Annotated in this window: 84 protein-coding genes, 2 pseudogenes and 1 riboswitch (2 of these 87 cut by a window edge); of the genes and pseudogenes, 36 read left to right on the forward strand and 50 right to left on the reverse strand. The window is 71.5% G+C overall.

Translation table 11 applies throughout. The annotated features are described in order from the left end of the window. Both ssuE and CP980_RS08010 read right to left on the reverse strand, forming a co-directional pair. Window positions 1-489, reverse strand: the 5' portion of a protein-coding gene (ssuE, locus tag CP980_RS08005) for an NADPH-dependent FMN reductase (protein WP_150527848.1). The gene continues 75 nt to the left of window position 1, outside the view; the window shows 489 of its 564 coding nt (coding positions 1-489); its start codon is at window positions 487-489; the stop codon falls past the left edge of the window. A 35-nt stretch (window positions 490-524) separates the two neighbouring features. Next, entirely contained in the window at window positions 525-1,460 is a 936-nt protein-coding gene (locus CP980_RS08010) for a TauD/TfdA dioxygenase family protein (protein ID WP_150527849.1), read from the reverse strand. Between the two features lie 1,003 nt (window positions 1,461-2,463). Here CP980_RS08010 and CP980_RS08015 point away from each other — a divergent pair. Genes CP980_RS08015 through meaB form a run of 3 tightly spaced genes read left to right on the forward strand, consistent with a single transcriptional unit; the run spans window position 2,464 to window position 7,508 of the window. Next, the gene (locus tag CP980_RS08015; protein WP_150527850.1) at window positions 2,464-4,329 is read left to right on the forward strand and encodes a methylmalonyl-CoA mutase family protein; all 1,866 of its coding nucleotides are present in this window, start codon (window positions 2,464-2,466) and stop codon (window positions 4,327-4,329) included. Then, complete coding sequence (gene scpA / locus CP980_RS08020; protein ID WP_132759139.1) at window positions 4,326-6,512, forward strand: methylmalonyl-CoA mutase; 2,187 nt, start codon at window positions 4,326-4,328, stop codon at window positions 6,510-6,512. Before CP980_RS08015 ends, scpA begins: the two co-directional genes overlap by 4 nt. Window positions 6,513-6,521: 9 nt before the next feature. Further along, the gene (gene meaB, locus CP980_RS08025) at window positions 6,522-7,508 is read left to right on the forward strand and encodes a methylmalonyl Co-A mutase-associated GTPase MeaB (protein ID WP_132759140.1); all 987 of its coding nucleotides are present in this window, start codon (window positions 6,522-6,524) and stop codon (window positions 7,506-7,508) included. Between the two features lie 44 nt (window positions 7,509-7,552). Here meaB and CP980_RS08030 read toward each other — a convergent pair whose 3' ends face one another. Further along, a complete protein-coding gene (locus tag CP980_RS08030; RefSeq protein WP_150527851.1) occupies window positions 7,553-8,554 on the reverse strand; it encodes an asparaginase in 1,002 nt (333 codons plus the stop codon). Window positions 8,555-8,685: 131 nt separating this feature from the next. Between CP980_RS08030 and CP980_RS08035 the strand changes: the two genes are divergently transcribed. Then, window positions 8,686-9,141 (forward strand): Lrp/AsnC family transcriptional regulator, encoded by a 456-nt coding sequence (locus CP980_RS08035; RefSeq protein ID WP_132759142.1) that lies wholly within the window; start codon window positions 8,686-8,688, stop codon window positions 9,139-9,141. Window positions 9,142-9,222: 81 nt separating this feature from the next. Here CP980_RS08035 and aroC read toward each other — a convergent pair whose 3' ends face one another. The 6 genes from aroC to rfbB all read right to left on the reverse strand — a co-directional run bounded on the left by aroC (window position 9,223) and on the right by rfbB (window position 17,207). Then, a complete protein-coding gene (aroC, locus tag CP980_RS08040; protein WP_150527852.1) occupies window positions 9,223-10,416 on the reverse strand; it encodes a chorismate synthase in 1,194 nt (397 codons plus the stop codon). Between the two features lie 73 nt (window positions 10,417-10,489). Then, complete coding sequence (locus CP980_RS08045) at window positions 10,490-11,824, reverse strand: MFS transporter (RefSeq protein WP_150527853.1); 1,335 nt, start codon at window positions 11,822-11,824, stop codon at window positions 10,490-10,492. Further along, window positions 11,821-12,693: a glucose-1-phosphate thymidylyltransferase RfbA gene (rfbA, locus tag CP980_RS08050; RefSeq protein ID WP_150527854.1), complete on the reverse strand. Its 873-nt coding sequence runs from the start codon at window positions 12,691-12,693 to the stop codon at window positions 11,821-11,823. Before rfbA ends, CP980_RS08045 begins: the two co-directional genes overlap by 4 nt. Before the next feature lie 112 nt (window positions 12,694-12,805). Continuing rightward, window positions 12,806-14,494 (reverse strand): 3-deoxy-7-phosphoheptulonate synthase, encoded by a 1,689-nt coding sequence (locus CP980_RS08055; protein ID WP_229907196.1) that lies wholly within the window; start codon window positions 14,492-14,494, stop codon window positions 12,806-12,808. Between the two features lie 78 nt (window positions 14,495-14,572). Then, window positions 14,573-15,838, reverse strand: coding sequence for a glycosyltransferase family 28 protein (locus CP980_RS08060; protein ID WP_132759146.1), 1,266 nt, complete (start codon window positions 15,836-15,838; stop codon window positions 14,573-14,575). A gap of 310 nt (window positions 15,839-16,148) precedes the next feature. Continuing rightward, entirely contained in the window at window positions 16,149-17,207 is a 1,059-nt protein-coding gene (gene rfbB / locus CP980_RS08065) for a dTDP-glucose 4,6-dehydratase (RefSeq protein ID WP_229907206.1), read from the reverse strand. 424 nt (window positions 17,208-17,631) lie between these two features. Here rfbB and CP980_RS35525 point away from each other — a divergent pair, with 424 nt between their 5' ends. The 9 genes from CP980_RS35525 (at window position 17,632) to CP980_RS08115 (ending at window position 26,533) form a co-directional block, all read left to right on the forward strand. Further along, window positions 17,632-18,573 (forward strand): acyltransferase, encoded by a 942-nt coding sequence (locus CP980_RS35525; RefSeq protein ID WP_208834774.1) that lies wholly within the window; start codon window positions 17,632-17,634, stop codon window positions 18,571-18,573. A 144-nt stretch (window positions 18,574-18,717) separates the two neighbouring features. Next, window positions 18,718-20,922, forward strand: coding sequence for a prenyltransferase/squalene oxidase repeat-containing protein (locus CP980_RS08080; RefSeq protein ID WP_150527855.1), 2,205 nt, complete (start codon window positions 18,718-18,720; stop codon window positions 20,920-20,922). Then, window positions 20,919-22,157, forward strand: a complete 1,239-nt coding sequence (locus CP980_RS08085; RefSeq protein WP_132759148.1) for an MFS transporter — start codon at window positions 20,919-20,921, stop codon at window positions 22,155-22,157. Before CP980_RS08080 ends, CP980_RS08085 begins: the two co-directional genes overlap by 4 nt. Next, window positions 22,154-23,104: an NADP-dependent oxidoreductase gene (locus tag CP980_RS08090; protein WP_167535806.1), complete on the forward strand. Its 951-nt coding sequence runs from the start codon at window positions 22,154-22,156 to the stop codon at window positions 23,102-23,104. The genes CP980_RS08085 and CP980_RS08090 overlap by 4 nt, the downstream gene beginning before the upstream one ends. A gap of 158 nt (window positions 23,105-23,262) precedes the next feature. Next, window positions 23,263-23,610 carry an ArsR/SmtB family transcription factor gene (locus tag CP980_RS08095; protein WP_132759150.1) on the forward strand — a complete coding sequence of 116 codons (348 nt, stop codon included), beginning with the start codon at window positions 23,263-23,265 and terminating at the stop codon, window positions 23,608-23,610. 90 nt (window positions 23,611-23,700) lie between these two features. Continuing rightward, window positions 23,701-24,546 (forward strand): aldo/keto reductase, encoded by an 846-nt coding sequence (locus tag CP980_RS08100; RefSeq protein ID WP_132759151.1) that lies wholly within the window; start codon window positions 23,701-23,703, stop codon window positions 24,544-24,546. Beyond that, window positions 24,543-25,037 carry a hypothetical protein gene (locus tag CP980_RS08105; RefSeq protein WP_150527857.1) on the forward strand — a complete coding sequence of 165 codons (495 nt, stop codon included), beginning with the start codon at window positions 24,543-24,545 and terminating at the stop codon, window positions 25,035-25,037. Before CP980_RS08100 ends, CP980_RS08105 begins: the two co-directional genes overlap by 4 nt. After that, on the forward strand, window positions 25,034-25,525 hold the full coding sequence (locus CP980_RS08110) for a hypothetical protein (RefSeq protein WP_132759153.1): 492 nt from the start codon (window positions 25,034-25,036) through the stop codon (window positions 25,523-25,525). The genes CP980_RS08105 and CP980_RS08110 overlap by 4 nt, the downstream gene beginning before the upstream one ends. Before the next feature lie 6 nt (window positions 25,526-25,531). Beyond that, on the forward strand, window positions 25,532-26,533 hold the full coding sequence (locus CP980_RS08115) for an MAB_1171c family putative transporter (protein ID WP_150527858.1): 1,002 nt from the start codon (window positions 25,532-25,534) through the stop codon (window positions 26,531-26,533). 226 nt (window positions 26,534-26,759) lie between these two features. On the opposite strand, the pseudogene CP980_RS36695 reads toward CP980_RS08115, so the two are convergent. Then, a pseudogene (locus tag CP980_RS36695) lies at window positions 26,760-27,285 on the reverse strand (DUF2399 domain-containing protein); the annotation flags it as partial. 787 nt (window positions 27,286-28,072) lie between these two features. Next, a complete protein-coding gene (locus CP980_RS08125) occupies window positions 28,073-29,146 on the reverse strand; it encodes a hypothetical protein (RefSeq protein WP_229907198.1) in 1,074 nt (357 codons plus the stop codon). Between the two features lie 387 nt (window positions 29,147-29,533). On the opposite strand from CP980_RS08125, the gene CP980_RS08130 reads away from it, so the two are divergent. The 3 genes from CP980_RS08130 to pglX all read left to right on the forward strand — a co-directional run bounded on the left by CP980_RS08130 (window position 29,534) and on the right by pglX (window position 41,299). Next, complete coding sequence (locus CP980_RS08130) at window positions 29,534-32,824, forward strand: AAA domain-containing protein (protein WP_150527859.1); 3,291 nt, start codon at window positions 29,534-29,536, stop codon at window positions 32,822-32,824. A gap of 178 nt (window positions 32,825-33,002) precedes the next feature. Further along, on the forward strand, window positions 33,003-37,691 hold the full coding sequence (pglW, locus tag CP980_RS08135; protein WP_150527860.1) for a BREX system serine/threonine kinase PglW: 4,689 nt from the start codon (window positions 33,003-33,005) through the stop codon (window positions 37,689-37,691). Continuing rightward, window positions 37,688-41,299, forward strand: coding sequence for a BREX-2 system adenine-specific DNA-methyltransferase PglX (pglX, locus tag CP980_RS08140; protein WP_150527861.1), 3,612 nt, complete (start codon window positions 37,688-37,690; stop codon window positions 41,297-41,299). Before pglW ends, pglX begins: the two co-directional genes overlap by 4 nt. A gap of 60 nt (window positions 41,300-41,359) precedes the next feature. Here the strand turns inward: pglX and CP980_RS08145 are convergent, their stop codons facing one another. Both CP980_RS08145 and CP980_RS08150 read right to left on the reverse strand, forming a co-directional pair. Next, complete coding sequence (locus CP980_RS08145) at window positions 41,360-41,569, reverse strand: DUF397 domain-containing protein (protein WP_150527862.1); 210 nt, start codon at window positions 41,567-41,569, stop codon at window positions 41,360-41,362. Beyond that, window positions 41,551-42,331: pseudogene (locus tag CP980_RS08150) on the reverse strand (helix-turn-helix domain-containing protein). Before CP980_RS08150 ends, CP980_RS08145 begins: the two are co-directional and overlap by 19 nt. 208 nt (window positions 42,332-42,539) lie before the next feature. Here CP980_RS08150 and CP980_RS08155 point away from each other — a divergent pair. The 8 genes from CP980_RS08155 to CP980_RS08190 all read left to right on the forward strand — a co-directional run bounded on the left by CP980_RS08155 (window position 42,540) and on the right by CP980_RS08190 (window position 57,326). Further along, window positions 42,540-42,809, forward strand: a complete 270-nt coding sequence (locus CP980_RS08155) for a hypothetical protein (RefSeq protein WP_150527863.1) — start codon at window positions 42,540-42,542, stop codon at window positions 42,807-42,809. Window positions 42,810-42,823: 14 nt separating this feature from the next. Then, on the forward strand, window positions 42,824-43,042 hold the full coding sequence (locus CP980_RS08160) for a hypothetical protein (RefSeq protein WP_150527864.1): 219 nt from the start codon (window positions 42,824-42,826) through the stop codon (window positions 43,040-43,042). Between the two features lie 182 nt (window positions 43,043-43,224). Continuing rightward, complete coding sequence (locus tag CP980_RS08165; RefSeq protein WP_229907199.1) at window positions 43,225-45,108, forward strand: DUF2075 domain-containing protein; 1,884 nt, start codon at window positions 43,225-43,227, stop codon at window positions 45,106-45,108. Between the two features lie 95 nt (window positions 45,109-45,203). Then, window positions 45,204-49,109, forward strand: coding sequence for a BREX-2 system ATPase PglY (pglY, locus tag CP980_RS08170; protein ID WP_150527865.1), 3,906 nt, complete (start codon window positions 45,204-45,206; stop codon window positions 49,107-49,109). After that, on the forward strand, window positions 49,106-52,006 hold the full coding sequence (gene pglZ, locus CP980_RS08175; protein ID WP_150527866.1) for a BREX-2 system phosphatase PglZ: 2,901 nt from the start codon (window positions 49,106-49,108) through the stop codon (window positions 52,004-52,006). The genes pglY and pglZ overlap by 4 nt, the downstream gene beginning before the upstream one ends. 37 nt (window positions 52,007-52,043) lie before the next feature. Next, window positions 52,044-53,789: an AIPR family protein gene (locus tag CP980_RS08180; RefSeq protein ID WP_150527867.1), complete on the forward strand. Its 1,746-nt coding sequence runs from the start codon at window positions 52,044-52,046 to the stop codon at window positions 53,787-53,789. A gap of 49 nt (window positions 53,790-53,838) precedes the next feature. Next, window positions 53,839-55,167 (forward strand): BREX system ATP-binding protein BrxD, encoded by a 1,329-nt coding sequence (gene brxD / locus CP980_RS08185; RefSeq protein ID WP_150527868.1) that lies wholly within the window; start codon window positions 53,839-53,841, stop codon window positions 55,165-55,167. Between the two features lie 71 nt (window positions 55,168-55,238). Further along, on the forward strand, window positions 55,239-57,326 hold the full coding sequence (locus CP980_RS08190; RefSeq protein ID WP_244328231.1) for a DEAD/DEAH box helicase: 2,088 nt from the start codon (window positions 55,239-55,241) through the stop codon (window positions 57,324-57,326). Between the two features lie 327 nt (window positions 57,327-57,653). On the opposite strand, the gene CP980_RS35030 is transcribed toward CP980_RS08190, so the two are convergent. From CP980_RS35030 to CP980_RS08200, 3 genes are all read right to left on the reverse strand, one after another. Further along, window positions 57,654-57,794: a hypothetical protein gene (locus CP980_RS35030; protein WP_167535807.1), complete on the reverse strand. Its 141-nt coding sequence runs from the start codon at window positions 57,792-57,794 to the stop codon at window positions 57,654-57,656. Window positions 57,795-58,181: 387 nt separating this feature from the next. Continuing rightward, the gene (locus tag CP980_RS08195; protein ID WP_150527870.1) at window positions 58,182-59,513 is read right to left on the reverse strand and encodes a class I SAM-dependent RNA methyltransferase; all 1,332 of its coding nucleotides are present in this window, start codon (window positions 59,511-59,513) and stop codon (window positions 58,182-58,184) included. Between the two features lie 97 nt (window positions 59,514-59,610). Beyond that, window positions 59,611-61,659, reverse strand: coding sequence for an APC family permease (locus CP980_RS08200; protein WP_150527871.1), 2,049 nt, complete (start codon window positions 61,657-61,659; stop codon window positions 59,611-59,613). Window positions 61,660-61,868: 209 nt separating this feature from the next. Between CP980_RS08200 and CP980_RS08205 the strand changes: the two genes are divergently transcribed. Beyond that, window positions 61,869-62,537 carry a potassium channel family protein gene (locus CP980_RS08205; protein WP_099889083.1) on the forward strand — a complete coding sequence of 223 codons (669 nt, stop codon included), beginning with the start codon at window positions 61,869-61,871 and terminating at the stop codon, window positions 62,535-62,537. Then, a complete protein-coding gene (locus tag CP980_RS08210) occupies window positions 62,534-63,196 on the forward strand; it encodes a potassium channel family protein (protein ID WP_030235153.1) in 663 nt (220 codons plus the stop codon). The genes CP980_RS08205 and CP980_RS08210 overlap by 4 nt, the downstream gene beginning before the upstream one ends. Window positions 63,197-63,265: 69 nt before the next feature. Here CP980_RS08210 and CP980_RS08215 read toward each other — a convergent pair whose 3' ends face one another. From CP980_RS08215 to CP980_RS08245, 7 genes are all read right to left on the reverse strand, one after another. Further along, window positions 63,266-63,991, reverse strand: coding sequence for a DUF3159 domain-containing protein (locus CP980_RS08215; RefSeq protein ID WP_132759171.1), 726 nt, complete (start codon window positions 63,989-63,991; stop codon window positions 63,266-63,268). 3 nt (window positions 63,992-63,994) lie between these two features. After that, window positions 63,995-64,414 carry an OB-fold nucleic acid binding domain-containing protein gene (locus tag CP980_RS08220; RefSeq protein WP_099889085.1) on the reverse strand — a complete coding sequence of 140 codons (420 nt, stop codon included), beginning with the start codon at window positions 64,412-64,414 and terminating at the stop codon, window positions 63,995-63,997. 24 nt (window positions 64,415-64,438) lie between these two features. Further along, window positions 64,439-65,125: a response regulator gene (locus CP980_RS08225; RefSeq protein WP_150527872.1), complete on the reverse strand. Its 687-nt coding sequence runs from the start codon at window positions 65,123-65,125 to the stop codon at window positions 64,439-64,441. Continuing rightward, window positions 65,122-67,746, reverse strand: a complete 2,625-nt coding sequence (locus tag CP980_RS08230) for a sensor histidine kinase (RefSeq protein WP_229907201.1) — start codon at window positions 67,744-67,746, stop codon at window positions 65,122-65,124. The genes CP980_RS08225 and CP980_RS08230 overlap by 4 nt, the downstream gene beginning before the upstream one ends. A gap of 196 nt (window positions 67,747-67,942) precedes the next feature. Further along, window positions 67,943-68,728, reverse strand: coding sequence for a DUF3710 domain-containing protein (locus CP980_RS08235; RefSeq protein ID WP_132759173.1), 786 nt, complete (start codon window positions 68,726-68,728; stop codon window positions 67,943-67,945). A gap of 1 nt (window position 68,729) precedes the next feature. Next, a complete protein-coding gene (gene dut / locus CP980_RS08240) occupies window positions 68,730-69,266 on the reverse strand; it encodes a dUTP diphosphatase (protein ID WP_099889087.1) in 537 nt (178 codons plus the stop codon). Then, window positions 69,266-69,850, reverse strand: a complete 585-nt coding sequence (locus tag CP980_RS08245; protein WP_150527873.1) for a PaaI family thioesterase — start codon at window positions 69,848-69,850, stop codon at window positions 69,266-69,268. The genes dut and CP980_RS08245 overlap by 1 nt, the downstream gene beginning before the upstream one ends. A 58-nt stretch (window positions 69,851-69,908) precedes the next feature. On the opposite strand from CP980_RS08245, the gene CP980_RS08250 reads away from it, so the two are divergent. Continuing rightward, on the forward strand, window positions 69,909-70,364 hold the full coding sequence (locus tag CP980_RS08250; RefSeq protein ID WP_132759176.1) for a DUF3093 domain-containing protein: 456 nt from the start codon (window positions 69,909-69,911) through the stop codon (window positions 70,362-70,364). 12 nt (window positions 70,365-70,376) lie between these two features. On the opposite strand, the gene CP980_RS08255 is transcribed toward CP980_RS08250, so the two are convergent. The 4 genes from CP980_RS08255 to CP980_RS08270 all read right to left on the reverse strand — a co-directional run bounded on the left by CP980_RS08255 (window position 70,377) and on the right by CP980_RS08270 (window position 73,894). Continuing rightward, window positions 70,377-71,297 carry a hypothetical protein gene (locus tag CP980_RS08255; protein ID WP_132759177.1) on the reverse strand — a complete coding sequence of 307 codons (921 nt, stop codon included), beginning with the start codon at window positions 71,295-71,297 and terminating at the stop codon, window positions 70,377-70,379. A gap of 12 nt (window positions 71,298-71,309) precedes the next feature. After that, window positions 71,310-71,606, reverse strand: coding sequence for a DUF4193 domain-containing protein (locus CP980_RS08260; RefSeq protein ID WP_053676268.1), 297 nt, complete (start codon window positions 71,604-71,606; stop codon window positions 71,310-71,312). 384 nt (window positions 71,607-71,990) lie between these two features. Further along, window positions 71,991-73,235, reverse strand: coding sequence for a sensor histidine kinase (locus CP980_RS08265; protein WP_132759178.1), 1,245 nt, complete (start codon window positions 73,233-73,235; stop codon window positions 71,991-71,993). 5 nt (window positions 73,236-73,240) lie between these two features. Continuing rightward, window positions 73,241-73,894: a response regulator transcription factor gene (locus CP980_RS08270; RefSeq protein ID WP_030154340.1), complete on the reverse strand. Its 654-nt coding sequence runs from the start codon at window positions 73,892-73,894 to the stop codon at window positions 73,241-73,243. 243 nt (window positions 73,895-74,137) lie between these two features. Between CP980_RS08270 and CP980_RS35035 the strand changes: the two genes are divergently transcribed. Beyond that, a complete protein-coding gene (locus CP980_RS35035) occupies window positions 74,138-74,311 on the forward strand; it encodes a hypothetical protein (RefSeq protein ID WP_165937358.1) in 174 nt (57 codons plus the stop codon). A gap of 105 nt (window positions 74,312-74,416) precedes the next feature. Here the strand turns inward: CP980_RS35035 and CP980_RS08275 are convergent, their stop codons facing one another. After that, window positions 74,417-75,217 carry an inositol monophosphatase family protein gene (locus tag CP980_RS08275; protein WP_132759278.1) on the reverse strand — a complete coding sequence of 267 codons (801 nt, stop codon included), beginning with the start codon at window positions 75,215-75,217 and terminating at the stop codon, window positions 74,417-74,419. Beyond that, window positions 75,217-76,401, reverse strand: a complete 1,185-nt coding sequence (locus tag CP980_RS08280) for a ferrochelatase (RefSeq protein WP_150527874.1) — start codon at window positions 76,399-76,401, stop codon at window positions 75,217-75,219. The genes CP980_RS08275 and CP980_RS08280 overlap by 1 nt, the downstream gene beginning before the upstream one ends. 193 nt (window positions 76,402-76,594) lie before the next feature. On the opposite strand from CP980_RS08280, the gene CP980_RS08285 reads away from it, so the two are divergent. Both CP980_RS08285 and CP980_RS08290 read left to right on the forward strand, forming a co-directional pair. Further along, the gene (locus CP980_RS08285) at window positions 76,595-77,851 is read left to right on the forward strand and encodes an MFS transporter (RefSeq protein WP_150527875.1); all 1,257 of its coding nucleotides are present in this window, start codon (window positions 76,595-76,597) and stop codon (window positions 77,849-77,851) included. Next, on the forward strand, window positions 77,802-79,130 hold the full coding sequence (locus CP980_RS08290; RefSeq protein WP_150527876.1) for a D-arabinono-1,4-lactone oxidase: 1,329 nt from the start codon (window positions 77,802-77,804) through the stop codon (window positions 79,128-79,130). Before CP980_RS08285 ends, CP980_RS08290 begins: the two co-directional genes overlap by 50 nt. Before the next feature lie 7 nt (window positions 79,131-79,137). Here CP980_RS08290 and CP980_RS08295 read toward each other — a convergent pair whose 3' ends face one another. After that, window positions 79,138-80,007: a hypothetical protein gene (locus tag CP980_RS08295; RefSeq protein ID WP_229907202.1), complete on the reverse strand. Its 870-nt coding sequence runs from the start codon at window positions 80,005-80,007 to the stop codon at window positions 79,138-79,140. 537 nt (window positions 80,008-80,544) lie between these two features. Between CP980_RS08295 and sepH the strand changes: the two genes are divergently transcribed. Next, entirely contained in the window at window positions 80,545-81,570 is a 1,026-nt protein-coding gene (gene sepH, locus CP980_RS08300; protein WP_132759183.1) for a septation protein SepH, read from the forward strand. A gap of 172 nt (window positions 81,571-81,742) precedes the next feature. Here the strand turns inward: sepH and CP980_RS08305 are convergent, their stop codons facing one another. Next, window positions 81,743-82,597, reverse strand: coding sequence for a sulfurtransferase (locus tag CP980_RS08305; protein ID WP_132759184.1), 855 nt, complete (start codon window positions 82,595-82,597; stop codon window positions 81,743-81,745). Between the two features lie 176 nt (window positions 82,598-82,773). Here CP980_RS08305 and CP980_RS08310 point away from each other — a divergent pair, with 176 nt between their 5' ends. Then, a complete protein-coding gene (locus tag CP980_RS08310) occupies window positions 82,774-83,571 on the forward strand; it encodes a VOC family protein (RefSeq protein WP_132759185.1) in 798 nt (265 codons plus the stop codon). A 47-nt stretch (window positions 83,572-83,618) separates the two neighbouring features. Here the strand turns inward: CP980_RS08310 and CP980_RS08315 are convergent, their stop codons facing one another. The 7 genes from CP980_RS08315 to CP980_RS08345 all read right to left on the reverse strand — a co-directional run bounded on the left by CP980_RS08315 (window position 83,619) and on the right by CP980_RS08345 (window position 91,992). Continuing rightward, complete coding sequence (locus CP980_RS08315; RefSeq protein ID WP_150527877.1) at window positions 83,619-84,227, reverse strand: hypothetical protein; 609 nt, start codon at window positions 84,225-84,227, stop codon at window positions 83,619-83,621. After that, window positions 84,224-86,065: an alpha/beta hydrolase gene (locus tag CP980_RS08320; protein ID WP_150527878.1), complete on the reverse strand. Its 1,842-nt coding sequence runs from the start codon at window positions 86,063-86,065 to the stop codon at window positions 84,224-84,226. The genes CP980_RS08315 and CP980_RS08320 overlap by 4 nt, the downstream gene beginning before the upstream one ends. Then, window positions 86,062-86,505 carry a hypothetical protein gene (locus CP980_RS08325; protein WP_150527879.1) on the reverse strand — a complete coding sequence of 148 codons (444 nt, stop codon included), beginning with the start codon at window positions 86,503-86,505 and terminating at the stop codon, window positions 86,062-86,064. Before CP980_RS08325 ends, CP980_RS08320 begins: the two co-directional genes overlap by 4 nt. A 147-nt stretch (window positions 86,506-86,652) precedes the next feature. Beyond that, window positions 86,653-87,303 carry a thymidine kinase gene (locus CP980_RS08330; protein ID WP_150527880.1) on the reverse strand — a complete coding sequence of 217 codons (651 nt, stop codon included), beginning with the start codon at window positions 87,301-87,303 and terminating at the stop codon, window positions 86,653-86,655. Between the two features lie 63 nt (window positions 87,304-87,366). Beyond that, entirely contained in the window at window positions 87,367-88,569 is a 1,203-nt protein-coding gene (locus CP980_RS08335) for an alkaline phosphatase family protein (protein ID WP_150527881.1), read from the reverse strand. Next, entirely contained in the window at window positions 88,569-89,174 is a 606-nt protein-coding gene (locus tag CP980_RS08340; RefSeq protein WP_180290974.1) for a DUF5998 family protein, read from the reverse strand. The genes CP980_RS08335 and CP980_RS08340 overlap by 1 nt, the downstream gene beginning before the upstream one ends. Window positions 89,175-89,238: 64 nt before the next feature. Then, the gene (locus tag CP980_RS08345) at window positions 89,239-91,992 is read right to left on the reverse strand and encodes a bifunctional acetate--CoA ligase family protein/GNAT family N-acetyltransferase (RefSeq protein ID WP_150527882.1); all 2,754 of its coding nucleotides are present in this window, start codon (window positions 91,990-91,992) and stop codon (window positions 89,239-89,241) included. Between the two features lie 185 nt (window positions 91,993-92,177). Here CP980_RS08345 and CP980_RS08350 point away from each other — a divergent pair, with 185 nt between their 5' ends. Beyond that, entirely contained in the window at window positions 92,178-92,459 is a 282-nt protein-coding gene (locus CP980_RS08350; protein ID WP_030859537.1) for an HPr family phosphocarrier protein, read from the forward strand. 235 nt (window positions 92,460-92,694) lie between these two features. On the opposite strand, the gene CP980_RS08355 is transcribed toward CP980_RS08350, so the two are convergent. The 4 genes from CP980_RS08355 to CP980_RS08370 all read right to left on the reverse strand — a co-directional run bounded on the left by CP980_RS08355 (window position 92,695) and on the right by CP980_RS08370 (window position 97,418). Then, window positions 92,695-93,360, reverse strand: a complete 666-nt coding sequence (locus tag CP980_RS08355; protein WP_132759190.1) for a GntR family transcriptional regulator — start codon at window positions 93,358-93,360, stop codon at window positions 92,695-92,697. Between the two features lie 169 nt (window positions 93,361-93,529). After that, entirely contained in the window at window positions 93,530-94,324 is a 795-nt protein-coding gene (locus CP980_RS08360) for a M23 family metallopeptidase (protein WP_132759191.1), read from the reverse strand. Window positions 94,325-94,337: 13 nt separating this feature from the next. Next, window positions 94,338-94,496, reverse strand: a riboswitch (cyclic di-AMP (ydaO/yuaA leader). A 184-nt stretch (window positions 94,497-94,680) separates the two neighbouring features. Next, window positions 94,681-96,048, reverse strand: a complete 1,368-nt coding sequence (locus CP980_RS08365; protein ID WP_132759279.1) for a M16 family metallopeptidase — start codon at window positions 96,046-96,048, stop codon at window positions 94,681-94,683. A gap of 20 nt (window positions 96,049-96,068) precedes the next feature. Next, the gene (locus CP980_RS08370; protein ID WP_150527883.1) at window positions 96,069-97,418 is read right to left on the reverse strand and encodes a M16 family metallopeptidase; all 1,350 of its coding nucleotides are present in this window, start codon (window positions 97,416-97,418) and stop codon (window positions 96,069-96,071) included. 190 nt (window positions 97,419-97,608) lie between these two features. Between CP980_RS08370 and CP980_RS08375 the strand changes: the two genes are divergently transcribed. Together CP980_RS08375 and CP980_RS08380 are read left to right on the forward strand one after the other, a co-directional pair. After that, window positions 97,609-100,065 (forward strand): DNA gyrase/topoisomerase IV subunit A, encoded by a 2,457-nt coding sequence (locus CP980_RS08375; RefSeq protein ID WP_132759193.1) that lies wholly within the window; start codon window positions 97,609-97,611, stop codon window positions 100,063-100,065. 100 nt (window positions 100,066-100,165) lie between these two features. Further along, complete coding sequence (locus CP980_RS08380) at window positions 100,166-102,277, forward strand: restriction endonuclease (RefSeq protein WP_189998947.1); 2,112 nt, start codon at window positions 100,166-100,168, stop codon at window positions 102,275-102,277. On the opposite strand, the gene CP980_RS08385 is transcribed toward CP980_RS08380, so the two are convergent. Both CP980_RS08385 and CP980_RS08390 read right to left on the reverse strand, forming a co-directional pair. Continuing rightward, the gene (locus CP980_RS08385) at window positions 102,278-103,468 is read right to left on the reverse strand and encodes a CobW family GTP-binding protein (protein WP_167535808.1); all 1,191 of its coding nucleotides are present in this window, start codon (window positions 103,466-103,468) and stop codon (window positions 102,278-102,280) included. A 14-nt stretch (window positions 103,469-103,482) separates the two neighbouring features. Then, window positions 103,483-104,649, reverse strand: a complete 1,167-nt coding sequence (locus CP980_RS08390) for a citrate synthase/methylcitrate synthase (protein WP_150530170.1) — start codon at window positions 104,647-104,649, stop codon at window positions 103,483-103,485. Between the two features lie 55 nt (window positions 104,650-104,704). On the opposite strand from CP980_RS08390, the gene CP980_RS08395 reads away from it, so the two are divergent. Then, on the forward strand, window positions 104,705-105,946 hold the full coding sequence (locus tag CP980_RS08395; protein ID WP_150527884.1) for a citrate synthase: 1,242 nt from the start codon (window positions 104,705-104,707) through the stop codon (window positions 105,944-105,946). A 39-nt stretch (window positions 105,947-105,985) separates the two neighbouring features. Here the strand turns inward: CP980_RS08395 and CP980_RS08400 are convergent, their stop codons facing one another. From CP980_RS08400 to CP980_RS08425, 6 genes are all read right to left on the reverse strand, one after another. Beyond that, window positions 105,986-107,602: a glycoside hydrolase family 13 protein gene (locus CP980_RS08400; RefSeq protein WP_167535809.1), complete on the reverse strand. Its 1,617-nt coding sequence runs from the start codon at window positions 107,600-107,602 to the stop codon at window positions 105,986-105,988. Between the two features lie 28 nt (window positions 107,603-107,630). Then, a complete protein-coding gene (locus tag CP980_RS08405; RefSeq protein WP_150527885.1) occupies window positions 107,631-108,506 on the reverse strand; it encodes a carbohydrate ABC transporter permease in 876 nt (291 codons plus the stop codon). A gap of 15 nt (window positions 108,507-108,521) precedes the next feature. Next, window positions 108,522-109,454, reverse strand: coding sequence for a carbohydrate ABC transporter permease (locus CP980_RS08410; protein WP_132759197.1), 933 nt, complete (start codon window positions 109,452-109,454; stop codon window positions 108,522-108,524). A 12-nt stretch (window positions 109,455-109,466) separates the two neighbouring features. After that, complete coding sequence (locus tag CP980_RS08415; RefSeq protein ID WP_150527886.1) at window positions 109,467-110,867, reverse strand: ABC transporter substrate-binding protein; 1,401 nt, start codon at window positions 110,865-110,867, stop codon at window positions 109,467-109,469. A gap of 203 nt (window positions 110,868-111,070) precedes the next feature. Next, window positions 111,071-112,081, reverse strand: coding sequence for a LacI family DNA-binding transcriptional regulator (locus CP980_RS08420; protein ID WP_099889116.1), 1,011 nt, complete (start codon window positions 112,079-112,081; stop codon window positions 111,071-111,073). Between the two features lie 102 nt (window positions 112,082-112,183). Further along, window positions 112,184-115,343, reverse strand: the 3' portion of a protein-coding gene (locus CP980_RS08425) for a galactose-binding domain-containing protein (RefSeq protein ID WP_167535810.1). It continues 1,130 nt past the right edge of the window; the window shows 3,160 of its 4,290 coding nt (coding positions 1,131-4,290); its start codon lies off the right edge, out of view; its stop codon occupies window positions 112,184-112,186.

Here is a 115,343-nt window from a genome sequence, read left to right on the forward strand (position 1 = left end):
GAAGAGGTCCAGCTCCGCCTCGGGCCGCAGCCGGCCGGGGCCGGCGCCGCGTTCCACGGAGGAGTCCAGGACGAACCGGCCGGCGGTGACGTGCCGGGCTCCGAGGGCGGCGAGGACGGGGCGCAGGGCGTAGTCGAGGGTCAGGACGTGGGCGAGGCTGCCGCCGGTGGCGATCGGCAGGACCGTCTTCCCGGCCAGCCCGTCCTGCGGGAGCAGATCGAGGAAGGCCTTGAGCAGGCCGGTGTAGGCGGCCTTGTAGACGGGGGTCGCGACGATGATCCCGTCGGCCTGCGCCACGGCTTCGAGGGCCCGGCGGATCTCCGGCTCGCCGCGGCGGGCGGAGAGGAGGTCGGCGGCGGGGAGCTCCCGTACGGCGAGGTGGGCGGTGTCGAACCCGGCGTGGGTCAGTCGGCGCAGCACGTGGTCGGCGACGACGGCGGTACGGGAGTGCGGGGAGGGGCTGCCGGTGAGGGCGAGCAGGGTGGGCACGGTGCCTCCTTGAGGTGTCGTACGGGCGGAGCGGGTCAGGCGGTGGCGGACGCGCCCGACGGGATGCCGAAGGACGGGTCGGGAACGGTCTCGGGGCTGATCAGGCGGGACGGCAACCCGTCCGGGCCGACGGGGACGTCGCCGTCGACCGTCACGCGGCGCAGGGTGCGCTCGTGGTCGTCGGAGTCGTCGACGCCGTAGTGCTGGGTGGCGCGGTTGTCCCAGATCGCGACGTCACCGGCCCGCCACTGCCAGCGGACGGTGTTCTCGGGGCGCTCGATGTGCGACTGGAAGAGGTCGACCAGCGCGCGGGAGTCCTGACCGGTCAGGCCCTCGATCCGCTGGACGAAGTTGCCGAGGAGCAGGGTGCGTTCGCCGGTCTCGGGGTGGACGCGGACGACGGGGTGCTCGGTGCGGAACTTCGTGGACGTGAACACCTCGCGGTACTGGACGAGGGCCTCGGGGAGCGCGTCGGGCTTGAGGGCGGCGTAGTCGTACTCGTTGGTGTGGACGGCGCGCAGGCCGTCGGCGAGGACCCGGAGCGGCTCGGGGAGGTGGGCGTACGCGGTGGCGGTGTTGGCCCAGAGGGTGTTGCCGCCGTACGGGGGGATGGTGACGGCGCGGAGGATGGAGAAGGCGGGGTAGGCGGGGACGAAGGTGACGTCGGTGTGCCACTGGTTGGCGCGGGCGCCGTGGTGGGAGTCGATGCCGAGGGCGTAACGGCCGTCGGCGGAGGGCACGGTGGGGTGGGCGACGGGCGTGCCGAGCAGCTGGGCGAAGGCCTCGTGGCCGGCCTCGTCGAGGTGGTCCTGGTCGCGGAAGAAGACGACCTTGTGGGCGAGCAGGGCGGCCCGGATCTCGGTGACGACCTCCGCCGGAAGCTCACCCCCGAGCTGGACGCCTGCGATCTCGGCGCCGATCCGGCCACCGATCCGGGTGACGGTGATCTGGGTGCGGGTGGCGGTGCTCATGGGGACTCCTTCGGTTCGGTTTCGACAGCGGACGGCCGCAAGGCGGCGGCCGGGCGCGGAGCGGTACGGGTCCGGCCTGCGGGCATGGCTCGCCGACGGTCCACGGGACAGGGGGGTGCGGACATGTGGCCGCGAGACGGCCGTCGATCGGGTCGACCCGGGGCCGGGTCGTCGGCCTTCGGTCAGGCGGCCGGAGGCTGGTTGGCCGGAGGCCGAGCGGGGTTCGGGCCGGTTGGCCAGGCCGAACCGGCTGAAGGCCGGAAGGCGAACGGCAGGGGCCTGACCGGCCGACGGCGGACCAGCCGACCGGGAGCCCGGCCATCCCGGGTCGGGATGGGACCGAAAGCCGGTCCGGCGGGAGGCCGAACGGTCACCGGGCGGGACCCGGGGCGGCGCTCAGGCGCGGCGCAGGGCCTGACAGCGGCCCGGACACGCACCCGGCGCGGTACAGGAGCCGGGGGTGTGGAACCGCGGGGCGAGGAGCTCGAACGCGGACATGGCTCGGAGCCTGGCAGCGACTCCGAGACGGGTCAAGCCCCGCCCGACACGCCGAAACAAACCCTGCCCGGATCCCCCGCCCACCTAGGGGGACCACCCCTGACCTGGCACTTCGACCATGCCACCAGAGGCCACCCACCACCCTCGGGCGGCCGAAAACCGTGGCCGGATTTCACGCCCCCGCAACGCGACCGCCACGCACCCACCGGACTGCACCCTCGGGGCCGAAGCCGCCCGCCGGGGTCGGGGGTGGGGTGGGGTGTCGGCCGGAGTGTCAAACGTGATGTGTTGGCGCCCCGTCCGGAGTACTTCGCCGACACGGAAAAGGCGCCATGAATCATGCCCCACTCCGGACGACACCCCACCCCGCCCCCGGCACCGGCCCCCGCCCCCCGCGCCGCTGCTCGGGACGCTCTTTCGTGACCCGACCCCTCTCACATGAGAGGGGGAGATCACATGCGGTGGTTATAGTCGTTCGCGAGCCCACCCCCCTAGCATTCGAGCCATGACGGTCCTGCCTGATGACGGGCTCTCCTTGGCCGCCGAGTTCCCTGACGCGACGCATGAGCAGTGGCAGCGCCTGGTAGAGGGCGTTCTACGCAAGTCCGGCAAGGACGTATCCGGCGAAGCCGCAGAAGACGCGTTGTCCACGAAGCTTGAGGACGGGCTCACCACCCGCCCGCTGTACACCGCGCCCGAAACGGCCGAAGAGACCGGGTTCCCCGGTTTCGCGCCGTTCATACGGGGTGGCAGCCCCGCCGGCGGTGCCGCCGACGGCTGGGACGTACGTCAGCGGTATGTCGGAAACGACCCCGTACGGGTGAACGAGGCCGTTCTCACCGACCTGGAGAACGGGGTCACCTCCCTCTGGCTGTCCGTGGGCGACTCCTGCGGCGGCCTCCCCGTCGACGCGCTCCCCCGCGCCCTCGACGGCGTCTACCTCGACCTGGCGCCCGTCTGCCTCGACGCCGGAGCCGAATACGCCGACGCCGCCCGCGCCTTGCTGCGCCTGTACGCCGAGCGGCAGGTGGCCCCCGCGGCCGCCCGCGCGAGCTTCGGCGCCGACCCCCTCGGCCATGAGGCCCGTACGGGTGAGGTCCTGGAGCTCGCCGGCGCCGTCGGCCTCGCCCGGGAGGCCGCCGCGCACTGGCCGGGCATCCGCGCCCTCACCGTCGACGCGCTGCCGTACCACGAGGCGGGCGGCTCGGCCGCCGAGGAACTCGGCCTGTCCCTGGCGACCGGGGTGGCCTACCTCCGCGCCCTGACGCAGGACGGCGCCCCCACGGGCGAGGCACTGGGCCAGCTGGAGTTCCGCTACGCCGCGACCGCCGACCAGTTCCTCACCATCGCGAAGTTCCGCGCCGCGCGCCGCCTGTGGGCCCGGATCGCGGAGGCCTGCGGGGCCCCCGAGGCCGGCGCCCAGCGCCAGCACGCCGTCACCTCGCCGGTGATGATGACCCGTCGCGACCCGTGGGTGAACATGCTGCGCACCACCGTCGCCTGCATGGCGGCGGGCGTCGGCGGCGCCGACTCGGTCACCGTGCTCCCCTTCGACCACGAACTCGGCCTGCCGGACGCCTTCGCGCGCCGCATCGCCCGCAACACCTCCACCATCCTGCTGGAGGAGTCGCACCTGGCCCGCGTCATCGACCCGGCCGGCGGCTCGTACTACGTGGAGCGGCTGACCGACGAACTGGCGCACGCCGCCTGGGAGTTCTTCCAGACGATCGAGAAGGCCGGCGGCCTGGCCGCCGCCCTGCGCTCCGGACTGGTCGCCGAGCGGCTCGCCGCCACCTGGGCCGAGCGCTCCAAGAAGCTCGCCAAGCGCCGTGAACCCATCACGGGCGTCAGCGAGTTCCCGCTGCTCTCCGAGAAGCCCCTCGACCGCGAGCCCGCCCCGGCGGGCCCCACCGGCGGGCTGCCCCGCGTACGGCGCGACGAGGCGTACGAGGCGCTGCGCGCCCGCAGCGACGCGCACCTGGCCGCGACGGGCCACCGGCCGCGGATCTTCCTCGCCGCGCTGGGACCCGCGGCGGCGCACACCGCGCGCGCCACCTTCGCCGCGAACCTGTTCCAGGCGGGCGGCGTCGAACCGGTCCACGACCCGGTGTCGGTGGACCCGGCCACGGCCGCCGAGGCCTATGCCGCGAGCGGCGCGGACGGCATGGCCGTGCTGTGCTCCAGCGATCCGCTGTACGAGGAGCAGGCCGGGGCGGTGGCCGCGGCCCTGCGCGCGGCCGGCGCGACGACCGTGTTCCTCGCGGGCAAGCCGGGTACCGCGGCCGGCGCCGTGGACGAGTACGTCTTCGCGGGCTGCGACGCGGTCGCCGTACTGTCCTCCGTACTCGACCGGATGGGAGTCTCCCTGTGAGCATCCCCGATTTCTCCGAACTCGCGCTGAACGGCGCGGGCACCGCGGCCGGGTCCGAGGACCAGTGGCGCGCGGCGGTGAAGGAGTCCACCGGGACCGCCGCCGGCGACCTGCTGTGGGAGACCCCCGAGGGCATCGGCGTGAAGCCGCTGTACACGGGCCGGGACCTGGAGGGCCTGGACTTCCTGCGGACCTACCCGGGCATGGCCCCGTACCTGCGCGGCCCGTACCCGACGATGTACGTCAACCAGCCGTGGACGATCCGCCAGTACGCGGGCTTCTCGACGGCCGAGGAGTCGAACGCCTTCTACCGGCGCAACCTCGCGGCCGGCCAGAAGGGCCTGTCGATCGCCTTCGACCTGCCCACGCACCGCGGCTACGACAGCGACCACCCGCGCGTCACGGGTGACGTCGGCATGGCGGGCGTGGCGATCGACTCGATCTACGACATGCGGCAGCTCTTCGACGGCATCCCGCTGGACAAGATGACGGTGTCGATGACGATGAACGGCGCGGTGCTGCCGGTCCTCGCCCTCTACATCGTGGCGGCGGAGGAGCAGGGCGTCTCCCCCGACAAGCTCGCCGGGACCATCCAGAACGACATCCTCAAAGAGTTCATGGTCCGCAACACCTACATCTATCCGCCCAAGCCGTCGATGCGGATCATCTCGGACATCTTCGCGTTCACCTCGCAGAAGATGCCGCGGTACAACTCGATCTCGATCTCCGGGTACCACATCCAGGAGGCCGGGGCCACGGCCGACCTGGAGCTCGCGTACACCCTCGCGGACGGCGTGGAGTACCTGAGGGCCGGTCAGGGCGCCGGGCTGGACGTGGACGCGTTCGCACCGCGCCTGTCGTTCTTCTGGGCGATCGGCATGAACTTCTTCATGGAGGTGGCGAAGCTGCGCGCCGCCCGCCTGCTGTGGGCGCGGCTCGTCAAGCAGTTCGACCCGAAGAACGCCAAGTCGCTCTCGCTGCGCACGCATTCGCAGACCTCGGGCTGGTCGCTGACCGCTCAGGACGTCTTCAACAACGTGACGCGTACGTGCATCGAGGCGATGGCGGCGACCCAGGGGCACACCCAGTCGCTGCACACCAACGCGCTCGACGAGGCGCTCGCGCTGCCGACGGACTTCTCGGCGCGCATCGCCCGCAACACCCAGCTCCTGCTCCAGCAGGAGTCGGGGACCTGCCGGTCGATCGACCCGTGGGGCGGCAGCGCGTACGTCGAGAAGCTGACGTACGACCTGGCGCGCCGGGCCTGGCAGCACATCCAGGAGGTCGAGGCGGCCGGCGGCATGGCGCAGGCCATCGACGCGGGCATCCCGAAGCTGCGCGTGGAGGAGGCCGCGGCGCGGACGCAGGCGCGCATCGACTCGGGCCGCCAGCCGGTGATCGGCGTGAACAAGTACCGGGTGGAGAACGACGAGCAGATCGACGTGCTCAAGGTCGACAACTCCTCGGTGCGCACGCAGCAGATCGAGAAGCTGCGCCGGCTGCGCGAGGAGCGCGACGAGGCGGTGACGCAGGACAAGCTGCGCGCGCTGACGAACGCGGCCGACCGCGCGGACGGGAACCTGCTCGCGCTGGCGGTGGACGCGGCGCGCGCGAAGGCGACCGTGGGTGAGATCTCGGACGCGCTGGAGAAGGTGTACGGGCGGCACGCGAGCCAGATCCGTACGATCTCGGGTGTGTACCGGACCGAGGCGGGAGAGTCCCCGAACGTGGAGCGCACGCGCGCACTGGTCGACCGCTTCGAGGAGGCGGAGGGCCGCCGCCCGCGGGTCCTGGTCGCCAAGATGGGCCAGGACGGGCACGACCGCGGCCAGAAGGTGATCGCGACCGCCTTCGCCGACCTGGGCTTCGACGTGGACGTCGGCCCGCTGTTCCAGACCCCGGCGGAGGTGGCCCGCCAGGCCGTCGAGGCGGACGTCCACGTGGTGGGCGTGTCGTCGCTGGCGGCCGGCCACCTGACCCTCGTACCGGCGCTGCGCGAGCAGCTGGCGGAGGAGGGGCGCGAGGACATCATGATCGTGGTGGGCGGGGTGATCCCGCCGGCCGACGTGCCGACGCTGCTGGAGATGGGCGCGGCGGCGGTGTTCCCGCCCGGCACGGTGATCCCGGACGCGGCCCACGACCTGGTGACGCGGTTGGCCGCGGATCTGGGCCACGAGCTGTAGGCGCGGCCGATGGCTCCGAAGATCGAGATCGAGGCCTACGCCAAGGGGGTCCTCGGCGGGAAGCGCGCGTTCATCGCGCGCGCCATCACCCTCGTCGAGTCCACCCTGCCCGCCCACCGCGCGCTGGCGCAGCAACTGCTGACGGAGCTGCTCCCGCACACGGGACGGGCGCGCAGGATCGGGATCAGCGGGGTGCCGGGGGTCGGCAAGTCCACGTTCATCGACGCGTTCGGCACGATGCTGACGGGGCTGGGCCACCGGGTGGCGGTCCTCGCGGTGGACCCCTCCTCCACGCGCACGGGCGGCTCCATCCTGGGCGACAAGACGAGGATGGAGCGGCTGTCGGTGGACCCGGCGGCGTTCGTCCGCCCCTCCCCCTCGGCGGGCACGCTGGGCGGGGTGGCGAAGGCGACGCGCGAATCCATGATCGTCATGGAGGCGGCGGGCTACGACGTGGTCCTCGTCGAGACGGTGGGCGTGGGCCAGTCGGAGACGACGGTCGCCGGCATGGTGGACTCCTTCCTCCTGCTCTCCCTGGCCCGTACGGGCGATCAGCTGCAGGGCATCAAGAAGGGTGTCCTGGAGCTGGCGGACGTCCTCGCGGTGAACAAGGCGGACGGCCCGCACGAGCGCGACGCGAAGGCGGCGGCGCGGGAGCTGTCGGGCGCCCTGCGCCTGATGCACCCGGCGGACGCGGCCTGGACCCCGCCGGTCCTCACGTGCAGCGCGCGGGAGTCGGCGGGCCTGGACGAGGTCTGGAACCGCCTGGAGCAGCACCGCCGCCTGCTGGACGCGGGAGGCCGCCTGGCGGCCAAGCGGGCGCAGCAGCAGGTGGAGTGGACCTGGTCGATGGTGCGCGACGAGCTCCTGGACCGGCTGCGCGGCAATCCGGCGGTCCGCGAGCTGTCCCCCGCCCTGGAGGCGGCGATCCGCGCGGGCACGCTCACCCCCACCTCGGCGGCGGACCGCATCCTGGCGGCGTTCGGGCAGGGCTGACCCCGGGCGCGGGGGCGGCGGCGCCGCCCCCGCGGACACCGGCCTCAGGCGGTGACGAGCGCCGGCTCCGCCGAGGAGACGCTGCGCTGGAGGATGCGGACGCGGTCCGCCTCGTCCTCGGAGGCCAGCAGCGCCGACAGTACGGCGATCCGTGCCTGCGGGGCGCGCAGGGTGCCCGTCGGGACGGCGCCCGCGGCCACCAGGTCCACGGCTCCGCCGTGGGTGTAGATCTCGGTCACCGGCCCGGCGGCGACCCGCGTGGTCAGCGCGACCAGCACGCCCCGCGCGATGGCGTCCCGTACCGCCTCCACGATCTCGGGAGTCGCGTTCCCGGCCCCCGTACCGACCAGGACCAGCCCCCGCGCACCCGCCGCGAGCGCGGCGTTCAGCAGCACCGGGTCCCCGTCCGCGTGGTGCATCACGACGTCCACCCGCGGCGGCACCTCCGGCATCGCCGGCAGCGGCAGCGGCTCCGGGCGCTGCGGGCTCCGCAGCATCGTGACCTTGCCGAAGCCGATCTTGCCGAGCAGTTCCTTCGAGGGGTCGGCGAACGCGTCCAGCGCCACCGCCTGCGTCTTCACCGTGCCGCGGGCCGCGTGCACCCGCCCGCCGAAGGCGATCAGCACGCCGAGCCCCCGCGTGCTCGCGGCCGTGAGCAGCGCGTCGTAGAGGTTGCCGGGGCCGTCCCCGTCGGCGGTGCCCATGGGCCGCTGCGCGCCGGTGAAGACCACGGTGCGCGGGTCGTGGTGGTGCAGGTCGACGAGGAACGCCGACTCCTCCAGGGTGTCGGTTCCGTGCGTGACGACGATGCCGTCCACGCCCGGGTCGGCGAGCACCTCGTGCACGGTGCGCAGCAGGGTGAGCTGGTGGGCGGTGGTCAGCCGGGGGCTGTTCACGCTGAACAGGTCCACCACCTCGACGGTGATGTCCTCGGGCAGCGGCGCGGTGGCCATGACCTCACGCCCGTCGGCGTCGGCGGCGAAGCCGGAACCCTGCCAGCGGCTGGCTATCGTGCCGCCGGTGCTGATGACGACGATCCGTCCCATGGCCACCCTTCCTCACGTACGGGCGATACCTCGTACAGATGTGCTGAGCTGGCAATGATAGTGAGATCTATGCGCAACGCGATTGCCAGTTTCGCCCCCTCCGTTCATAAACGCTGGGTGATAATTGCTCCATGGACGCCATTGACCGCGATATCTTGCGTGAGCTCCAGGCCGACGGCCGCCTCAGCAACCAGGAACTGGCCCAGCGTGTCGGCTTGACCCCCTCTCCCTGCATGCGCCGCGTACGCCAGCTCGAACAGGACGGGGTGATCCAGGGCTACCGCGCGGTGATCGCCCCCGAGGCGGTCGACCGCGGCTTCGAGGTGCTGGTCTCCGTAGAGGTACGCCGGGACCGCGCCGCGGTCGAGGCCTTCGAGGCCGCCCTCCAGGACATCCCCGACGTCATCGAGGCCTACCGCCTCTTCGGCAGCCCCGGCTGCCTGCTGCGCATCGCCGTCGCGGACCTGCGCGCGTACGAACGCCTCTGGATCGAGAAGCTGACGTCCCTCACCGGCATCACCGAGGTCAACTCCCAGATCATCATGAAGCGCATCAAGGAACCGACGGGCCTGCCGGTCGAGCGCTGAGCCCGAACACGGCGGCGGCCCCCCGCCGGAGCCGCTGTCCGCCACCCCACTGCACCTCGCCCGCCGGCCGGCGTTCCGGTCTCAGCGGGTCCGGATGCGGAGACCGTCGAGGTAGGAGCGGACGTTGCGGCGGGTCTCGGGGAGCGAGTCGCCGCCGAACTTCTCCACCACGGCGTCGGCCAGGACCAGGGCGACCATGGCCTCGGCGACGATACCGGCCGCCGGGACGGCGCAGACGTCCGAGCGCTGGTGGTGCGCCGTGGCGGCCTCGCCCGTGGCGACGTCGACGGTGGCCAGGGCGCGCGGGACCGTGGCGATCGGCTTCATCGCGGCGCGGACGCGCAGCGGTTGCCCCGTCGTCAGCCCGCCTTCCGTGCCGCCCGCACGGGCTGTCGTGCGCGCGATGCCCTCCGGTGTCGGGATCATCTGGTCATGGGCCCTTGAGCCCGGCACGCGGGCCAGCGCGAAGCCGTCGCCCACCTCGACGCCCTTGATCGCCTGAATGCCCATCAGGGCACCGGCCAGGCGGGCGTCCAGACGGCGGTCCCAGTGGACGTGCGAGCCGAGGCCGACCGGAACCCCGTACGCGAGGACCTCGACCACGCCGCCCAGGGTGTCGCCGTCCCTGTGCGCCCGGTCGATCTCCGCGACCATCGCCCTCGACGCCGCCGCGTCCAGGCAGCGCACCGGGTCCGCGTCCAGCGCCGGCACATCGGCCGGGGTGGGGTACGCACCGTTCGGGGCCCGGACCGAGGCCAGTCCCACCACGTGCGACACGATCGCGATTCCCGCGGCCTCCCGCAGGAAGGAGCGGGCGACCGCACCGAGCGCGACGCGGGCCGCCGTCTCCCGGGCGCTGGCGCGCTCCAGGATCGGGCGGGCCTCGTCGAAGCCGTACTTCTGCATGCCGGCCAGGTCGGCGTGGCCCGGGCGGGGACGGGTCAGAGGGGCGTTGCGGCCCGTGCCCGCCGTGAGGGAGGCACCGTCCACCGGGTCGGGCGACATGGCCTGCTGCCATTTCGGCCACTCCGTGTTGCCGACCATGACCGCCACCGGTGAACCGAGGGACAGGCCGTGGCGGACGCCCCCCAGGATCGTGACCTCGTCCCGCTCGAATACCATCCGGGCGCCGCGGCCGTGCCCGAGCCTGCGCCGGGCGAGGTCGGCGGCCACCAGGGCGGTGGTCACCGGGACGCCGGCGGGCAGGCCCTCCAGTGCGGCCACCAGTGCCGGGCCGTGCGACTCACCCGCGGTCAGCCAGCGCAGCCTGCTCACCGTGCCTCCCGGAGCGGGGCGGGCCACGGGTCCGCGACGCCGCCGCGCCCGTCGTACGCGCTGGCGATGCGCCCTAGCTGTCCGAGGGGCATGGGGTCCTCCCTGCGAGGTGGATCGCCAGCGCGCCGGTCAGGCCGGCCGCGGCGAAGATGACGAAGGCCCACCGCTGTGCCCCGTGGGCGACGACGGCCCCGCCGAGAGCGGGGCCCATGACCGCGCCGAGACGGCCGACTCCGGTGGCCCAGCCCAGGCCGGCGGAGACCTGCCCGGCCGGGTAGAGGGCGGGGACGGTGGCGTACACCATGACCTGGGCGCTGAACAGCCAGATGCCGGTCACCGCGACGATCACGTACGTGACGGGGAGCGGCAGCCGCAGGCTGAGCAGCAGTGCGCCGACCGCGGTCAGCAGGAACCAGACCGCAGAGACACGGGCGACTCCGAACCGGGTGGCGACGGTGCCCGCGATCAGCATGCCGACGATCCCGCCCGCGTTGATGACGAGGAGGAAGGCGACCGAGGACGTGGGGCCGTATCCGGCGGCCCGCATGAGCTGGGGCAGCCAGGTGCTCACGCCGTAGACGAGCAGCAGCCCGCAGAAGGACGCGGCCCACAGCAGCGGGGTGGCCCGGCGGCCGGGGCCGCGGAACAGCGCCAGGGCGGCGTGCCACCGGGCCCGGACCCCGACCGCCTGCGGCGCCGCCGTGGCGTGCCGGAGCCGCAGACCGTACAGGTCCGCCAGTTGCCGGGCCCGGTCCGTGCGCCCCTTGGCGAGCAGTACGGCCGGCGACTCGGGCAGCAGCCACAGCAGCAGCGGTACGGCCACCAGCGCGGGCACGGCTCCGGCCCAGAAGACCGCGCGCCATCCGCTGCCGGCCGCCAGGGTGAGGCCCAGGCCGGTCGCGAGCATGCCCCCCACGTGGTAGGAGGTCATCAGCACGCCCGCGGTCAGGGCGGCGCGGGCGCCCGGCGCGAACTCCATCACCATGCTCAGGCAGACGGGCATGACCCCGCCGAGGCCGAGGCCGGTGACGAACCGCCCCAGTCCGAAGGACTCGGCCCCCGGGGCGGCGGCGCACAGCACCGAGCCGGCCGAGAACAGCAGGGTGCCGCCGACGATCACCGGCCGACGGCCGGTCCAGTCGGTGAGGTTACCCGCGGCGAGGGCCCCTATCAGCATGCCGAAGGTGGTCCAGCTGCCGACGGTCCCCGCCGTGGCGGGGTCCAGGCCCAGTCCGGGGTCGGCGAGCATCCGGGGCATCACCGCGCCGTAGACGTTGACGTCCATGCCGTCGAAGAGGACGACCAGCCAGCACAGGAGGAGCACGGTGAGGGGGCGACGGCGCCGGGCCGGCGGGCGGCCCGCCGTGGCGGTGGCCGCCCGCCCCCTCACGGCGGGGGCGATGCTCATGCGGCGCCGGCCAGTTCCAGTACGTACCGGCCGTAGCTGGTGGAGGGGGACAGCTCCCCGCCCAGGGCGGCAAGCTGCTCGGCGTCGATGTAGCCCATGCGGTAGGCGACTTCCTCGACGCAGGAGATGCGGATGCCCTGGCGCTTCTCCAGCACCTGGACGAACGTCGCGGCCTCCAGGAGGCTGTCGTGGGTACCGGTGTCGAACCAGGCGGAGCCCCGTCCGAGGTTGACCAGGCGGGCCCGGCCCTGCTCCACGTAGCGGAGGTTGAGGTCGGTGATCTCCAGTTCCTGGCGGGCCGAGGGCGCAAGCCCGGCGGCGAGGTCCAGAGCGTCGTTGTCGTACAGGTAGAGGCCGGTCACGGCGAGGTTCGAGCGGGGGGCGGTGGGCTTCTCCTCCAGGGTGAGGATGGTGCCGTCCTCGTCGACGGTGGCCACCCCGTAGCGCTCGGGATCGCTGACGGGGTAACCGAAGAGGGTGCAGCCGTCGAGGCGGGCGGCCTCGGCGCGGAGCATGTCGGGCAGACCGTGCCCGTAGAAGATGTTGTCCCCGAGGATCAGGCAGACCTGTTCGTCACCGACGAACTCGCGGCCGATCAGGAGGGCTTCGGCCAGGCCCTTGGGCTGGTCCTGCACCGCGTACTCGAGGCGGATGCCGAGCCGGCCGCCGTCGCCGAGGAGGGAGCGGTAGGCGCCGAGGTGCTCGGGGGTGGAGATGATCAGGATCTCCCGGATCCCGGTCTGCATCAGCACCGAGAGGGGGTAGTAGATCATCGGCTTGTCGTAGACCGGGAGCAGCTGCTTGGAATGGACGCTGGTCAGCGGGCGGAGCCGGGTGCCGGAGCCTCCGGCGAGGATGATTCCGCGCATGGGCGGGCGCCTTTCTGGGTCGGGGCGGATGCCGGGGTGGGGCGGGGGACGGGCGCGCTGCACACCGTCAGGTGTCGGTCGGCCCGTCCCCCGCACCGCGCCCGGCGGCCGGTCAGGCGGTCAGGCTGAGGGCCGGAGTGGTGGTGACGAGCAGGGTCGCGATCAGGTCGGCCAGGTGGAGGGACTGGGACGGGTTGAGGCGGGGGTCGCACGAGGTGTGGTAGCGGCGCCCGAGCCAGGTGTCGTCGATGTCCACGTCCACGCACTCGGTGACGTCGTCCCCGGACAGCTCCAGGTGGACGCCGCCGGGAGGAGTGCCGGTCTCGCGGCAGGCGGTGAAGAAGCCGCGCAGTTCCTCCTCGATCGCCCGCATGGTGCGGGTCTTGATCCCGCCCGGGCTGGTGACCCCGTTGCCGTGCATGGGGTCACTGACGAAGCGGTCGGCAAGGCCCACGGTGGACGCCGCGGTGAGCAGTTCGCGGGCGCGCTCGTAGGCCAGTGCCCGGCCCATCCGCAGGACGAAGGTGAGCCGGCCGGGAACGTTGTCCGGGTTGAGGACCGCGTGGAGGGCGAGGAGTTCGTCAGGAGTGCAGCCGGGGCCGATCTTGACGGCGATCGGGTTGGCGATGCCGGAGGCGAACCCGATGTGCGGGCCGCTGAGCGACCGGGTGCGCTCCCCGATCCACAGCATGTGACCGGAGTGGGCCCAGCGGGCACCGTCGACGGGTGAGGTGCGGACCTGGGGGAGTTCGTAGTCGAGGAGCAGGGCCTCGTGGGAGGTGTAGATCCCCGAACCGGCCAGGAAGGAGAGGGTCTTGGCCGACTCGCGGTAGGCGCGCAGCAGGTTCTTCGGGTCGGGGACGCGACCGGCCTCCGTGAAGGCGGCGGCGTTGACGGCGTCGCCGAGGTAGGAGGGGAGCGAGGTGCCGCCGCGCCGTTCGACGGATGACGAGCGCGGCTTGGCGTACTGGCCGGCGATGCGCCCGACGGTGACGACCCGGGCCCCGGAGCCCCCGGCGATCCGCTCGGCCATGGCGCGCAGCACGTCGACACGGTTGCGCACGGAGCGGGGGGTGTTGTCGGCGAAGGTTTCGGCGCAGTCGCCGCCCTGGAGGAGGAAGGACGGGCCGGCCAGTTCCGTGCGCAGGGCACGGGCCTCCGGCATCGGAACGAGCGGATCGGCGTGGGCGAGGACCCGGCGGACGTGGGCCGTCTCCCGGAGATCGGGCCAGCGGGGCTGGTGGTCGGGCAGCCCGGCGGACGGCCCCGTCCCGGCCTCGGTCGTGGTGGTCACGAAGCGGGGGTTGAAGACCTCGTGCACGAGGACCGTGACGTGGTTGGAGAAGGCGATTTCGTAGACGCGGCCGGGCGAGCCGACCGGGAGCAGGCCGAAGCGTTCGACGGTGAGGCCGGTGGCGAGGATCCGGCGGCGTTCGTACAGGCCCAGGCTGCGTGTGTGCAGGCCGAAGGGGGTGTCGCCCCCGGGTATCACGTGGGCCGCGTCGGCCCGGCGGAAGGTGATCAGGTTCTCGCTGACCACGGCGCCCGTGCGGTCGCGCAGGCGGGAGCGGCGGATCCGCAGGTCCGGGTGGGGTCCGGGCCCGAACACGTCGGTGAGGTGACCGGAGGCCCGCAGGGTGGCGGGGTCGGGGCCGGGCAGTACCTCGGCGGACAGCGGGGAGTCCATGAGTGACTGCAGCAGCACGGTCGTGGAGCCTTCGTTGCGCAGCATCATGCGGGTCGCCGACGGCAGCGCGGGCGGCTCGGAGAATTCGGGATACGCGGACAGATACGCGGACAATCGAAACACCTCGGGTCGGTGATGGTCTCGTGGTGCGGGGTTGGGCCGGTGGTACGTGCGGCTGGGCGGGGCCGCGGGTCAGACCGCTTCGGCGAGCTGCCTGCCGGCGGAGGCCTCGGCCACCACCTGGCCGATCAGCTTCGCGGCCGCCTCGGCCCCGTTGCCCGTCGGTGCGATGGCCTTGGACGCCTCCGCGGCCCGGCGCCGGAAGGCTTCCGGTTCGTCGAAGGCGGTGCGCAGGATGGCGAGCAGGGTGTCGGCGTCGGGCTCGGTGGCCGTGGTGTACCCGAGGTGGTCGAGCCGGGTCATGGCCTCCCGCTCGTGGTACTCGTCCCGCCCGCTGAGCACGTAGGCGACCGGGGCGTTCATCACGGCGAGCTCGGTGACCGACAGCCAGCCGGGGGGCGAGAGGATGACCTTGGAGTGCTTGACCAGGGAATGCCAGTCGGACACGTAGTCGACGAGGACGACCCCGTCGACCTCCTCGGTGAACGTCTGGCGGCCGATCACGACGAGCCGGGCGTCCGGGTGCTCGGTGCGCAGCTTCTCGAAGGCGGTGAGGTACTCGGCGAGCAGCCGTTCCTTGTTCTCGGTGAACATGGTGGTGCCGCCGAAGCCGACGATGGCGTACTCGGTGCCGTGCAGACCGAAACGGGCGTCGATCTCGGCGCGGGGCGCCGGGTCGGCCGCGCACTCATCGCGGACGATCGGGCCGACGACGTGGCCGTTGCCGGCCGCGAGGGCCTCGAACACCGGGGTTCCCCGGTCGAGTTCGGGAACGTCCGGCTTGTCCGTGAGGACGGCGCGGGCCCGTCGGGTCACCCACCGGAAGAGGGTGGTGAGAGAGGCCCGGATGGCGTCGACCTCATCGGGGTCGTCGAGGATGAAGCCGGCCTCCAGGAGGGCGGCGTTGTCGATCTGGCCGAGGGTGAAGTCGTAGCGCTCGGTGACAAGGACGTAGGGGACCCCGGAGACCTCGGCGGCCAGGCACGCAGCGACGTTGTAGTCGCTGACGACCACGTCGGGACGGACGGAGCCGATCAGGGCGATCGCGGCGAGCATCCGGTCGCCGCTGATGAACGTGCGGTTGAGGTAACCGGTGACGTACGAGGTCCAGTCGAAGCGCCGGGCGAGCTGCGAGGTGTTGGCGTGGTCCTGCTGATCGGAGGCGGTGTGCACGTGCACGCCGAGCTCCTCGAACATCGGGGTGAACAGTGCGCTCTTGGAACCGAGGTACACGTGCTGCTCCGCTCCGGGGAACAGGGTGCGCACCTTCGCGGCCACCGCGAGGGCCCGCATGTTGTGACCGGTGCCGGTCTCGGCCGGCAGGTGGAGGACCTTCATCTGTGGCACCTTTCGAGGTGGGTACAGGCCGGTCCGACCGGCCGGGCGGGAACCCGGCCGGGCGTGACGGACCCTGCGGCGAGGCCACGGCCTGACTGCGGGCACAGCGGCCGTGGAAGAGTGGCGGAGGGGTGGAGGGACGTCCGGGCCGGGGCGGCTGCATCCGGCCGGGGCGGCTCAGGCGGTCGCCGGCTCCATGACGTACTGCCCGGAGCCGGCCCTGGCGCTTCTCCATGTACAGACCGGTGACGGCGAGGTCCGAGCGGGGGGCGGTGGGCGTCTCCCCGTGGGCGGGGTGGTGGGACGTCCGTCAGCGGGCGTCGGTGCTCGTGGCGGTGCTCATGGCGGTGCTCATGGCCGGGCTCGGGCTCGGGCTCGCGCCGACGGCGGGTACGGCGGGGACGGCCGGGAGGAGCGGGCGCCACCAGTCGGTGTGCTCCCGGTACCAGGCGATCGTCTCGGCGAGGCCGTCCTCGAAGGTGACTTCGGGGCGGTAGCCGAGCGCGCGCAGTTTGGAGTCGTCCAGGGCGTAGCGGCGGTCGTGTCCCTTGCGGTCGGCGACCGGGCGGACGGCGGACCAGTCGGCACCGCAGGCGTCGAGGATCAGTTCGGTGAGGCGACGGTTGTTCAGTTCCCGGCCGCCGCCGATGTTGTAGACCTCTCCGGACGCGCCTTCGGCGAGGACGAGATCGATGCCCCGGCAGTGGTCGTCGACGTGGAGCCAGTCGCGCACGTTGAGGCCGTCGCCGTACAGCGGCACCGATCCGCCCTGCAGGAGGGTGGTGACGAAGAGCGGGATGACCTTCTCGGGGAACTGGTACGGGCCGTAGTTGTTGCTGCAGCGCGTGATGGAGAGGTTCAGCCCGTGGGTCCGCGTGTAGGCCAGGGCGAGCAGGTCCGCCCCCGCCTTGGCCGCCGCGTAGGGCGAGTTGGGGGCCAGGGGCCGTTCCTCGGTCCAGGCGCCCTCGTCGATGGAACCGTAGACCTCGTCCGTGGAGATGTGGACGAACCTCGGGAGGCCGGCGGTCCGCGCGGCGTCCAGCAGGTTCTGGGTGCCGAGGACATTGGTACGGACGAACTCGGCCGGGTCGTGGATGGAACGGTCGACGTGGGTCTCGGCGGCGAAGTTGACCACCGCGTCCACGTCACCGAGCAGCTTCGAGACGAGCTCCGGGTCGGCGATGTCGCCCTCGACGAAACGCAGCCCGGGATGGTCCGCCACCGGGGCGAGGTTGGCGAGGTTGCCCGCGTAGGTCAGCTTGTCGAGCACGGTCACGCGGTCGACCGACAGGTCCGACCGGCCGTCGAGGAGTCTTCTCACATAATTTCCACCGATGAAACCAGCACCACCGGTCACCAATACGTGCATGAAATGTTTCCGCCCTTCGACGGTCTTCACCTGATATTCCGCGGCGCACGGCGCCAGCAAGGAAATGCGAAAGGAAGGGGAAACGGAACAATATCGCCCATCCGGCGATCCCCCCGTTGCCTTCGTGCACCTCAAGCCTGGACACAGCGGCCGCTTGAGGTGATGTCCAAAGATCGTAGAACGTCGAACATGCCTGCGCAACACTATACTAGCCAACGCCGAGGTCAGCACAGTGTGGCGGCGGTCGCACGGAGGGCAATGACTTCGTCAAGTTCGCACTTGGGAAGTACAAGCGGAATTCAGCATTCCCCCAAGAGGGATGAATCTGAAAACTTCGATTCCGCGGGAACCGCGCCGGAAAGAGCGGACACAAACTCCGGGCGTGGTTGCGGAGCGTGGCACCGGAACACTAGTTTCAGGCGCCATGAAACATTCCCTGGCGCCGTCGGCGCTCATAGAGGGCGACACCGTGACGGCGCCCGGCACGACCGTCGGGCCCGGCACCTGGATCCGGTTCGGTACGTCGGTGAGCGGATCCGCCCTCGCGGGCGGGGTCTTCGTCGGCTTCCGCTGCCGGCTGGACGGAGCCCGCGTGGCGAGCGGCTGCCAGATCGCCTCACTGGCCCGCATCGGCCGTCCGGACGCCGCCCCCGTCACGCTCGGGGCCGGCGCCTGGATCGGCGCGCGGGCCGTGGTGGAACCGGGAGTCCACATCGGCCCGGGGGCCGTCGTCGCCGCCGGGGCGCACGTCGTCACCGACGTTCCCCCCGACGTGATCGTCGTGGGCCGCCCGGCGCGCGTGCTGCGGCGGCGCGAGGTGACCGAGGACGAAGCGCCCGACTTCACCGCCACCATCGAGCGGGTCCGGGCCCGCGGCGATGCCGGACGGACCCCTGCGCCCGCCCACTGGACCTCGGACGGGGGCGGCTTCCTCGACGCGGCCCTCTCCGGCGGCCCCGATGTACACCTGGGCGTCGGGGTGATCGCCATGGGCCGCCCCGACGGACCGTCACCGCACGGGGGCGTACGCCTCGACGCGCGCGTCAGGATCGGCGCCGGCTCGATCCTGGAGGGGTCCGGCGGCATCGACATCGGCCCGGAGACGGACCTCGGCGACGGAGTCCTCGTCGTCTCCAGCGGCCACGACCTGGGCCTTCGCTCCCTGCCCTGGCAGGGCGGGCCCGTCCGGATCGGCGCCGGTGTCTCGATCGGCGCGGGGGCGACGGTCGTCGGCCCGTGCCGGCTCGGCGACGGGGCGGTCGTCGCCCCCGGCTCCGTGGTCGTCGGCGACGTGCCCGCCGGCGGCTTCACCGCGGGGGTGCTCGCCACCCCGAGCGGGCCCGGCCGGGTCCTGCCGCGCCCCTGAGCCCACCGCTCACCCCAAGTCCCTTTCCCACCCGCCCCGTCGGACCGCGCGTTCTGCTACGCTCCCCACAGTTCGAACTTCTTCGAATAACGAAATTTGGGAGCGGGCGCCAGACCCACGCGCTCCGGATCCACAAGGAACCCCATGACCAGTCCTCCTTCCCTCCGCACCTTCGTCAAGGAACACCTCCTGGACGAAGAGGGCCGCGTCCCGGCCGTCATCGGCCGCGACTCCGCCGACGTGATCACCCCCGACCGCACCCTGCGGGACGCCGCCCTGGCCCTCCTGACCGTCCCCGGCCCGGACGACGCCGACCTCGCGCGCAAACTCCTCGCCTCCCTGCGGGAGTTCACCGACCCGGACCTGCCGGGCTTCCGCGAGCTGCTCGACGTCACGGGCGCACCCCACCCGATCGGCGACGTCCGCACCCCCTCCGTACAGGCGCTCGCCGCCTGGGCCCTGCACCGGGCCGGGACGCTGACCGGCGACGACACCCTGCTCACCGAGGCCGGGAACCACCTGGAGCGCGTCGTCGAGGCCGTCCTCGGCCACGATTGGCCGGCCCGGCTCGACCGCTCCGCGAGCGTGGCACTGGACGAGTCCGGCCCGCTGGAGGAGACCGCCGTACTGATCCTGGCCGCCGACGCCCTCACCCCGGGCACCGGTTCGGCCTTCCTCGACGCGGCGGCCGAGCGGATCGACCGCTACGTCCACGGCGACGCCGTCTGGGACCGTCTGACCCCCCGCGGGGTCCCGGACACGCTCCGCGGCCACCGCGCCGGCCCGGCCGCCCTGGCGGCCCTGGCCTGGGCGGCGCTCCACCGGCGCGGCCGCGCCGGCGCCGCGGAGCGGGCCCGCCGCGCCCTGGTCCACGTCCACGACCACCACCTCCACGTCGGTACCGGCGGCTACTGGGACCGCAGTTCCGCCGACTCCGTGGTGCGCGTCGACGCGGTGGCCGCCCTGCACGGCCACCCCGACTCGCCGTTCCCGGCGAAGTTCGTCGCCGACCACGCGCTCCTCGCCCTGGCGGCTCGGACCGTCGCCGGGCTCGACGACCCGGACGGGGAGGACGGACCGGTCCTGAAGGCCCTGGCACAGGAGGCCGAAGCCGAGCTGGAACGGAACACCGACCCCGTGGCGGGCGGTGTCTTCCACGGCCAGGGCAGCTGGTTCTCCACCCCCGTCGACCCGACGGTCCCCCTCGCCCGGCACGTCATGGTGCCCCCGCGCACCACCGGCTCGTTCGCCGTCGGCAACACCACGTACGTCCCCTTCCACGGCAAGCACGCCCGCACCCAGTTGCTGGCCCTGGCCGTCTTGGGCGACCGGGTGGTCGCCCCCCGCACCGCGCCGGAGCTCGTCGAGCGTCCGCAGCCGGACCCGTTCGACAACGATCTGGGACACGTCACCACCGGGCGGCTGTCCGAGGGACTCATCGACATCGAGCACTACCTGCGCTGGCTGCGGTCCACCGCCTCCGGCCTGGGCTACGGCCTCACCCCCTACCGGTCCCCGCTCGGCCTGCGTTCCGACCGCACCGCGCAGACCTTCTCGGTGCTGCACGTCGTGTCCGACCTGCTGGCCCTGGACGAGCCGGTGCCGAACACCCCCGGTGTGCTCGCCGGCGTCTTCGCCACGCAGAACCCGGACGGCGGCTTCGGTGAACAACCCGCCCTGCCCTCCGAGACGTTCACCACGTACTGCGCGGTGCTGACGGCCATCGTGCTGGGGGGCGCGGACCACCCCGACTTCGACCGCGACGCCTGCGTGGCCTTCCTGCGGTCCTGCCAGCGTCCCGAAGGCGGGTTCGGCAACGCGCCCGGCTTCCCCTGCGACGCCTGGCACTCCCACCTCGCCACCCTGACCCTCGTCGCCCTGGGCGCCCGCCCGGAGCGGGAGGACGACCTGGTGGCCTACCTGCTCGCGTGCCGCAACCCGGACGGCGGCTACGGCAACCGGCCCGGCTCCCCGTCCGACACCTTCGCGACCTTCCGCGCGATCGGCGCCCTGATCGCGCTCGGCCTTCGCCCGCCGCACTCCGGCGAAACCGTCCGGTGGCTCCGCGGCCTGCAGACCGAGGCCGGCGGCTTCCGCTACCGGACGGACGGCGCGGAGAGCTTCGTCGGCTCCTACCACGCCATCGGCGGGCTCTACATGCTGGGCGCGCTGCCGGCCGACACCGAGGCCTGCGTCCGGTGGATCACCGTCCGCCAGAGCGCGGACGGAGGGTTCTCGCGCGCGCCCGGCGCCCCCTCGGAGACCACCGACGAGGGATTCATCGCGGTACAGGCACTTCACATGCTCGAAGGGAAGCTCAACCGCTCCTGGGCGGTGATGATGACATGACCACCACCTCACCTGTCTCCTCCACGGCCGGCGCGAAGCCGGCGCAGCCTCCGGCCGCCCGCTCCTCGCGGACCGTCGCCTTCCTCGCGTTCGCCACGATGTTCGTCATCGGGACGGACACCTTCCTCGTCGCCCCCCTGCTGCCGACCCTGACCGACGCCTTCGACGTCTCCCCCGACATCTCGGGCTGGATGGTCAGCGCGTACGCCCTGGGCTACGCCGTCTTCGCCCTGATCGCCGGTCCGATATCGGACGGGCGGGACCGGCGCCGGGTGCTGCTGACCGGGTTGACCGGGTTCATCGTCATGACGGCGCTGTGCGGGTTCGCGCAGGGGTTCTGGACGATGATCCTCTTCCGGTTCCTCGCCGGCGTGAGCGCCGCGTTCGTCTCCCCTCAGATCTGGGCGTCCATCCCGGTGCTGGTCAAGCCCCAGGAGATCGTCCGGACCATGGGCTTCGCGACCGCCGGGCTGTCCATCGCCCAGTTCGCGGGCATCCCGCTCGGCAGCTGGCTCGCCGCGGGCTCCTGGCACCTGCCCTTCTGGTGCATCGGCGGGCTCTCCGTGGCGCTGTGGGTCCTGCTCGCCCGCCTCTTCCCCTCGATCCCGGGCCGACCCGGCGCGGGCAGCGGGGCGAAGGCCATCGTCGGCACGTACAAGACTGTGCTCGGCACCGGCCGGCTGCGCTGGTACCTGCTGGGCTACCTCGTCTTCCAGACCGGCAACTTCGAGGCCATCTCCTTCCTCGGGTCCTGGTTCACCAAGGACTTCGGGTTGAACGTGGCCTCCGTCGGCACCGCGATGATGGCGGTGGGCGCCGGAAACGTGATCGGCTCCCTGTTCGGCAGCCGCCTGGTCGCGCGCCTGGGCCTGTACCGGTCCCTGCTGACCGGTGTGCTGACCATGGCCGTCCTGTACTGCCTGGTCCCGCTCGCCCCGAACCTGCCGGTCGCGCTGGCGCTGCTGGCGCTGGTGATGATGACGGGCGGGTGCGTGTTCCCGGTGTTCATGAGCATCCTGCAGTCGCAGACCGAGACGGCCCGGGGCACGGTCTCCTCGTTGTCCAACTCCGCGATGTACGTGGGTACCACGGTCGGCGGCGCCGTCGGAGGAGTGCTCCTCGCCAACGTCCCGGGGTTCTGGGGCGTGGCCGGGTTCACCGTCGCCGCCTACCTGGTCTCGCTCTGCGTGTACGCGGTCGCCGGCGCCTTCAGGAAGCAGGAGGCGCAGGCGTGAACACCGCCGTCCTCTTCGACCGGTACGGGGACCCCGGGGTCCTCTACCCGGCCGAGGTGCCCGATCCCGTCGCCGGGCCCGGCCAGGTGGTCGTCCGGCACACCGCGATCGGGGTCAACCCGATCGACTGGAAGATCCTCTCCGGCGAGGTCCGCGCGTACGTACCGATGGACCTGCCCGGCGGCTGCCTCGGCGTCGAGGGGGCGGGCGTGGTCGTGGAGGTCGGGGCCGGGGTGCGCCGCTTCCGGGTCGGCGACCGCGTCATCCGGCACGGCCGGCCCGGCGCGTTCAGGGAGTACGAGGCCGTGGCCGCCTCGCAGGAGGCCGACGAACTCACCCTGTGCCCCGACCGGTTCAGCGACGAACAGGCCGCCGTCCTGCCGGTGGCCGCCGGCACCGCCTACTCGGCCCTGCGCCAGGTCGGGCTGCGGCCCGGGGAGCGGCTGCTGGTGCACGGCGCCTCCGGCGGCGTGGGCCTGGCCGTGGTGCGGCTCGCCCTGCTGCTGGGCGCGGGGGAGGTCGTCGGCACGGCCTCCCCCGCCCGCCACGGCCTGGTCCGTGCCGCCGGCGCGACCCCGGTCGGGTACGGGGAAGGTCTTGCGCAGCGCCTCGCGGAACACGGGCCCTTCCATGCCTCCGTCGACTGCGCGGGCGGGGCGGAGCCCACCGGGGCGGCCGTCCGGCTCGTCGCGGGGGCCGACCGCCGGGTCACGATCGTCCCGGACGCGGCGGCCCAGGCACGCGGGGTCCGCTTCCTGGAGCACCTCCCGCTGGAACTGTCGAGCACCCTGGACCTGATCGGCACGGCCCCGTTCGAGCTGCCCATTGCCGCCCGGTACCCGCTGGAGCAGGCCGGCGAGGCGCTTGCGCACTCCCTGCGGGGAGGCGTCGGCGGGAAGATCGTGCTGGTGCCCGGCGGGGAAGCCCGTCGCCGGGCGACCCCGTAACCCCCGTGACCCCAGTGGCTCCCGTGACTCCCGCGGCCCACCGCCCCTCCACCGGCCGGCCCGGTTCTTCTATAGTCGTAGAACGTTGAATCTGCCGGCCTGCAGGTACTCGCCGGGAAGGCGCGGGCCTGGTGCCCACGACACGAAGAAGGTCGCCCATGCGCAGCCCGCTCTACCATCCCGACCGGTCCGAGATCTCCCTGGACCGGGTGCTGCACGCGCTCAGCGATCCCATCCGCCGGGACATCGCGCGCGTGATGTTCCTGGAGGGCTCCCGCTCCTGCGGCCAGCTCGTCTACCCGATCGCCAAGTCGACTCTCTCGCACCACCTGAAGGTGCTGCGCGAGTCCGGTGTCATGCACACCGAGGTCCGGGGCACGACCCGGATCATCACCCTGCGGCGCGACGACCTCGACGCCCGGTTCCCCGGGCTCCTCGACGCCACGCAGATCACCAGCCCCGCGCCGGAGGCGGAACCGGTCCGCGCGGGCGCGGCCTCCGCCTGAGGGGACCTTCTCGGCCCCGCCCACGATCCCCTCGGGCCCCGACACCCGGCGCGACCCCGTGCGCCGGCCTCTCGCAGTGAAGGGATCACGATGACCTCGACCGTGCCCCGGCGCCCGGCCCGCAAGGCCGGCATCGACCTACCGGTCCTCGGACTGGGCACCTGGCGGACGATCGACCGGGCCGGCCCGGACCGGCTGGCGGGCCTGCTGGAGGCCGCCCGCACGGTCGGCGCCCGGCTGGTGGACACCGCCCCGGTCTACTCCGACGCGGAACCCCGCCTCGCGCGGCTGCTCCGCCAGGACCCGTCGTTCTTCGTCGCCACCAAGATCTGGGACACCGAACCGGAGGCGGTCGAAGCCGTCTTCGCCGAGCAGCTCACGGGCTACGGACGCTCTTGCATCGACCTCCTCCAGGTGCACAACCTCAACGGATGGCGGGCGAACCTGGCCTGGCTGGACCGTCAGAAGGCGGCCGGACGAGTCCGTTTCACCGGCGTCACCTACCAGTTCGACCACGCCTTCGGCATGGGCGGCACCCGGGCCGACCTCGCCCACGTCATCGCCGCCGACCAGGTGGACTTCGTCCAGGTCAACATGAACGCGGCGGAGCCCACCCTGGCCGAGGACATCCTCCCTGCCGCCGCCGAGGCGGGCATCGGCGTGGTCGTGATGCGGCCGTTCGGCGAAGGCGCGCTGTTGGCGGAGCCGCCGTCCGCCGGCTTCCTGCGCGAACTGGGCTGTACGAGCTGGTCCGAGGCCCTGCTGCGCTGGGTGCTCACCCACCCCGAGGTCACCACCGTCCTGACGGCGACCTCGCGGCCGGAGCACTTTCTCGCGAACGCGGCGGCCGCCCGGTCGGGCCCGCTGGGCCCGGCGGAGGCGGAGGCCGTGGCCGACCACGCACGGTCGGTCCTGATGACGAGGTCCGGGCGATGACCGCGAGCCGAACGGAGGGCGGCGGCGAGAGCCTCACCGGCCGGATCAACCACCTCTTCTCGATCGCCGGATACCGAAACCACCTCGGCCGGTGGCAGACCTTCGGCACCGGCGAGGCCGCCGACCTGATCAGCCGCTCCGAGGACCGCTACGGCGTCCGGGTCTCCCGCAGCTACCTGGGCATGCTCCGGTCCGGGCGCTACACCAACCCCTCGATCGCCGTGGTCATCGCGCTCGTCCGCTTCGTCAACGACCATCTCGCCGAGGGCCATCCGGAGATCACCGTCGACTGGCTCACTTCCGGCGCCACGACAACCGCCCCCGGCACGGCGGCGGGCCGGCCTCCCACCGACTGGGCCGATCCGGCCGACGGACTCGGCGCGCTCGCGGACCGGCAGGTGCAGCACATCGCCCTGCGCGCCGGCCGCATGACGCCCGAACTGCGGGACCGGCTCATCGCGATCCTCGACACCATGGAAGGGGCCCCGTGACCTCCGGCCGGCTGAGCACCATGCGCGACTGCCGCAGGTACGTCCGCTCCCTGCGGCTCGATCCGTACTCCTCCGCGCACGAGCTGTGCGACCAGATCAGCTCGGCGCGGGGCAGGCCCATCCGGGTCGTCGAGGCACGGCTGCCGGTCCCGGGCCCGATGGGGGTCTGGGTCTGCCGGACCGACGACGACGTGGTGATCGTGCAGGACCTGGCCGTCGGCGCCCACCGCGACCACATCGTGCTGCACGAACTCGCCCACATCCTGTGCGAGCACGAGGGCGAGCGGTACCGGCACGACGAGCCGGCACTGTCCGCGCTCGGCGGCCTCCCCGAGGGCGGTGCCGTGGTCAGGTTCCGCTCGGTCCACGACTCGGCGGCCGAGCGCGAGGCCGAACTGCTGGCCGCCGCGTTCGCCGAGTTCGCGATCGACGACCGGGCAGAGGCGAAGGTGTCCTGGGACGTGCAGCGGTACTTCGGCGGGGCGTGAGCCGTCATGGTCACCCGGCTCCAGTCCCTGCTGTCCGCGTTCCTGTGCCTGGCGCTGCTCGCCAAGATGGTGGCGCTGCGGGTCGGCTCCCGGCCGACCCCGCAGGCCCCGCTCCTGCTGACCGCGCTGGGCAGCTTCACGGTCGCCGCACTCGTGGGCATCCCGGCGGTCCGCGCTCAGATCCCGATCGCGACCGTGCCCGGGGTCGCCTCCATCATCATGGACACCGGTGTGTCGGTGAGCCTGGCCCTGTTGGCAACGTACCTGTGGACGCCCCTGTGGCGCGCGGGCCCGGTTCCGTGGTGGCGAGGACGACTGTTCCTGACCGCGTTGGCGGTGAGCGCACTGCTCGCCGCCCTGATGGCGTCGACCCCGAGGGCCCTGCGCACCGATCCGCTGCAGAACCAGTACACCGGGGACTGGCGGATCGTCGGCGTCTACGTAATCGGGAACCTGTTCTTCCTGGGGTGCTCCGGGGCCTCGGCGATCGCCTGCGCCCGGATCGTGCGGATGGTGCGCGGCCACATCGCCGTCGGGGTGGCGGTGGGGGCCGTCGGCATGGTGGCCTACGCGGTCACCTGCGTGAACCGGCTGTTCCTGGTGGCCGGTCAGCCGCTGCTGGCGGGCGAGTGGTTCACCTGGTACAGCGTGCTGAACTTCGTCTTCACCGAGGCCGCCGTCCTGGCCAGCGTGCTCGGCCTGCACTTCACCGCGGTCTGGCGGGTCACGGTGGGCTGCCGGCGGCTCTGCGACGACCTGCGGGTCTTCCTGCTCCTCGGACCGGCGTGGCGGCGGCTGACCGCGCTCCACCCGGACGTGGTGCTCCCCTGGGAACCCGGACCCCGCGGCCTGCGGGACCGGCTCGACCTCTCGTACCGCAGGTACCGGCGGGAGATCGAGTGCCAGGACGCCCTGCTACTGACCGGCGCCCACCCGGCCGAACGCCCCCGGCCAACCCCCCGCCGACACCCCACCGCCCACACCTCCCCCGGTACGCGTCACCCCTGACGCACCGCCCCCGCACGTAACGCGCACCGGAAAAACAGCGGATCAGGCGCCCTTGGCGACCGGCTCCAGGATCGCGACGCACTCGACGTGGTGGGTAATCGGGACGGCGTGGATGAGTAGCCACTCGAGGAACTGCTGGTCAGCGCCCCGCGAGTAGCTCCGGTACGGTGGGCGAGCGTCAGATGAGCGTCACGGCCTGGCTGCCTGACCACCGTCCGCACTGTCATCAGGCCAGGTCGGACAGCAGTACGTCAAGGACTGTCTCCTCCTCGATGCGGACGCCCAGTTCTCAAGTGCGTCGGGCAGAAACGGATCCCAGGGGCTTCGGCCGGTCGTCCGGTCAGAGGTGGACCGCCCCGAATGGTGAGGGCCGCGGCACGGTAGTCAGCCGTCGTATAGCTCCAGGGCAGCCACGGGACGCGGCGCAGCTGCGCGGAGGCGATGCGCAAGCCTCCCCCAGTCGAAGTCGCCGTGGACATCGGCCGCCGCCGCTAGCACGGTCCGGTTCTCGCAGATCCGGATCGATGGGGCGGAGATGCCGGGAGGGTTGCGGATGAGCTGCCGCAGGGGCAGGACGCATGGTTCGCCCGCGTCGGCCGCCCAGTCCAGGACGGGAGTGCCGCGCAGGTTCAGGGTGAGGACGGTCGAGGACAGCTCGTCTCGCAGCAACGCGGCCGATGCCCAGGCCTCGCGCGCCATTCGGCGCCCGCGCCATCGGGGAAACCGGTCAGTGCTCGTACTCCTGCCAGGACTCCGCCGCCCGGCGAAGCGCCCCAACGAGCTCATCGCGGTCATTGTCCCGCAGCGGACGGAGCGGACGACAGGAACGAAAGCACTTGGCTGATTCGCGACGCGGAACGCAGTCGTGCGGTCCCCGACCGGGCCGCGTGTCGGACGTCGTAGATGCCCTTGGCCGGGACGCGCGTCAATCAACAGATGTGCAAGCACGTGACGATGTCAGCCACCGCCCTCACAGGCTACGGGTCAGCGAAAGGAGCCTCTGGGAGACCGAGGAGGGGACCAACTTCGCGGAACTCCGCGAACGGCCCCGGCAAGGCTCAGTCCCCCTTCGGAAGGCTCTCGTACGAGAAGGTGCACCGGACCCTCCCGTCGGCCGCCGGTACAAGGCGTACCTGCTCGGCTGGCACCTGCACTGCCTTGCCCGCCGGCTCGTCCCACAGCGAGATGGTCCCCCGGCCTCTCCGAAAGAGACATACGGGCGCCCGGGCTTCAGGACACCGCCCTGGCTGCTGAGCTTCGCCGCGGGGACAGTCGGTTCCACGCACATCCATTCCGGCTCCACCCCGAAGTAGGAGGGCAGCTCCGCCTGCCGGACCGCCGCCGCACGGAGGCCCTTCACCGCATCACCCACTGAGTCCAGCGCCCCCAGCAGGCACAGGACCGCCGCAGCTGCCTGGGCTGCCACGTACAGAAGGACGTTAAGCCGCTCGATGGGACTGACGAACGGCGCGTGTACGTGTTTCGCGATGCCCCTCAAGGCTGGCACGAACAGGGCGGAGCCGAACAGACTCAGCAGTTTCACCGCCGAGACGGCCTGCCAGATTGCGGGCGTCGAGGTCCTCGGGCGTCAGGTCGAGGGTGTCCGCGTACATCGCGTGCAGCACCGATCCGGACGACACTACGGCGGACGCGACGACGGCGAAGGCAAGGGGTGATCCAGTCGGTCCATGTCCATTGACGGACAAGAAGCCAGATCCCCCAGGCTGTCGTCAGGACGGCGAAGACCGTCAGCATCTGTACCGGGGTCCAGCCCCGGCTGTCCCCCAGGTCCGCGCCGAGAGCCGCGGCCAGAAGGAGGGCCGCCACCGCACTCCACAGCACGAGGCTCCACGCACGGCCTCCGGACGCGAACATGTCGCGTGCCAGCCAGGCTCCCGCCAGGAAGCACACCACCGCCGCGCCCGCCCAGATCCACGTCCGTACCCCACTCGCCTGCCGGGCGACCACCGCACAGAAGACCATGATCAGCAGCCAGGCCACGAGGCGGTTCGTCCTGCGGCGAAGGTCCTCCGCGCGGCGCGGCACGATGTGGCCGCGCTCCCGGCCGGAAGGCGACCGCACGTCGGTGACGGCTTCGGGGGCGGAACCACTCAGCCGGTCCATACGGGCGAGTCGGCGGGCTTCGGACGCCGTGCCCGTGACCACCATGCCGGTGTCGTGGTGGCCGCGCCTCTCCGTGAGTCGTGCGCCCGCGAGCACGGCAGCGCGACGCAGCCTCACCAGCGGCGTCCGCTGACCCGGTGCGGGCACGCGCGGCGGTCGGTGCGCCAGTGTGTGCGCTTGCCAGGTGGTTAGCTGCTCCCGGTCCCGGTCCATCGTGTCGCACCGCCGTGCGTACATCTCCAGCCCGGTGGCGCGCGCAAGACTTTCCACACGCCAGCCCGCGGCCCGCCCGGTACGACGGTTGCGGGCTCCGAAGAACCGCACCTCGACGGAGAACAGCCGGGACGACGAGTCCGCCCTCAACACCCCCGCTGACGCTCCGTCACCGCGACCGAACGAGCTGACAACAGGCCAGCCCTGCCCTTCGAACTCCCCCTCCGCCCGGTCCCAGTCACGCTGCCCGCCCCGTACCTCGATCAGCACGAGCACGCATTGGTCGTAACGATTCGCGTGCATCCGCCCTCCTCTCATCCGCGTCTGAAGCTATGGCAGCCGGAGCGCTGCCTGTTCCGGGGTGGTCCTGGCCTCGTCGACGGTGAGGCGCGGTGTCCGGGGCTGCCCGCATGGGGCTAAGGGGCCAGTGCGCGCCGGGCGCTTAGGGGCTCGGGGACGCTGGCGGCATCGCAGGCCGTTCTCCCGCGCCGCGCGCACCGTGAGTCAAGGACAGCATTTGGCCGGATCCCACCGACTGGTCGGCTTCCTACCGCGTTGAGTCAACCTGCCATCTCGCGTTCACTGTATGTAACAACCACCAGGTGGGTAGGGTGCGGCGCAGTAGGCGCCGGCGACCGTACCGGGCAGATCGGGGGACGGTAGGTGGGATGGCGCGAGGAGATCGCCTCGGCGCTCGGCGAGTGGATCGCTGTCGAGGGCGGCGTCGGCAGGCAGCCACGCTGGCAGCGCGTCGGCAGGGCCGCCCGCAGCGGTGATCCCGGTCGATACGTGGTCGATCTACGGGGCTCCGACATCGGACCGGAACAGCTGGACTCCTTGAGGCTGGCCGGACCGGAGGATGACGGCATCGAGACCAAGGGCTTCGCCGTCTCCGAGACCGCGCAGAACGGCTCCCTGCTCACGGTGCGGGTACCGGAGTTCACCGAGATCGCCGACCCTCACCTGTGGATGCTCAAGCAGCCGCCCACCTTCCTGATCGAGGCCTTGCGTGACGGCATCGCGGCACTGGGCGAGCATCCCCTCGCCACTGCTCTCGCTACCGCCGCGATCGGCGGCTCCTCGGCCCACGCCGTCGACCCGCCGGGCTTCCATCCCGCCCAGGCGGACGCCTACCGGGCCTGCCTGGGCGAAGGCGTCCATCTGGTGTGGGGGCCTCCGGGCACGGGGAAGACCACCGTCCTCAAGCGTGCCATCGGGGACCTGATCGCCCAGGGCCGGCGCGTGCTGCTGGTGTCGGCGACCAATATTGCCGTGGACAACGCCCTGCTGGGGGTGGTGCGGGAGAAGCGCCACGCGTCCGGTGACATCGTCCGGGTGGGACCGCCGCACCTGCGCGAGGTGGCCGAGGACCCTTCCGTCTCCCTGCCCCTGATGGTCCGGGCCCGGCTGACGGAGGCAACGGCCCGGCGCACGGCGCTCGAGGCCGAACTCGTCGCGATCGGGGACCGGGCAGGCCAGTTGGCAGCGTTGGAGAGCAGCCTTGCGGGATTCGACGCCTCGTCGTACTTCGCGGCACTGAAGCTCATACGGACGCCCGGACAGGACGTGGCGGCGACGCAGGCCCAGGTGAAGGAGGCGGAGCAGCGGCTCGGCCAGGCGGTACAGCGCCTGGCTCGCCTCGGGGAGGCCATCGGGACGGCGCACGCCCGTCAGAAGGCCGCCGAAGATGCGAAGGTCCGTTGGCGCGATGTCGACGACCTCTCGGAGGAGATCACCCGGGTGCGGGAGGCGGCCGGCAACGTCGAGGCCGACGCCCTGCTCGCGGACGACCACCGCCGCGCCCTGGAGCTGAGGCTGAAGGACCTTGAGGCGAAGGGCGCCGTCGGCAGGTGGCGACAGCGCGACACGATCACCGCCCTCCAGGACGAACTGGCGGACGCCCGGCGGGCCGCGAGCGACGCCCGTGTGGCAGCCCAGGAAGCCCGCGCCACCGCGACCGCGCACATCGCCCGTATCGGTGCACGCATCAACGCACTGGCCGAGACCATCCCGCTCACCCAGGACCAGATCGCCCGGCTCGAAGCCGATGCCCGAGCCCTCGTGGCCGAGAGCGAGCAGGCGCAGCAGCATGCGCTCGCCCTCGAACAGGATGCGATCCGGGCCTCCGAGACCGCCGCCCGCACCCGGCAGGCCCATGCCCTGACCGAACACGCCGCCGGACGGGGCTGGCCGGCCCAGCACGACCGGGCCGAACGGCTGCGTCCCGCCGTGGCCGCCGACCGCACCCGCCGCCCGGAGCTGGAGAAGCAGTACCAGCAGGCACAGGAGGAGTACGAACGGCTCGCCCGCAACGCCCAGGGCGAGATCATCAAGTCCGCCAAGCTCGTCGCCACCACTCTGGCCCGGTTCCGCACCAACCGAACGGTCTTCGAAGGACCGTACGACGTGGTCCTCGTCGACGAGGCGGGTGCCGCGACCCTCCCCGAGGTCCTGCTCGCCACCGGAAAGGCGGACCGGGCGGCCGTCCTGCTCGGGGACTTCATGCAGCTGGGGCCGGTGATCCCGCCGGCCCTCGGCAACAACGACCGCCCCGACATCAAGCGGTGGCTGCACCCGGACGTCTTCCAGCACTGCGGCATCCATGAACCCGCCGACGCCCAGGCGCACTCGTCCTGCGTCACGCTCACCGAACAGCACCGCTTCGGCCCCGCCGTCATGCGGCTGGCCAACGACCTCGCGTACGGCGGAGCCCTCACGGGCGGCCCCCAGGTGTTGCGGGAACGGCCGGACAACGACCCCGAGATCGTCCTCATCGACACCGACGGCCTGCACGAGCTGGCCCGCGCCCACCTGACCGGCAGCCGCAAGGGGTGGTGGCCGGCCGGCTCCCTCATCGCCCGCGCCCTGGTGGAACTCCACCGCGAACAGGGTGAAGAGGCCGGCATCGTCACGCCGTACGGCGTCCAGGCCGAGGCCACCCTGGAGGCACTGCGTGACGTCGAAGGCGCGGGGCGTCCGCTCGCGGAGGTCGGTACGGCCCACCGGTTCCAGGGCCGGGAGTTCGACGTCGTCGTCTTCGACACGGTGGAGGGCAGCGGGGACAGCCGGGAACTGTGGATGGCTCTCGCCCACCGACAGCCGGGGGCCGACGCCTGGCACCGCAACGGCGTCCGCCTCTTCAACGTGGCGGTGACCCGGACGAAGGCCCGGCTGTACGTCGTCGCCGGCGGCGCCCGCGTCAGGAACGCCAAGCCGGGGACGGCCCTGGCACGACTGGCCGCGCTGATCGGATCCCCGGGCGTCCGGGTCCTGAAGGCCAAGCACCTGATCGCCCCGCCGAAGGCCCCGGTGCCGTTCCGCGGCGAGTTCGGCACGGCCCTGGCAGAGGTGCTGGGCCGGCACGTGGAGGTGACCGACGTCGACGACGAGAGGACCTTCTACGACACCTTCGCCGAGGAGATCCTCCAGGCCCGCCACTCGCTGTGGCTCTGGGCGCCGTGGGTCGCGAAGCGGCTCCGCTCCCTGCTGCCTGCCCTGGCCGCCGCCGCCGACCGGGGCGTGCGGATCACCGTCTTCATCCGCGACGACACGGACCAGCTGCAGCGCAAGCCCGCGAGCCAGGCGCTGATCGCGGACCTGCGCGCCGTGGCCCACACCGTGATCCCGATGAACGTCATGCACCAGAAGATCGCGGTCTTCGACGAGCGGACCGTCCTGCTCGGCAGCCTGAACGCCCTGTCCCAGAGCTGGACCCGGGAGGTGATGGTCGCGATGCGCGGCGCGTACTTCGCCCGCAAGCTGCTCGCGCACGAGCACGCGGAGACCTTCGCCCGCCCGCCGAAGTGCGGCCGGTGCCGGGGCACGGAGATCGAGATCCGGCGGCGGAAGAACGGTAACTGGTTCTGGCGCTGCTACGCCACCGCGTGCAAGACCACCCCTTCCGGGCGCTCCGACGCCTGGACCCAGGACATCCACCTGCGGGCCGGCCGCTGACACCTCTCCTGTCCGGACCCAGCCACCACACCGGGGACCTGCTCCTTTTCACTCTGATCAGGTCCGGCTGTCACTCCCTGCCGTTAGGATTCTCGGAGTTTCCGCCGAGTCCGGCAGTGCAGGACGGAACGGGCGGAGATCACAGACGGCGCGGTGACGGAGAAGGCAGGAACGGCGCATGCGGGAAGGCCGCTGGACCACGGTCACCGAGTCCGAGTTCGACCATGAGCGCCGCGCGCTGGACGCCATCAAGGAGCAGCTGCCCGACGCCGACCCGTGGCGGGCCTGGTCCAACTTCACCTTCACCGCGAACACCGGCCACGTCCGCGAAGTGGACCTGCTCGTCGTCGCCCCGGGCGGCGCCTGCATGATCGAGCTGAAGAACTGGCGCGGCACGGTCACCAGCGAGAGCGGCACCTGGGTGCAGATCAAGCCCAATGGCCGCCGGGAGTCACACGGCAACCCGCTGCACCTGGTCAACAAGAAGGCCAAGGAACTGGCCGGGCTGCTCGGACAGCACGGCAAGCGCGTCTGGGTGGCCGAGGCGGTCTGTTTCACGGACGGCTCCCTGCGGGTCCGGCTGCCCGCCCACGACCAGAACGGGATCTACACCCTTCCCGAGCTGCTCACCATGCTGAAGCAGCCGCCGCGGGACGAGCGCCACCGGATCACCGCCGTCGACTCCCGGGAGATCAAGGGCGCACTGGAGCGGGTCGGCATTCGCCGCAGCGACGCCGAGTACAAGGTGGGCCCGTACGAGCTGGAGCGGAAGGCCTTCGACACGGGGCCGACCTGGGCCGACTACAACGCCAAGCACAGCGAGCTGCCCGAGACCGCCCGGGTCCGCATCTACCTCCGGGAACGCGGCTCCTCCGCGGCATTGCGGCAGTCGGTGGACAATGCCGCCCGCCGGGAGGCCGCCGTACTCCAGCGGTTCAGGCACCCCGGAGTCGTCCAGTACCGGCAGTACTACCCGTCCGAGCACTCCGCCGGCCCCGTCGTCGTGTTCGACTACGACCGGCAGACCCTGCGCCTGGACGAGTACCTCCACCAGTACGGCGACAAGCTGGACATCCTGGCCAGGATGTCGCTGGTCCGGCAGCTCGCCGAGACGATGCGCTCCGCCCACTCGCGCCGCATCTTCCACCGGGCACTGGCCGCCCGCGCCATCCACGTGATCCCGCGCAGCCGGGGCCGCGAGGGCCGGACGGTCGGCGAGGAGGCCGCGTGGCTCGCCCCGCGCCTGCAGATCTCCGACTGGCAGATCGCGACCCAGAGCAGCGGCACCGGCGGCGCCACCCCGGGCGCCACCCGGCTCGCGCCCACCGCGCTCTCCGCCATGCACCTGTCGGAAGGCTCGGACCCGTACTTCGCACCCGAGCTGACCGCCCTCAGCGCCGACCCGGTCTACCTGGACGTCTACGGTCTCGGGGTCCTCACCTACCTGCTCGTGACGGGCAAGCCCCCGGCCGCCAGCCAGGCCGAGCTGCTCGCGCGGCTCGAAGCGGGCGAAGGGCTGCGGCCCAGCTCGCTGGTGGACGGCCTGTCGGAGGACATCGACGACCTGGTCCAGGCCGCCACCGCCTACCGGCCCGCCCAGCGGCTGTCCACGGTGGACGAGTTCCTGGAGATGCTGGAGCTGGTCGAGGATGCGCTCACCGCGCCGTCCGCCGATTCCGCCGCCGTCCAGGACCCCACCGACACCGCGAACAGCGCCGACACTGCCGCCGCGGCCCCCGAGAAGGACCCGCTAGAGGCCGTGGCCGGGGACCTGCTCGCCGGCCGCTGGGAGGTCCGGCGCCGGCTGGGCACCGGCTCCACCAGCCGGGCCTTCCTCGTCCGCGACCGTGAGGCCGATCCGCGCCATCCCCGCTCCCTGGCGGTCCTCAAGGTGGCCCAGTCCGACAGCCGTGGCTCGGTCCTGGAACGCGAAGCCGAGATCATGGGCCGGCTCCGCGCCGACTCCCGGGTGATCCGGCTTATCGAGCCGAAGCCCCTGAGGATCGGGGGTCGTACGGTCCTCGCCCTCGAGTACGTGGGTGACGAGCGGGCGGCGGACCCGGACGGCACGGACGAGTCCGGCAGCCGTACCCGCCGCCGCGAGGAGACCGTCGCCCGCCAGCTCCGCGACCGCGGGCGCCTCCCCATGGACCAGCTGGAGGCGTACGGCGACTACCTCTTCGGCGCCGTCGACTTCCTGGAGGGCGAGGGAGTCTGGCACCGCGACATCAAGCCGGACAACATCGCCATCCGGATCCGCCCGAACCGCACCCGCGAACTCGTCCTGATCGATTTCTCGCTCGCCGGCTACCCGGCGACGGAACACGAAGCGGGCACCGAGGGCTACCTCGACCCGTTCATCGGCACCCTCACGCGCACGGCGTACGACTCACACGCCGAGCGGTACGCGGTCGCCGTCACCCTGCACGAGATGGCCTCCCGCGAGCTGCCGAAGTGGGGCGACGGCTCCCTCCCGCCCCGGATGACCGACCCGAAGGAGTTCCCGTACCCGCTGATCGCGGCCGACGCCTTCGAGCCCGCGGTCCGGGACGGCCTGGTGGCCTTCTTCCGGAAGGCCCTGGCCCGGGACACGGCCAAGCGGTTCCCGGACCTCAAGCCGATGCGGGACGCCTGGAAGAAGATCTTCCTGGACGCCTCGCAGTCCGTCCCGTCCAGCCACCGCTCCCGCCACCCCGAGCCGGCGACCGCCCCGCAGGCTCCCGAGGCCGGTGCTCCAGCCATCGCGCGGGCCGATTCCCTGACCGCTGACGAGCAGCGCGACCGGCTCGCCGCCGAGGTCACCCGGGACACCCACCTCTCGGCCGCCGGCCTGACCCCGGCCGCCGAGTCCTTCCTCTACGGGCTGGACATCACCACGGTCGGCGGCCTGCTCGACTACAGCCGCGTCAAGCTCCTCAACGCACCCGGCCTGGGCGCAAAGACGCGGACCGAAGTGCAGCGCCGCCAGCGCGAGTGGGGGAACCTGCTGCGCGAGGAGCCGCTCTCGCCGCTCAGCCCGCGCGGCCGGGCCGAGGCCAAGGAGGAGCTCGCACGGCTCACCGCCGCAGAGTCAGCCGTACTCGGCGAACTCGCGACGGGCGAAGGCGCGGGCGGCCTGTCGGGCAAGGCCCTCCGGTCGGTCACCCTGGACACCCTCGCCACGCTCCTCGTACCGGAGCTGAACAACAACCGCTCGAACGCCAACAAGATCGAAATGGTGCGGCTGCTGCTGCGTCTTCCCGACGAGCGCGGCGAGCTGCCCCCCATCGGAGTGTGGCCTAAGCAGAAGGACGTGGCGGAGTCGCTCGGCCTATCCGCCGGACGCATCCCGCAGATGCTGAAGGAGGAGCGCAAGCGCTGGAAGAAGCACCCGGCGGTGCAGGCGCTCCGTGACGAGATCATCGGCCTGCTGGAAGGGCTCGGCCGGGTCGCTTCCGCCGTCGAGGTCGCCGACGCGCTGGCGGTGCGCCGCGGCACCCAGCTCGCCGAACGGGAACAACGGCGCGCGCTGGCGCTCGCCGCGGTCCGCGCCGTAGTGGAGGTCGAGCAACTCGACCCGGAGGAAGCCGAGTTCCAGCACCAGCCGAACCGCAAGGCGACGGAGGACTCTCTGGGCGCGGGCCTGCTGGCGTTGGACGTCCGCGAGTCCGACGGCCCGGACACCCCGACCGCCCCCGGTCTGCTGGACTACGCCTCCCGTCTGGGCCGTACCGCGGACCGGCTGGCCCGTCTGGAAACCCTGCCGACGGCGGCGACCGTCCTCGGCGAGCTAAACGCGCTCACCGTCCCGCCAGGCACCATCGACTGGGACGAGCGCCGCCTGGTCGAGCTGGCCGCCGCCGCCTCGGCGAACGCGGCGGCCACCCCGCGCCTGGAGATCTACCCCCGCGACCTGGCCTTCGTACGGGCCCTGCGCCTCACCCAGGCCGGCCTCGTACGCCTCACCCCGGGCATGCCGGAAGGCCGCCAGCCCGGCATCCGGGCGGAGGACATCCACGAGCGCGTACGGGCCCGCTTCCCGGAACTGGTCGTCCAGGACGCGCGGGGCGGGCTGACCCACGACCTGCCGACCGGCGGACCGCTGACCAAGGCCCTACGGGACGCGGGGTTCGACCTGACCCTGTCCACGCGTGAGGGCACGAAGACGCTGCGCTACCTGCCCACCCGCATGGACAGCATCACCAGCTACCTCACCTCCGGCTCCGGCCCGCGCGCCACGGACCTCGGCGCCGCGATCCGCTATGCGGACGACCCGCTGCTGGCGGGCGCCGCCCGCGCGGACGAACGGCTGCGCGTCTCCGCCCGCAAGGACGGCTACCGGGTCCTCACCGTCCACCACGGCAGCTCGCCAGCGGCGGTCCGGGCCCTGCGAGACCGCATGGGCGCGGCAGCGGTCTCGGTCACCGAACTCTTCCTGGAAGCCCTGCACGCCCTGGTCCCGCCCGGGACCAAGCCGACGTGGGAAACCCTGCTGAAGGCGGACGCGGCGGAGTCAGGGTCGCGCGGCGCGCTCAAGTTCGCCGAGTACGCGCGGACGGCCTGGGGCGCGGTCGAGCCTCGGGTACGAGACCTCCTCTCCCCTGCCGCCGGCTCCGGCCCGGTCCTCCTCACGGACGCATCGGTCTTCGCCCGGTACGACGCGATGGGCGTCCTGGACCGGCTGGCCGAAGCCGCCCGGCAGGGCGGGCGCGGGCTGTGGCTCCTCGTTCCGCAGGGTGACCCGGCGCGGGAGCCGAGGCTGGGGCAGGTGGCCGTGGCCTACCAGGTGGGCCTGGGCGAATGGATCGAACTTCCGGACTCATGGGTCCAAGACCGGCACCGGCAGGCAGCCGGCGCCACTGCTTCAACCGAGGGAGACGCCAAGTGATCGACCGCAAGGCCCTGTTGGACGATCTGAAGAAACAGGTCACAGCGGCCGAGGCCGATCTGACGAAACAGGTCAAGGCCGTCGAGGAGGTCGGGGCGAGGCTGAAGGCCGAGTACGACCGCGCCCGCAAGCTGGGCCGCACGGCGGCGACCTGGAACTCCTGGCTGGACGACCGCGTCACCCAGGTCGCGGTGGCCTGGGTCCTGGGTACGGTCTTCGTCCGCTTCTGCGAGGACAACGGCCTAATCCCAGAGCCGTACCTGACGGCGCCGGGGACGGACCGCCGAGACCTGGCCCTGGCCAAGTACGAGGAGTACGTGGCCACGTCCGCGGACCCGACGTACCGCGGCTGGCTGGAGCACGCCTTCGAGGAACTGGGCACCGGCCAGGCGGGCCGCCTCCTCTTCGACCGCCGCCACAACCCGCTGTACCAGATTCCCCTTTCGCACGACGGCGCCAGCGACCTGGTGGACTTCTGGCGCGCCCGCGACGAGGCAGGCGTCCTGATCCACGACTTCACAGACCCGCTGGAGGAGGACGGGGACGGCACGAAGGGCTGGGACACCCGCTTCCTGGGTGACCTGTACCAGGACCTGAGCGAGGCCGCACGAAAGACGTACGCGTTGCTCCAGACCCCGGAGTTCGTGGAGGAGTTCATCCTCGACCGGACGATGAACCCGGCGGTCCGCGAGTTCGGCTACGAGGGCCTGAAGATGATCGACCCCACGTGCGGGTCGGGCCACTTCGTCCTGGGCGCGTTCCGCCGCCTGGTCCGCCTGTGGGCGGAAGGCCAGCCGGCCAAGGACCTGCATGAGCGCGTCGCCGCGGCCCTGGATTCGGTCCACGGCGTCGACCTGAACCCGTTCGCGGTGGCCATCGCGCGATTCCGACTGCTGGTGGCAGCGATGGCTGCGAGCGGAGTCCGGACCCTGGCGGAGGCCGCCAAGTACGAGTGGCCGATCCACCTGGCCGTGGGCGACTCCCTGATCAAACACCGCCACAAGCAGGAGAGCCTGTTCGAGGGCGACGGCTCGGAGGACGCGGACGAACTGGCCGAGTTCAAGTACGAGACCGAAGACATCCACGAACACCCGGACATCCTGAAGCAGGGTCGCTACCACGTGGTGGTCGGCAACCCTCCATACATCACCGTGAAGGACAAGAAGCTCAACGAGCTGTACCGAGGGTTGTACGACACCTGCGCAGGCTCGTACGCACTATCAGTGCCGTTTGCGCAACGGTTCTTCCAGCTTGCGAAGGCTGGAGACGCCCAGAGTGGGCAGGGGTACGGGATGGTCGGCCAGATCACCGCGAATTCCTTCATGAAACGTGAATTCGGAACTCGACTAATCGAGACCTACTTCGGACATGAAGTAGAGCTGACGGAGGTCATCGACACCTCCGCAGCACACATCCCGGGACATGGGACACCAACAGTCATCCTCGTAGGCACACCACGCCACGGAGGCTTTCGGGCACACACCGTTAGAGCCGTACGAAGCATCCAAGGAGAACCTTCCGCGCCAGAGAACGGGGAAGAAGGGTTTGTCTGGAAGGCCATCACGGAACAGATTGACAAACCTGGATCCCGTACGAAGTGGGTATCAGTCGACGACTTGGACCGGAGCCAATATTTCAGTCGACGTCCATGGATTCTGGCAGACGGCGGCCTGGAACTTGCTTCGGCTATCACAGCAGGCGGCGCGGGAACGCTCGGACAATTCGCCAGCTCAATTGGCGCAGGAGCAGTAACCCGCGAAGATGACGCTTACATGGTCGGCTCGGGGTATGCACGCCGAAGGGGGATCCCCGTCACGGAGCTGCGACCGATCGTCGAGGGAGCCCAGGTTCGCGACTACGCACTCTGGAATCCCACAGTCTCGATTTGGCCTTATAGAGACAGCGACCTGAAGCCAAGCGCTACGAAGCAGACGCAAAATTCCCTTTGGCCCTACCGCAAACTACTCCAAGAACGGTTTGCTTTCGGAAAAACCCAGCTTGAGCGCGGCCTAGCCTGGTTCGAGTATTCGATGTTCTTCGCCGATCGATACAGAACATCACTGGCCATTACCGTGCCAGAGACGACGACCGTTAACCATTTCGTGCTGGATCGCGGCGGCAAAGTATTCAAGGATACTGCACCAGCCATCAAGCTCGACGAATCAGCAACGGAGGACGAATACCTCGATATTCTCGGAATCCTGAACAGCTCAACCATCTGCTTCTGGCTAAAAATGAACTGCCACGACAAGGGCAGCCAATCAGGCACAGGCGGATTCATGCACGACGAATGGGAGCGATTCTATCAGATCAAGGGGTCGAATCTGGGGCGTATCCCTATCGCAAGGGATCACCCCAACCTCCTAGCTTCCAGGCTTGACGCCCTCGCGCGGAAGATCAACGATTCCAGCCCTACCGCGGTTACTCGGCCGGACACACCGACAACCTCGGCCCTCCAGGCTGCTCACTCCTCATGGATTTCAGCTCGATCGCATATGATTGGCCTGCAAGAGGAACTGGACTGGTCAGTCTATTCGTCATACCACCTACACCCCGAACCTCTGGTAGCCGAAGACCCCACGCATGTTCCAGAGATTACCTTGGGGGAGCGTGCGTTTGAAATCGCGCTGGCCCGACGAATGAAAGCCGGAACCGAAGACACCGTTTGGTTTGACCGTCATGGGTCGACGCCCATCACGGAGATCCCGGCCCACTGGCCTGCCTCATACCGCGAGGTCGTTCAGAAGCGGATCGACGCCATTGAGTCGAGCCGCGCCATCGGCATGATCGAGCGGCCTGAGTACAAGCGCCGCTGGGCCACCGAGGGCTGGGACGCGCTCCAGGAGAAGGCGCTCCGCGCCTGGCTGCTGGACCGGATCGAGGACCGCTCGCACTGGTTCGATGAGAATGACAAGCCCGCGCTCGTCACCCTCTCCCGGCTCACGGACAACCTGTCCCGCGACGAGGACTTCGTCTCCGTCGCCAAGATCTACGCCCCGCGCAAGGAGCTGCCCGCCGTCGTCGCCGAGCTGATGGCCGACGAGCACGTGCCGTTCCTCGCCGCCCTGCGCTACAAGCCCTCCGGGCTCAAGAAGCGCGCTGACTGGGAGCACGTCTGGGACCTCCAGCGGCAGGAAGATGCCGCCCCGGACGAGCCGGCCAAGCGGAAGATCCGGGACAGCATCCCTGTGCCGCCGAAGTACACCTCGGCCGACTTCCTGCGCCCCTCCTACTGGCGGGCACGCGGCAAGCTCGACGTACCCAAGGAGCGCTTCATCTCCTACGGGCAGACCAACGCCCCCACCCCGGAGCTGTACGGCTGGGCCGGCTGGGACCACGCCGAGCAGGCGTACGCACTCGACACGTACATCGCCGCCAACGAGGCCCTGACCGCGGAGGAAGCGACGCCGTTCTTGGCCGGCCTGCTGGAGCTCCAGCCATGGCTGGACCAGTGGCACGAGGAGTTCGACGCGACCTTCGGCTCCTCCAAGGCCGCGTTCTTCCGTGGTGACCGCCAGATGGAACAGGGCAAGCACGGTCTGACAAACGACGACCTGCGGGCCTGGCGTCCCGCCGCCGCGACCCGCGGGCGGCGCACCAAGAAGTAGCCCGCTGACACGGCGAAACGGCTCCCGCGATCAGTTCGATCGCGGGAGCCGTTTCGTAGCTCAGGAAGTGAGCCGACCGGCCTTCACTGCGGCTACGAACGAAGCCCACCCATCGGCACGGAACATCAGCACTGGGCCGTTCGGGGTCTTGCTGTCGCGCACCGGCACGACGGTCGAGAAGTCATCGGAGACCTCGACGCAAGCACCGCCGTCTGGGTTGCTGTAGCTACTCTTCCGCCACGTCGCGACGCTCAGGTCGATGGATCGCACGGCACTTCCTCCAACATACGCAGGACGAACTTCCGCGACTCGGCGGGGGAAAGAGCCATGTCGCGCACCGAATCGTAGGCATGTTGCAAGCGTTCGACCGACGCGTTCGTCTCGATGAGTTCGCCTCGGTGGGTGTTCTCCGTATAGGCGACGGTACGCCCCTCCGGCAGGCGAAGGAACCAGATATCAGTGGCCACAAGCCCATGCATGGTCAAGCTGTCCGTGCCACACACCGGCATCCGACGTGGGGGTGCGCAGCACGGCCTCCGAGAGGATCGTACGGAACGGCGGCGCCCCCTTGCCCTCCAACAACTCCCTGCGCCCCATGCGCGCTTGTACCTGCTGGGTGAGTTCGGGCTCCACCAGCCCACCCATGGCCAGCAGCTCCTTTGCGTAGACGGGGGTCTGCAACAACCCCGGCAGCACGCTCACCGCGAAATGCCACAGGCTCACCGCCTCCGCCTCCAGCGCCATGTAGCGCCGGTACTGCTCGCGGAACTGCCGCTGGTCGCCCGCCGCGACCTCCCACAGCGCGAGCAGCAGCCCCGGCGTCCCGTAGTGCTGGTCCAGTGCCTGGACCACCTCCGGGCCGCCCAGGGTCTCGCCCTTCTCCATCTTCCCGAACAGCGACCAGTCCCACCCCAGCCGCTCCCCCAGCTGCCGCAGACTCGCACCGCTCCCCGTCCGGAGTATCCGCAGTTCCTCCGCGAACCGCTGGCGGGGTTCCTGGCTGCGGCCTGTGATGACGCGTCGCTGCGGCATCGCGCTCCCCTCCGAGGACGGTGCTGGCGTGGAAGGTGTGGAACCACTGATCACCTGCGGCGAAGCACAACAGCCCCACGGCGTGGCGGGCCGGTTCCGGAGACATGCTCGTCATGCCCGCACTACGCACGGTAATCCGACGTGCCGACCCGGGTCAGGCGAACGACGGAAACCCCCTCGACCGGAACTCCCCACGACAGGAGCCCTCATGGCAACCACGCCACACCGCCGGACCACGAACACCGCACACGCCGCACGCGCAGCCCGCGCCAAGGTCACAGAAGCCCTCGCCGCGCGCGACGCACTCGCCGCCGCCCTCTCCCGGGCCGGAATCCAGCTCCCCGCCATGGACGTCCGTACCCCCTGGCCCGAGGAGCGCGCCGACGAGGCCCGGTACGCGCTCGTGCACCTAGGGGTCTGCTCCGCGCCCGTCGCCCACGCCCTCGCCACCGTCATCGCCAAGGGCGCCGCCGGGTGACAGACCCGCCACCCGTGCGCCTCCGGCCCGGCGACGCCGTACGGGACCGTCGACGCGGCCGGGTCGGTGTCGTCACCGGCCGCGACGACGCCCACGACGGCGTCCGGCTCCGCCCGCTCACCTCCGGCCCGCAGTGGACCGCCGAGGCGGCCGATCTGGAGCCGGTGAGCCACCGGGAGCGGCTGCGAGCCTGCCTCGCCGAGGTGAACGCCCGCAGCCGGAGATCGATTTGAGCCAGACGTCCAGGCCAGGCCTGCCCGGAGCGGTCGGGTGATCACGGCCTGCCCTACCATGGCCGGACCAATCTCAGCGGCCCGACGAGCTTCCTGACCGCACGCGCGCAGGCGCGGGGCGGACACCGACCAGGACATGCCCCCACCCGCACGAGTCACTTCGTGCTGCCTGGGGGCAAGTCTTGCTGTTCCGCGAATCCGTGGCATCCGTGGCCGCCCGCTTCTTCGGCGGTTCGGTCGCGGAAGGGGCGCTCGCGCTGATGCTGGCCGAGAACTTCCTGCACGCCCGGGGCCACCGCCCGCACCCCTCGGAGATCCACTCCTGGGAGCGCAGCCTCCCCGTCCTCGCGAACACCCTGGTCGAGGCCGGTCTCGGCGACGTCGAGATGCTGATCGAGTACTCACTGCCGCTCACCAGCAAGCGCGCCGACGTGATACTGGCCGGCGTGCACCCGGCCACCGGTGAGCCCTCGTACGTCATCGTGGAACTCAAGCAGTGGAGCAGGACGTACCAGGAGGACGGCGACCCGCAGCTGTGCCGGGTCGACGCGTACGCCGATCCCCAGCTGAACCCGATCGAGCAGGTCCGCGCCTACTGCGACTACCTGGTGTCCTTCAACGGCGCTGTGGAGCACACCCCCGAGTCGGTCGCCGGGGTGGCCTACCTGCACAACGCCAAGGACTCCGACGTCCGGTGGCTGCGCGAGGTGCCCGAGGACCTGCACGGGCGGCTGTTCACCCAGGACCAGCGCAGTTCCTTCCAGACCTACCTTCGCTCTCGGCTCGCCCCGAAGCCCGGCGGCGAGGCCGCCGAGATCCTGCTGCACGGCAAGGTGCGGCCGTCGAAGCAGCTGATGAAGGTGGCGGCCGACGAGGTCCGCAACCGCGAGCAGTTCGTCCTGCTCGACGAGCAGAAGGTCGCCTACGAGCTGGTGATGTCGGCGGTCCGCAAGGCCCAGCGGGCGAACCACAAGCAGGTGATCATCGTCGCCGGCGGGCCGGGCTCCGGAAAGAGCGTGATCGCCCTGTCGCTCCTCGGCGAGCTGTACCGCCGGGGAGTGGCCGCCCTCCACGCGACCGGGTCCTCCTCTTTCACCGAGACCATGCGGAAGGTCGCGGGAGCTCGGAAGACCGAGGTGCAGAGGCTGTTCAAGTACTTCAACAGCTTCATGGAGGCAGAGCCGAACGACCTCGATGTCCTGATCTGCGACGAGGCGCATCGCATCCGCCTGACCTCCGCCAATCGCTACACCCGGGCCGCGCTGCGCACCGGGCGCCCCCAGATCGCGGAGCTGATCGACGCCGCCCGGGTGCCCGTCTTCCTGCTGGACCAGCACCAGGTGGTGCGGCCCGGGGAGATGGGTACGGTCGCGGAGATCGAGCAGGCCGCGAAGGCTCAGGGCCTGGACTGCACGGTCGTCAACCTCGACAGCCAGTTCCGGTGCGGCGGCAGCGAGGCGTACCTGCGCTGGGTGACCCACCTGCTCGGGCTGGAAGGTGACGGGTCCGTCGTCTGGGAGCCGGACGACAAGGTGCAGCTGCTGACCGTGGACAGCCCGCAGGAGCTGGAGGACTTCCTGACCGCCCGCAAGGCCGAGAAATACGGTGCTCGCATGGCAGCCGGCTACTGCTGGCCGTGGACCAAGAAGATCACCCCGGAGATGACGGAGCTGCCCGCCGACGTCGTGATCGGCGACTGGGCCAAGCCGTGGAACGTGCCCGGTGACCGATCCCTGTTCGGGGCGCCACCGCGCGCGCTGTGGGCCACTGAGGAGGCCGGGTTCGGGCAGGTCGGCTGCGTCTACACCGCGCAGGGCTTCGAGTACGACTGGTCCGGCGTGATCATCGGGCCGGACCTGGTCTGGCGTACCGACCGCTGGGTGGTGGACCGTACCGCCTCGAAGGATTCGGAGCTCAGGAAGGCGACCGACGACGAGATCGGCCCACTGATCCGCAACACCTACAAGGTGCTGCTCACCCGGGGCATGATCGGCACCGTGATCTACTCCACCGACGCCGAGACCCGGGAGAAGCTCCGCGAGCTGATCCCGGCCGCCCAGGTGTGATCGTCTCTGGCGATATCGGTCCCGCGATGTCCGACCCACCCCATACGATCGGGTGAGCAGCGCGACGACCGATTTCCCGGAGAGTGAGCCCGTACATGGCCCAGCAGCCGCCCCTCCTCCGCGATGTGATCGACATCAAGGAGTCCATCTCGACCTCGGACTTCGTCCTGCGGCTCTCGGAGGCCACGTCCCCCGAGGGCGCCGAGCGGGCGCTGAAGGACTACGTGGTCACCGAACGGCTGCTGGAGAACTTCGACGAGGCACTCGGGCTGATCAAGGCCGCCCTGGACGGGCACACCTCCAAGGCGGCCTATCTGCACGGCTCCTTCGGTTCCGGTAAGTCGCACTTCATGGCCGTGCTGCACGCGCTGCTCAGCGGCAGCCCGGCCGCCCGCGCCAAGGGCGACTTCGACCCCGTACTTACCAAGCACGAGTGGCTCGGGGCGGACGGCAAGCGCTTCCTGCTCGTGCCGTACCACATGCTCGGGGCGAAGGCCCTGGAGCAGCGCGTTCTCGGCGGGTACGTCACCCATGTGAAGCGACTGCACCCGCAGGCCGAGACCCCGCAGGTGTACCGGACGGACGCGCTGTTCGACGACATCCGCGCCATGCGCAGCCGGATGGGCGACAGCGCCGTCATCGCCGGGCTGGCAGCCGAGGGCGCCTCCGGCTCGGACGAGGACGACGAGTGGGGCGAGTCCTTCGCCTGGACGCCCGCGCTGCTGGACACGGCGCTGGCCGCCGAGGAGGTCCATGAGGCCGCCCGCGGGCTCAACCTGGTCAGCCCCGCGACCCCGGCCGAGCTGCGGGCGCGTCTCGTCCAGGACGCGAGCACCAACCTCCTGCCCGGTTTCGCGAAGAACGCCGCCGAGGACGAGCACGGGTTCATCTCGCTGGATGCCGGTCTCTCCGTCATCGCCGAGCATGCCAAGGGCCTCGGCTACGACGGTCTGATCCTGTTCCTGGACGAGCTGATCCTCTGGCTGGCGACGCTCATCCACGACCAGAAGTTCGTCGCCAAGGAAGCCAGCAAGATCACCAACTTCGTTGAGGGTGGGGACGCCCGTCGCGCGATCCCGGTGGTCTCCTTCATCGCCCGCCAGCGCGACCTGCGCGAGCTGGTCGGCGAGGAGGTGTCGGGCGCGGCGGAGTCCTCCATCCAGGACACCCTGAACCTGGCCTCCGGCCGGTTCGACAAGATCACGCTGGAGGACCGCAACCTCCCCCAGGTCGCCCACGCACGCCTGCTGCGGCCGAAGGACGACGAGGCCGCCGCGCTGATCCGGGCCGAGTTCGAGAAGACCCGCAAGGTCCGCCAGGAAGTGTGGGACACCCTGCTCGGCTCGGACCGCGGCGCCGACGGCGTCGGGGCCGACGAGGACAGCTTCCGGCTGACGTACCCCTTCTCACCGGCGTTCATGGACACGCTCGTGCACGTCTCCTCCGCGCTCCAGCGCAACCGGACCGGCATGAAGCTGATGGGCCAGCTGCTCGCCGACCACCGGGACGAGCTGCGGCTCGGCGACCTGATCCCGGTCGGTGACCTCTACCCGCTGATCACGGCGGGCGGCGACAAGCCGTTCACCGACAGCCTCAAGGTGGTCTTCGAAGCCGCGGACAAGCTCTACCGGACCAAACTGCGCCCCTACCTCCTGGGCACGCACAACGTGACCGAGGAGGAGGTGGAGCAGTACACCCACCGGCCCGAGAGCCTCACCGACCAGGGCCTGCGCGCCCGGGTCAAGCTGTTCGTCGGCGACAACCGGATCGTCGGAACCCTGCTGCTGTCCGCGCTCGCGCCGAGCGTTCCGGCCCTGGCGGACCTCACCATCCGGCGGCTGTCCGCCCTCAACTACGGCTCGGTGGTCGCCCCCATCCCGGGCCGGGAGTACGGCATCCTGCAGAACAAGGTCTCGGAATGGGCGGCCCGGTTCCCGGAGATCGTGGAGACCGGCAGTGAGGCCAACCGGGGCGTCCGGCTGGAGCTTTCCGGCGTCGACGTCGACTCGGTCATCGCCAACGCCAACGTCAACGACAACCCCGGCAACCGCACCGCCCTGGCGCGGCGGATCCTCTCCCAGGAGCTGGGCATCGTCAGCCAGGGCCAGTTCGTCGACGAGATGTCCTTCGTGTGGCGCGGAACGGACCGCTCCGCCGAGGTCGTCTTCGGCAACGTGGCCGACGAGGACGAGCTGCCCGACCACGACCTGATGCCCCGCCAGGACGGCCTCTGGCGGATCGTGATCGACCTCCCCTTCGACGAGACCGAATACGGGCCGGTCGAGGACCGGGACCGGATGCGCAGGCTGCGTGACAAGCAGGGTGAGCCCTCGCGCACGGTGGCCTGGCTGCCGACGCACCTCTCGCACCAGCGGTACGCCGACTTCCGGCGGCTCGTCGTCATCGACAAGGCCCTCGCCGACGACCAGAGGTTCGACAGCCAGTACGCCGGGCACCTGAACGCCGACAACCGTGCCCGCGCCAAGGGCCTGCTGGAGACCCAGCGGGAATCCCTGCTGACGAAGATCAAGGCCGCCTTCAAGCAGGCGTACGGCCTGGCCGACAAGAAGGCCGGCGATGTCGAGCTCGGCTTCGACGACCACCTGGCCTCGCTCCGCGAGGTCGAAGGGCTGACCCTCTCCTTCGGCCAGTCGCTGCGCGACGGCATCCGGCACATCGCCGGCCGCCTGCTCGCCACCCAGTTCCCCGACCACCCCGACCTCGACCCCGAGAACACCGGGACCGCGGTCAAGCCGGCCGACGCCCGCAAGGTGTTCACCCATGTCCGTGCCGCGGCCGAGGCCCGGGACGGACGCACCGAAGTCCCGGCGGCGGACCGCGCGCTGATGCGGCGGCTCGTCGGCCCGCTCCGGCTCGGGCAGCAGAAGGAGGCGTACTTCGAGCTGTCCCAGTTCTGGGCGGACCACTTCCGCCGCCTGGCCCGCGAGCAGGGTGTGACCGGCGACCTCAGCCTGATCACCCTCACGGACTGGACGGACAAGCCCGCGCCGCGCGGCCTGCCCGACTTCCTGGCCCGGCTGGTGGTCGCCGCGTTCGCCGAGATGGACGACCGGGTCTGGGTCCGCGAAGGCACTCCCCTCGACCCCGCTCCGGAACTCGCCCAGATCAAGGAACGCGACGCCCTGCGCAGTCAGCCGCTCCCCTCGGAGGAGGACTGGGAGGCGGCCCGCCAGCGCTTCGCGACGGTCTTCGGGCAGAAGGCTCCGACGCTGCGGCGCGGGCGGATGGTCAACCAGTTGGCCCGCGAGATCACCTCCCAGGTGCGTGCCTTCCAGGGGCCGCAGGACGAGCTGGTGGAGCAGCTGCAGAAGCACGCCGGCTTCCTCCGGCTCGACGAGACCGCCGAGACCGGACGCCTCGCCGTCGCGCGCCGGGCCGTCGACCTGCTCAAGGCCCTCGACCGGACCTCCGGTCCCGGCGCCACCGGGGCGAAGCGGACCGTCGAGGCCCTGGCCGGCTTCGACTTCGGGCCGGTCAGCGGGGAGCGGCTCGGGAATTCGCTGAAGCAGGCGAGCGCCGTGTCGCGGGCCCTGGTGTCGGCCTCGTGGACCACCCTCGACCTCGCCTCCGGCCAGGGACCCGAGGGGGAGGAACTGCTCGACTCCCTGCGCAACGTCGCGGCCGAACCCCAGATCCCGGACGACCTGGTCACCGCGCTGGCACGCACCACGGACAAGGTCCTCGCGCTGATCAAGCGGAACCAGGCGGCCGCCACCCCGGCCCCCGCACCCCAGCCGGCGGTCCGGGATCCTCGTGCCGATTACGTATCCCTGGACACTCGCAGCAGCCACCCGCCCGTCCCGGTGGACGCACCCTCGACGGGTACGGGGAGCAGCATCGTCGGGCGGCCGGGCACCTCGGGTGCCCGCCGTACCACGGCGGCCCGAGCAGTGGCGGAACTGCAGTCCGAACTGGCCGAGCTGGCCGCTCGCGAGCCGGGCGCCACCATCGAGATCACGTGGCGGGTCGTCGAAGGATGAGCACGGCAACCACCGGTTCCGTCGCCGTCCGGCTGAACCTGGCGACGATCACGCAGTACCTCTCCTCCCAGAGCTCGCTCGCCGGCTCCCTCAAGGGTGACGGCAGGCGACGGGCGGTGCTGCTGCGCTCCGCACCGCACTGGGACGGGCCGGCCGAACCGGCCTGGGGGGACGGCCGGACGGCACGGATCGTGGCCGCACCCTCCCCGCTCGCCGTCCACGAGCTGGTCCTCGGCCAGCTCAGCGGGCAGGCGGCCGGTCCGGCTGTCCTCGTCGTGCTGACCGACCGCGAGCAGCACGAGCTCGACCCGGCGATCCTGGCGCGCACGCACAAGAGGCGCGTGGACACGGTGGATAGCTGGGACGTGGTCCGCGACGCCTTCGGCGCGCAGGACGTGGACGGCCGGCTGCGGGCGGACAACTGGGCCTCCGAGGCCCTGCTGGACGCCACACCGCCCGGTGGCTGGCCCGCCCTCGCCGGCGGGATGCTGTCGCGGCGTTCCGCGCTGTCGTCGCTGGCGCTGCGGCGCCTCCGGCTCGGCCGGTACGGTCCGGACGCACCGGCCGGAGCGAACGGTCCTGCCGCGAGCGACGAGCTGGACATGCACACGCTGCTGGGCTGGTCGCTGCTGCCGAGTGGGCCGGAGCGACTGCTGGAGCTGCGCGGTCCCGAGCGGTCAGGGCTGGTGGAGTTCCTCGCCGAGGAGGACCAGGCCGGGCTCCCCGGCCGGGCCCTGCTCGCACTGGTCCTGGCCGACCACGGTACCGACGCGGTGGCCTTCGGTCTGGTGTGCGCGGCCCTGTGGGTCCATGCGGTCCCGGACGCGGGCATCTACCAGGCGCGCGGCCGCGCGGAGCGCTGGTTCGGGGAGCAGCCCCCGGCCTCCGGGGAGCAGTTCGACGTCCTGGCCGCTGCCTTCGGGCGGGCTGCCGAGGAGTACGTCTCCGGGCTCGCCGCGACGGCGCGCTCCCGCGTGGGCGCGGCCCAGGCGGAGGAGGCTCGGGAAGCGCGGCGGACCCTCGACACCGTCCTGGACAGGGCCTCCGCGCTGGTCCGCCAGTTCGGAGCGGAAGCCGCCGCAGGCAAGAGCCCGGTCCTTCAGGCCGGACTCGACGAGGCCTTCACAGCCGTCGGCCGGGCCTTGGCGCGGGGCGACGCACAGGCCGTCGCGGGGACGATCGCATCACTGGACGGCCATGTGCGGGCCGAGGAACCTCACACCCTCGCCAGGATCGAGCGGACGCGCATGGCCCTCCGGCTCGCCCAGTGGCTGGCCTGCGAGCCCGCTCTCGGTTCGGACACGGTGGCGGACGCCATAGAGCGGCACCTCACCGAGACCGGCTGGGTGGACCGGGCGGTCGAGCACGTCGAGGCGGGCGGCGACCCCGACCCGGAGCTGAGGGCGGCGTACGACCGGCTCGCGGAGCGTGTCCGCGCCGCGCGGAAGGAGATCGATCGCGACTTCGCCGGTCTGCTGGCCGCCTGGACCGCTGCGGGCACCCCGCCGAACTCCATGCTGACCCTGGAGACCTTCCTCGACCGCGTGGTGAAGCCGGTCGTCCGGGGTGGCACCGGTCGACGCGTCCTGCTGCTGGTGCTGGACGGGATGAGCGCCCCCATCGCCACCGAACTCGGCGAGGAACTGCGTTCCTCCTGGGCCGAGTTCGACCCGCTCGACGAAGGGTATCCGCGTCGGCGCGCCGTCGCCGCGGTCCTGCCCACGGTGACCGCGGTGTGCCGGACCTCCCTCTTCGCGGGGCGGCTGCTCCAGGGCACGCAGAAGGACGAAAAGCAGCTGTTCCCCGAGCTGTTCAAGCGGTGGGGCGGGGCATCGGCCGCGGTCTTCCACAAGGACGACCTCCGTGCGGACAGCGCCGGTCATACCTTCGGGCCCGAGCTGACCGAAGCCCTGACGGACGGCCGGACACACGTGGCGGTGGTCCTGAACGCGATCGACGACCGCCTGGGCAAGGAACAGAAGCTCGGCGACGGATCCTGGCAGGCCGCGCACATCCCTGGGCTCCCCGAATTGCTCCGGGTGGCCGCGACCGAAGGCATGGCGGTCATCCTGACCAGTGACCACGGGCATGTGGTCGACCGGCACGGGGCGAAGGCCGAGGCCGCGTCGCCACTGTCTGCCCGCCATCGGACACCGGGCGGGGAAATCGCACCGGCCGAGGTGATGCTCTCGGGCCCGCGCGTGGTCGCACCCGAGTCCGGTGGCTCCGTCGTCGCGCTCTGGGACGCCGACTCCCGGTACACGGCGCGCAAGGCCGGCTACCACGGCGGCGCCTCCCTGGCCGAGTTCGCCGTCCCCGTGCTCGCCTTCCTATCCTTCGGCGCCGAGCCGCCCGCCGGGTGGCGGGAGCTCGGCAACCGCAGTCCGGCATGGTGGGAGACCGGCGGCTCGGCTCCCCGACCGGCCGCGCCCGCCGCCGAAGCGGTGCCCACCCCTGCGCGCCCCGTCCGGCAGCGTCCGACGAAGGCGCAGGCCGAACTGGCCCGGAGCCACGACTCGTTGTTCGACGTGGCGATCGTCCCGGCGGGCGAGGACTCCCAGACGCTCGTCGAGCAGGTCCTGGTGTCCCCGGACGACGCACTCGTGGAGTCGCTCTTCGCTGCCGAAGCGTTCAAGAGCCAGCTGGAGCTCCTCGCCCGCAAGCCCCCGAAGGACAAACTCGACCGCGCAGTCCGCGCCCTGCTCGACGCCGGCACCCTCCCGGTGACCGCTCTGGCGCAGCGGGTCGACTATCCGGCGACCCGGGCTGACGGCTTCGCCGCCATCCTTCGCCAGCTCCTCAATTTCGACGGGGTGCAGGTGCTGGAAACGCTCCCGGACGGCCGCACAGTTCGGCTGGATTCCGCCTTGTTGAAGCTGCAGTTCGATCTAGGCTGACAGACCGTTTGCCGTCGAACCCACCGAGCAAGGACATATGAGCGCCAACGACCGTGTGCTGATCAACCAGATGATCGAAGAGAAGCGGAACTCGCGTTCCGTGGCGCTGTCCTTCGACGCGGCCTTCGAAAGGTTCGCCTGCGAGCATGCGCTGCACGGCTTCGGCCTCTCCGAAGAGGAGGTCGAGGCCGGGGTCATCGGCGGCTCGGACGACGGCGGCATCGACGGCGCCTACGTGTTCCTTGGCGGGCGGCTGCTGCACGAGGACAGCGACGTCCTGCAGCAGCCCTCCGCCGCCGCGCAGGTCGACACCGGAACCCAGTTGACTTTGTGGCTCGTTCAGGCCAAGACCTCCTCCACCTTCTCGGAGACGGCCTTGGACAAGGTCGAGGCCACCTGCAAGAACCTGCTCGACCTCCAGGCGGACGACGCCGACTTCGCGGTCCTCTACTCCGCCGACCTGATCGCCAGATTCCGTCTCTTCAAGGACGCGTTGAGTCGGCTCATCACCCGCCACCCGACGGTCCTGATCAAGTTCTCCTACGTCACGCGCGGTGAAGCGGGCGAGGTACATCCCAAGGTGCAGGCGAAGGCAAAGATCCTGGAGGACCGCTTCGACAAGGCCTTCGCGATCTCCCAGGGCGAGGTGGAGTTCCTGGGCCCCGCGGAACTCTGGAACCGCGCCAGCACCCGGCCCTCGTACACCCTGGAACTCCCTTACAAGGAGAGCATCACGCACGGCACCAGTCACATCGCCCTGGTGGCGCTCCGGGACTACATCGACTTCCTCAGCGACGACAACGGCCTGATCAAGTCGCACATCTTCGACTGGAACGTGCGGGACTACCAGGGCGATGTCGAGGTGAACCGGGAAATCACCCAGTCCTTGCGGGACCCCGCGGCACCGGAGTTCTGGTGGCTGAACAACGGCATCACCATCGTCTGCTCCCAGGCCACGTCGGTGGGCAAACGGCTCAGCCTCTCCGACGTCCAGATCGTCAACGGCCTGCAGACCTCCTACACCCTCCACCAGACGCTGTCCGCGCGGCACGCTGCTGACCCGGCCGAACCCGTCTTCAACCGGCTGGTGCAGGTCCGCATCCTCGTCACCGCGGACCAGGCCGCCCGCGACGCCGTCATCCGTGCCACCAACCGCCAGACCACCGTCCCCGTCGCCTCCCTGCGGGCCACGGACGACATCCAGCGGCAGATCGAGACGTACTTCCACGAGCACGGCTGGTTCTACGACCGGCGCAAGAACTTCTACCGCAACCAGGGCAAGCCGGCCGACCGGATCATCAGCATCCCCCTGCTCGCCCAGTCCGTCATGGCCATGGCCCTCGGCCGGCCCGACTACGCCCGTGCCCGGCCATCGAGCCTGCTCAAGTCGGACTCGGACTACCAGCGGGTCTTCTCCGAGAAGACCGGGCTCCCCGTCTACCTGTGGCTGGCCAGGTCACAGCGCCAGGTGGACGACTTCCTCCAGTCGCGGCCCCAGCCCATCTCCCGCTCCGAGTACACCAACCTCCATTTCCACCTGGCCATGCTCGGGGCCGTCGACCTGGTGGGACGTGTCTTCACCCGGCCGGACGCCCTCAGCAATGCGGCACGGGAAGAGGTGTTTCCCACGCCGGTCCGCCTGGAGTCCCTCTGGACCGCACTGCGCGAGCAGTTCGACGGATTCCAGGACGAGCACGGCTGGGGAGCCGACAAGACCGCAAAGAGCGCGGAGTTCGTCAACGCACTCACACGGAACCTCGGCTACGGAAGCTTCCGCGCCTGAGCAGCGGTCGCCCGCAGGGACGATCCGGCACGGGTGGGAGAATGCGGGGGTGACCGACCCGCGTTCTTCCGCCGTCTCCGCCGCCCGTCGCCGTACCGCCATCGACGCCCTGCGCCGCGGGGCCGTACCCGAAACCGGGCTGGACCTGCTGGCCACCGGCCTGGACCGGTTCGAGTCCGCACTCGACACCGAACTGGACGCGGTCGCCTCGGGTGCCTCCGTGTTCAAGGCCGTCCGCGGGGAGTACGGCTCCGGGAAGACGTTCTTCACCCGGTGGCTCGGCGAGCGCGCCAAGCAGCGCGGGTTCGCCGTGGCCGAGATACAGATCTCGGAGACGGAGACCCCGTTGCACCGCCTGGAGACGGTCTACCGGCGTCTGACCGAGCGGCTGACCACGGCCAGCTTCCCGCCCAGCGCCCTGCGCCCGGTGGTCGACGCCTGGTTCTACGCCCTGGAAGAGGACGCCCTCGCCGACGGGGCGAGCGAGGACGAACTGGCCGGTGCGGTCGAGAAGCTGCTGACGGCCCGCCTCACCGAAGTGTCCCGGCACGCCCCGTCCTTCGCCACCGCACTGCGCGGCTACCGGGCGGCCCTCGCCCGGGGAGACGAGGCGACGGCCTCCACGGTCCTGGCCTGGCTCGGCGGCCAACCGCATGTGGCCGCCGCAGCGCGGCGTTCGGCCGGCGTCCGCGGCGACCTGGACCATTTCGGCGCTCTCGGCTTCCTCCAAGGGCTGCTGACCGTGCTGCGCGACTCCGGACACCGCGGGCTGTTCCTCGTGCTCGACGAGGTGGAGACCCTCCAGCGGGTCCGGTCGGACGCCCGCGACAAAGCCCTCAACGCACTGCGCCAGCTCATCGACGAGGTGCATTCCGGGCGCTTCCCCGGCCTGTACCTGATCATCACGGGCACGCCGGCCTTCTACGACGGGCAGCAGGGAGCCCAACGGCTGGCCCCGCTCGCCCAGCGGCTCGCCACCGACTTCACCACGGACCCTCGCTTCGACAATCCGCGCGCGGTGCAGCTCCGGCTGCCGGGTTTCACCCAGGACTCCCTGGTCGCGCTGGGGATCACCATCCGGGATCTGTACGCGGCGGGCGCATCCGCTCCGGACCGGGTGAGGGCGCTGGCCGACGACGCGTACGTCGCCGATCTGGCCGGCGCGGTGGGGGGAGCCCTCGGCGGCAAGGTCGGCGTCGCACCCCGCGTCTACTTGAAGAAGCTGGTCGGTGACGTACTGGACCGCATCGACCAGTTCGCCGACTTCGACCCGCGGCAGCACTACCGTCTGACCGTCTCCAGCGGTGAGCTGACCGAGGTGGAACGGAACCTGGCCGCCGCGGTCTCCGCCGATGAGATCGACCTGGACATCTCGTGACAGAACCCGTCGACAGGTCAGCCCATCCTCGCGATCCTGTCGACCGCTTGGACCCTGTCATCCTCCATCATGTGGTCAACACGCTGGGCTGGCCCGACCTGCGGCCCCTGCAGCGAGCGGCCATCGATCCCGTGATGGACGGGCACGACGCGGTGCTGCTGGCCCCCACCGCGGGCGGCAAGACCGAGGCGGCCTGCCTGCCGATTCTGTCCGCCATGTCGGAGCAGGGCTGGTCAGGCACGTCGGTGCTCTACCTCTGCCCGCTCAAAGCGCTCCTGAACAACCTGGTGACCCGTATCGACGGCTACGCGCAGTGGCTGGGGCGGAGCGCCGCGCTCTGGCACGGGGACACCAAGGAGTCGCAGAGGAACCGCATCCGCACCGGCCGACCGGACATCCTCCTGACCACGCCCGAATCGATGGAGGCCATGCTCATCGGCGTGAAGACCGACCATGCCCACCTGCTCGGCGGGGTACGGGCGGTCGTCGTGGACGAGGTGCACGCTTTCGCCGGGGACGACCGGGGCTGGCACCTGCTGGCCGTGTTGGAGCGCCTGGAGCGGGTGGTGGGCCGCTCGATCCAGCGCATCGGGCTGTCGGCGACCGTCGGCAACCCCGAGCAGCTGATGACCTGGCTTCAGGGTTCGGGTGCAGGGCAGCGGCCGGGCCGCGTGGTCTCCCCGGGCAGGACCCCGGCTCCGGACAGCGGGGCTGCCGCCGCACCCCCCGGTGACGTCGAGCTGGACTACGTCGGCTCCCTCGACAACGCTGCCAAGATCATCGCTTCGCTCCACCGGGGCGAAAAGCGGCTGGTGTTCTGCGATTCGAGACGCCAGGTGGAGGAACTGGGCGCCGCACTCCGCGCACGCGAGGTCTCCGTGTTCCTGTCCCACGCCTCTCTCTCGGCCGAAGAACGGGCCCGTTCAGAACAGGCGTTCGCGGAGGGCCGTGACTGCGTGATCGTGGCCACCTCCACCCTCGAACTGGGCATCGACGTGGGTGATCTGGACCGGGTCATCCAGATCGACTCCCCGACCACCGTCGCCTCGTTCCTGCAGCGCATCGGACGCACCGGGCGTCGGGCCGGATCGAGCCGCAACTGCCTCTTCCTCACCACCCGCAGGGACTCCCTGCTTCAGGCTGCCGGCCTGCTGTTGCTGTGGAGCCGGGGCTGGGTGGAACCCGTGGTCCCACCGCCTGAGCCCCGGCACCTGGTCGCTCAGCAACTGCTTGCCATCACTCTCCAGAAGCACAAGTTGGGGGACCGGCTGTGGGCGGACGAATGGAATGGGCTGCCGCACTTCGACGCTTCCGCGGCTCCGATCCTGCGCCATCTGGTGGGCGAGGGATTCCTCGACTCCGACGGGGGACTGCTGTTCATCGGCCCGGAAGCAGAACGCCGCTTCGGACGACGCCATTTCATCGAGCTGACCGCGTCATTCACGGCACCCCCGCAGTTCACCGTGCTTTCCGGGCGCACTGAAATCGGCCAGGCGGATCCTGCCGTACTCACCGAGGAGCGGCCGGGACCTCGCCGACTGCTCCTGGCGGGGCGCAGCTGGCAGGTGACGTACATTGACTGGGGACGCAAGCGGGTGTTCGTCGAACCCGTGGAGGGCGGTGGCATCGCCAAGTGGTCGAGCGGCACGCCCACCGGTCTCTCGTACGCGCTCACCCGTGCCATGCGGGACGTGTTGCTCGGCGCTGCCCCACCCGTCTCCCTGACCCGTAGGGCAGCATCGGGGCTTCAGGAATGGCGGGAGGAGGAAGCGCCCCACACCGTCCATCCTTGTGGGACTCTCATCACACGACGGGGGACGGACGTCCGCTGGTGGACCTGGGCTGGCTACCGGACCAACGCCACCCTCGGCGCGACCCTGTCCACGGCTGCCGACCCACTCCAGCGGCCGACCGACTGCTACCTGCGGCTAAGGGAGGACCTCACCCCGGACACGTGGGAGGCCGCGAGGAACAGCGCGTGCTCCTCTGCGGCTCTCGTTCTGCCCGACGTCGACCAGCGGGCCGTGCACGGCTTGAAGTTCGCTGCGGCGCTGCCCAATAGGCTAGCGACGGCGACACTGGCTTCGAGGCTCGCCGATTTTGAGGGAGCACGGGAGACGCTGGCCGAGTCCGTCCGGTTCTCGTCAGATCAGCGGTGACGGCCCGCAGACTCTGCCAGCCCACTGGCTCGGCAAGTGCGGGACTCAGCCACCTACATGGGGAAAGCTCACGCAGCGAGCTTACGACAGCCCTCACTGCCCGATCCTGGCAGTCTCCAGCGCGGCTTGACAACGACCTCGAGGCAGCGTGTGGCGAAGCCTCGGGCCATGGCACTGTCCGACACGTTGCAAGCGGCCCTCGAGCCCGTAGGGCCTCTTGCCCGGTCGGGCTGGCCCTCAGGCATCAAGGTGAAGGCACGCTACGCTGCCCGAGTGCCATGTCGTGGGCGGATAGCAGCTCAAAGCCTCGCAGACGCGCCCCGCACTTCACCTGTTGGGCGTGGGCACCCGTACGAGCGTCACGAGCGTGGCCTGCGTTGCGGGGCCGACGCGCCGTTCCAGCGAGCCGCGCTCCGGAAGCGCCCCGGCCAGGCTGGCGGAAACCGGTACGGCGACGCCGAGCAGCATGATGTGTGAGGGGACTGGGATTAATCGGATGACACCGCCGTCGAGGCGGCTCTCCCCACTTCACCATCACAGCCCGGGGCCGGCGATGCGATTTCCTCATCCTGCAGGAACAGGACCGGGCCTACGAGTGGGCCGACACGGCCGCGCGACCTCTTGGGGATCAGCGCTACGCCGAGACAGTCCGCGTCCAGCGACGTGAAGCGCAAGAAGAGCGCCTCTCGCGGCAAGATTGTGATCTGCCGCGCGAGGCGCCCCACTTCATGACTGACGGCCCATCGGAAATCGGCGCCCGCATGCGTCACACGTGCGTCACGAGCGTCGAATCTGCGTCAAGATATCGCCCGCAACGCCCACAATGCGCATAACGCACACCGGGAAACCTGCAGGTCAGGCGTCCTCGCGGATCGGCTCAAGGATCGCGACGCACTCCACGTGGTGCGTCATCGGGAAGAGGTCGAAGGCGCGGAGGGTGCGGGGCTTGTAGCCGGCTTCCTTGAAGTAGGCCAGGTCGCGGGCCAGGGCCGCCGGGTCGCAGGCCACGTACGCGATGCGGCGGGCGTTCAGGCCCGCCACGTGGCGGACCGTCTGCTTGCCGGCGCCGGCCCGCGGGGGGTCCAGGACCACCAGGTCGCACTCGGTGATCCCGGTCTTCGGGAGGACCGACTCCACCTTGCCCTGCTCGATGCGGACCCGGGGGAAGTCCGCCAGGTTGTGCCGGGCGTCCTCCACCGCGCGCTTCGTCGACTCGATGCCGAGCACCGCGCCCGTCTCGCCGAGGCGTTCGGCGAGGGCGCCCGCGAAGATGCCGACGCCGCAGTAGAGGTCGAGGGCCATCTCGCCCTTGCGCGGCATCAGGCCCTGCATGACCGCCTTGATCAGGGTGTCGGCGGCCTGCGGGTGGACCTGCCAGAAGCCGCCCATGCCCACGCGGTACGTACGGCCGTCCGCGCGCTCCCGTACGAAGGGGCGGCCGTGGACCCGGTGGACCCCGCCGTCCTTCTCCTCGACCCGGAGCACCGAAACCGGCTTGTCGAGCTCGACCAGCGGGAGGCGGCCGCCCGGGCGCGGGGTCAGGACGACCTGGCGGTCCTGGGAGCCGGTCGCGGCGATCGCCTCGACCGTGGCCATCTGGGGCCAGTCCTGCTTCTCGATGCCCAGCTCGCTGACGCCCGGAGCCGCGATCATGCAGTGGTCGACCGGCTCGATGTCGTGCGAGCGGTGCTTGCGCAGGCCCGCGTTGCCGTCCTCGTCGATCGCGTACTGGACGCGGGTGCGCCACTGCGGGACCTGCCCCGCCGGCAGCTTGTCGCCCTCGGCCGGCATGACCGTGCCGTCCCAGCCGGCCTCCTCCGGGGTGAGCCCGGCCAGCCGCAGCAGCTGCTCGGCGACGACCTCGCCCTTGAGCCGGCGCTGGGCGCCCGGCTTGGCGTGCTGCCAGTCGCAGCCGCCGCACTTGCCGGGGCCGGCGTACGGGCACGGCGCCTCGACCCGGTCCTTGGACGCCTCCACGACCGTGATCGCGTCGGCGCGCAGGAAGCGGGAGTCCGACTCGCCCTCGGTGACCTTGGCGATCACCTTCTCCCCCGGGAGGGTGTGGCGGACGAAGAGGACGCGGCCGTCGGCGGTACGGGCGATGCAGTGGCCGCCGTGCGCGACGGGGCCGACCTCGACCTCGTACTCCTCCCCGACCAAGGACTGCTTCTCGTTCTGCTCGGTCATGGTGGGGAGACTCCAAAACATAAATGGGAACGGCCGGACGACCGACCCACCAGTTTACGTGGATCTCGTCCGGCCGTTCGCCACACCGCCCGCGGCGCTACTTGCCCGCGCGGTCCTTCGCGCGCGGGGTGTCCACCGGTCCGCGGCGCACCGCGCCCGGGGCGTTCCACTCCTGGCGCTTCTTGGCCCGCCTCTTCGCGAGCTCCGAGGACTCCAGCTGGTACGGCACCGAGGTGACCATCACGCCGGGGGTGAACAGCAGGCGGCCCTTGAGCCGCAGCGCGCTCTGGTTGTGCAGCAGGTGCTCGTACCAGCGCCCGACGACGTACTCCGGGATGTACACGCTGACGGCGTCGCGCGGGTTCTCGCTGCGCAGGCCCTTCACGTACTCCACCACGGGTCGGGTGATCTCGCGGTACGGGGAGTCGAGGATCTTGAGCGGTACGTTGATCCCGCGCCGCTCCCACTCCTCCTTCAGCGCCTTCGTCTCGGCCGGGTCGACGCTGATGCTGAGCGCCTCCAGGGTGTCCGACCGGGTCAGCTTGGCGAAGGCCAAGGCGCGCAGCGTGGGCTTGTGCACCTTGGAGACCAGGACGATGGAGTGGACCCGGGAGGGCCGCACGCTGTCGTCGCTGGGGCCCTCGACCGCGGCGATCTCGGCGGCGACCCGGTCGTAGTGCTTGCGGATCGCGGTCATCGTGCCGTAGAAGATCACCATGCCCAGCAGGGCGACCCAGGCGCCGTGCGTGAACTTGGTGGCCAGGACGACGACCAGCACCAGGCCGGTGAAGATCGCACCGAAGGTGTTGATGGCCCGGGAGCGGTGCATCCGGCGCCGCGCGGACTGGTCCTTCTCGGTCCGCAGGTGCCGGTTCCAGTGCCGGACCATGCCGATCTGGCTGAGCGTGAAGGAGACGAACACGCCGACGATGTAGAGCTGGATCAGCTTGGTGGAGTCGGCGTCGTAGATCCACACGAGCAGCATGGCCGCGCCGGCGAGCAGCACGATGCCGTTCGAGAAGGCGAGGCGGTCACCGCGGGTGTGCAGCTGGCGGGGCAGGTAGCGGTCCTGCGCGAGGATCGAGCCGAGCAGCGGGAAGCCGTTGTACGCGGTGTTGGCGGCCAGGAACAGCACGAGCGCGGTGGCGGTCGCCAGGATGATGAACAGGATGCTGCCGTTGCCGAAGACGGCCTCGGCCACCTGGGAGATCACCGGGTGCTGGACGAACTCGGGGCCGACGGGGACGCCGTTGTCCAGCAGGTTGGTGGCGGGCGCCTCGGCCATCTTCACGTCGGTGGCCATGGCCAGGCCGATGATCCCGCAGAACATGGTGACCGCAAGGGCGCCCATGAGGGCGAGGGTGGTGGCCGCGTTCTTGCTCTTGGGCTTGCGGAAGGCGGGGACGCCGTTGCTGATCGCCTCGACGCCGGTCAGGGCGGCGCATCCGGAGGAGAAGGCCCGCAGCAGCAGGAAGACCAGCGCGAAGCCGGCCAGCCCCTGGTGCTCGGCCTTGATCTCCAGGTGGGCCGTCGGGGCCTGCATGGTGTCGCCGGCGACGAGGCCGCGCCAGGCGCCCCAGGCGATCATCACGAAGACGGCTCCGACGAACACGTACGTCGGAATGGCGAAGAGCTTCCCCGATTCCTTCACACCGCGCAGATTCATCAGCGTGAGCAGAAGAATCATGATCATCGCGGAGAGCACCTTGTGCTCGATGACGAAATCCACGGCGGAGCCGAGATTCTCGACTCCGGAGGAGATCGACACGGCGACGGTCAGGACGTAGTCGACGAGCAGCGCGCTCGCGACCGTGAGTCCGGCCTTCGGCCCGAGATTGGTGTTGGCGACCTCGTAGTCGCCGCCGCCGCTGGGGTAGGCGTGGACGTTCTGGCGGTAGGAGGCGACCACGGTGAACATCAGCACCACGACCGCGAGGGCGATCCAGGGGCTGAAGTGGTACGCCGACACACCGGCGATCGACAGGACCAGCAGGACCTCACCAGGGGCATATGCCACCGAGGAGAGCGGGTCGGATGCGAACACGGGTAGGGCGATCCGCTTGGGGAGGAGCGTTTCCCCGAGGCGGTCGCTGCGTAGCGCCCGGCCGATCAGGATCCGTTTGGGCACGTCGGTCAGTTTGGACACGCAGAGGATCGTAAGCGTTCGAAATCGGCCTGACGAACCCCCGGCCCGTATTACAGGGCAATGACACCCGCATTGAGACCCTGCGTGCTCGGCAAAGGCCACATGGGGGACCGCCCGTGTGTAGCTTGGGCCGTGGTCTGAGACCCTGTGAAGCCAGAGCATGCAATGAGGCTGGGAACCAGCGAGCGCTGACAGCCGGAAGGACGGCCGTGCACATCGTCATTATGGGCTGCGGAAGAGTGGGCTCCGCCCTCGCGCAGACCTTGGAACAGCAGGGGCATACGGTCGCTGTCGTCGACCAGGACCCCACCGCATTCCGCCGGCTGGGAGCCGGATTCGGCGGGCGCCGCGTCACCGGGGTCGGCTTCGACCAGGACACGCTGCGCGAGGCCGGGATCGAGGAAGCGGGCGCCTTCGCCGCGGTCAGCAGTGGTGACAATTCCAACATCATCGCTGCCCGCGTGGCGCGCGAGATGTTCGGCGTCGAGAACGTCGCCGCCCGTATCTACGACCCCAAGCGGGCCGAGGTGTACCAGCGCCTGGGCATCCCCACCGTCGCGACCGTACGGTGGACCGCCGACCAGATGCTGCGCCGGCTGCTGCCGTCCGGGGCCGAGCCGCTGTGGCGCGACCCGAGCGGCGGGGTCCAGCTCGCGGAGGTGCACACCTCGGCCGCCTGGATCGGCCACAAGGTCAGCAAGCTCCAGGAGGAGACCGGTGTCCGCGTGGCCTTCCTCACCCGGCTGGGCGAGGCGATGCTGCCGACCTCCCAGACGGTGCTGCAGGAGGGCGACCTCGTCCACGTGATGATGCGCACGGACGAGATCGAGAAGGTCGAAGAGGCCTTCGCCCAGGGGCCCGAGGAGGCACACGCATGAGGGTCGCGATCGCCGGAGCCGGCGCGGTGGGCCGTTCCATCGCGGGTGAGCTGCTGGAGAACGGGCACGAGGTGCTCCTCGTCGACAAGGCGCCGACCGCCATCTCGGTCGAGCGGGTGCCGCAGGCCGAGTGGCTGCTGGCCGACGCCTGCGAGATCACCTCGCTCGACGAGGCCGCGCTGCAGCGCTGCAACGTCGTCATCGCCGCCACGGGCGACGACAAGGTCAACCTGGTCGTCTCCCTGCTCGCCAAGACCGAGTACGGGGTCCCCCGGGTCGTGGCGCGCGTCAACAACCCGAAGAACGAGTGGCTCTTCAACGAGTCCTGGGGCGTCGACGTCGCGGTCTCGACGCCGCGTCTGATGTCGGCCCTGGTCGAGGAGGCCGTCAGCGTCGGCGACCTGGTGCGCCTGCTGCGCTTCAGCCACGGCGACGCCAACCTCGTCGAGCTGACCCTGCCCGCCGACTCCTCGGTCGCCGGCACCCAGATCAGCGAGATCAGCTGGCCCGAGGACACCTCGCTGGTCACGATCATCCGCGGCAACCGGGTCCTCACCCCGCACGGCGAGGAGACCCTGGAGCCGGGCGACGAACTGCTCTTCGTGGCCGCCCAGGCCCGTGAGGAGCAGCTGGAGGAGCTCCTCCAGGCCCGTCACTGACGGAGCCGTACGTACGGGAGGGGCGGGCAGCCGATCCGGCTGCCCGCCCCTCCCGCATGTCCGCACGCGCTACTTGGCCCCGGCCTTGCGGGCCTTCTCCGCGGCCTCCTCGGCCTCCCACTCCGCGATCACGTCGATCGGCGGCGGCGCCTTCGCCAGGAACACCCACGTGAAGTACACCGCGAGCACCATCGGCGGCAGCTTCAGCGCGATCAGCACCCAGCCCAGCTGCGTCGCGTCCCCCCACCAGTACAGCGGGAAGAGGATCGCGTACTTCGCGAGGAAGATGATCCCCCAGGCCAGGCTGGCCTTGGTGTACGCCTTCTTCCGCCCGGGGTTGCGCGTCCGCCAGGACAGGTTCTCCTTGAAGACCGGCCCCAGGATCACCCCCAGCAGCGGGAACCCGACCAGCGCGGAGAGCGTGAAGGCCACGCCCAGCCCGGCGCCGTAGATCATGCCGGGCAGGTAGAAGCCCTTGGCCGTACCGGTGAACAGGGCGAAGGCCACGCCGACGCCCACGCCGAAGACCCCGCTGAAGGCGTGCTTGACGGTGTCCTTGCGCAGCAGCCGTACGATCACGAGGAGGACGGCGACCGCCCCCGCCGCGATCGCGGACATCTTCACGTCCTTGTTGATCGTGTAGATCATCACGAAGAGCAGTCCGGGGAGCATCGTCTCCACGGTGCCCCGTACGCCTCCGAACGCGTCGAAGAGCGCCGCCTGCGTCACGGCCTTCTGGTCCGCGGACGGTTCGCCCGCGGGATCCGGGGTGATCGGTTTGTCGAGTGACGTCACCGGCTACTGCTCCTGTCCGAGCGGTCGGAGTTCGTACTTCGGATTGAAGAGGACCCGGCGGCCGTGGCTCATCGCGATCCGCCCTGAGGCGATCATGCGCCGGCCCGGTTCGATTCCCACGATCGAGCGACGCCCGAGCCAGACCACGTCCAGTGCCGCCGAGCCGTCGAAGAGCTCCGCCTCCAGGGCGGGCACCCCGGCGCGCGGCCGGAGGGTGACGGTACGCAGGGTTCCCGTCACCTTGACTATCTGGCGGTCGTGGGAGTCGCAGATCCGCGTGCATCCCGCGGCTTCTGCGGCCTCCTGCAGCTCCGCCGAATGCAGCTCCTCCTGCGAGGTCGACAGCCGCTCTATCATCCTCCGGAACCGGCCCGCCGGCCTGACCGGCTTGACGGACTTCTCGGGACGCGGTTCAGCACTCATACAGGAAGCGTACCGGCGCCCCCGCTACCTCTCGAAGCGGTATCCCATGCCCGGTTCCGTGATGAAGTGCCGCGGATGCGAGGGGTCCGCCTCCAGCTTGCGCCGCAGCTGGGCCATGTAGACCCGCAGGTAGTTGGTCTCGGTGCCGTACGAGGGCCCCCAGACCTCCTGGAGGAGCTGCTTCTGGCTCACCAGCTTGCCCCCGTTGCGGACCAGTACCTCCAGCAGGTGCCATTCGGTGGGCGTCAGCCGTACGTCGCGCCCCTCGCGCACGGCCTTCTTGGCGGCCAGGTCCACGGTGAAGCCGTCGGTCTCCACGATCACCTCGTCCTCGCCGGAGGCCGCTCCCGGCTCGGCCCGGCGGACGGCCGCGCGCAGCCGGGCGAGCAGCTCGTCCATGCCGAAGGGCTTGGTGACGTAGTCGTCGGCCCCGGCGTCCAGGGCCTCGACCTTCTCGTCGGAGCTGTGCCGGGCCGAGAGGACCAGGATCGGCACCCGGGTCCAGCCGCGCAGCCCCTTGATCACCTCGACGCCGTCCATGTCGGGCAGGCCCAGGTCGAGGACGACCACGTCGGGGTGGCGGGCGGCCGCGAGCTCCAGGGCCTGGGCCCCGTCCGCCGCGGCGTCGACCTCGTACTTGCGCGCCTTCAGGTTGATCACGAGGGCTCGGACGATCTGCGGCTCGTCGTCCACCACGAGCACCCGGGTCATTGAGGTCCTGCTTTCTGTCGTACGGGGTCGGGATCGTTGAGGTCGGAGGCTTCGGATGCGCCGGAGGTGCCGGAGGCCGCGCCACCGCCGCCCGGCGCGGCGCGCTCGGGTCCACTGTCGCGCGTCGCGGCGCGCAGCGTCAGCACCATGGTCAGTCCGCCGCCGGGAGTGTCCTCGGCCGCGAGGGTGCCGTCCATGGCCTCGGCGAAACCGCGGGCCACCGCGAGGCCGAGGCCCACCCCGGCGCCGCGCGGGGCGTCCCCGTGCCGCTGGAAGGGGGCGAAGATGCGGTCCTTGGCCTCGTCGGGCACCCCGGGCCCGCGGTCCACGACGCGTACCTCGACCCGGTCGCCCAGGTGGCTCGCCCGGACCAGTACCCGCTCGTCGGGCGGGCTGTACTTGACGGCGTTCTCCACGACGTTGGCCACGCTGCGCTCCAGCAGCCCGGGGTCCACGGCCACCATCGGCAGCGTCTCCGGGACGTCCAGGACCACGCTGTCCTCCGGTACGCCGCCCAGCGCCATCGGGACCACCTCGTCGAGGTCGATCTCCCGGATCAGCGGGGTCACGGTGCCGGTCTGCAGCCGGGACATGTCGAGGAGGTTGCCCACCAGGTGGTCGAGCCGGTCGGCGCCGTCCTCGATGCCTTCGAGGAGTTCGGCCCGGTCCTCCTCGGACCAGTCCACGTCGTCGGAGCGCAGGGAGGACACGGAGGCCTTGATGGAGGCCAGCGGCGTACGCAGGTCATGGCTGACGGCGGCCAGCAGCGCGGTGCGGATCCGGTTGCCCTCTGCCAGCCGGCGGGCCTCCTCGGCCTCCCCGACCAGCCGCTGCCGGTCCAGGACCACGGCGGCCTGGGCGGCGAAGGCGCCGAGCACGCGCCGGTCCTCGGCGGGCAGCACCCGGCCGGACAGGGCCAGCGCCATGTGGTCCCCGATGGGCATGTCCACATCGGCGTCCTCGGGGCGGCCGACCGGGTGCGGGCCGACGCTGCCGGCCGGCTTCCAGGGCTCGACGTCGCTCGTACGTTCCAGCAGGGCCACGGACTCCATGGCGAAGGTCTCGCGCACCCGCTCCAGCAGCGCGTCCAGCGTGGTCTCGCCGCGGAGCACGCTGCCGGCCAGGAAGGAGAGGATCTCCGACTCGGCGCGCAGCCGGGCGGCCTGGTGGGTGCGCCGGGCCGCCAGGTCCACCACCGAGGCCACCGAGACCGCCACCCCGAAGAAGACGGCGATGGCCACGATGTTCTTCGGGTCCGAGATGGTGAACCGGTGGACGGGCGGGGCGAAGAAGTAGTTCAGCAGCAGCGAGCCGAAGGCGGCCGAGGCCAGCGCCGGCCAGAGCCCGCCCAGCAGGGCGGCGGCCACGGTCAGCGCGAGGAACAGCAGCATCTCGTTGGCGAGGCCCGGATCGGCGTTGACGTGCGTGAGCAGGACGGCCAGCAGGGCGGGGAAGACGATCCCCACGATCCAGCCGGCGATGATCCGGGGCCGGCCGAGCCGGGCCGCGGAGCGGACCACGGGCAGGCCGCGGCCCCGGGCGACCTCCTCGTGCGTGACGATGTGCACGTCGAGGTCCGGCCCCGAGTCGCGGGCGACCGTGGCGCCGACGCCCGGGCCGAACACGTACTGCCAGGCCTTGCGGCGGCTGGAGCCGAGGACGATCTGGGTGGCGTTGACCCCGCGGGCGAATTCGAGCAGCGCCTCGGGGATGTCGTCGCCGATCACATGGTGGAACGTTCCGCCAAGATCCTCGACCAGCGTCCGCTGGACCGCGAGCTCCTTGGGCGACGCCGAGGTCAGCCCGTCGCTGCGGGCGATGTAGACGGCGAGGATCTCGCTGCCCGAGCCCTTGGCGGCCATCCGGGAGGCACGGCGGATGAGGGTGCGGCCCTCGGGCCCGCCCGTCAGGCCGACGACGATCCGCTCACGGGCCTGCCAGGTGGAGCGGATGCCGTGTTCGCCCCGGTACTCCTGGAGGTACTCGTCGGCCCGGTCGGCCACCCACAGCAGCGCCAGCTCGCGCAGGGCGGTGAGGTTCCCGGGGCGGAAGTAGTTGGACAGGGCCGCGTCGACCTTGTCGGACTGGTAGATGTTCCCGTGCGCCATTCGCCGGCGCAGGGCCTGCGGGGACATGTCGACGAGTTCGATCTGGTCGGCCCGGCGCACCACCTCGTCCGGCACGGTCTCCCGCTGCCGTACACCGGTGATGGACTCCACCACGTCGCCGAGCGACTCCAGGTGCTGGATGTTCACGGTGGTCACCACGTCGATGCCCGCCCGCAGCAGCTCCTCCACGTCCTGCCACCGCTTGGCGTTGCGCGAACCGGGCACGTTGGTGTGGGCGAGCTCGTCCACGAGCGCGATCGCGGGCCGGCGCGCCAGTACGGCGTCCACGTCCATCTCGGTGAACTCGGCGCCCCGGTAGGAGAGGTGCCTGCGCGGGACCTGTTCGAGCCCGTGCAGCATGACCTCGGTACGCGGCCGCCCATGGTGCTCGACGAAGCCGACGACGCAGTCGGCGCCCCGCTCCACCCGGCGGTGGGCCTCGGACAGCATCGCGTACGTCTTGCCCACACCGGGTGCCGCGCCGAGATAGATCCGTAGCGTGCCGCGTCCCATGCGCCCATTCTCCGGGACGTTTGCGCCGATCACGCACTTTCGGGGCCCGTACGCCCATCCCTGACGGATCCCTGACGCCGGGCCCGCGCCCCGCGGCCGCCCGAGCGGGCTACGGCAGCGCATACGACAGCGGGCCGTACCCCGAAGGAGTACGGCCCGCGGCCGGAACCGGCCGGTCGGCCGGGTCGGCGTCCGGTCAGCGGACCTCGGTGATCGTCGGGCCCTGCTCCAGCTGGCCCATGCCACCGGAGAAGCGCGAGCCCTCCTGGTCCTCGGTTTGCACGCCGTCCGGCACCATCTGGGCGTCGTTCGGCAGCTTCAGCACGATCGGGTCGCGCGGAGCCATCGGGCCGTCGCCGCGCACGATGACGGTCTCGCGGAAGATCTGCTCCAGCACGCCCGCCGACTCGGGGCGCACGGCGCCCTGGCCGGAGATGACGCCGCGCAGGAACCAGCGCGGGCCGTCGACGCCGACGAAGCGGACCAGCTGGGCGCCGGTCTGGCCGTCGGGCATCGGTACGGGCACCTGGGCGCGCAGCTCCCAGCCCAGCGGACCCTCGACCTCGTCGATGATGCCGCCCTGCTGGGTGATGCCCGTGGCGATCTCCTCGCGGACCTCGCCCCAGATGCCTTCCTTCTTGGGCGCCGCGAAGGCCTGCAGCTGTACGGCGCTGTCGCCGAGGACGACCGTCGCGGCGACGATCGCGTCACCGGCGACCTCGACGCGCAGCTCCATGCCCTCGACACCCGGTACGAGAATGCCGCCCAGGTCGACGCGACCCTCCTCGGGTGCGCCGGGCACCTCGGAGACGTCCCACGGGCCGTCGGGCCGCGGGGCCGGCGGCAGGTTCACCCTGCGGGGCGCGGACTCGGTGCCGAGCTCCTCGCCGCCGTCCTGCTCATCGCCGGCCACGCCGTCCACGACCTGCTCGGCCGCGCCGCCGTCCTTGGCGGAGTCGTTCTTCTTGCGACGTCCGAACACGTCACTGTCCTTCCCGGTCGGGTACGACCGAAGCGTAGCCATTCCCACCCTGCTGACCAGCGCCGGATCCGGCCACGGCCGCATGACCGCCGGTGGAGCCGAAACCCCCCTCGGCCCGCGCCGAGCCGGGAAGTTCCGCCACCTCGTGGAAGCGCACCTTCTCGACCCTCTGGACAACCAGCTGGGCAATGCGGTCGAAGCGCTCGAACCGGACGCTCTCGCGCGGGTCGAGATTGACCACGATCACCTTGATCTCCCCACGGTACCCGGCATCCACCGTCCCCGGGGCATTCACGAGCGCGAGCCCGCAGCGGGCGGCCAGGCCCGAGCGCGGGTGCACGAACGCCGCGTACCCGTCGGGCAGGGCGATGGACACCCCCGTGGGCAGTACGGCGCGCTCGCCGGGCTCCAGCACGGCCGCCTCGGTGGTCACCAGGTCGCAGCCGGCGTCACCGGGGTGGCCGTACGCGGGCAGGGGCACCTCGGGGTCGACCCGCTTGATCAGCACGTCGACGGGCGGGTGGTTGTTCTCAGACATCAGGGGTTCACCTCGAAGGCGCGTGCGCGCCTGACCTGGTCCGGGTCGGACATCGCCGCCCGGATCTCCTCGGGCCGACCGTTGTCGATGAAGTGGTCGACCTTCACCTCGATGAAGAGCGCGTCCGCGCGCACGGCGACCGGGCCGTCGGGCCCGCCTATGCGGCCGACCGCGGTGGAGTAGATCTTGCGCCCGGCGACGGCGGTCACCTCGGCCTCCAGGTACAGCACGGTGCCCACCGGCACCGGCCGCACGAAGTCGGTCTCCAGCCGTCCGGTCACCGCGATGACGCGCAGCAGCCAGTTCAGGGAGCCCAGCGTCTCGTCGAGCGCGGTGGCGAGCACGCCGCCGTGGGCGAGACCGGGGGCACCCTGGTGCGCGGGCTTAACGGTGAACTCGGCGCTGACGCGGACGCCCTCCCCGGCGCGGGCCTCCAGGTGGAGTCCGTGGGGCTGGCCCTCGCCGCAGCCGAAGCAGTGCCCGTAGTGGGCACCGAGCAGCTCGCCGGGTGCCGGGGCGTCGGGGTGCCGGACCGGTGCGGCGGCATCGTCCGGGGGCGTCAACGCTGTGTTTCGTCCACTCACAGGCGCAGACCTTACCCGCGCCGCTACCCACCGGTCGCCCCGTGGCAGGCTAGGCGCTATGCAGCTCTCCCCCGCGTACCACGACGAACGTCTGACCGCCCCCCGCTCCTGGTGGGCCATCGCCGTACTCATCGGCCTGGCGTGCGCGCTGATGCTGCTGCCGCTGGGCACGCTGCCGCTGCTGGCCGGGCTGGTCGGGGGCACCGCGCTGGCCGGGATGCTGGTCAGTTCGTACGGCTCCGCGCGCGTGCGCGTGGTGAACGGTGCGCTGGCGGCCGGTGAGGCGCGGATCCCGGTGGCGGCGCTGGGCGAGCCCGAGGTGCTGGACGCGGAGGAGGCGCGCGCCTGGCGCACGTACAAGGCGGACACCCGCGCGTTCATGCTGCTGCGCAGCTACGTCCCGACGGCGGTGCGCATCCCGATCACCGACCCCGAGGACCCGACCCCGTACGCGTACGTCTCCACGCGCGAGCCGCAGGCGCTGGTCAAGGCGATCCGCTCGGCCAAGGGCTGATCCGGGCGGGCGTCAGGCCGGGGGCCACTCCCCGTCGGAGCCTTCGAGCGCCGCCCTGGTGGCCTCGGGAAGGGGCTGGGAGGGCTGCTCAAGGGGCGGGAGCTGCGGGAGCGAGTCCCACGCCACGGCCCGGCTCCGCAGGTCGGCACGGACCTTCTCGGCGAGTTTGCGGGTGTCGCGGTGGTTCATGACCGCGCCGACGGTGGCGCCCACCATGAAGGGCAGCAGGTTCGGCAGGTTGCGGAACGTCCGCTTCATGATCTGTTGGCGCAGTTCGCGCTTCATCTGACCGCCGAGCGCGACGTTCAGCGTCGTGGGCTTGGTCAGGTCCACCCCGCGCTCCTCCGTCCACGCGGTCAGGTAGGCGAAGCTGCGGTCCTTGAGGTTCCCGGGCGGCCGCTGGCCGTAGACCTCGTGGAGCTCGGCGACGAGTTTGAGCTCGATGGCGGCGACCCCGGTGATCTCCGCGGCCAGTTCGGCGGGCATCGCGGGCGGCACCGGCAGCATGGCCGCGGCTCCGATGCCCGCGCCGACCGTGGAGGTGCCGTACGCGGCGCCCGCGATCAGCTTGTCGGCAAGCTGATCGGGACCGAGGCCCGGGAACTGCGCGCGCAGGGTCGCGAGGTCCCGAACCGGAACGCGCGGTGCGTTCTCGATGACGCGGTCGGTGAGGTGCAGGACGGCGGCCCTGGCATGTTCGCCGCCCTTGCGCACACCACTCTTGACGGCTTGCAGCCGACGAGCCCCGGACCGGCGCCGGGCTCCCTCGTCGGACTCTGCGGCCGAAGGCACCGCCGCGGCGGTGCCGGACGACACGGCGGGCACGCCCGAGGCTGCTGGGCCCGTTTCCGGGCCCGTGGCCACCTCTTGCGCTTCCGCCGGATCACCAGCTTTTCGGAAGCGGCGCTTCCGAAACGGTGTCGAGCCGGTCACGGCCGACGCCTCTCAGTCGCAGTCGCGACAGATCGGCTGGCCGTTCTTCTCGCGTGCCAGCTGGCTGCGGTGGTGCACCAGGAAGCAGCTCATGCAGGTGAACTCATCGGCCTGCTTGGGCAGCACCCGAACGGCCAGTTCCTCGTTGGAGAGGTCCGCGCCGGGGAGCTCCATGCCCTCCGCCGCGTCGAAGTCGTCGACGTCGACGTTCGAAGACGACTTCTCGTTGCGCCGGGCCTTCAGCTCTTCAATGCTGTCGTTGTCGACGTCGTCGTCGGTCTTGCGTGGGGTGTCGTAGTCCGTTGCCATTTTTCGCTCTCCCCCTCTGGGATTTAGCGGTGTCTCAGCGCACGTAACGCGCGAGAGGCCGGACTTGTGCCCGACCTGAGGCGGAGATTTTGCCTCACATCAAGGTCTGTTACTCAATCGACACCCAGCCGCACACCTGAAGGAGCGATTGGCTGGGATGACGACCGGGACCGTACACGGTCCGGGGGCCGTCTTGCACAAACGCCACCCCGTGTATTTCCCGCCGTTCGAGGGGCGGGAAACCCGGACTTCCCGGGCTTTCCGGCCCCCTCTGGGGTCACTGAACGCACATGACCCAACACTCGCCAATGTGATCGATCACACAGGCGCCCCCCTCACCGCCTCCTCGCAATTCAGCCAACAGCGAACAAGCGGCCAGGGGACTCACAGGGGCAAAGTGACACGCATCACGAGGCCACCCCCCTCGCGGGGCGTCGCCGCGATCCGTCCGCCGTGAGCGCGCGCCACGGAGCGCGCGATCGACAGGCCGAGCCCCACACCCTTGTCGCTGCCCGTTCGCTCCGTACGCAGCCGTCTGAAGGGCTCGAAGAGGTTGTCCACCTCGTACGCGGGAACCACGGGACCCGTGTTCGAGACGACGAGGATCGCCTGGCCGTGCTGGGACTCGGTGGTCACCTCCACCCAGCCGCCCTCCGGCACGTTGTACCGGACGGCGTTCTGCACCAGGTTGAGCGCGATCCGCTCCAGCAGGACGCCGTTGCCCTGGACCACGGCCGGCGCCCGCTCGCCGCGGATCTCCACGCCCTTCGTCGCGGCCTCGCCGCGCGCCTGGTCGATGGCCCGCGAGGCGACCTCCGCCAGGTCCACGGGCTTGCGCTCGACTATCTGGTTGTCGCTGCGGGCCAGCAGCAACAGGCCTTCGACCAGCTGCTCGCTGCGTTCGTTGGTGGCCAGCAGCGTCTTGCCCAGCTGCTGGAGCTCCACCGGCGCACCCGGGTCCGACAGGTGCACCTCCAGCAGTGTCCGGTTGATGGCCAGGGGTGTGCGCAGCTCGTGCGAGGCGTTCGCGACGAACCGCTGCTGGGCGGTGAAGGCCCGCTCCAGCCGGTCGAGCATCTCGTCGAAGGTGTCGGCGAGCTCCTTGAGCTCGTCCTCCGGCCCGTCCAGCTCGATCCGCCGGGTCAGGTCGGAGCCCACCACCCGGCGGGCGGTCCGGGTGATCTTGCCCAGCGGCGAGAGCACCCGGCCGGCCATCGCGTATCCGAAGGCGAAAGCGATGATGCTGAGGCCGAGGAGGGCCATCAGCGACCGGCTGAGCAGGTCGTCCAGCGCGTGCCGGCGCTGCTCCAGGATGCAGGTGTTGATCACGTCGTTGAACTGCTCGTACTTCTGGCCCTTGCCGACCACGCCCGGGCAGGTGCTGGTGACCTGGATGTCCGTGCCGCCCACGATCTTGAACGGCAGTCCGTTGCCCTCGCGCAGCGCCTGGGCCGCCAGCAGGTAGATGATCGACAGCAGCAGGATGCCCGCGATCAGGAACATCCCGCCGTAGAGCAGGGTCAGGCGTATGCGGATGGTCGGCCGCAGCCAAGGGAAGGGACCCTCGGGCTGGCCGGGGTCCCAGGTCGGTCTCGGCGGCACCGTGGGCGGTGCCGGGGTCGCCGCCACCCGCGTCAGATCCGGTAGCCGGAGCCGGGCACGGTCACGATGACCGGCGGCTCCCCCAGCTTGCGCCGCAGGGTCATGACCGTCACCCGCACCACGTTCGTGAAGGGGTCGGTGTTCTCGTCCCATGCCTTCTCCAGCAGCTGCTCGGCGGAGACCACGGTCCCCTCGCTCCGCATGAGAACCTCCAGGACCGCGAACTCCTTGGGAGCCAGCTGCACCTCCCTGCCCTCACGGAACACCTCGCGCCGGTTGGGGTCCAGCTTGATGCCGGCCCGCTCCAGCACGGGGGGCAGGGCCACGGTGGTGCGCCGCCCCAGGGCGCGCACGCGGGCGGTCAGCTCGCTGAACGCGAACGGCTTGGGCAGGTAGTCGTCGGCGCCCAGCTCAAGGCCCTCCACCCGGTCGCTCACATCGCCGGACGCCGTCAGCATCAGCACGCGGGTGGGCATGCCCAGCTCGACGATCTTCCGGCAGACGTCGTCGCCGTGCACGAGGGGGAGGTCCCGGTCGAGCACCACCACGTCGTAGTCGTTCACCCCGACGCGCTCCAGGGCCGCGGCGCCGTCGTACACGACGTCCACGGCCATGGCCTCCCGGCGCAGCCCGGTGGCCACCGCATCGGCGAGCAGCTGCTCGTCCTCGACGACGAGTACGCGCACGTCGTTTCCTTCCATCGAGCCCTGAGGGCACACGTGTATTGCGTCGTCCATCCTGCCCGTTTCAGCCGTAAACCGGCTGTAAGGCGCCCCTCCGGGACCCGCGGAGGACGGAAGTGAGGATTCCCTCGCTTCCCGAGGTTTCTGGGCCCAGGGTGCCGGGGAGGACGACAGCACACCCCAACCACTCCTGACGGCGGACTGCCACGTGCCGCCGCCGACCCACGAAGAGGGGGCGAACCCATCATGGACGCATTCACCGCGGGTCTCCTGCAGCGCATCCGGGCCACGCAGTCGGACCTCGACCAGGCCCGCGAGACGGGCGACGACTTCCTCGTGGAAGTGGAGCAGGCGGAACTGGAAGATCTCCAGCGCCTCGCCGCCGAACACGGCGTTCCCGTATCCGTATCCGCCTGCTGACGACCTCCAGTCCAGCCGGAACCCCGGCGGCCGCACCGCGGCCGCCGGGGTTCCCTCATGCCGGGGCCAGGGCGGCGGCGGCCGTACCGGGGCGGCGGCGCCGTGTCAGTCGTGCCAGGCCCCGGCCTCCTCCAGCAGCGGCTGGAGCGAGGCGAACACCGCCGGCGTGGCGGCCAGCGCCAGCTCCCCCGAGGCCGGCCGCCCCGGGCGCCCGCCGGTCAGCGCCCCGGCCTCCCGCGCGATCAGCTCGCCCGCGGCCAGGTCCCAGGGGTTCAGCCCGCGCTCGTAGTACGCGTCCAGCCGCCCGGCGGCGACGTCGCTCAGGTCCAGTGCCGCCGATCCGCCGCGCCGCACGTCCCGTACCCGGGGGATCACCCGCCGGGCCACCTCCGCCTGCTGCTCCTTGCGCGTCTGGAGGTAGGCGAACCCGGTCGCGACCAGCGCCTGGTCCAGCGGCGCCGCCGCCCGGCAGGCGAGGCGGACCCCGTCCAGCCAGGCCCCGCCGCCGAGCACCGCGCGGTACGTCTCGCGCCGCATCGGGGCCGCCACGACCCCGACCACCGTCTCGCCCCCGTACTCGGCGGCGATCGACACGCTCCAGCTCGGCAGCCCGTACAGGTAGTTGACGGTGCCGTCCAGCGGGTCCACGACCCACCGGACCCCGCTGGTCCCGGGTACGTCCGCGCCCTCCTCGCCCAGCAGCCCGTCCTCGGGCCGGCGCCGCGCGAGGACCCCGGTGATCAGCTTCTCCGCCGCGATGTCCATCTCGGTCACCACGTCGATCGGGCTGCTCTTCGTCGCCGCCACCCCGAGATCGGCGGGACGGCCGTCCCGCAGCAGCTCCCCGGCCTGCCCTGCGGCGTCCAGGGCCACGTCCAGCAGTTCGGCCTTCAGCTCTTCGGAGATCACGCCAGCCCCTCCCGCGCGTACGGGCTGTCGGCGCCCGCGGCCGCCGGCCGGGGCGCGCGCGCCGGGCAGCAGCCCACCGCGCACAGGTCGTGGCTGGGCCCGAGCAGCCCCAGCGCGCACCGCTCCACCGGCTCGCCCCGCTCCGTGGCGGCGCGCTCCAGCACCAGCTCCCGGACCGCCGCCGCGAAGCGCGGATCGGCCCCGACGGTCGCCGACCGGGCGATCGGCAGCCCGAGTTCGGCGGCCTTGGCGGTCGCCTCCGTGTCGAGGTCGTACAGGACCTCCATGTGGTCCGAGACGAACCCGATCGGCACCATCACGACCGCCGGCGCGCCGGCCCCGTGCAGCGCCTCCAGGTGGTCGCAGATGTCCGGCTCCAGCCACGGGACGTGCGGGGCGCCGCTGCGCGACTGGTAGACGAGCTCCCAGGGCAGCTCCGTGCCCGTCTCGGCCCGTACCGCGTCCGCGATCACCTGGGCGACGTCCAGGTGCTGCTTGACGTAGGCCCCGCCCTCGCCGTCGGCGGTGTGCTCCTCGACCGGGCCGGAGGTGTCGGCGGCCGCGGTGGGGATCGAATGGGTGGTGAAGGCGAGGTGCGCGCCGGAGCGCACCTCCTGCGGCAGCGACTCCAGCGCGGCGAGCACCCCGTCGATCATCGGCTGTACGAAGCCGGGGTGGTTGAAGTAGTGCCGCAGCTTGTCGACCTGCGGCAGCTCGGCGACGCCGTCGGCGGCCAGCGCCGCCAGCGCGTCCGCGAGGTTCTCGCGGTACTGCCGGCACCCCGAGTACGAGGCGTACGCGCTGGTCGCGAGCACCGCGATCCGGCGGCGCCCGTCGGCGGCCATCTCCCGCAGCACGTCGTCGAGGTACGGGGCCCAGTTCCGGTTGCCCCAGTACACGGGCAGGTCCAGCCCGTGCTCGGCGAAGTCCTTGCGCAGGGCGTCCAGCAGTTCGCGGTTCTGCCCGTTGATCGGGCTGACCCCGCCGAAGCCGAAGTAGTGCTGCCCGACCTCCTTGAGCCGCTCGCGCGGGATGCCGCGCCCGCGCGTGACGTTCTCCAGGAACGGCACGACGTCGTCGGGTCCTTCGGGGCCGCCGAAGGAGAGCAGCAGGAGGGCGTCGTAGGGGGCGGCGAGGCCTTCGGCCGGGGGCGAGGCGGCGGCGCGGAGCTGGTCTGACATGGTTCGAATCCTGCCACTCGGGGTCCCCGCCCGGGAACCGGCCCGGCGGCGCGCCCCCACCCAAGCTGGGTAAGGTAACCCTAAGTTCCCTTCCGGATCCCGGTGCGGGTTCCGGTCCGGATTCTCCCCGTGCGGGTGCCTTGTCGGCGGTCGTAACCTGTATGGGCCAATGACGTCCCTTACGGAGGGCACCTTGCCCAGTCCCTACCGCGCGATCTTCGCGGCCCCCGGCACCCTGGGGTTCAGCGCCGCAGGCCTCATCGGCCGCCTGCCCATATCCATGGTCGGCGTCGGCATCCTGACGATGATCTCCGAGATCACCGGCCGCTACGCGATGGCGAGCGCCCTCACCGGCACCCTCGCCCTGGCCGCCGCGTTCATCGGCCCCCAGGTCTCCCGCCTGGTGGACCAGTACGGGCAGCGGCGGGTGCTGCGGCCCGCCACCCTCGTCTGCGTGGCCTCGGTCGCCGTCCTGCTGGCGGCCGCCGCCAACGGGTGGCCGGACTGGACCCTGTTCGTCTGCGCGGCCGTCGCCGGCTGCGTCCCGAGCGTCGGCTCGATGGTCCGCGCCCGGTGGACCGTGATCTACCGGGACTCCCCGCGCGAACTGCACACCGCGTACTCCTTCGAGTCCGTCGTGGACGAGGTCTGCTTCATCTTCGGCCCGATCATCGCCATCGGACTGTCCACCACCTGGTTCCCCGAGGCCGGTCCGCTGATCGCCGCCCTCTGCCTGCTCGTCGGCGTCTGGCTCCTGACCGCGCAGCGCTCCACCGAGCCCGCGCCGCACCCGCGCGAGGAGCACGGGGACCGCACCTCCGCCCTGCGCTCCCCCGGACTGCAGGTGCTGACCGCGACGTTCGTGGCGACCGGCGCGATCTTCGGCTCCATCGACGTCTCCACGCTGGCCTTCGCCGAGGAGCAGGGCCACAAGTCCGCCGCCAGCTTCATCCTCGCCATCTGGGCGTTCGGATCCTGCCTGGCGGGCATCGTCTTCGGCCTCCTCCACCTCAAGGGCAAGAGCGAACGCCGTTGGGTACTGGGCGTATGTGCGATGGCCGTGAGTATGATCCCCCTCCTACTGGCCGGGAACCTTCCGTTTCTGGCCGTGGCGCTCTTCGTCTCGGGCCTCGCCATCGCTCCCACGATGATCACCACGATGGCCCTGATCGAGGCGCACGTACCACGCGCGAAGCTGACCGAGGGCATGACCTGGATCAGCACCGGCCTCGCGGTCGGCGTCGCGGTCGGCTCGTCGGTGACCGGACTGGTCATCGACGCCTCCGGGGCGCGCAGCGGGTACGTCGTCTCCATCTCGTCGGGGGTGGCCGCGGCGGCGGTTGCGTTCGCGGGATACCGCCGGCTGACGAAGCCGGCGCAAGGGGAGGAGCCAGCAACCGATGGGGACGGCGACAACAGGACGCAGCAGCAGGGCGACCGCGTGGCATAACTGGGCGGGCAACGTCACGGCCACGCCCGCGCGCGTGGTGACCCCGGCCTCGGTCGGGGAGCTTCAGGAGGCGGTGCGCCGGGCCGCCGAGGACGGGCTGAAGGTGAAGGCGGTCGGCACCGGCCACTCCTTCACCGCGGCCGCCGCGACCGACGGGGTGCTCGTACGTCCGCAGGCGCTGGCCGGGATCCGGGAGATCGACCGGAGCGCCGGCACCGTGACGGTGGCCGCGGGCACGGTGCTCAAGGACCTGAACACGGCCCTGGCCCGGGAAGGGCTCTCGCTCACCAACATGGGCGACATCATGGAGCAGACGGTCTCCGGCGCCACCAGCACCGGAACCCACGGCACCGGCCGGGACTCGGCCTCCATCTCCGCCCAGATCCGCGGCCTGGAGCTGGTCACGGCCGACGGGCGGCTGCTCACGTGCTCCGAGAAGGAGAACCCCGACGTCTTCGCGGCCGCCCGGATCGGCATCGGCGCCCTCGGCATCGTCACCGCGATCACCTTCGCCGTGGAGCCGGTCTTCTTCCTGACCGCCCGTGAGGAGCCCATGGACTTCGACCGGGTGACCGCCGAGTTCGAGCAGCACTTCGCGGAGAACGAGCACTTCGAGTTCTACTGGTTCCCGCACACCGGCAACTGCAACACCAAGCGCAACAACCGCAGCCAGGGCCCCGCCGCCCCGCCCGGAGCCGTGAGCGCCTGGGTCGAGGACGAGCTGCTGTCCAACGGCGTCTTCCAGGCCGTCAACTCCCTCGGCCGCGCGGTCCCGGCGACCATCCCCTCCATCGCCCGGATCGCGAGCCGCGCCCTGTCCGCGCGCACCTACACGGACATCCCGTACAAGGTGTTCACCAGCCCGCGCCGGGTGCGCTTCGTGGAGATGGAGTACGCACTCCCGCGCGAGCGGGTCGTCGAGGCGCTGCGGGAGCTGAAGTCGATGGTGGACCGCTCCGGGCTGCGCGTCAGCTTCCCGGTGGAGGTGCGGACGGCTCCGGCGGACGACATCGCACTGTCGACGGCCTCGGGGCGGGAGACCGCGTACATCGCCGTCCACATGTACAAGGGCACCCCGTACCAGGCCTACTTCACGGCCGCCGAGCGGATCTTCACTGCGCACGGCGGGCGCCCGCACTGGGGCAAGGTGCACACGCGGGACGCGGAGTACTTCGCCGGCGTCTACCCGCGCTTCGGCGAGTTCACCGCGCTGCGCGACCGGCTGGACCCGGACCGGCTGTTCGGCAACGACTACCTGCGCCGGGTCCTGGGCGGGTAGCTCCGGCTCAGGGGGACGGCCGGCGCCCCTCGCCGCTGGTGTCCGGCGTGGGCGTGGGCTTCGGGGTGGGGGTGGGCTTCGGGCTCGGGGTCGGACCGGGCGGGCTCGGGCTCGGCGCCGGGCCGCCGGAATCGGAGTCGGAGGAGCCGGAGGGCTCCGGGGACGAGGGAACGGCGCCGCCGTCGGGGCCGGGGTCCCGGCCGCCGTGCGGGGCCGAAGGGCTGGGGGAGGTCCCGGATTCCGGGGTCGCCCCGCCCTTGCCGCCGGAGCCGGGGCCCTTGCCGGGGCCGGCCGGCTCCTCGTCGCTCACCTTGTGCGTACCGCCGGACCAGATGGTTCCGCCGCCCTGGCTGATCGCCGTGCCGGAGAAGGCCTCGTAGGCCCCGAGCCCGCCCAGCGCGATGGCGAAGGCCGCGCCCGAGGCCACCGCAGTCCGCTTCCAGCCCCGTACGCGGGTGCCGTGCACGGTGGCTTCGCCGAACTCCCCGGAGGGCGGGACGGCGCGGGGCGGCAGGGCGGCGCCGGACGCCTTCTGCGCGCCGGACGCCTTCTCCGCGCCGGGCGGCGGGAGCTGACGGGCCCTGGGGCGGGCGCTCTCGCGGAGCTGGTCGCCGGTGCGCTTGAAGAAGTGCTGGATGACGGGGCCGCCGGCGGTGGCGACCACGCTCACCACGCCGGCGCCCAGGATGGTCCCGTAGACGCCCAGCTGCGAGGCGAGCAGGGCGGCCGCGACGGTGGCGAGGGAGGAGCCCGCGATCTGGGCCACGCTCAGATCGAGCTTCTTCTCGGCGCCATCCGCGCCGCTCGCTGCGTCCGCGCCGGCCGTCCCGCTCAGGACGGACCCGGGTTCGACCTCCGGCGTGGCCTTCTGACCCATCCTCATCCCCTGTGTGTGCTGCCTCTCGCGACGTCTCGCGCTTCACCGCTCTCAGCAGTTACTGACCCCCGAGCGAAACGAATAGTTCCGTTTCTGGGGATTCTGTGAAGCAAGACACGCGAAAACCGCCGCGGGCGCAGGTCCCGCCCGATTCGGGGCAGCCCAACTCCCGCCGCCCACGACAAGTTCGGCGGCGCGGCGGTCCACCCAGGTGGCCCGAATGGAGTACTGTGGCGAGCCCTGGGGCCGTCCTTCCTTACGGATGTCCGGACTCGGGAGAGGGGGCCGACTGATGGAGAAACGGCACTCGAGACCGGTGATGCCGCGGCATTGCACGCGTTCCTGATGCGCACAGTAACCGTTCGGTCACTGTGCGTGCCCAACAGGTAACCGTGCCATAACGGCGATCAAGGGCGCATGCCCGACACGCCGGTTGAACTCGGCAAGGTTGTGGCAGGCTGCACCCGGGCAGGCCACACTCGACTAGCGGAAGCAGCGACGCACGTGACGTCGGCAGGCACCACCCGGGAGGTCCCCATGCCCGAACTGCGTGTCGTGGCCGTCTCAAATGACGGCACACGACTGGTGCTCAAGGCTGCGGACAGCACGGAGTACACGCTTCCGATCGACGAGCGGCTGCGGGCTGCCGTGCGCAACGACCGCGCGCGCCTGAACCAGATCGAGATCGAGGTGGAGAGCCACCTCCGCCCCCGTGACATCCAGGCCCGCATACGAGCCGGTGCCTCCGCCGAGGAGGTCGCTCAACTCGCGGGCATCCCCGTCGACCGCGTACGCCGCTTCGAGGGCCCGGTGCTCGCCGAACGCGCATTCATGGCCGAGCGGGCCCGCAAGACCCCCGTGCGCCGGCCCGGTGAGAACACCGGACCCCAGCTCGGCGAGGCGGTACAGGAGCGGCTCACGCTGCGCGGCGCCGAGAAGGAGTCCGTGCAGTGGGACTCCTGGCGCCGCGACGACGGCACCTGGGAGGTCCTGCTCGTCTACCGGGTGGCGGGCGAACCGCACTCGGCGAGCTGGACGTACGACCCGCCGCGCCGACTGGTCGTGGCCGTCGACGACGAGGCCCGTTCGCTGATCGGCGAGGCCGACGACCTCCCGGCGACGCCGGAGCCCAGCTTCCCGTTCGTACCGCGGATCGCGCGGTTGCCGCGGGACCGGCCACTGGACCGGGCCCTGGACCGGCAGTTGGAGCGGGCCGCCACCGCGGCGCCCGCGCCCGAGCCGGAGGAGGAGCGGGACACGCTGACGAGCCTGTTGGAGGCCGTCCCCAGCTTCCGCGGCGACCTCGTGGTCCCCGAACGCCCCGAGCCCGAGCCGGAGGAACAGCCGGAAGCCGAGGAGCCCCCGGCGGCCTCGGCGAGCGCCGGGGCCGGCGCGGCGTACGCGGACGTCCTGATGCCGCGCACGGTGGCGGGCCACCGCGAGCGCCTGACCGGCACCACGGACCGGCAGGCGGAGGCCGACGGCGTCCGCCCCGGCCGCCGCGCGGCGGTCCCGAGCTGGGACGAGATCGTCTTCGGCACGCGCCGCAAGAAGCAGGAGTGAAGCGGGAGTAGCGCGGCACCCGTGCGCCCGGCCCCGCCGCCCTCACAGGCGCGGGGCGCGGGCGCGGGGCCCTGGGCCCGGGGCGGGACGCCCTGGGCGGGGGCCCGGGGCGGGACGCCCTGGGCGGGGGCCCGGGGCGGGACGCCCTGGGCGGGGGCCCGGGGCGCAGTCCCTACTGCGGGTCCGGGCCCGTGGCCACGGGGCGCGCCGGGTCACCGGACCATTCCGACCAGCTGCCCGCGTACAGGGCGGCCGGGATCCCCGCCACTTCCAGGGCCAGCACCTCGTGCGCCCCCGAGACCCCCGAACCGCAGTACACGCCGACCGGTCGCGCACCCGAGGCGCCCAGGCCGGCGAAGCGCGCCCGCAGAGCGTCCGCCGTGAGGAACCTCCCGTCCGCGTCCACGTTCTCCGTCGTCGGCGCCGACACCGCGCCCGGAATGTGTCCACCGACCCGGTCGATCGGCTCGATCTCGCCCCGGTAGCGCTCCCCCGCCCGGGCGTCCAGCAGGATGCCGCTGCGCGCAAGATCGGCCGCCGCGTCCGCGTCCAGCAGCCCCACCGCCCCCGGGTTTGGCTTGAAATCGCCCTGCGTAACGGTGGCGGTATCCTCCGTCACCGGACCGCCCGCCGCCGTCCACGCGGCCAGTCCCCCGTCCAGTACCCGTACGTCCGTGTGACCCGTCCAGCGCAAGAGCCACCACGCCCGAGCGGCGGCCCAGCCCAGACCTCCGTCGTACACGACCACTGGCGCGTCGGCGAAGACCCCGGCCCGGCGCATGACGGCCCCGAACTCCTCCGGCTCCGGCAGCGGGTGGCGGCCGCCGGATCCCGGCGGACCTGCCAGTTCGCGGTCGAGGTCCACGTACACGGCCCCCGGCAGGTGGCCGGCCTCGTACGCGGAACGCAGGTTCGGACCACCCAGCTGCCAGCGGATGTCGAGCAGCACCGGCGGCCGCGAGCCGGCCATCTCGTCCATCAGTTCGGCGGCGGAAACGATCACGGGAGGAGCGGAGTTCGCAGTCATACGGCCCATCTTCCTCCCCGCTCCGCGGCCCGTGTAACAAGCCCGACATCGACAGGCCGCATCGATTCGGTCATCTCTCCCCGCGTCGGCGAAACCCCGGCCGGTCGAGGCGCGCCGGACCCGCCGTAGTGGAAGCATCTGGTCCGGGATGAGCGACGACGGAGGAGAGCGCTGACATGACCGAGGAACCGGAAGAAACGCGGCGCCCGCCCGGCACGCCGTGCTGGTCGAGTCTGATGGTGCACGGCCTCGGGACCACCGAGGCCTTCTACACCGACCTGTTCCGCTGGGAGTACGAGCCCGGCCCCCAGCCGTTCGGCCCGTACGTCCGCGCCTTCCTCGACGGCCAAGAGGTGGCCGGCATCGGCGAGATGCCGCCGGACCGCCACCTTCCGGTGGCCTGGACCACGTACTTCGCCACCGACGACGCGGACTCGACCGCCGAGACGATCCGCTCCTGCGGCGGCACGGTCGCGGTGGGCCCGCTGGACGCGGGCGGCGAGGGGCGGGTGGCGATCTGCTCCGATCCGCTGGGCGCGATCTTCGGGATCTGGCAGGCCGAGGAACACATCGGGACCCGGCTGTCGGGCGTCCCCGGCACCCCGGTCTGGGCCGAGCTGGTCACGCAGGACACCTCGACCGTCGGCAAGTTCTACCAGCACGTCTTCGGCCACGAGGCCGAGACGCACGCCACGGCCACTTCCGACTTCGACTACGTCACCCTGCTGCTGGACGGGCGCCCGGTCGCCGCCGTGCACGGGGTCGGACGCTCGCTCCCGCACGACCGAGGCCCGCACTGGATGACGTACTTCGAGGTCGAGGACGTGGACACGGCCGCGGCCCGGGTCCACCGGCTCGGCGGCCGCGTCATCCAGCCGCCCCGCGAGGGCCTGACGGGCAGGGTCTCCACGGTCACCGACCCGGAGGGCGCGGTCTTCACCCTGGTCGAATCCCGCCCCGCGACCGCCCGCTGACCGCGCCGGGCGGCTCCGCTGCACGTCCGCGACCGGGTGCGGGCCCCTCAGGGGGCGGGGCTGTCCGACGGAACGGGGGCGGCCGCGCTCCAGAAGTCGTCCCGTACGTCCGGACGCTGGGGGTACGGGGCGGTGCGCACCGGGGTGTTGGGTGGGGTCGTCGGGTCCTGCACGGGCGAGTCGGTCAGGCAGGGAGTGGCCGCATCGAGGAAGAACTGCCCTTCGGCGGCGACTTCGACGGACAGGCTGTAGCCGTCCGGCGTGCTGGCTCGCATCGCGGGAAAGTCGGGGCTCTTGTTCACGGAGGTGACCTTGTAGCCGCGGCCCGTCCATTCGCGCTCGATGACCCCGAGGAGAGCGCCGCGGCGCTGCTCGGAGACGATGGTCAGGATGAGGACCGAGCGTTTGGCGGCTCCGGTACCCGTGGAGCCACCCGCCGTGTTCGTACAGCCGGCGTCCGCGGAGGGACCATGGTTCCAGCGCAGTTCCGGACGTACGGCGGCGAGCGTCTCCTGGAGGATCGCATCGGCCCGTTCGGCACCCTGTTGCATGTTCACGCCGGTGTTCCCCTTCTTGGCTGTCGTGTCCGGCCCGCCGCATGCTGTGGCGAAGGCCGCCAGCAGGAGCAGCGCGGCGGTGATCCGGGACCGTCTCATCGAGGCTCCTCCGTGCTGATTGCTCCGGACTGACCAGCGATGATCCGGGCGATGTTGGACGCGGAGTCCTGGTCCTTCAACGGGTTGAAGTAGTTCGAGTGGGCGTCGAAGGGCCCGTTGCCCTCGATGAACGGCTTGGGTCCGTCGGCCACCAGGAAGCGGTGGGCGCCGAAGTCCTTGCTGGCCGGGTCCGTACCGAAGTAGATCTCGCTCTCGTCGGTGACGGCGTCGCCGAGGAGGAATCCTGCGGCTCCGCCCGCGACGACGGCGCCGGGGAATCCCGCTGCGCCCAAGCCCGCGCCGCTCAGCATGCCGTTGGACTCGGACTTGTTCGGGAGCATGGTCACGGGATCGTGGTCGGACGCTCCGACGAACACGTGGTCCTTGCCGACGTTGAGCTGGTCGGCGTGGTGAGCGCCGGTGCCGGGGCTGCCGACCAGGATGATGTCATCGGCGCCCGGGATCCCACCGTCGAGCTGTGCGGCCTGGCCGACCGTGAGCGATCCGTAGGAGTGCCCGAGCGCGGTGATGTGCGGGTCGGGGTTCTCGTTCGTGGCGCTGATGCCGGCCATGAACCGGTTGTAGTCGGGTGCACCCCTGCGGGCGTGCTCCTCGGACATGACGTCGAGGTTGTCCACCAGGTGGTCCGCGGGCAGCTGTGGCGCGTCGTAGCCGAGCCAGACGATGGCCGCCGAGCTCGGATCGAATCTCCGGGCCCCGAGGGCCGTGTCGCGGGCCCGCTGGACGTCGTTGCGGGCGAAGTCCGCATCCAGTGCCGTGCCCAGCCCCGGTACGTACGCGGACACGTTGCGGGACGTGTCGGGGTTGCCGAAGGCCACGATGGCGCGGCCGCCGCCCTGGTCACCGATGCCGAGGAGGTACATCGGGGGCTCGCCCGGCTTCTGGTTCCACAGCTGGCTGTCGATGGAACGCATGCCCGCGAGCTGGGTTCGTGACTTCTCGTCGTCCTGCCCGGACAGCTTGCCCATGAGCATCTGCAGGTTGTCGCGGTTGGCGTCGTCGCGTACCGCGGACGGGATGCCGTCGAGGTTTCCGAGCACGTCCGGGTAGACGGACAGGAGCTCGGCCTGCCGGTCGGGTGTGAGCCCTTTCCACCAGGCCGCGCGCTCCGCCGGTGAGCTCTTCTCGGGGATCGCGTCGCGCAAGTAGTCCCGGGCGTCCTCACGGACCACCTGCGCGTCCCCGGCCGCGTCGGCCCAGGTGGCATCCGTGACCTCCAGGCCGTCGGGTGCCTTGAGACGGTTCAGGGTGCGGACGAACCGGGAGTCCACCTCCTGTGCGGCCGATACCGCACTCACTATGCGGTTGGCGATCTCCTGCGCGACGGCGGCGTGCGGGTTCGGGTTGGTGAAACCCGGGGGCCGCTGACCGAGGGCAGGAGGCCGCGTGTCCAGCAGGTAGCGGGAGCCCCGTACGGTGCCACCCGGGACGGGTTCCTTCGTGAGGAGGTTCTCGCCACCGGCCGGGTACTGAACCGATCCATCGGCGTGTACCGCGTAGCCGCGGGCCTCGGCGTCGTCCAAGGCCTCCTTCAGACGTACCTGCTCCGCGGAGAGTTCGTGCGCCAGCGAGTCGAGGGTGGTGCGGATCAGGCCGCACTCGGTGTGGATGAAGTCGAAGTTCCGGTCGAGCCGCTTGAGGCGTTCGTACGCCGACGATGCCGAGGCGCCCTTCTGCGACTCCAACGATTTGACCATCTGCACGCTGATGCGGTCCCGTGCCGCGTCGGCGCGGGTACTGGCCTCGGCCCAAGCGGTGGCGGCCTCGGTGTACTCGGTCGTCTTCAGGTCGCGCAGCTGCGCCCAGGTCACCGTCACGGCTTCGGCTCCTGTCGTACGGCCAGTTGGGAGAAGGAGATCCGGTACTGCTCGTCGACCTCGCCGATGTCCCTCGCCACGCTCATCAGTTGCGGACGCAGAGCGCGGCACTCCTCTCGGACCGCGGTGAGTCGCTTGTCCCAGGACGTCCTTACGGTGGCCAGAGCGGTCGTGGATTCGAAGCCGGACGTTCCGGAGGCCACCCCTTCATGGGCAGCCGTCATCTTGCCCAAGGCACCGTCCATACTGAGGCCCAGATCACCGGCGGCAGCTGCGGCACGGGTCCACGGGCCTCCCGAGTGGGCCAGGTCTTCGTTGCCACTGCCACGACCACCGCCGTGGCCCCCGGTGCCGTCGTCAGCGGATGCGAGCCGCATCGGTGCCGGCTCGCCGAACAACTCGGCCCAGCGCGCGGGCAATGCCTCTGCGTCCATGTCCATGTCCCCCTCCCGGTGCCCCCACGGGCCCCGCGGAGCTCAGACAACCAAGCCAATGATCTCGAATGCAAATGCTACGGCCGCGTGTCGAAGCGAAAGGACTCCGGCCGCCGCAGGGGCGTGTGGCTTGGCGTGGAAGGTGGAGCTCCGTCAGTCGGAGGCCACCGGCAGGACGTCCGGCGAGAGCGCGCCGGGGTGGACCGAGCCGCTCGTCATGCGGCGGCGGTGGTGGCGGCGGCACAGGACCTCGTAGCCGATCTCCTCCGCCGGGCGGTTCACGTCGCCGACCACCACTTGGGCGCCTTCCACCACCATTTCGCCGCCCACCGTACGGGCGTTGTGGGTGGCGCGGGCGCCGCACCAGCACATCGCCTCCACCTGGAGGGTCTCGATCCGGTCCGCCAGCTCGATCAGGCGCTGCGAGCCGGGGAAGAGCTTGGTGCGGAAGTCCGTGGTGATCCCGAAGGCGAAGACGTCCAGGTCCAGGTCGTCGACGACGCGCGCGAGCTGGTCGATCTGGTCGGGGGCGAGGAACTGCGCCTCGTCCACGATCACGTAGTCCGCCTTGCCGCCCTTCGAGAGCTCCGCGACCAGGTAGGCGTACAGGTCCATGCCCTCCGGCGCCTCCACCGCCTCCGTCACCAGACCGAGGCGGGAGGAGAGCTTGCCCTCGCCCGCGCGGTCGTCGCGGGTGAAGATCACGCCCTGGAGCCCGCGCGCCGAGCGGTTGTGGGCGATCTGGAGCGCCAACGTACTCTTCCCGCAGTCCATCGTGCCGGAGAAAAACACCAATTCGGGCATGGAGGGGACGGGGCCTTTCGAGTCGTGGTCAGCGGGAGGGCGTACGGGGGCGGGTCGGTCGTGTCAGGTGCGGATTTCGAGCAGCGGGACCAGCTGCTCGGCCGCGGTCATCGAGCCGTGCATCCCGGTGAGCGCCGATTCGTTGGGCTCGTTCACGGACGCGGTGATCGCCGCATCGGCGTGCGCGGCGGCGACCACGTCGCCGATCCGGCCGAGGACGCGCTCGTCGCACTCCCCCGGCGGCCCGAACCAGCCCAGCTCCAGGGCCTCTTCGCGGCCCGCGATCCAGAACCGGTCGCCCAGCACCTCGCGCCACACGGTCAGGACGTCGGCCTCCGCGCCGGGGACTGCGTACACGTGCCGGGCCCGGCCCTCGCCGCCGAGCAGGGCCACGCCCGCGCCCAGCTCCCAGTCCTCGTCGTAGTCGATCCGGGAGTCCTCGTCGAAGGGGATGTCCACCATGCCGTGGTCGGCGGTCACGTACAGCGCCGTGCGCGGCGGGAGTTGCTCGGCGAGCCGCTGCACGAGGCGGTCGACGTACATCAGCTGACCGCGCCAGGCGTCGGAGTTCACGCCGTGCCGGTGGCCGGCCCCGTCGAGCTCGCTGTAGTACGTGTACACCAGCGAGCGGTCGCCCGCGGCGAGCCTCTCGGCCGCCAGGTCCATCCGCTCCTCGCCGGTCATCCGGCCGAGGAAGGTGCCGCCGCTCAGCGCGATCTTGGTGAGCGGGGTGGTCTGGAAGGCGGGCGAGGAGACCTGCGCCGTGGCCACCCCCGCCTTGTCGGCCTGCTGGAAGACGGTCGGGTACGGCTGCCAGGGCTTCGGCGGGGTCCACGGGTGCCAGCGGAGCTGGTTCATCAGCTCGCCGGTGGCCGGGTTGCGCACGGCGTAGCCGGGCAGGCCGTGCCGGGCGGGCGGCAGGCCCGTGCCCACGGAGGCCAGCGAGGTGGCGGTGGTCGCCGGGAAGCCCGCGGTGATCGGGCGGCCGGTGCCGCCGCGCGAGGTGCCGAGCAGGGAGGTCAGGTACGGGGCCTCGTCCGGGTGGGCCTTGATCTGCTCCCAGCCCATGCCGTCGACCAGGAACACGCAGTTCCGGTCGGCCGGGGCGAGCTCGGGGATCGCGGCGGTGAACCCGGGAACGCCCTGGCCCGCCACGAGCGTCGGCAGCAGATCGGCGAGCGAGCCGGTGCCGTACTCGGGGACGGGGGCGCCGGTGAGGTCCAGCAGCTCCGGCTCGTCCCAGTTCGACGGTGCGGAGTAGGACATCAGCGGGCGGGACCGGATGTCGCCGCGGTTGCCTCACTGAGCGCCTGCGCGAAGACGAGGGTCTGGCGGACCGCCTCCGGGCCGTCGCCGGCCTCGCTGACGCGCAGGCTGAGGTCGTCGGCGGTCGAGTTGCCGGTGTAGCCGTGGTCGGAGTCGCAGTTGGGGTCGCCGCAGGCGGCGGGCTCCAGGTCGATCCGGGAGACCGCGCCCCAGCCGATGGTCAGGACGACCTCGCGGGGCAGCGTGCCCGGGGTGTACGACTCGGGGTTGGCGACGACGCGGCTGAGTACCACGGAGGAGATCGCGCCGATCTTGACGGACTCGGTGGAGGTGGTCGCGTAGGGGGACGGGGAGCCGGCGTCGGCGGCCTGCTCGTCGGTGTGGCTCACGATGAAGCGGTTGCCGGTCAGGACCAGCACCGTGACGTGCCGGCGCACCTCGTTGGAGTCGAAGGTCGTCTCCTGGTGGACCAGGTACGACGAGATCGGCTCGCCGCCCACCGCGGCCTCCACGGCCTCGGCCACGAGGGCCGGGTAGTAGCCGCTGCGCTCGATCGCCGTGCGCAGCCCCTGGGTCGTCGTACCGGATTTCGCCATGGGGTCCATCCTAAGGCCCGTACGGGGCACCCCGGGCGCCCGCGGACCCGTCTTCCCGAGGTTGCGGGGCCGGTCAGTAGCTCGGGAGCGTCCGGGGACCCATGTCGGTGCGGGCCGGGGGGTGGGCCACGCGGACGGAGGCGCTGAGTACGGAGAGGCCCTCGGTGGCCACGACGACGGGTTCGAGCGTGACGCCCACCACTTCGGGGTGGTCGTCGACGAGCCGGGACAGCCGCAGCAGGAGCTCTTCGAGGGCGGGGGTGTCGACGGGGTCGCTGCCGCGCCAGCCGAAGAGGAGGGGCGCGGCCCTGATGGACCGGATCAGCCCGGCGGCGTCCCGGTCGGTGGCGGGGACGAGCCGGTGGGCGGTGTCGCCGAGCAGCTCGGAGGCGACGCCGGCGAGCCCGAAGGAGAGGACGGCTCCGGCGGCGGGGTCGATCACGGAGCGCACGACGGTGTCGACCCCCCGCGGCACCATGGCCTGGACCACGGGGAGCAGCTCGTCGGGGGTGCCGAGGAGGTCGGTCAGCTCCTCGTACGAGCGGCGCAGGTCGGCCTCGCCACCGAGGTCGAGGCGTACGCCGCCGAGGTCCGCGCGGTGGCGCAGGTGCGGGGCGGTGGTCTTGAGGGCGACGGGGTAGCCCAGGCTGCGGGCGGCCCGGACGGCGGCGTCCGCGGTGGGCGCGGCCACGGTGGGGAGCACCCGGATCCCGTAGTGGGCGAGGAGCGCGGCGGCGTCGGGCTCGGTGAGGGTGACGACGCCCTCGCCGACGTCGGCGAGGAGGGCGGCGAGCCGGGCGGCGGCCCCGGCCTCGTCGACGTCCTCGTACTCGGGGACCTGTCCGGCGTCCGCGGCGGCCCGGCGCCACTGCCCGTACCGGACGGCCTCGGCGACCGCGCGTACGGCGCGCTCGGCGGCCGGGTACGCCGGAATCCGTACGTCCGGTCTGGCGTACCCGCCCTCGTCCTCGTCGGCGGGGCGCGTGCGCGGGGCCAGCGCCCCCGCCGGGGACAGGGCGTCGACGAGTTCGGCCAGTTCCACGTGGACCACCGCGACCGGCTTGCCGGGGTGCGCGGCGACCGCGTCGCGCAGGGCGTCCGCCAGGTCGTCCTGCGGCTCCTGCTCGTTCACCCACGGGATCACGGTGACGATCACCGCGTCGTTCTCGGCCGAGCCCAGTGCCGCGCCCAGTGCCGTCCGGAAGTCCGCCGGCGTCGCCCCGGTCGTCAGGTCCTGCGGGGCTCCGGGCCGCAGCCCCTGCGCGAGGCAGGCGTCGTACGAGAGGACCCCGAGCGACTCGGAGTTCCCGAGGATCGCCACGCGCGGCCCGGCCGGCAGCGGCTGCGAGGCCAGCAGCAGCCCGACGTCCACCAGCTCCGTCACCGTGCCGACCCGGATCACCCCGGCCTGGCGCAGCAGTGCGGAGACGGTGGCCTCCGGCAGTCTGGTCCCGGGGACCACGTGGCCCGCCGGGGTGTGGCGGCCGCCCCGCGCGACGACCACCGGCTTCACGGCAGCCGTGCGCCGCGCGAGCCGGGTGAACTTCCGCGGGTTGCCCAGGGTTTCGAGGTACATGAGCGCGACGTCTGTGGCCTCGTCCTCGTACCAGTACTGGAGGATGTCGTTCCCGGAGACGTCCGCCCGGTTGCCCGCCGAGACGAAGGACGACAGACCCTCGCCCCGCCGCAGCAGCGCGGAGAGGAGCGAGATGCCGATCGCCCCGGACTGGGTGAACAGCCCGATGCGGCCGCGGTTCGGGGCGGGCGCCGGGGTCAGGGAGGCGTTGAGCCCGACCTCGGGGGCGGTGTTGATGACGCCGTAGGCGTTCGGCCCGATCAGCCGCATCCCGTACGAGCGCACCTGGCGCACCAGTTCGCGCTGCCGGTCGAGCCCGGCGGCGCCGCTCTCCCCGTACCCGGCGGACAGTACGACGAGCCCCTGCACCCCGTGCTCGCCGCAGGCGGCCACGGCCTCGGGGACGCGCTCGGCGGGGACCGCGATCACCGCGAGGTCGACCGGGGCCTCGACGGCGCCGAGCGCGCGGTAGGCCCGTACTCCGTCCAGCAGATCGGTGGTGGCGGCCTCGTTCACGGCGTAGAGGTGGCCGCGGAAGCCGCTGTCGCGCAGGTTGCGCAGGGCCGCCGCGCCCACGCCCGCGCCGGAGCGGCTGACTCCGATGACGGCCACGGAGCGGGGGGTCAGCAGCCGCTGTACGGAGCGGGCCTCGGCGCGCTGCTCGCGGGCGCGCTGGACGGCCAGGGACTCCGCGGTGGGTTCGAGGTCGAGCGTCAGGTGGACGGAGCCGTCCTCGAAGCTGCGCTTCTGCTCGTACCCGGCGTCCTTGAACACCTTGATCATCTTGTTGTTGGCGGGCAGCACCTCGGCCGCGAAGCGGCGGATGCCCCGCTCGCGGGCGACCGCGCCGATGTGTTCGAGGAGCGCGGAGGCGACCCCGCGGCCCTGGTGGGCGTCCTGGACGAGGAAGGCGACCTCCGCCTCGTCGGCGGGGGCGGACGCGGGCCGGCCGTCGGGGCCGATCCGGTCGTAGCGGACGGTGCCGATGAACTCCTCGCCGATGGTCGCCGCGAGGCCGACCCGGTCCACGTAGTCGTGGTGGGTGAAGCGGTGCACGTCGCGGGCGGAGAGCCGCGGGTAGGGCGCGAAGAAGCGGTAGTACTTCGACTCGTCGGAGACCTGCTCGTAGAAGCTGACCAGCCGGCCCGCGTCCTCCGTGGTGATCGGCCTGATCCTGGCGGTGCCGCCGTCGCGCAGGACGACGTCCGCTTCCCAGTGGGCCGGGTACGAGGGGTCCGACGCGGTGGTCATGCGGCGATCTTAAGGCCAGGACTGGCCGGATAGCTCCTGCGCGGCGCACGAGGCGAGCAGGGGCAAACCAGTGCAAGCTGGGGTAGGTCGAACGGCGGTGGAATCCGGGCCGAAGGTCGGTCGGAGCATGAGGGGCGTCGTGAGAGACTGGTCTAGACAACCGTAAGAACCTGAAGGGCATCACCATGGCAGAGCGCCGCGTCAACGTCGGCTGGGCCGAGGGCCTGCACGCTCGTCCCGCCTCGATCTTCGTCCGCGCGACGACCGCTTCCGGCGTCCCGGTGACCATCGCGAAGGCCGACGGGAACCCCGTCAACGCCGCGTCCATGCTCGCGGTGCTGGGCCTCGGCGCGCAGGGCGGCGAGGAGATCGTCCTCGCGTCCGACGCCGAGGGCGCCGAGGCGGCGCTGGACCGCCTCGCGAAGCTGGTCGCCGAGGGCCTCGACGAGCTCCCCGAGACCGTCTGACCCTTCGGGTTCAACCCGGCACACGCACAAGCCGCGGCCACCGCCGATATTCGGTGGCCGCGGCTTCTGCGTTCCGCGCCCGCCCCGCCGCATTCCGGAATTCATCGCAGAGGCACTGGAGCACAGGAGCGCAGGAGCGCAAGAACTCAAGAGTTCAGGGCGAGAAACAAATGCGGCGCCATTTCGGTCGCGGGCCCCGCTTTCTGATACCCGACTCTTTGATACCCGCCTTTTGTTAATGCGGACCGCTCGCCGTGTTTACGGCATGTTGCGAAATCCTCACCCGCAGCCGGTGCGCCCCGGCCGCGCGGTCCGCGTGCATCGCCGTCAGCGCGCGGGCCCGTTCGGCGTCCCCGCGCGCGACCGCGTCCACGATCGCCCCGTGCTCCGCCCAGGAGTCCACGGGCCGGGCCGGGGCCTCCACGGCGTACATCCAGGCGACCTTGTGCCGCATCTGCGTGAGCAGCGCGATCAGCCCGGGGCTGCCGGAGGCCTGGGCGAGGGTCTCGTGGAACCAGCCGCCCAGGGACCGCAGGTCCTCGCCCTGGCCCCGCCTGGCCCGTTCCTGGCCCAGCCTGACCAGCCCGCGCAGCACCCTGAGGTGACCGTCGGTGCGCCGCCGGGCCGCGCGCGCGGCCGCCAGCGGCTCCAGCAGCAGCCGCAGCTCCAGGAGATCGGCAGCCTCCTGCTCGGTGGGCTCGGCGACGCAGGCGCCCGCGTGCCGCCGGGTGGTGACGAAGCCCTCGGACTCCAGGGTCCGCAGCGCCTCGCGGACGGGGACGCGGGAGACCCCGTACCGGCGGGCCAGCAGTTCCTCGGTCAGCCGGGAGCCTGGTTCGAAGACCCCCGAGACGATGTCTTCGCGGATTGCCGTGCATACCGCGTGCGCAGGAATACGCAAGTCCGGACCTCCGCCTATTTCCGACTGCCGACCGCCTTACGGGGACTCTATTGCACCGGGCGATAAATTCCGAGCGCGGACGGAAAGAGGAGATGTTTACGGCCAGCACGAAGGCCCCGGCTCGGGGAGCCGGGGCCTTCGGGGAAGAGCGGGGTGCGGGTGGCGCGGATCAGACGTCGACGCCGTGGCTGCGCAGGTACGCGACCGGGTCGATGTCCGAGCCGTACTGGGCGCCGGTACGGGCCTCGAAGTGCAGGTGCGGGCCGCTGGAGTTGCCGGTGGAGCCCGACAGGCCGATCTGCTGGCCGGCGGTGACCTGGTCGCCGACGGAGACGCTCAGCGAGGACATGTGGCCGTACTGCGTGTACGTGCCGTCCGCGTGCTTGATGACGACGTTGTTGCCGTACGCGCCGCCCCAGCCCGCCTCGACCACGGTGCCGACGCCGACCGCGTGCACCGTGGTGCCGGAGGCGGCGTGGAAGTCGATGCCGGTGTGGCTGCCGGAGGACCACATGCCGCCGCCCGCGTGCCACTGGGTGCTGACGTAGGACCCCTCGACGGGGGCGACGAAGGTGTTGAGGCGCTTGCGCTCCTCCTCGCGGGCGGCGCGCTCGGCGGCCTCGCGCTCCGCCTTCGCCCGCTCCTCGGCCTTCTGCTTCGCCTCGGCGGCGCGGGCCTTCGCCTCGGCCTCCGCCTTCGCCTTGAGCGCCGCGGCCTCGGCCGCGTGCCCCTGGGCGTCGGCCTGCGCCTCGATCTGGCCCTGGAGGTCCTCGGCGGTCACGACGGCGTTCAGGCCGGTGTCCTCCATGGAGGGGGCCTGGTCCGACGCGGCGAACGCCGGGCCTGCGAGGGAGCCGACGACACCGGTGGTGGCGAGGGCGGCTATGCCGGCGTAACCGGCGGTCTTGCGGCTCAGACGACTGGAACCACGGTGCTTACCGGCGGCACGACTGCCAAACGCCATGAAGGGGCTGATCCTTTCCTTCCTTCTCGCCTACCGGGTTAGCTGACGGGTTCGGAGCAGGAAGGTCTCCTACGGACCCCCTCTGGCGAGGCGGTCCGATTCACCCCAGGGACGCATGTGGGTCCCCGGCTCCCCAGGCTCGCGCCTGACGGGGACTCGGCGATCGCTGCCCGGTGCCGCGGATGCGGCGGGTACAACTGACGGACAGCACGGCCGACGCTAGGCGGATCATCAGTCAATCGCCAAACAGACACGCGTTTTTGTTGCATACGCCACACCCCATACGAGCAACCTCTCCACGAAACAGACAAAAGGGGCCCCGACGGACAAGCCGCCGGAGCCCCTTGAGATGCGCGTCAGTTGGTGACGACGGTGACCTCACCGATGCCGAGCGCCCGCACCGGCTCCTCGATCTGCGCGGCGTCGCCCACCAGGACCGTGACCAGGCGGTCCAGCGGGAAGGCGGCCAGGACGGCCGAAGTCGCCTCCACCGTGCCCGTTTGGGCCAGCTGCGCGTACAACCGGGCCTGGTAGTCGTCCGGAAGCTCCTGCTCGACCTGGTCGGCGAGCGTGCCCGCGACGGCCGCGGCCGTCTCGAACTTCAGCGGGGCCACGCCCACCAAGTTCTGCACCGCCACGTCCCGTTCGGCGTCGGTCAGGCCGCCCTCCGCGAGGGTGCGCAGCACCTTCCAGAGGTCGTCGAGCGCCGGGCCGGTGTTCGGGGTGTCCACCGAGCCGCTGATGGCGAGCATCGAGGCGCCCTTGCCGTCGGCCGTGGAGCGCAGCACCTGACCGAAGGCGCGCACGCCGTACGTGTACCCCTTCTCCTCGCGCAGCACCTTGTCCAGGCGCGAGGTGAGGGTGCCGCCCAGGCAGTACGTGCCGAGCACCTGCGCCGCCCAGACCCGGTCGTGCCGGTCCGGACCGATGCGGCCGATGAGCAGCTGCGTCTGGACCGCGCCGGGCCGGTCCACGATGACCACGCGCCCGGTGTCGTCGGCGGTGACCGGCGGGACCGGGAGCGGCTCGGCGGAATCGCCGGTCCAGGCGCCCAGGGTGTCCCCCAGGACGGCGTCCAGGTCGATGCCGGTCAGGTCGCCGACGACCACCGCGGTGGCGGTGGCGGGGCGTACGTGGGCCTCGTAGAAGGCGCGTACGGCCGCGGAGTCGATCCGGGCGACCGTCTCCTCGGTGCCCTGGCGGGGCCGGGACATCCGCAGGGCCGGCGGGAAGAGCTGCCGGGAGAGCTCCTTGGCGGCCCGGCGCTGCGGGTTGGCCAGCTCGTGCGGGATCTCGTCGAGCCGGTTGCGCACCAGCCGGTCGACCTCGCTGTCGGCGAAGGCCGGCGCGCGCAGCGCCTCGGCGACCAGGCCCAGCGCCTTGTGCAGGCGGGAGGCCGGGACCTCCAGGGAGACCCGCAGGCCCGGGTGGTCGGCGTGCGCGTCGAGCGTGGCGCCGCAGCGCTCCAGCTCGGCCGCGAACTCCTCGGCGGAGTGCTTGTCGGTGCCCTCGGACAGGGCGCGGGCCATGATGGTCGCCACGCCGTCCAGGCCCTCGGGCTCGGCGTCCAGCGGGGCGGCGAGGTTGACCTCGACGGCGACGACCTGCTGGCCGGGCCGGTGGCAGCGCAGCACGGTCAGGCCGTTGGGCAGCGCGCCGCGCTCGGGGGCCGGGAAGGCCCACGGCCGGGGCCGGCCGGCCTGGGGCTGCGGGTGGAAGGTCATCGTGACGGCTGCGGTGTCGCTCACTGCTCCGCCCCTTCGTTCTCGTCGCTCTCAGCGTTCTCGCCGGCTTCTGCCGGCAGCGGCTCGTACACCAGCACCGCGCGGTTGTCGGGGCGCAGTCGGGCCGCGGCCACGGCCTGCACCTCCTCGGCGGTGATGTCGAGGACGCGCTGTACGGCGGTCAGCGCCAGCTGCGGGTCGCCGAACAGCACCGCGTAGCGGCACAGTTCGTCGGCGCGCCCGGCCACCGTGCTCAGCCGGTCCAGCCACTCGCGCTCCAGCTGCGCCTGGGCGCGCTCCATCTCCTCGGCCGTGGGGCCCTCGGCGGCGAACCGCGCGAGCTCCTCGTCGACGGCCGCCTCGATGGCGGGCACCTCGACGCCGCTGGAGGTCTTCACGTCCAGCCAGCCCAGCGAGGGCGCGCCGGCGAGCCGCAGCATGCCGAAGCCGGCCGCGACCGCGCTCTGGTCGCGGCGTACCAGGCGGTTGTGGAGCCGGGAGGACTCGCCGCCGCCCAGTACGGTCAGCGCCACGTCGGCGGCGTCGCACTCGCGGGTGCCGTCGTGCGGGAGCCGGTAGGCGGCCATCAGGGCGCGGGCCGGGACCTCCTCGACGACCTCCTCGCGCAGCTGGCGGCCCATGATCTCGGGCAGCGTGCCGTCGCGCGGCGGCTGCTTGCCGTCGTGCCCGGGGATGGTGCCGAAGTACTTCTCGACCCAGGCGAGCGTCTGCGCGGGGTCGATGTCCCCGACGACCGACAGCACCGCGTTGTTGGGCGCGTAGTACGTACGGAAGAAGGCGCGGGCGTCCTCCAGGGAGGCCGCGTCCAGGTCCGCCATGGAGCCGATCGGCGTGTGGTGGTACGGGTGGCCCTCGGGGTAGGCGAGGGCGGTCAGCTTCTCGAAGGCCGTGCCGTACGGAACGTTGTCGTAGCGCTGGCGGCGCTCGTTCTTGACGACGTCGCGCTGGTTCTCCATGGACTCGTCGTCCAGGGCGGTCAGCAGGGAGCCCATCCGGTCGGCTTCCAGCCAGAGCGCGAGCTCCAGCTGGTGGGCCGGCATGGTCTCGAAGTAGTTGGTGCGCTCGAAGCTGGTCGTGCCGTTGAGCGAACCGCCGGCCCCCTGGACCAGCTCGAAGTGCCCGTTGCCGGGTACGCTCGCCGAGCCCTGGAACATCAGGTGCTCGAAGAGGTGAGCCAGGCCGGTCCGCCCCTTGACTTCGTGGCGCGAGCCGACGTCGTACCAGAGGCAGACCGCGGCGACCGGGGTCAGGTGGTCCTCGGAGAGCACCACGCGCAGGCCGTTGGCCAGCCGGTGCTCGGTCGCTGTCAGGCCGCCGGAGCCGGCCTGGGCTGTGGCCGTGTGACCCATGGGCATGTGGTCCCTTCGATCGCGATGCAGAGTTTTCCGTCAGACCTGCCACTGTATGCAAGCGCGTCGGCCGCCGGAGAAGTTCCCGGGTCCCCCCTGGGGTCGGAGTCCGGGTTGTCGGTGCCTAGGGCCACAATGGTCCGCGTCAGACCCCCCAGCACACCCATCTTGGTTAAGGAGCCGCGCAGCGATGGCCCGCCGCAGCACGAAGACCCCGCCGCCGGAGGATTTCGAGGAGAAGATCCTCGACATCGACGTCGTCGACGAAATGCAGGGCTCCTTCCTCGAGTACGCGTACTCGGTGATCTACTCCCGTGCCCTGCCCGACGCCCGGGACGGCATGAAGCCGGTGCACCGGCGCATCGTCTACCAGATGAACGAGATGGGCCTGCGCCCCGACCGCGGCTATGTGAAGTGCGCCCGCGTCGTCGGCGAGGTCATGGGCAAGCTCCACCCGCACGGTGACGCGTCGATCTACGACGCCCTCGTGCGCATGGCCCAGCCGTTCTCCATGCGGCTGCCGCTGGTGGACGGCCACGGCAACTTCGGTTCGCTCGGCAACGACGACCCGCCGGCCGCCATGCGTTACACCGAGTGCAAGATGGCGGACGCCACGTCACTGATGACGGAGTCGATCGACGAGGACACCGTCGACTTCACCGCCAACTACGACGGCCAGGAGCAGGAGCCGGTCGCGCTGCCCGCGGCCTATCCCAACCTGCTGGTCAACGGCGCGTCCGGGATCGCGGTCGGCATGGCCACCAACATGCCCCCGCACAACCTGGGCGAGGTCATCGCGGCCGCCCGCCACCTGATCCGCTACCCGCAGGCCGACCTGGAGGCGCTGATGCGCTTCGTGCCGGGTCCGGACCTGCCCACGGGCGGCCGGATCGTGGGCCTCTCGGGGATCAAGGACGCCTACGAGAACGGCCGCGGCACGTTCAAGATCCGCGCCACGGTGGCCGTGGAGAACGTGACGGCGCGCCGCAAGGGCCTGGTCGTCACGGAACTGCCCTTCACGGTCGGCCCCGAGAAGGTCATCGCGAAGATCAAGGACCTGGTCGGCTCCAAGAAGCTCCAGGGCATCGCGGACGTGAAGGACCTCACCGACCGCTCGCACGGTCTGCGCCTGGTCATCGAGATCAAGAACGGCTTCCACCCGGAGGCCGTCCTGGAGCAGCTGTACAAGCTGACGCCGATGGAGGAGTCCTTCGGCATCAACAACGTCGCGCTGGTCGACGGCCAGCCGCTGACGCTGGGCCTCAAGGAGCTGCTGGAGGTCTACCTCGACCACCGCTTCGAGGTCGTGCGGCGGCGCAGCGAGTTCCGCCGCACCAAGCGCCGGGACCGGCTGCACCTGGTCGAGGGCCTGCTGGTGGCCCTGCTCGACATCGACGAGGTCATCCGGATCATCCGGGACAGCGACAACTCGGCGCAGGCGATGGAGCGGCTGATCGAGCGCTTCTCGCTGAGCGAGATCCAGACCCGGTACATCCTGGACACCCCGCTGCGCCGGCTCACCCGCTTCGACCGGATCGAGCTGGAGTCCGAGCGCGACCGGCTGACCGGCGAGATCGACGAGCTGACCGGGATCCTGGAGTCCGACACGGAGCTGCGCAAGCTGGTCTCCGCGGAACTGGCCGCGGTGGCGAAGAAGTTCGGCACCGAGCGCCGTACGGTCCTGCTGGAGTCGGCGGGCACCTCGGTCGCCGCGGTCCCGCTGGAGGTCGCGGACGACCCGTGCCGGGTCCTGCTGTCCTCGACGGGCCTGCTGGCGCGCACCGCGGGCGGCGACCCGCTCCCGGAGGAAGAGGGCGGCGCCCGCGCGAAGCACGACCTGATCGTCTCCCAGGTGGCGGCGACCGCCCGGGCCGACGTCGGCGTGGTCACCTCGTACGGGCGGCTGCTGCGGCTCTCGGTGATCGACCTGCCGCAGCTGCCGGACACCCACGCCGCGCCGAACCTGGCGGGCGGCGCCCCGGTCTCGGAGTTCCTCTCGGGGCTGGAGGCGGACGAGAAGGTGATCTGCCTGACCTCGCTGGACGAGTCCTCCCAGGGGCTGGCGCTCGGCACCGAGCAGGGCGTGGTCAAGCGGGTCGTGCCGGACTACCCGGCGAACAAGGAGGAGCTGGAGGTCATCACCCTCAAGGAGGGCGACCGGATCGTCGGCGCGGTCGAACTGCGCACGGGCGAGGAGGACCTGGTCTTCCTCACCGACGACGCCCAGCTGCTGCGCTATCCGGCGAGCCAGGTGCGCCCGCAGGGCCGCCCGGCGGGCGGTATGGCGGGCATCAAGCTCTCCGAGAACGCCAAGGTGATCCACTTCTCGGCGGTGGACCCGGCGCGCGACGCCCTGGTGTTCACCGTGGCGGGTTCGCAGGGGACGCTGGACGACTCGCTGCTGTCCGGCAAGCTCACCCCGTTCGACCAGTACCCGCGCAAGGGCCGGGCCACCGGCGGGGTGCGCTGCCAGCGGTTCCTGAAGGGCGAGGACCTGCTGGTCCTGGCCTGGGCCGGAAACGCGCCGGTGCGTGCGGCCGCGGCGAACGGCAGCCCGGCGCAGCTGCCGGCCGTGGACCCGCGCCGGGACGGTTCGGGGGCCGCGCTGCCCGCGGTCGTCGCCGCTCTGGCGGGAGGCGCGCTGTAGGACGTACGGCGGCATTCGGGTGGTGCGACCGGGGGGACGTACCACCCGAATGCCGACTAGTGTTTTCCCTCTGGGTGTTGGTGGGGGGAGTACAGAGCTGATGAGTCGTCGGCCGGGCGGATTGATCGGGGACTGGGCCGAGGCCCAGCGCCGGCAGCAGCAGACGCAGGTGATCCAGCAGCGGGAGGCGGAGCGCCGGCTGCTGGCGTACGAACGGGACCGGCAGCGGACCCAGGAGCGGGACGCGAACCGCAGTCACCGCCAGTACCGCGAGGCCGAGGCCCTGCGGCGGACCGCGCAGATCGACGCCGAGGTGGACGCCCTCAGGGGACTGTTGGTCGCGGGCTGCCGGACGCCGGCGTTCCGGATCTCCGCCCTGGCCCGGCCCGAGCAGCTGGAGCCCTTCAACCCCGGCGCCCTGGCGCACCCGGTGCCCATGCCGCGCCTCGACCAGTTCCAGCAGCAGAGCAGCGGCTGGACGCTCGGATCCGGCCACCGGGCGCAGGCGGAGCGGGAAGCGCACGCCCGGTACACCGAGGCGTGGCAGGCCGCGAGCGCCGCGGAGGCGCAGCGACAGCAGCAACTGGCCGCGTACCGGCAGCAGTACGACCGGTGGGCCGCCGAACAGCTCGCCGGCGTACGGGCGCACAACAGCGGGCTCACCGAACTGGCCGCCGCTCTGCGCACGGGGGATGCCGAGGCGGCGGTGGAGTACTTCTCGGCCGCCCTGTACGCCTCCACGGCGTGGCCCGAGGCGCTGCCCAGGCAGGTGGCGGCCGCGTACGACCCGGCGGCGCGCCAGCTGGTGCTGGACTGGGAACTCCCCGGGTACGCGGTGGTGCCGGAGGCCAGTGCGGTGCAGTACCTGCCGAGCACGGACCAGGACAAGGTCAAGCCCCGCCGGGTGACGGAGCGCCGGGCCCTCTACCGGGACCTGCTGGCGCAGTCCATGCTGCTGGTCGTGCGCGAGCTGTACGCGGCGGACGAGTTCGGCGTGCTGGACTCGGTCGTGGTCAACGGGTTCGTGGACTGCCACGATCCGGCGACGGGGCGGGAGGCGCGGTTCTTCCTCTCCACGGTGCCGGCGGAGCGCAGCGCTTTCGCGGGGCTGCGCCTGGAGCAGGTCAGCGCCGTGGACTGTCTCGTGTCGGGGCTGGGCGGGCAGTTGTCGGGGCGTCCCGACCAGCTGACGGCGGTGCGCCCCGGGCGCCGGCCCGACGAGGTCGGCGGCGGGGTGGTCAGCCACGGCGGGCAGGGCGGCGGGTCGGACGAGGACGAGCCGGACCTCTTCGCGATGGATCCGATCGCCTTCGAGAACCTGGTCGCCGAGCTGTTCCGGGCGATGGGCATGGAGGCGGTGACCACGCAGCGGTCCGGCGACGGCGGTGTGGACGTGGAGGCGCTGGACCCGGCCCCGATCCGGGGCGGGCGGATCGTGGTGCAGGTCAAGCGCTACCGGAACACGGTGCCGCCGACGGCCGTGCGTGATCTGTACGGCACGGTCCAGGACAAGGGGGCGAACAAGGGGGTGCTCGTCACCACCGCGTCCTTCGGGCCCGGGTCGTACACCTTTGCCAACGGCAAGCCGCTGGAGTTGGTTCCCGGGGCGGACCTCGTCGAGCTCCTGCACCAGTACGGGCTGCGCGGACGGCTCGGCGGCGGCGCTCCGGCGCAGCGCGGGCCCGAACCCGGGTCCGGATCCGGGTCCGGGCCCGCCGCTCCTTCGGCGGACCACAACGTGCTCGGCATGTCCTGGTCGGGATCGGTCGCGCTGGACGTGTGCGCCCTCGTCTGCACGGGGAACCGGGTGCTGAGCGAGGAACACTTCGTCTTCTACAACAACCCGCGGACCCCCGACGGTTCGGTCCGGGCCCGCGCGCACGCGGAGCCGGACAAGGCGGCGCTGGAGGTCTCCTTCGACGCCCTGCCCGAGGCCGCCGACCGGCTGGTCCTCGTCGCGGCGATCAACCCGGACGTCGATCCGCACGCCGACCTCGCCGGGTTCACCGACGCCCACATCCGGCTGCTGTCCGCCGGCGGCGAGGAACTCGGCCGGCTGGAGGTCTCGGACGGGCGCGCCGGGGAGACCGCACTGGTCCTCGGCTCGTTCCGGCACCGCTCCAACGGCGACTGGGACTTCGTGATCGGCGGCAAGGGGTACCGAGGCGGTCTGGAGGACCTGCTGGGCGAGTACGGGGTCGAGGTCGCCTGATCAGTCGGAGCCCGGATCGCCGTACGGATCGCCGTACGGACCGGGTGCGCAGGGGTCCGGCTCCGGTTCGGGCTCCTGCCCGGCCTCCGGCTGCGGCGGCCGGTCGACGTAGCGCAGGACGCCCCACATGCTCTCCGGCGGTGCGTGCTGCGGGGCCGGCTCGCGACAGGCCTCCAGTTCCCCGAGCAGGGCCGGCCCGTCCGTACCCGAGCCGATCAGGACCAGTTGGCTGCGGCGCGGCTCGCCCCGGCCCCAGGGGCCCGGCACGAAGCGGAGGAAGCGTCCGACGGCGTGGACCTCGTAGCGCTCCTCGTGGCCGGGGACGCCGAAGTGGACGTAGCCCTTGATCCGGTACAGCCCGGCCGGGCGGCGGTCGAGGAAGTCGATGAAGCGGCGCGGGTTCAGGGCCTGCTCGGAGACGAACTCCGTGCTCTCGTAGACGGTGTGGGCGTGTCCGGTGTGGTCCTGGTGACCGGCGCCGTCGGCGTCCCGGGCCTGTGAGATCAGGTCCTCGAAGGACAGCTGGCCCTGCGTCTCGGTCCACGGCCGCCGGTCGAAGAGCAGCTCCGGGTCGATCCGGCCGTGGTCGGCGGCCACCACCGGCGTGCCGGGGCAGAGCGCGGCCAGCTCGGCCCCGATCCGGGTGAGGCCGGCGGGCTCCACCCGGTCGGTCTTGTTGAGGACCACCAGGTCCGCGACGGAGAGGTGGCGGTCGGTCTCGGGGTGCTTGGCCCGGGTCGCGTCGAACTCCGCCGCGTCCACGACCTGGACCAGCCCGCCGTACCGGATCGCCGGGTTCTCGGCGGCCACCAGCATCCGGATCATCTCCTGGGGCTCGGCCAGCCCGCTCGCCTCGATGACGATCACGTCGATCCGGTGGACGGGCGCGCAGAGCTTCTCCAGGTACGCGTCCAGCTCGCTGCCGTCGACCGCGCAGCACAGGCAGCCGCCGCCGAGCGAGACCATCGAGTCGCCGACCTGGCCCGCGACGGCCATCGCGTCGATCTCGATCGAGCCGAAGTCGTTGACGACGACGCCGATGCGGGTGCCGCCCCGGTTGGCGAGGAGGTGGTTGAGCAGCGTCGTCTTGCCGGATCCCAGGAATCCGGAGAGCACGATGACGGGAATCGGCTGGCCGGGCGGCTGGGCGGGTGGCCGGGCCGACTGCTGCGCGGGCTGACTGCTGTTCACACCGCCGATCGTAGTCAGCCGAGCGCCGGAACCGGCTCGGGCGGGTTCGGGCCCACGTACCGGGCGGCCGGACGGATGATCTTCGAATCGGCGGCCTGTTCGAGGATGTTCGCACTCCAGCCGACCACGCGGGCCGCGCAGAAGGTCGGGGTGAACATCTCGCGCGGCAGCCCGCACAGCTCCATGACCACGCCGGCGTAGAACTCCACGTTGGTGTGCAGCTCCCGTCCCGGCTTGAGTTCGGCGAGGATCTGTTCGACGCGGCACTCCACCTCCACGGCGAAGTCCACGAGCGGGCCGCCGAACCCGAGGGCGATCTCCCGCAGCATGCGCGAACGCGGGTCCTCGGTGCGGTACACGGGATGCCCGAAGCCCATGATCCGGTCCCCGGCGAGCACGCGCTCGCGGATCCACGGCTCGATGCGGTCCGCCGTGCCGATGGCGTCCAGGGTGTCCAGGGCCCGGCTGGGCGCGCCGCCGTGCAGGGGGCCGGACAGCGCGCCGATCGCCCCGGTGAGGGCGGCGGCGACGTCCGCCCCGGTGGAGGCGATCACGCGCGCGGTGAAGGTCGAGGCGTTGAAGCCGTGGTCGATCGTCGCGATCAGATACTGCTCGACGGCCCGCGCCTTGACGGGGTCGGGCTCCTGACCGGTCAGCATGTACAGGTAGTTGGCGGCGTACGGGAGGTCCGCGCGCGGCTCCACCGGCTCCAGCCCTTGGCCCAGCCGGTGCAGCGCCGTGAGCAGGGTCGGTACGGCGGCGCAGGCGGCCAGCGCGTCGGCGGCCCGGCGCCCGGGGTCGATGTCGTACACGGGGCGGAATCCGGCGGAGGCGCCGAGCAGGGAGAGCGCGGTTCGCAGCCCGGCGAGCGGGCCGGAGAGGGCGGTCGCCCGGGCGAGGGCGGGCAGCGCGCCCCGCACGGCGTCGGGCAGCCGGCGCAGCGTGGCGGTCTCGGCGGCGAAGGCGGCCCGCTCGGCGGCGTCGGCCGGGAGGGCGCCGCGGAACATCAGGTGCCACACGTCCTCGAAGGTGCGGCTCGTGGCGAGCTCGACGGCCGAGTACTGACGGTAGTGGTAGAAGCCCTCGCGGCCTCGGACGTCACCGAGTTCGGTCTCGGTGACCACGACTCCCGCGAGACCGCGGGGCACATCGACGGTGGTGTTCATGGATCGACCATCCATCATGGATTGAATCCTTGTCAACGTTGATTGAATCAATATATGTAGGGTGGGCGTCATGAACGACCAGGCGGACGGCGAGCGCCGGATCAGCACCCGGGAGGCGGCGGAACTGCTGGGGGTGAAACCCGCGACGGTGTACGCGTACGTCAGCCGCGGCCAGCTCACCAGCCGCCGCGATCCGGTCGGCCGCGGCAGCAGCTTCGACGCGCGCGAGGTGGAGGCCCTGGCCCTGCGCAGCCGGCGCGAGGCGGCGGCGCCCCCCGGCGCGGAGCTCTCCGTACGCACTTCGCTCACGCTCATCGAGCCCGACCGGTACTACTTCCGGGGCGTGGACGCCGTCGAGCTGGCCTCCCGCTACCGCTACGAGGAAGTGGCCGAGTGGCTCTGGACCGGGACGCTGCCGCGCGGCGCACGGTTCACGGCTCCCCCGCAGGCGCTGGCCGCCGCCCGGCGCGCGGTGGCCGCGCTGCCCGAGCACAGCGGTCCGATCGACCGGCTGCGGGTGGCGACGGCGGCCGCCGCGGTGGCCGATCCGCTGCGCTTCGACCTGTCCGCCGAGGCCGTACTGGGCTCCGCCCGCTGCCTGATCCCGACGCTGGTCGGCGCGCTGCCGGAGGTGGGCCCGGCCGGCTGGCGCGGGGACGGACGGCTGGCCCGGCAGCTGTGGAGCCGGCTGACGGCGCACGAGCCGGACCCGGACGCGCTGGCGGTGCTGGACCTGGCCCTCACCCTGCTCATCGACCACGATCTGGCCGCCTCCACCCTGGCCGTACGGGTGGCCGCGTCCGCGCGGGCCCATCCGTACGCGGCGGTCTCGGCCGGCCTCGGCGTACTCGAAGGACCGCTGCACGGCGCGGCCGGACGGCTGGCGCACCGGATGCTCGTGGAGGCGCTGGAGCAGGGGGGCGCCGCACCCGTGGTCGCGGACCACCTGCGGGCGGGACGGCGGGTCCCGGGGCTAGGGCACCGGCTGTACGAGGGCGAGGACCCGCGGGCCACGGCGCTGTTCGCCCGGCTGGAGGGTGTGCCCCAGGCCGGTCCCGCGCTGGCGGCCGCCCGGGAGGTCGTCGCGACGGCGTCGGCCCGGCGGGGCGGGCTGCACGCGAATGTGGACCTGGCGCTGGCGGTGCTGACGGTGTCCTGCGGGATGCCCGCCGAGGCCGGGGAGACGGTGTTCGCCGTGTCCCGGACCGCGGGCTGGATGGCGCACGCGCTGGAGGAGTACCAGGAGCGGCCGCTGCGGATGCGGCCGAGCGGCCAGTACCAGGGGCCCCGCCCGCCCCAGCCGATGCCGTGACCCCTCCCCCGCGGCGCGTGGCGGCGGTCCGGCCGCGGGTCAGGTCCGCAGCCAGACCGCCGTGTCCTGCGGGAGCAGTCCGGCCGCGTCCAGGGCCGAACTGCTCAGCAGGAGGCTCGTGTGCGCGGGCAGCGAGGCCGGCGCGCCGGAGAGGTTGACCACGCAGACCAGCCCGTCCGGGCGGGCGAAGGCCAGCACCCCGGGCGGCGCGGGCAGCCACGCGAGCGAGCCGCCCCCGAAGCCGCCGGCCGCGCGGCGCAGGGCGAGGGCCGTGCGGTAGAGGGTGAGCATCGAGTCCGGGTCGCCGGCCTGGCGGTCCGCGGCGTACCCGCCCCAGCCCTCGGGCTGCGGGAGCCATGGGTCGTGCCAGGGCTCCGCGGTCCACGGCAGCGGCACCCGGCACCCGTCGCGCCCCGGGTCGGTGCCACCGGAGCGGAAGTGCATGGGGTCCTGGATCCGGTCGATCGGTACGTCCGCTTCCGGAAGGCCCAGTTCCTCCCCCTGGTAGACGTACACGGAGCCGGGCAGGGCGAGCGTCAGCAGGGCCGCGGCGCGCGCCCGCCGGGTGCCGAGGGCCAAGTCGGTGGGGGTGCCGAAGGCCTTGGCGGCGAAGTCGAAGCGGGTGTCGGCGCGCCCGTACCGGGTGACGGTGCGGGTCACGTCGTGGTTGCAGAGCACCCAGGTCGCCGGGGCGCCGACCGGGGCGTGTTCGGCGAGGGTCTCCTCGATGGAGGTGCGCAGCCGCCCGGCGTCCCAGGGGCAGCTGAGGAAGGAGAAGTTGAAGGCGGTGTGCAACTCTTCGGGGCGCAGGTAGCGGGCGAAGCGCTCGGAGTCCGGCAGCCAGACCTCGCCGACGAAGACGGCGCCGTACGAGTCGGCGATCGCGCGCCAGGAACGGTAGATGGCGTGCAGGTCGTCGCGGTCGATGTACGGGTGGGCCTCGCCGGTGCCGGAGGGCCAGGGCTCGGGCGGGCGGCCCGCCAGGTCGGGCAGGGCGGGATCCTTGGCGAGCAGGGCCGCGGAGTCGATCCGTACGCCGGCCACGCCGCGCTCGAACCAGAAGCGCAGCACGTCCTCGTGCTCGCGGCGCACGGCCGGATGGTCCCAGTTGAGGTCGGGTTGCTGCGGGGTGAACAGGTGCAGGTACCACTCCCCGTCCGGTACGCGGGTCCAGGTCGCGGCGCCGTTGAACTGCGAGGGCCAGTCCCCCGGGGGCAGTTCGCCCCTCTCGCCGCGGCCGGGCCGGAAGTGGAAGAGCTCGCGTTCGGGGCTGCCGGGGCCGGCCGCGAGGGCGGCCCGGAACCAGGCGTGCTGGTCGGAGACGTGGTTGGGGACGATGTCGACGATGGTCCGCACCCCCAGCGCGCGGGCCTCGGCGATGAGCCTCTCGGCCTCGGCGAGGGTGCCGAAGGCGGGGTCGATGGTGCGGTAGTCGGCGACGTCGTAGCCGCCGTCGGCGAGCGGGGAGAGGTACCAGGGGGTGAACCAGAGGGCGTCCACGCCCAGTTCCGCGAGGTAGGGGAGGCGGGCCCGGACGCCCGCGAGATCGCCGGTGCCGTCCCCGTCCCCGTCGGCGAAGCTGCGGACGTACACCTGGTAGATGGCGGCCGAGCGCCACCAGTCGGCGGCGTCCGCGGGCAGGGGAAGGTCAGCCACGGGGGCTCCTTTCACAGGGGGCGGCCGGTCAGCCCTTGAGGGAGCCCGCCGTCAGGCCGCTCATGATGTTGCGCTGGAAGACCAGGAAGACGAGGAGCGTCGGCGCGCAGGCCATGGCGAGGGCGGCGATGAGGTGGTTCTCGGGCACGCCGGTGGACAGCGAGTAGATGCCGACGTTGAGGGTCTGCAGCGCCGGGTCGGGGAGGGTCAGCATCGGCCAGAGGAAGTCCTTCCAGACGCCGACGACCGCGAAGATCGACACGACGCCGAGGACGGGCCGGGACATCGGCAGGACCACGGAGCGAAGGGTGCGCAGGGCGCTCGCCCCGTCGATGGAGGCGGCGTCGAGGATCTCCTGCGGGACGGAGTCGAAGAACCGTTTGAGCAGGAAGATGTTGAAGGCGTTGGTGACGGACGGCAGCCAGATGACCCAGGGCGAGTTGAGCAGGTTGCGCTGGATGAGCGGCACGTCGAGGACCGTGAGGTACTGCGGTACGACGAGGACGGCGGCCGGGATCATGAGGGTCGCCAGCATCATGCCGAGGACGGCCTTGCCGAGGACCGGACGCAGCCTGGACAGCGAGTAGGCGGCGCCGACGTCGAGGACGAGCTGGAAGGCGAGGGCTCCGAAGGCGTAGTAGAGGGTGTTGAACAGCAGCCTGGCGAGGTCCATCACCTCCCAGGCGGCCGTGTAGTTGGCGGTGTGCGCGGAGTGCGGTACCAGGGTGGGCGGGACGCGGGCGAACTCCTCGGTGCTCTTGAGGCCGTTCGCCACCATCCAGTAGAGGGGGCCGAGGAAGACGACGGTGAACCCGGTGACCACCACGGCGAGGACGGTCCAGTAGAGGATCTTCCCCCGGGTGCGGCCCAGCTGGGCGGGGGATATCAGGGTGCGCTCCGACATGGGCGGGGGCTCCTGTCAGCTCTCGTTGTCGCGGCTGAGGCGGACGTACAGGGCGGAGAAGCCGGCGAGCAGGACGAGCAGGCACAGGCCGAGGGCCGCGGCGCCGCCGTACTGGTTGAAGCTGAAGGCGTACTGGTAGATGAGGACGACGACGGTGGTGGTCGAGCCCTCGGGGCCGGCGCCGCCGGTCAGCAGGAACGGTTCGGTGAACACCTGCATCGTCGCGATGATCTGCATCAGCAGCATCAGCGAGAGGATGAGCTTGGTCTGCGGGACGGTGACGTGCCAGATCTTGCGCAGGAGTCCGGCGCCGTCGAGCTCGGCGGCCTCGTACAGCTCGCCGGGGATTCCCTGGAGGGCGGCGAGGTAGATCAGGGTCGCGCTGCCCATGTTCATCCAGGTCGACGCGATGACGACGGACAGCATGGCGGTGTCGCCGGATTGCAGCCAGTCTTGCGCCGGCAGGTGCAGGAATTCCAGGGCCCTGTTGAAAAGGCCGTATCCGGGGTCGTAGAAGTACTTGAACAGCAGGACCGAGGCGACCGGCGGCATCATCACGGGCAGGTAGACCAGCAGGCGCAGGTAGCCCTGCGCGTGCCGGAACTCGTTGAGGACGACCGCGACCACGAAGGGGAGCAGGAAGCCGAGGACCAGGGCGAGTCCGGTGAAGAGCAGGGTGTTGCGCCAGGCCTGCCAGAAGCCCGGGTCCTGGAAGACGTGCCGGAAGTTGTCCCAGCCGACCCATCGGGTGGCGCCGCCCTCCGTCTTCTGGAAGGCCAGCAGGAACTCCCGGACCATCGGGTACCAGGAGAAGAAGGAGAAGCAGAGGACGGCGCCGATCAGGAATCCGTGGGCCGTGAGGTTCCGCTTGAACGCCCGGCGGAACTCCTCCTTGGAGGCCGCGCGCACGGCGCGGCCGACGGGCAGGGTGGTGGTGGGGGCCGTCATCGCCGCTCGCTCCTACTGGTTCGCCAGCAGCTGGTTGACCGCTTTCTCCGCCTCGGCCAGGAGCTGCGCGACATCGGCGTCCTTGTTGGTGAGGACCCCGGACATCACCTTGTCGAGGACCTTGTAGACCTCCTGCGCCTTCTTCGGCTCCGCCTTGCCGGGCACCGGGTTGTCCAGGAAGGCCTTGAAGTTGGCGACGGGCATGGTGGCGCTCGCGGCCTTCAGCTCGTCGTCCTTCGCCTTGCTCGCGCCGGTGAAGAAGGCGGGCTGGGGAAGGCCGACCGGCAGGCCGTCGGCCTTGGAGCGGTCGTAGCGGAACTGGCCCTTGCCCACCGCGAGGGTCTTGAAGTTCAGCCAGGCCACGGCGGCCTTGATCTTGTCGGGCGAGCTGCCCTTCTTGACCATGTACCCGTTGCCGCCGGCCAGGGTGGCCGCGCCGCCGGGGAGCGGGCCCATGCCGAAGTTCGCGTACGTGGCGCCGAGCTGCTGGACCATGTACGTGATGTCGTCGGGCGCGGCGAGGAACATGCCGAGCTTGTCCGCGGCCATCTGCTTCTGCAGGTCGCCCCACTTGAGCAGCTGGGTCTTGCCCATGCTGTCGTCCTCCCAGCGCATGGCGTGGAGGTTGTCGGCGATCTGCCGTCCGGTGGGGTTGTTGAAGGCGGCCTTGCCGTCGGCGCCGACGATGTCGCCACCCAAGCCGTACATGGCGGCGGTGTAGTGCCAGCCGCCGGTGTTCTCGACGCTGTATTCGCCGTAGCCCGCGGTTCCGTTGCCGAGGGCCGCGATCTTCTTGGCGGCCGCCCGGACCTCTTCCCAGGTGCGCGGCGGGGTGTCGGGGTTCAGTCCGGCCTGCTGGAAGAGCTTGCGGTTGACCAGCAGACCCATCGTGTAGTTGCTGGTCGGCAGTCCGTAGAGCTTTCCGTCCCGCTTGAGGACGCCCACGACGTTCTTGTCGATGTCGTCGAGCGCGGGTACCGACCGCGGTGTGACGTAGGCGGAGATGTCCTCGGCGCCGTCGTTGTCGAGCACTTGCTGGAGGTCGGTGAAGTACGCGTAGAACACGTCCGGCTGGGACTTGGCCTTGAGCATCGCGGTGAAGCGCGGGGGCTCCAGGCACTGGCCGGGGGTGGAGCGGCCCTCGATCGTGACGTTCGGGTACGTCCTGTTGAACTCCGCCACGTCCTCCTTCCACTCCTTGAGCTCGGCCGCCTTGGCGGCGGGCGGCATGCAGTCGATGGAGAGGGTGACCTTCGTCTTCGGGTCGAGCGGTGCGGAGGCGTCGGCGGAACCGCCGCTCGGCTGCGCTGACTTGCCGTCGCCGCTGCTGCTCGTACCGCAGGCCGCGAGGGCGGTGACGGCGAGGGCGGAGGCAAGGGCGGCCGCGGTGCTGCGGCGGAGGCTGGTTCTCATCGGTGGTCCCCTTCGAGCATCGGGCAGGAGGCGTGGGGGCGAGCGCGGCACACTCAACCACCCCCCACAGATAGACGCAATATCTCGCGCAGATTTCGTAAGAGATTGACATTGCGATGCCGGACACGGAACGCAAAAGGGGCTCCGGAACGCCCTGGGGACGTTCCGGAGCCCCTCGCCGTACGGGCGGGGCCGGTACGGGGCTACGCGCGAGGGGCCTGCGCCGTGGAGCCGCGGACCACCAGCTCGGGCTCGAAGAGCAGCTCCCCGGGCTGCACGGCGGCGCCCTGGATCTGCGCGGTCAGCAGCTCGACGGCGGCGCGGCCCATGGCCTCGATGGGCTGGCGGACGGTGGTCAGCGGGGGCTCGGTGCAGTTCATGAACGCCGAGTCGTCGTAGCCGACCACGGAGACCTCCCGGGGTACGTCGAGCCCGCGCCGGCGGGCCGCCCGTACGGCGCCCAGCGCGAGCGGGTCGCTGGCGCAGATGATGCCGGTGACCCCGCGGTCGAGCAGCCTGGAGGCGGCCGCGTGGCCCCCCTCCAGCGAGAACAGCGCCCGCTCCACGTGGGCCGGGGGCAGCTCGGCGCCGGCCGCCGCGGCCACCGCCTGGGCGGCCGTCAGCTTGCGCAGGGAGGGGATGTGGTCGGGCGGGCCCAGCACCAGGCCGATGCGCTCGTGCCCCAGCGAGGCCAGGTGGCGCCAGGCCTGCTCGACGGCGACGGCGTCGTCGCAGGCCACGCATGGAAAGCCGAGGTCCTCTATGGAGGCGTTGATGAGCACCACCGGGACCTTGCGGTCGGACAGCAGCCGGTAGTGCCCGTGCGGGGCGTCGGCCTGCGCGAAGAGGCCGCCGGCGAAGACGACGCCGGAGACCTGCTGCTGGAGGAGGAGTTCGACGTAGTCGGCCTCGGAGACCCCGCCGGTGGTCTGCGTGCACAGCACCGGGGTCAGCCCCTGCTGGGCCAGGGCCCCGCCGATGACCTCGGCGAACGCGGGGAAGATCGGATTCTGCAGCTCCGGCAGCACCAGCCCGACCAACCGGGCGCGCTCGCCGCGCAGCTGCGTGGGCCGCTCGTAGCCGAGGACGTCGAGGGCGGTGAGCACGGACTGGCGGGTGGCCTCCGAGACGCCCGGCTTGCCGTTGAGCACCCGGCTGACCGTTGCCTCGCTGACTCCCACCTTCTTCGCCACTTGAGCAAGTCGTCGCGTCATGCGCGCAAGACTAGCGCAAGAAATGCAAGTCGCTTGCGGGTCTGCGGGGCGGCCCCGGGTGCACCCCGGAACCGCCCCGCCCCCGTCTTGCGCACCGCCGGACTACGGCAGTTGGTTGATCCTGAACGTCGAGGTCGTGTTCCGTACGTCCACGGCGTTGTCGCTCATCTTCAGGTTGTGGATGGTGACCTCACCGACCGCCGGGCCCTGCCCGTCCTCGGGCATCTCGTTCGCCCAGAGTCCGAAGCCGGACTTGGCGTCGAAGGCGTCGCCGCTCTTCTTCGCCCCCGTGATGGTGATGTCCTTCAGGACGGTGTCCTTGATCGGGTTGACCGGCTGGCCGCCGATGTACTGCGTCTGGAACATGATGCCGCTGTACGTCGGATCCACGATGTCGACATTGTTGATCCTGATGCCCTGGAACACCTTCGAGGCCGAGAACAGCCAGATCCCGGGGAAGGTCTGGGACCCCCAGAAGTGGCCGCCCGAGCGGACGATCGAGACGTTCTCGAAGGTCGTCGGATCGGTGCCGAAACCGTTCATCGGGTACCCGAAGTCCAGCGAGCTGACGGTGACGCCCGAGTAGACGAGGGTGTCGGCGATGTGGATGTTGCGGAAGGTGTTGTTGTAGCCGCCGTAGACGGCGACACCTGCCGCGCGCCAGGTCAGGATCGTGGTCAGGTTCTCGTACAGGTTGTTCTTCATGTCCGCGCCGCCCGCGTCGATCGCGGAGAACAGGGCGAAGCTGTCGTCGCCCGTGGACCGCGCCTCGTTGTTGGACACGAGGTTGTCCGTGCTGCCGTTGGTCATGTTGATGCCGTCGGCGAAGGTGTCGCGGATCCGGGAGTTCTTGATCGTGATGCGGTCGGTGTTGGCGCCCCAGTAGAGGCACACGGTGTGTTCGTTCCAGATGTTGTCGATGGTGATGTCGGTGACGTTGGAGAAGTCGAACACCTTGCCGGGGCCGTCGATGCGCGAGGTGTAGTTGCCGAACGAGGCGAATCCGGCGAAGGAGGAGCCCTTAGCGCTGGCTTCCGCCCGCCATCCGTTGTCGGTGTTGTCCTGGCCGGCCGGGGCGTGGAAACGGGTGAACCAGGGTCCGGCGCCGAGCACCTGGACGGCCTTGCCGTACACCTGGAACTTGCTGGCCGTCTCGTACTCGCCGGGCGGCAGGTAGACGCCGACCAGCTTGCCGGTGGTGTCCATACGGACCTTGTCCAGGGCGTTCTGCACGTCCTGGTGGGTGAACCCGGCGGGCACGGTGTACGTCGCCGGGTCCGGGTTGGGCGTGACGACGGCCTGCTCCAGGCTGACGAAGTCGATCGCGTAGCTGGTGGTGTTGGCCGCGTCCTTCTGGAGGCGGATCCGGCTGCCCGCCGGGACGGTCTCGCCGAGCAGCAGGTTGGCCTCGTCGTAGATGTGCCGTGGGGCTCCGGAGCCCGGGGAGTTGCCCGGGGCGGCCTCGGCCCCGTACAGCCAGGCGTACTTCGAGGTCAGCGGCAGGGCCTTCTTGAAGACGCCGTTGACGTAGACGTCGATCGTGGAGTCGATGCCACCGCCGCCCGGGGCGTCCGGGATGGAGAAGCGGGTGACCAGGGTGTTGGTGGCAGCGCGGGTGGTGAACTCGACGTACTCGCCGGTCGCGTCGAGGTTGACGGCCTTGCGGCCGGAGGCCTCACCCGCGATGTCTCCGATGGTGCGGTTGGGGCCGACGACGGTGGCTCCGCCGCCGACCGCCGCGTCCTCCGCCTCGTACATGTCGTAGGGCATGTTCGCCCCGCGGCCGACGAAGAAAGGTTTGGTCGAGGTGTTGTTCGCGCGCTTGACCGGCAGTTCGTTGGCGTCGTCGGCGAGGACCACCTTGACCGTGTACTTGCCGTTCGCCGCCGGCCAGCTGCCGAGGGAGATCGGGGCGGTCGAGGCGCCGGGGGCCAGGGCGCCGTTGAAGGAGCCGGTCAGCGTACGGACGGTGGCGCCGCCCGCGTCCTGGAGGACGAGGGTGACCCCGTGCGTACCGGAGGCGGCCGCGATGGTGCCTTGGTTGCGGACGGTGACGGTGAACGCGACCGGCTGGCCGGCGGAGGGGGCGCTCGGTGACCAGCTGACGGCGGAGGCGACCAGGTCGGAGCTGTCGACCGGCCGGACCACCAGCGGTGAGCCGGTGAAGGAGTTGTTGGTGTCGTTCTGCTCGATGACCGTGTTCGCCTCGTCGACGACCGCGCTCAGCGGATAGGTGCCGGCGTCGCGCGCCCCGATGCCGGCGGTGACGGTGGCCGTGGCTCCGGCGGCGAGGGCGGGCACGTTCGCCGTACCCACCGGGCTGCCGCCGAGCTTGAAGGTGACGGCGGTGGCGGCGGCCGGGGCCGGGCCGCTGTTCCTGACGGTGGCGGAGAGCGTGACGGAGTCGGATTCGACCGGGGCCGCGGGGCTCGCGCTCAGCCCGGTGACCTCCAGATCGGGGTTGGGCGCGGGGACGCCGATGACCTGGAACTCGGCGATCTGGCCGTTGGAGGCCCCGGTGTTGGAGGTGAAGCGGAGCTGTACGTCCGCGACGCGGGCGCGCACCGGGATGGTGACCGTGTTGGCTCCGGACGCCGGGTCGAAGGCGTAGTCCTTGGCCGCGACCAGGTTCGTGGCGCCCTGGGCGCTCTGCTCCCGGCCCAGGACCTGGATGTTCTGGGTACGGGCGCCCCAGCTGCTGTCCGGGTTGAGCTTGAGGACCAGGCGGTCGACGTCGGCGTTGGCGCCGAGCTTGACCGTGAGGGTGCTCGGGTAGGCGCCGGCCGCGCCCTCCCAGTAGGTGGAGGTGCTGTTGTCGTTGGCATTCTCCGCGACGAAGGTGTGGATCACGGAGGAGCCGGTGATCGGCTTGCCGACGGCCAGGTTGGAGCCGCCGCCTCCGGTGCCGTTGCGGGTCACCGTGTTGCTGTCGCCGGAGCGGTTGCCCGCCGCGTCCTTGGCCCGGACGAAGTAGCTGACGGTGGCGTCGGCCGGCTGGGTGTCGGTGTACGTGGTGGCGGTGCCGGCGACCGTCGTGCGCAGCACGTTGTTCGCGTACACCTCGTAGCCGGTGACGCCGACGTTGTCGGAGGAGGCCTGCCAGGCCAGCTTGACCTGGCCCGCGGCCGGCTCGGTGAAGGTCAGTGCGCCGGGGGCGGTGGGTGCCTGGGTGTCCCCGGTGCCGGCGGCGCGGGTGACGCTGTTGCTGTCGGGCGACTGGTTGCCGGCCGCGTCCCTGGCCCGGACCCGGTAGGTGACGCTC

The organism is Streptomyces vinaceus, assembly GCF_008704935.1.
In the GTDB taxonomy this organism is placed as follows: domain Bacteria; phylum Actinomycetota; class Actinomycetes; order Streptomycetales; family Streptomycetaceae; genus Streptomyces; species Streptomyces vinaceus.

Coding starts and splice junctions, on each gene's coding strand:
- CP980_RS08295 (WP_229907202.1), bottom strand. CDS start 80,007: ATGGGTCAGAAGGCCACGCCGGAGGTCGAACCCGGGTCCGTCCTGAGC.
- CP980_RS08325 (WP_150527879.1), bottom strand. CDS start 86,505: ATGGACATGGACGCAGAGGCATTGCCCGCGCGCTGGGCCGAGTTGTTC.
- meaB (WP_132759140.1), top strand. CDS start 6,522: ATGGCTCCGAAGATCGAGATCGAGGCCTACGCCAAGGGGGTCCTCGGC.
- CP980_RS08210 (WP_030235153.1), top strand. CDS start 62,534: ATGAGGGTCGCGATCGCCGGAGCCGGCGCGGTGGGCCGTTCCATCGCG.
- CP980_RS35035 (WP_165937358.1), top strand. CDS start 74,138: ATGGACGCATTCACCGCGGGTCTCCTGCAGCGCATCCGGGCCACGCAG.
- pglY (WP_150527865.1), top strand. CDS start 45,204: ATGGCCCAGCAGCCGCCCCTCCTCCGCGATGTGATCGACATCAAGGAG.
- CP980_RS08390 (WP_150530170.1), bottom strand. CDS start 104,649: ATGGATGGTCGATCCATGAACACCACCGTCGATGTGCCCCGCGGTCTC.
- CP980_RS35030 (WP_167535807.1), bottom strand. CDS start 57,794: ATGCTGCTCGGCGTCGCCGTACCGGTTTCCGCCAGCCTGGCCGGGGCG.
- CP980_RS08100 (WP_132759151.1), top strand. CDS start 23,701: ATGACCTCGACCGTGCCCCGGCGCCCGGCCCGCAAGGCCGGCATCGAC.
- CP980_RS08365 (WP_132759279.1), bottom strand. CDS start 96,048: ATGACCTTCCACCCGCAGCCCCAGGCCGGCCGGCCCCGGCCGTGGGCC.
- CP980_RS08345 (WP_150527882.1), bottom strand. CDS start 91,992: ATGACCACCGCGTCGGACCCCTCGTACCCGGCCCACTGGGAAGCGGAC.
- CP980_RS08015 (WP_150527850.1), top strand. CDS start 2,464: ATGACGGTCCTGCCTGATGACGGGCTCTCCTTGGCCGCCGAGTTCCCT.
- CP980_RS08010 (WP_150527849.1), bottom strand. CDS start 1,460: ATGAGCACCGCCACCCGCACCCAGATCACCGTCACCCGGATCGGTGGC.
- CP980_RS08395 (WP_150527884.1), top strand. CDS start 104,705: ATGAACGACCAGGCGGACGGCGAGCGCCGGATCAGCACCCGGGAGGCG.
- CP980_RS08155 (WP_150527863.1), top strand. CDS start 42,540: ATGGCAACCACGCCACACCGCCGGACCACGAACACCGCACACGCCGCA.
- CP980_RS08060 (WP_132759146.1), bottom strand. CDS start 15,838: ATGAAGGTCCTCCACCTGCCGGCCGAGACCGGCACCGGTCACAACATG.
- CP980_RS08260 (WP_053676268.1), bottom strand. CDS start 71,606: ATGGCAACGGACTACGACACCCCACGCAAGACCGACGACGACGTCGAC.
- CP980_RS08290 (WP_150527876.1), top strand. CDS start 77,802: ATGGGGACGGCGACAACAGGACGCAGCAGCAGGGCGACCGCGTGGCAT.
- CP980_RS08180 (WP_150527867.1), top strand. CDS start 52,044: ATGAGCGCCAACGACCGTGTGCTGATCAACCAGATGATCGAAGAGAAG.
- CP980_RS08335 (WP_150527881.1), bottom strand. CDS start 88,569: ATGTCCTACTCCGCACCGTCGAACTGGGACGAGCCGGAGCTGCTGGAC.
- CP980_RS08410 (WP_132759197.1), bottom strand. CDS start 109,454: ATGACGGCCCCCACCACCACCCTGCCCGTCGGCCGCGCCGTGCGCGCG.
- CP980_RS08380 (WP_189998947.1), top strand. CDS start 100,166: ATGAGTCGTCGGCCGGGCGGATTGATCGGGGACTGGGCCGAGGCCCAG.
- CP980_RS08225 (WP_150527872.1), bottom strand. CDS start 65,125: ATGACCCGGGTGCTCGTGGTGGACGACGAGCCGCAGATCGTCCGAGCC.
- CP980_RS08310 (WP_132759185.1), top strand. CDS start 82,774: ATGACCGAGGAACCGGAAGAAACGCGGCGCCCGCCCGGCACGCCGTGC.
- CP980_RS08280 (WP_150527874.1), bottom strand. CDS start 76,401: ATGTCAGACCAGCTCCGCGCCGCCGCCTCGCCCCCGGCCGAAGGCCTC.
- CP980_RS08315 (WP_150527877.1), bottom strand. CDS start 84,227: ATGAGACGGTCCCGGATCACCGCCGCGCTGCTCCTGCTGGCGGCCTTC.
- rfbA (WP_150527854.1), bottom strand. CDS start 12,693: ATGCGCGGAATCATCCTCGCCGGAGGCTCCGGCACCCGGCTCCGCCCG.
- CP980_RS08115 (WP_150527858.1), top strand. CDS start 25,532: ATGGTCACCCGGCTCCAGTCCCTGCTGTCCGCGTTCCTGTGCCTGGCG.
- CP980_RS08330 (WP_150527880.1), bottom strand. CDS start 87,303: ATGCCCGAATTGGTGTTTTTCTCCGGCACGATGGACTGCGGGAAGAGT.
- CP980_RS08230 (WP_229907201.1), bottom strand. CDS start 67,746: ATGGGACGCGGCACGCTACGGATCTATCTCGGCGCGGCACCCGGTGTG.
- CP980_RS08415 (WP_150527886.1), bottom strand. CDS start 110,867: ATGAGAACCAGCCTCCGCCGCAGCACCGCGGCCGCCCTTGCCTCCGCC.
- CP980_RS08085 (WP_132759148.1), top strand. CDS start 20,919: ATGACCACCACCTCACCTGTCTCCTCCACGGCCGGCGCGAAGCCGGCG.
- CP980_RS08035 (WP_132759142.1), top strand. CDS start 8,686: ATGGACGCCATTGACCGCGATATCTTGCGTGAGCTCCAGGCCGACGGC.
- CP980_RS08405 (WP_150527885.1), bottom strand. CDS start 108,506: ATGTCGGAGCGCACCCTGATATCCCCCGCCCAGCTGGGCCGCACCCGG.
- rfbB (WP_229907206.1), bottom strand. CDS start 17,207: ATGCACGTATTGGTGACCGGTGGTGCTGGTTTCATCGGTGGAAATTAT.
- dut (WP_099889087.1), bottom strand. CDS start 69,266: ATGTCTGAGAACAACCACCCGCCCGTCGACGTGCTGATCAAGCGGGTC.
- CP980_RS08305 (WP_132759184.1), bottom strand. CDS start 82,597: ATGACTGCGAACTCCGCTCCTCCCGTGATCGTTTCCGCCGCCGAACTG.
- CP980_RS08080 (WP_150527855.1), top strand. CDS start 18,718: ATGACCAGTCCTCCTTCCCTCCGCACCTTCGTCAAGGAACACCTCCTG.
- CP980_RS08420 (WP_099889116.1), bottom strand. CDS start 112,081: ATGACGCGACGACTTGCTCAAGTGGCGAAGAAGGTGGGAGTCAGCGAG.
- CP980_RS08195 (WP_150527870.1), bottom strand. CDS start 59,513: ATGACCGAGCAGAACGAGAAGCAGTCCTTGGTCGGGGAGGAGTACGAG.
- CP980_RS08360 (WP_132759191.1), bottom strand. CDS start 94,324: ATGGCGTTTGGCAGTCGTGCCGCCGGTAAGCACCGTGGTTCCAGTCGT.
- CP980_RS08095 (WP_132759150.1), top strand. CDS start 23,263: ATGCGCAGCCCGCTCTACCATCCCGACCGGTCCGAGATCTCCCTGGAC.
- CP980_RS08220 (WP_099889085.1), bottom strand. CDS start 64,414: ATGAGTGCTGAACCGCGTCCCGAGAAGTCCGTCAAGCCGGTCAGGCCG.
- CP980_RS08340 (WP_180290974.1), bottom strand. CDS start 89,174: ATGGACCCCATGGCGAAATCCGGTACGACGACCCAGGGGCTGCGCACG.
- sepH (WP_132759183.1), top strand. CDS start 80,545: ATGCCCGAACTGCGTGTCGTGGCCGTCTCAAATGACGGCACACGACTG.
- CP980_RS35525 (WP_208834774.1), top strand. CDS start 17,632: ATGAAACATTCCCTGGCGCCGTCGGCGCTCATAGAGGGCGACACCGTG.
- CP980_RS08105 (WP_150527857.1), top strand. CDS start 24,543: ATGACCGCGAGCCGAACGGAGGGCGGCGGCGAGAGCCTCACCGGCCGG.
- CP980_RS08250 (WP_132759176.1), top strand. CDS start 69,909: ATGCAGCTCTCCCCCGCGTACCACGACGAACGTCTGACCGCCCCCCGC.
- CP980_RS08045 (WP_150527853.1), bottom strand. CDS start 11,824: ATGAGCATCGCCCCCGCCGTGAGGGGGCGGGCGGCCACCGCCACGGCG.
- CP980_RS08030 (WP_150527851.1), bottom strand. CDS start 8,554: ATGGGACGGATCGTCGTCATCAGCACCGGCGGCACGATAGCCAGCCGC.
- CP980_RS08350 (WP_030859537.1), top strand. CDS start 92,178: ATGGCAGAGCGCCGCGTCAACGTCGGCTGGGCCGAGGGCCTGCACGCT.
- CP980_RS08370 (WP_150527883.1), bottom strand. CDS start 97,418: ATGGGTCACACGGCCACAGCCCAGGCCGGCTCCGGCGGCCTGACAGCG.
- pglW (WP_150527860.1), top strand. CDS start 33,003: ATGCGGGAAGGCCGCTGGACCACGGTCACCGAGTCCGAGTTCGACCAT.
- CP980_RS08375 (WP_132759193.1), top strand. CDS start 97,609: ATGGCCCGCCGCAGCACGAAGACCCCGCCGCCGGAGGATTTCGAGGAG.
- pglZ (WP_150527866.1), top strand. CDS start 49,106: ATGAGCACGGCAACCACCGGTTCCGTCGCCGTCCGGCTGAACCTGGCG.